Consider the following 115343-nt stretch of genomic DNA (forward strand, 5'->3'; position numbering starts at 1 on the left):
CACATATTACCGCGACTTTCGAGTCTGTCAACACCGTGTGAAAGCGTGTTTCCCGTCCCGCCCCGCCCGGTTCGCCGCCCCGAAGAGCAGCCCGCCGTGCGGGGCGCGAATTATGCATAGATCAATTCGGCTTGGGAAGAGGTTGCCACGAAAAAATGTCGCGAATCGCTGAATACGCGGCCGTGTTCATGAAAAATGCCTTTGCGACGCTATTCCACAGTGACCGACTTGGCCAGGTTCCGGGGCTTGTCGACGTCGGTACCGCGGGCAAGCGCCGTGTAATAGGCCAGAAGCTGGACCGGGATCGTGTGCACGATCGGGCTGAGGACGCCGACATGGCGCGGGGTGCGGATCACGTGCACGCCTTCCGAGGGGCCGAAGTTGCTGTCGGCATCGGTGAAGACGAACAACTCGCCACCACGGGCCCTGACCTCCTGCATGTTGGACTTCACTTTTTCCAGCAGTCCGTCCTTGGGCGCGATCACCACAACGGGCATGTCCGCATCGACCAGGGCCAGCGGTCCGTGCTTGAGCTCTCCGGCCGGATAGGCTTCGGCGTGGATATAGGAAATTTCCTTGAGCTTGAGCGCACCCTCCAGCGCAATGGGGTAATGCACGCCGCGCCCCAGGAACAGGGCGTGCTGCTTGGGCGTGAACTTCTCCGCCCACAGCGAGATCTGCGGTTCCAGGTTGAGTGCGTGCTGCACGCTGCCGGGGAGCTGGCGGAGATCCTCGATATAGGCCGCCTCCTGCTCTACAGCGAGCCGGCCGTTGAGCTTTGCCAGAGTGACGGCGAGCGCGAACAGTCCGACGAGCTGGGTGGTGAATGCCTTCGTCGAGGCGACGCCGATCTCGGCGCCCGCCCGGGTGTAGAACACCAGGCGACTCGCGCGCGGGATCGCGCTCTCGGGCACGTTGCAGATGGACAGGGTCCGGTTGTGGCCCAACGACTTGGCGTACTTGAGCGCCTCCATCGTGTCGAGGGTCTCGCCGGACTGGGAGATGGTGACGATCAGATGCTTCGGATTCGCGACCGCGCGTCGGTACCGGTATTCGCTGGCAATCTCGACCGAACACGGCAGGCCACTGATCGCCTCGATCCAGTAGCGCGCGACCGAGCCGGCATAGAAGCTGGTGCCGCAGGCGAGGATCTGCACGCCCTCCACCTCGCGCAGTACCTCGCCCGCATCCGGGCCGAACAGAGTCGGCTCGAATGCGGCAACGTCGATGATCGCCTCCATCGTGTCGGCAAGCGCCCTGGGCTGCTCGTGGATCTCCTTCTGCATGTAATGCCGGTAGGGACCGAGTTCGAGCGAGGCGAGCGAAACGTCGGAAAGGTGCTCTTCACGGGTGGCCGGAGCCCCGCTACTGTCGTAGACCTGGACCTCCGAGCAGGTCAGGACCGCCGTGTCGCCTTCCTCGAGGAAGATCACCCGACGCGTCGCCTGCAGGATCGCCGAGACGTCGGACGCGACGAAGTTCTCGCCCTCGCCCAGCCCGATGAGCAGCGGACAGCCCATGCGCGCCACGACCATGCGATCCGGATCGGTCTTGTCGATCACCGCCAGCGCATACGCGCCTTCGAGTTCACGAACCGATGCCTGCAGCGCAGCGAGCAGATCCAACCCTTGGGACTGGTGGTGGTGGATCAGATGCGCGATCACCTCGGTGTCGGTCTGCGACTCGAACACGTAGCCGAGCCCCGTCAAGCGCTCGCGCTGCGCTTCGTGGTTTTCGATGATGCCGTTGTGCACCAGGGCCAGGCTGTCATGGCTGATGTGCGGGTGCGCATTGGTTTCGGTCACGCCGCCATGCGTGGCCCAGCGGGTATGGCCGATGCCGAGCCGGGCGGTCAGGCCCTGCGCCAGCGCAGCCGATTCCATTTCCGCGACGCGGCCGGTGCGGCGGACGCGCTGGACGACGCCTCCGGCCACGACTGCAATGCCGGCCGAATCGTAGCCGCGATATTCCAGCCGCTTCAGACCCTCGACAAGGACGGGAACTACATCGCGACCTGCGATGGCGCCGACGATTCCGCACATGCGGCCTGCTCCTTCTATTGGGACGCCCATTCTAGCGACGACTGCTCGAGTCCTCGCAGCTTCACTAGTTGAGGGAATACGCGACGCTGCGTCGCAAAACCCCACGCGGTGCGCGGTTTCGTGGCGCGCGCGCCCGTCCTCGCGGCTGCGTGTGTCCGCAGCGGACGTCCGACCAAGGCTGCGGACACCGGGCGCCATAAATTTTTCCTTTTGAATCAGTAAGATGGAGTTGGCACGCGACATGCGTAGGTGTGGGGACCTACTACGGATCGCCTGTATGTCCAGCGCCACTACCCCTTCTTCGCCACCGCCCCGCCCCGCCGGCATTCGCGATACCGCCGGGCAGGACACGGTGCACGCGTCATCCCGCACCGCCCGACGCCGGCCCTGGCTGCTCGGCGGGGCCGCATTGCTGGCGGTACTCGGACTGTCCGCCTGGCTGTTGACCGGCTGGGCATCGGGCGCGAGCTCGGTGGACGCGCAGCGCCTGCGCTTTGCCGACGTGACCCGCGGCGATCTGGTCCGCGACATCGCAGCGGAAGGCCGGGTGATCGCCGCGAACAGTCCTACCCTGTACGCCATTTCGGGCGGCATGCTGACGCTTAAGGTCGTCGCCGGTGACCGCGTCGAACGCGGGCAGGCCCTGGCCGAGATCGACAGCCCCGAGCTGCGCAGCAAGCTTGCGCAGGAAGAAGCGACCCTGGCCGGGTACGAAGCCGAGGCCGGCCGGGCGGACCTCGACGCGCAACTGCGCCGCGCCGAAGCGCGCAAGGTCCTCGACCAGGCGCAGATCGACCGCACCGCAGCCCAGCGCGATCTCCAGCGCTACCAGCGCGCGTTCGAAGGCGGCGCGGTCGCCCAGGTGGACCTCGCGCGCGCGCAGGACACTTTGAAGAAGACCGAGATCGGCGTGTCGTCGGCGACCGCGGACCTGGGCCTGCAGGGACGCGGCGCCACCCTGGACACGCGCAACAAGCAGCTGGTCGCCGAGCGCCAGCGCAGCGTGGTGACGGAGGTCCGGCGCCAGGTCGACGCGCTGACCCTGCGTGCGCCCTTCGACGGCATCGTCGGCCAGGTCCAGGCGGTGCAGAGCAGCAATGTCGCGGCCAACGCACCAGTGCTCTCGGTCGTCGACCTGTCGGTGTTCGAAGTCGAAATCCGCGTGCCGGAGAGCTTCGCGCGTGATCTGGAGATCGGCATGCCGGCCGAGCTGCGTAGCGTCGGCACGACCTACCCGGCCAAGGTCTCGGCGGTTTCGCCCGAGGTGGTCAATGGCGAGGTGGTGGCGCGGCTGCGCTTCGACGAGGACAGCCAGCCGCCGGGTCTGCGCCAGAGCCAGCGCCTGAGCGCGCGCATCCTGCTCGATACCCGCAAGGACGTGCTGATGGTCGCCCGGGGCCCCTTCCTCGACCAAGAAGGTGGCAGCGCGGCCTACGTGCTCGAGGGCAACACGGCGGTACGCCGACCGATCACCGCCGGCGCCAGCAGCCTGTCGTCGGTGGAGATCATCGAAGGCCTGCAAGCTGGCGAGCGCGTCATCGTCGCCGGTACCGATCAGTTCGACAACGCGGAGCGTGTCCGCATCTCGGGACTATGACCATGAAAACCGCGTTCGATTTGCCGTTTCCTTCCAGCTGGACCGCAGATGACCTCGCCGCCGCGGTGCCTCGCCCATTGTCGGCGAGCTTCGACGCGAGCCTGGCGTCCGCCTCCCCGCCCGGGCGACGCGCCGTCGTCTTCGGCCGCGCAATACGCCCAACGCTCGGCCGCGACCTGCCGCTGCTGTTCCGCGTCCGCTGAGCCGCCCAACGCATCCTTCCACTACGCCACAGGACATCCCCATGCTCGACATGCGCCAGGTCGCCAAGGTCTACCGCACCGAACTCGTCGAAACCCACGCACTGCGCTCTCTCGACCTGCATGTCGCGGAAGGCGAGTTCGTTGCCGTCACCGGGCCCTCCGGCTCCGGCAAGACGACCTTTCTCAACATCGCCGGCCTGCTGGAGACCTTCACCGGGGGCGAGTACCGGATCGACGGGGTCGAAGTGCGCGGCCTCGGCGACGACGCGCGCTCGAGACTGCGCAACGAGAAGATCGGCTTCATCTTCCAGGGCTTCAATCTGATTCCGGACCTCAACCTGTTCGACAACGTCGATGTCCCGCTGCGTTACCGCCGGATGCCGGCGGCCGAGCGCCGCCTGCGCATCGAGGAATCGCTGTCGCTGGTCGGCCTGGGTTCGCGCATGAAGCACTACCCGGCGGAGCTGTCGGGTGGTCAGCAACAGCGCGTGGCGATCGCGCGGGCGCTTGCCGGCAGCCCGCGCCTGCTGCTGGCCGACGAGCCCACCGGCAACCTCGACTCGCAGATGGCGCGCAGCGTGCTCGAGCTGCTGGAGGACATCAACGCCCGCGGCACGACCATCGTGATGGTCACGCACGATCCGGAACTCGCCGCGCGCGCGCACCGCAACGTGCACATCGTGGACGGCATGGCGACCGACCTGCAGGCGCTGCACGCAGCACCCGCTCACGCCAACCCTGCGCACGTCGCTGCCGGCGCCTGAGGAGACGGACATGTTCGGCTACTACCTGCAGCTTGCGCTGCGCAGCTTCCGCAACAGTCGCATGCTCACCGGACTGATGGTTCTGGCGATCGCGCTGGGCATCGGCGCCAGCATGACCACGCTGACCGTGTTCCACGTGCTGTCGGGCGATCCCATCCCCGACAAGAGCGATCGCCTGTTCTATGTCCAGCTCGACGCGGCGGATATGCATGGCTTCGTGGCCGGTGAGGAACCGGACCGCAACATGACCCGGATGGACGCCGAAACCCTGCTGCGTGAGGCGCGTGGCACCCGCCAGGCGATGATGAGTGGCGGCTTCGTCGCGGTGCAACCCGATGGTGGGCGCACCCCATTCTTCACCGACGCGCGCTACACCTCGGCCGACTTCTTCGCGATGTTCGATGCGCCCCTGGCGCACGGCCGTGCGTGGGGCGCCGAGGACGACGCTGCGCGCGCCCGCGTGGCAGTGATTTCGGGCGAAACGAACCGGAAAGTGTTCGGCGGCGGCGACAGCACCGGTCGCACGCTGCGCATCAACGGCCAGGACTTCCAGGTGATCGGAGTACTCGATGCATGGATGCCGACGCCGCGGTTCTGGGACCTGAGCCTGCAGAGCTTCAACACGCTCGAATCGATCTTCGTCCCGCTCTCCACCGCAATCGAGCTGAAGCTCTCGCGCATGGGCAGCATGAACTGCTGGGCCGATTCCGGCGGCGACTTCGATGCCCTCAATGCGCCCTGCAGTTGGGTGCAGTACTGGGTGGAACTCCCGGGCGCAGCCGATGCGGCCGCATACCGCGACTATCTGCAGAGCTATTCCGAACAGCAGCGCGCCGCCGGCCGCTTCGAGCGTCCCGCCAACGTGCGCCTGCGAGATGTTCCGTCGCTGCTCGATCATCACCAGGTCGTGCCCAGCGATGTCCGGCTGCAACTGTGGCTCGCCCTCGGCTTCCTGCTGGTGTGCCTGGTCAACACCGTCGGGCTGCTGCTCGCCAAGAGTCTGCGGCGTGCGTCGGAGATCGGCGTGCGCCGCGCCCTGGGTGCGTCGCGGCGCGAAATCTTCACCCAGTTCATCGTCGAGGCGGGCGCGATCGGCGTGGCCGGCGGCATCTGCGGCCTGGGCCTGGCGCTGCTCGGGCTGTGGGCCGTCCGGCAGAACCCCAGCAGCTACGCCAAGCTCGCCCAGCTCGACACCACGATGCTGCTGACAACCTTCGCCCTGTCGATCTTCGCCAGCCTGCTCGCCGGGATGCTGCCCGCATGGCGGGCGATGCAGGTCACGCCCGCGATCCAGCTCAAGTCGCAGTAACCGGAACTTCCGAGGCCACCCATGGACATCCGCCCCATCCTTTCGACGCTGCGTCGGCACAAAACCGCTGCGGCGCTGATCGTCATCGAGATCGCGCTTGCCTGCGCGATCATCTGCAACGCGATCTACCTCATCGATCGCCGCCTCGACCATATGGCGCGACCCAGCGGCACGGTCGAGAACGAGATCGTCCGCATCCAGATGCCGAGCATCGACGAACGTGACGCCGCCCATCGCAAGGCGGGGGTCGAACGCGACCTCGCCGCGCTGCGCGCCATCCCGGGCGTGCGTCACGTCGCCGCGGCCACCCAGATCCCCTACGGCAACAGCAGCTCGACCACCGGCGTGCGATTGCACCCCGACCAGGTCAGCGACACGCTGCTCGCTTCTCCCTACCTGGGGACGGAGGAGTTGCTCGACACCTTCGGCCTGCAGCTCGTGGCCGGGCGTCGTTTCAATGCCGACGAGTTCATCGACTCGAGCGACCTCCAGGGCGGCGGCGATGCAGCCCGGACGCCTGCGGCCATCATCAACCGGGCGATGGCCGAGCGGCTGTTCCCGGGCGAGAACGCGGTCGGCAAGCAGATCTACAGCATGGGAACAGCGGCGATTCCCATCGTCGGCATCGTCGATACGCTGGCGATGCCCACCGATGGCACGGGGCCGGGTGACGCAACGATGCTGCTACCGGTCCGCAACTACTCCAACGGCATCAACTATGTGATCCGTACCGACCCCGCGCAGCGCCGCGAGGTGCTCGAGGCGAGTGTGGCCGCGCTTTCCCGGCTCGATCCCGACCGGGTGGCGGTCAACAGCGATCTGCTCAGTGACCTGCGCGACCGCTACTACCGCGAGGATCGCGCGATGGCCGGGCTACTGGTGGTGGTGTGCATCGCGCTGCTGGTGGTCACCGCGCTCGGCATCGTCGGGCTGGCGAGCTTCTGGGTGCAGCAGCGCACCAAGCAGATCGGCATCCGCCGCGCGCTCGGTGCCACCCGCAGCCAGATCCTGCGGTATTTCCAGCTGGAGAACTTCCTGCTCGCCACGATCGGCATCGTGCTGGGCATGCTGTTGGCCTATGGGCTCAACCAGCTGCTGATGTCGCGCTACGAACTGGGACGCCTGCCGCTGGTGTACCTGCCAGCCGGCGCCTTGGCCCTGTGGCTGCTCGGCCAGATCGCGGTGTACTGGCCGGCGCGACGCGCGGCCTCGGTGCCGCCGGCGGTGGCGACCCGCAGCATCTGATCCGCCCTGCCGACCGATTGTTGCGTCCGTGCCGGGCGCCGACGACCATGCCTTTTCGATTGCCGCACCTCCACTCACGCGAGCGCTGATGCCCACGATCCTTGTCATCGATGACAACCCTGCCGTCGCCACCGCGCTCGAACTGTTGTTCTCGCTGCACGACATCGCCTGCGAGCACGCTGCAACGCCGCAAGCCGGCATCGAGCGCCTGCGCGCCGGTGGTATCGATCTGGTCGTGCAGGACATGAACTTCGGCGCCGACACGACCTCCGGTGAGGAGGGCGTCGCTCTGTTCCACGAGATCCGACGGTTCGATCCCGACCTGCCGGTCGTGCTGCTGACCGCGTGGACGCGACTGGAGTCTGCGGTGGACCTGATCCGCGCGGGCGCCGCCGACTATCTGGGCAAGCCCTGGGATGACGGCAAACTGCTCGCGACGGTCAATACCCTGCTGGAGCTGGCCTTCGCGCGGCGGGAGCTCGATACACGCACGCGCGGCGACCGTCGCCGCCGCGATGCCCTCTGCAATGGCCGTGACCTGCGCGGCCTGGTCTGGGACGACCCGTCCAGCGAAGCGACGCTGGCGCTGGCACTGCAGGTCGCGGCATCTTCGCTGCCGGTGCTGATCACCGGTCCGAACGGCGCGGGCAAGGAGAAATACGCCGAGATCCTGCATGCCAACTCGCCGGTGCGGGACGGCCCCTTCGTCGCGGTGAACTGTGGCGCCTTGCCGAACGACCTGGTCGAAGCCGAGCTCTTCGGCGCCGAGGCCGGCGCCTACACCGGCGCGACCCGGGCGCGCGAAGGGCGTTTTGAGGCCGCAGATGGCGGCACGCTGTTCCTGGACGAGATCGGCACGCTGCCGCCGTCGGGACAGGTGAAGCTGTTGCGCGTGCTCGAGACCGGACGGTTCGCGCGCCTCGGCGGCCACCGCGAGCGCAGCGTGCAGGTGCGTGTGCTCAGTGCGACCAACGCCGACCTGTCTTCGATGATCGCCGACGGCCGATTCCGGGAGGACCTCTACTACCGGCTCAACGGCATCGAACTGCGTCTGGCGCCACTGGCGCAGCGGCCGCGCGACATCCTGCCACTCGCCCGGCACTTTCTTGCCGGACGGAAGCCGCTCTCCGAAGACGCGGAACGCGCACTGCTGCAGTACCGCTGGCCGGGCAACGTGCGGGAGCTGCGCAATGTGATCCAGCGCGCCGAGCTGCTGGCGCGCGATACGCGCATCGCGGCGGCCGATCTGGCCTTGCCGGCATCTCCTGCGCCCGATCCGGCCACGCGCGACCGCGAACCCGACCGGGCGGAAATTGAGGCCGCGCTCGGCCGCAGCGGTGGCGTGCTGGCGCAGGCGGCGAGCGAGCTCGGACTGTCGCGTCAGGCGCTGTATCGACGCCTCGACCGCCTCGGCATCCGGCGCGACTGACATGCGCTGGCGTCAGCGGCTGCCACTGCCCCTGGTCCTGTCCGCAGTGGCGCTCGCTCACGTCGCGCTTGGCGCATCGCTGGCGCTGCTGCTGCAACGCTGGCTCCCGAACTGGGCCGCGATCGCCTGCGCCACGCTGCTTTGCGCGCCTTCGCTGGTGTGGTGCCTGTCGTGGGCGATCGCGCCCGCGCATGCCCTGTTCCGCGCACTTACCAGCACGGTAGCCAGTTACCGCGATGGCGATTACGGCTTCAGCCTCGCCTGGCACGGCCGTGGCGCGCTGGGCGAACTCGTCGCCGCCCACAACGAGCTGGGCGAGACGCTGCGTGCGCAGCGCCTGTCACTGGTACAGCGCGAACTGCTGCTCGACACCATGGTGCAGAACACGCCGGTGGCCATGCTGCTGATCGGTCCGACCGGCCACGTTGTGCACGCCAATCTCGCCGCGCGGCGCACGTTCGGTGAAGGACGTCGGCTCGAGGGCCACATGTTCTCGGCGCTGCTGGACGAAGCGCCGACCGCCCTGGTCGACGCGTTCGCACGCGGCGGCGACGGACTGTTCACGACCGGCGATGGCGAAGCAGAAGAGATCCACCATCTCTCGCGCCGGCACTTCCGCCTCAACGGGCGCCGCCACGAACTCCTGCTGCTGCGCCGGATGACCACCGAGCTGCGCCGGCAGGAAGTCCAGACCTGGAAGAAGGTCATCCGGGTGATCAGCCACGAACTCAACAATTCATTGGCGCCGATCGCGTCGCTGGCGCATTCGGGTGGGGAGTTGCTGCGCCGGGGGCAGCTGGAGCGCCTGCCCGACGCGCTGCGCACGATCGAGGAACGCGCACGTCACCTGGAAGGCTTCATCCGCGGCTATGCGCACTTCGCCAAACTGCCCGCGCCGCGGCGCACGCGTGTCCACTGGCGTGATTTCCTCGACCAGCTGCGCAGCCACGTCGCGTTCGTGGATGCAGCGCCGATGGATCCGTCGCAGACCGGCAGTTTCGACCCCGCCCAGATCGAACAGGCACTGCTGAACCTGCTGCGCAACGCGCACGAGGCCAGCGGTGACCCGGCAGCGGTCACGATCGCGCTGCGCAGGGGAGTGGACGACTGGCGCATCGAGGTCCTCGATCGCGGCAGTGGCATGAGCGAGGCGGTGCTTGAAAACGCCTTGCTGCCGTTCTACTCCACCAAACGCAACGGCACCGGGCTCGGCCTCGCACTGGCGCGTGAGATCGCCGAGGCCCATGGCGGCCGGATCGCGCTGCTCAACCGCGAAGACGGCGGCCTGTGCGTGACCCTGGTCCTGCCCGACTGACCGACCCGGCGCACGAACGAACGCCGGCACCCGGTTGGCGACGGCGGCTGGCAACACGCCAGGCAACGGAGTTTCCGGCCGCAACCCTCCGCTTCCGCCGTCGCCGCCTGTGCGTCGCTCCAGGCGACACCTCTCATGAGCGCGCTACGCGGCGCGGATCCGGCGCCTGCGCCTGCGCGGTCGACCAACCAGGTGACGACAACCGCGGCCTGAAACAGGTCAGCGCTTTTTCGTGGGGCGCACCCAGCCCTCGATAACGGTCTGGCGGGTCCGTGCGACCGCGAGCTTGCCGGGCGGCACATCCGTGGTGATGACAGAGCCGGCGCCAGTCGTCGCGCCATCGCCGATGTGCACCGGCGCGACCAGCGACGCATGCGATCCAATGAAGACGCGGTCGCCGATCACGGTCTTCGACTTGTTCACCCCATCGTAGTTGCAGGTGATCGTGCCGGCGCCGATGTTGCTGCCGGCACCGATCTCGGCATCGCCCAGATAGGTCAGGTGATTGGCCTTGCTGCCGACACCGACCGTAGTGTTCTTGGTCTCGACGAAATTGCCGATATGCACACCGTCGGCGAGTACCGTGCCGGGCCGCAGGCGCGCGAACGGACCGATCGTCACCGCGCCCTCCGCGCGCACGCCTTCGATGTCGCAGTGCGCACGTACCTCGGTGCCCTCGCCCAGGGCGACGTCCTTGAGGCGGCAGAAGGGCCCGACGCGCACGCCGTCACCGAGCGCGACACGGCCCTCGAAGATCACGTCGACATCGATCTCGACATCGCGGCCGACAATGACCTCGCCGCGGATGTCGACGCGCGCCGGATCGGCGAAACGCGCCCCTTCGACGCACAGCGCACGCACCGCGCGCAGTTGCCAGGCGCGCTCGAGCTGGGCGAGCTGCCACGGATCGTTCGCGCCTTCGGCTTCCAGCGGATCGTCGACAATGACGATCTGCGCGGCGCTGTACTCGTCGGCTGCCATCGCGAAGATGTCGGTCAGGTAGTACTCGCCCTGGACGTTGTCCGACGACAGTCGCGCGAGCCACGCCTTGAGCGCAGTGGCATCGGCGGCGAGGATGCCGGTATTGACCAGGCCGATACGACGCTGCTCCTCGTCGGCGTCCTTGTGCTCGATGATCGCGCCGACGTGACCTTCGGGATCGCGGACGATGCGGCCATAGCCGGTGGGGTCCTCGAGCTGCGCAGCGAGCACGGACAGGCGACCGTCGATCTCGATCAGCCCGCGCAGCGTCTCGGGGCGCAGCAAGGGGACGTCGCCGTAGAGCACCAGCACCTGCGCCTCGTCGGGCACGTCGGGCATCGCCTGCCGCACCGCATGACCGGTGCCGAGCCGCTCGTGCTGCTCCGACCAGTGCAGGTCCGGCTGGTCGGAGAACGCGGCACGCACCTGTTCGCCGCCGTGTCCGTAGACCACATGGATGCCGGCCGGCCGGAGCGCGCGCGCAGCGGCGATCACATGCCACAGCATCGGCCGGCCGGCGATCCGCTGCAGCACCTTGGGCAGCGAGGATTTCATGCGCTTGCCCTCGCCTGCGGCGAGGATCACGACGTGCAGTGGGGCGGTCATGGCGTTCGGAACCTGGGCGGCATTCGATGATAATCCACGCCAGCATTGCAAGGATCGACGATGTCACGCATTCAAGCAGGTGCGGTTGAGGCAACAGGGGCGCACTGGAAGACGGCGGCGTGGATCTCGGGTCCGGCGCTCGTCGTGCTGGGCATTGTCCTGCATGGCCTGTGGCGCGAACTGCCGTGGGAGCGTTTCGCGCTCTCGCTTGGGCTTGCGCTGGTGAGCGGGCTGCTTGCCTGGCCGTTCGTGCGCTTGCTGCGTTGGTCGTGGGCGTCCGCGCTCGCACTGGTTTGGTGCGCGGCGCTGCTGCTGTACGTGGGCGTGCTGCCCGTGCTCGCCACGCTGTTGCTGGGCGCCGCTTCGGTGGCGCTTGGTCTTCGCTGGATTCCGGATGACGTGCCCGGGCGGCTGGCGATCGCGGGCATTTCCGGCTATGCGGTGATCATCGGGATCGCCGGCTGGACGCTTCCGATAGGGGTGCACAACCCGGCCGTCTGGGTCGCATGGCTGGGCTATATGCTCGTCGCGCACTGGCGCGCACTCGCGTGCCAGCTCCGGCAGTCGCGCGTCGCGTGGCGCTCGACGGCGGCCGAACATCCCCGTGGCATGGCGCTTGCCGTATTGCTGCTCGGCCTCGCATCGACCGGAGCGTGGCTGCCGACGATGCAGATGGACGACCTGACCTATCACCTGAACCTGCCGGCGCAACTCGCGCGACACGCGCGCTATGTCGCCGACCCGGCGTTCAGTGCATGGGTGTTCGCGCCCTGGATGGGTGACGTGGGCCAGGGGGTGGCATGGCTGCTCGGCGGGCGCGAAGCGCGTGGAGCGGTCAACACCGGCTGGCTGCTCGGCGCGGCCGTGGCTCTGTGGGGTTGCGCGCAGGCCCTGGGTGCAGTGACGGCCGAGCGCCTCGCCGCCGTTGCCTTGTTCGCGAGCTTTCCGCCGCTGGTCTGGCTCATGGCGGGCATGCAGACGGAACTGCCAGCCATGGCGGTCCTGTTCGCACTCGTCACGATGGTGCTGTACGACCGTCAGGGACGCCACCTTGCAGCGACCACCGTCCTGTTTGCCGCGCTTGCAGCGCTGAAGCCGATCCACGCCCTGGCCGCCTTGCCGCTGTTGGCTTATGCACTGCGTATGGACGGCCGCATCCTGCTGCGGCGCCTGCCTCTGATGGCGATCGTTTTCATCGCAGTTGCCGGCTCGAGTTACGCCTACGCCTGGTGGCATACCGGCAACCCGGTCTTCCCGCTGTTCAACACGATCTTCCAGTCGCCGCACTACCCGATCGAGAACATGTCGGATGCGCGGTGGACGAGTGGCTTCAATCCGGCGCTCCCCTGGACGATGACGTTCGAAAGCAGCCGCTTCGTCGAGGCATGGAATGGCGGCATCGGATTTCTGTGGGTTGGCCTCGCGGGGGCGTGGTTGCTGGCGGCCTGGCGACGAGGCTCGCGCATGATGGCGTTCGTCGCGCTGGGCATCGCGGTGCTGCCGCTGGTTCCGATGCAGTACGCCCGCTATGCGTTCCCCGGGCTGGTCCTGCTTCTGGTGCCGGCCCTCGCCGGCAGCCGACACATGATCGGACGCCCTGGCATCTGGGTGGCGCCAATCGCGCTGTTGTGCGTACTCAACCTCGCATTCCAGGCGAATTCGGGCTGGACGCATCATTCGGCCGCGCTCAAGCGCGCGATCCGCGCCCCTGGCAATCCCGACGCCGTACTCCCGCACTACGTCGCCGAGCGCACGCTGATCGCTGCGCTTCCGGACGGACCCGGCCGGGTGCTGGCAACCGATCCACAACGGGGACATGTCGCGGAACTCGCCGGTCGGGGCAGGTTGATGACCGTGCATGCACCCGAACTTGCTGCCGCGCGCGCGGCGGCCGAGCTCGACGACAGCGGAACGGCCTGGCGCGCGCTCTTTGCCGATGTGGATGCCCGCTGGATCCTGGTGACCGAAGCCGCCGTATCCACGCCCCTGGGGCGTGCGCTGGCGGACGATGCGGACACGCACCATGTCCAGTCGATCAATGGCGTCGCGCTGTGGCGGCGTGGCCCTCCGTGAGCGGCGTGGCAGTCTGCGCAGCGTGGCAGGCCACCCGAAGCCGGGTCGGGCCGGGGTTGCGGCTCACTGACGGACGCTGCGCCGAAAGACCGGCTGGCCCAGCGATCACGCCCACCGCGACATCGCCCGGACTCTGCCGAGCCGGCCCGCACGCCGTGTCACGTCGCTGCGCGAATTCCCGGCTGTGTACGATTCAACCGCCACCGTGCGTTCCGGAGCACCGATCCCCATGAGTCTCACCCGCCAGGGACGCGACTATCTCGTGATCGGGCTGCTGCAGTGGCTGGTCGACTGGGGCATGGTCGTAGGCCTGACCCACATGGGGTTGCCGGTCGCGCCGGCGAACGTGCTCGGGCGTATCACCGGCGCGCTGCTGGGCTTCTGGCTGAACGGCAAACTGACCTTCGCCGGCGACCGGAATACGATCGGTCCCGCGCAGTTCCAGCGCTTCATGGTGATGTGGGTGACCACGACGTTGCTGAGTACCTGGGCGTTGACCGAGGTCGACGATCTCTTCGGCCTGCGCTGGGTCTGGCTCGGCAAGCCTGCGATCGAGCTGGCGCTCGGCGCAGTGGGCTTCCTGCTGTCGCGCTACTGGATCTACCGGCGCTGAGGAGCGGCTTCCCGGATCGCCGGGCCGCAAACGCAACGACCCCGCCGGAGCGGGGTCGTATGCACACGCGACGCGGGCGCGAGGCCCGCTGCGTTCAATGCTTGAGGTTCTTGCGCAGACGCTCGAGCGCCTGCAGCTGGACGACGGCCTCGACCAGCTTCTGCTGCGCCTCGGCGATGTCCATCGCTTCACCGCGTCCGGCCAGGACGCGTTCGGCCTCGTCCTTGACGGCCTTCACCGCGGCTTCGTCGATCTCGTCGGCACGGATCGCCGTGTCGGCGAGGATCGTGACGACCTGGGGCTGCACCTCGAGGATGCCGCCACCGATCGCGAAATCGAGCACTTCGCCGTTCGGCTGGGTAACAACGATCTTGCCCGGCTTGAGACGCGTGATCAGCGGCGCATGGCGCGGCGCGATGCCGAGCTCGCCGAGTTCGCCGGTAGCCACGACCATGGTGGCCTCGCCTTGGAAGATCTCGGCCTCGGCGCTGACGATGTGGCAACGGATGGTGCTGCTCATAACGGGCTTCTCTACGTCGTCTCCCGCTCCCGCGAGCGGGAGTGGGCTTAGGGTGAGGGCGGTGCCCTCCTGACTACCGATCCACGCCCTCGACCGAGGGCGACGAATCAGGCGGCGATCTTCTTCGCCTTCTCGACCGCTTCGTCGATGCTGCCGACCATGTAGAACGCCTGCTCGGGCAGGTGGTCGTATTCGCCGTCGACGATGCCCTTGAAGCCACGGATGGTTTCCTTCAGCGGCACGTACTTGCCCGGCGAGCCGGTGAACACTTCGGCCACGTGGAAGGGCTGCGAGAAGAAGCGCTCGATCTTGCGCGCGCGCGACACGGCCTGCTTGTCCTCTTCCGACAGCTCGTCCATGCCCAGGATCGCGATGATGTCCTTGAGCTCCTTGTACTTCTGCAGCGTCGACTGCACGCGCTGGGCCGTGTCGTAGTGTTCGTTGCCCACGACATTGGGATCCATCTGGCGGCTGGTCGAGTCCAGCGGATCGACCGCCGGATAGATGCCGAGCGATGCGATGTTGCGGCTCAGCGTCACCGTCGAATCGAGATGCGCGAAGGTCGTTGCCGGCGACGGGTCGGTCAGGTCGTCGGCGGGCACGTAGACGGCCTGGATCGAGGTGATCGAGCCCGACTTGGTCGAGGTGATGCGCTCCTGCAGCACGCCCATTTCCTCGGCGAGCGTCGGCTGGTAACCCACGGCCGACGGCATGCGGCCGAGCAGCGCCGACACTTCGGTACCGGCCAGCGTGTAGCGGTAGATGTTGTCGACGAACAGCAGCACGTCCTTGCCCTTGCCCGAGGCGTCCTTCTCGTCGCGGAAGTACTCGGCCATCGTCAGGCCGGTCAGCGCAACGCGCAGACGGTTGCCCGGCGGCTCGTTCATCTGGCCGTAGACCATTGCCACCTTGTCGAGGACGTTGGAGTCCTTCATCTCGTGGTAGAAGTCGTTGCCCTCACGGGTACGCTCGCCCACGCCGGCGAACACCGACAGGCCTTCGTGCGCCTTGGCGATGTTGTTGATCAGTTCCATCATGTTGACGGTCTTGCCGACGCCGGCGCCGCCGAACAGGCCGACCTTGCCGCCCTTGGCGAAGGGACACATCAGGTCGATGACCTTGATGCCCGTCTCGAGCAGCTCGGTGGTCGATGCCTGGTCTTCGTACGACGGGGCCGCGCGGTGGATTTCCCAGCGATCGGACGCCTCGACCGGACCGGCCTCGTCGATCGGGCGGCCCAGCACGTCCATGATGCGACCCAGGGTGCCGGTACCGACCGGCACCGCGATGCCGCGGCCGGTGTTGACCGCGATCAGGTTGCGCTTGAGGCCGTCGGTGGAACCGAGCGCGATCGCGCGCACGATGCCGTCACCGAGCTGCTGCTGCACTTCCAGGGTGATTTCCGTGCCCTGGACCTCGAGCGCGTCGTACACCTTGGGAACTTCGTTGCGCGCGAACTCGACGTCGACGACGGCGCCGATGATCTGAACGATCTTGCCCTGACTCATTTGAGTGACTCCACTGATGTCTGTTTGATTCTGGTGCCGGAGACGGGGGCGGGACCGGGGCTGGAAAAGCGCGTTTCGCTGCTCTTGCCGCCCGGGTTCCGCACCCGTAGCTGGCTCTTAAACCGCCGCGGCGCCGCCGACGATCTCGGAGATTTCCTGGGTGATCGCTGCCTGGCGGGCCTTGTTGTAGACCAGCTTGAGGGTATCGATCAGTTTGGTGGCGTTGTCGCTCGCCGCCTTCATCGCGACCATGCGCGCCGCATGCTCGGACGCCACGTTCTCCATCACCGCCTGGTACACCAGCGACTCGACGTAGCGCGTGAGCACGTGACCGAGCACCGATTCCGCATCCGGCTCGTAGATGTAGTCCCAGTCGTGCTTGACGACCTTCGTGTCACCGGCCGGCAGCGGCAGCAGCTGATCGAAGCTGGCCTTCTGCGTCATCGTGTTGACGAACTGGTTGTAGGCCAGGAACACACGGTCGACCCGGCCGTCGTTATAGCCGTCGAGCATCACCTTGATGATGCCGATGAGCTGCTCGACTTCCGGGGTGTCGCCGATGTGGGTGACGCTGGCGAGCATGTCGACCTTCAGGCGACGGAAGAACACCGTCGCCTTCTGTCCGATCGTCACCACGTCCACCTCGACGCCCTTGTCGTGCCAGGCGCGGATCTCGGTGAGCAGCTTGCGGAACATGTTGTTGTTCAGACCGCCGGCCAGGCCCCGGTCCGACGAACAGACAATGTAGCCGACCCGCTTGACCTCGCGTTCGAGCAGGTACGGATGCTGGAACTCGGAGCTGGCCTGGGCCAGGTGACCGACCAGCTGTCGCATCGCATTCGCGTACGGACGCGACGCTTTCATCCGCTCCTGCGCCTTGCGGATCTTCGACGCGGAGACCATCTCGAGCGCGCGCGTCACCTTGCGGGTGTTCTGCACGCTCTTGATCTTCGTCTTGATTTCTCTGCCGCCGGCCATCTGTTATCCCTGCGTGGGGCGGGAGGATCCCCGCCTTTGGCTCAATCGTGTGAAGCGATGGCGGGCCGGAGCCCGCCGCCAGGCATTACCAGCTGCCGGTCTTCTTGAACTCGGCGATGCCCTGCTTGAACGCGCTCTCGATCTCGTCGTTCCAGCTGCCGGTCTGGTTGATGTTGCTGACCAGATCGCCCACGGTGTTGTCGAAATGCGCATGCAGGCCTTCCTCGAACGCGAGCAGCTTGGCGACCGGCACGTCGTCGAGGTAACCCTCGTTGACGGCGTAGATCGTCAGCGCCTGGTGCGCGATCGACATCGGCTTGTACTGCTTCTGCTTCATCAGCTCGGTGACGCGCTGACCGCGCTCGAGCTGCTTGCGGGTGGCTTCGTCCAGATCGGAGGCGAACTGCGCGAACGCCGCCAGCTCACGGTACTGGGCCAGCGAGATACGGATGCCGCCCGAGAGCTTCTTGATGATCTTGGTCTGGGCTGCGCCACCGACGCGCGACACCGAGATACCGGCATTCACGGCCGGGCGGATGCCGGCGTTGAACAGGTCGGTTTCCAGGAAGATCTGGCCGTCGGTGATCGAGATCACGTTGGTCGGCACGAACGCCGAGACGTCACCGGCCTGCGTTTCGATGATCGGCAGCGCGGTCAGCGAACCGGTCTTGCCGGTCACGCGCCCTTCCGTGAACTTCTCGACATAAGCCTCGGACACGCGCGCGGCGCGCTCGAGCAGACGGGAGTGCAGGTAGAACACGTCGCCCGGATAGGCTTCGCGACCCGGCGGGCGCTTGAGCAGCAGCGAGATCTGGCGGTAGGCGACGGCCTGCTTGGACAGATCGTCGTAGACGATCAGCGCGTCTTCGCCGCGGTCCATGAAGTACTCGCCCATCGTGCAGCCCGAGTAGGCGCTGATGTACTGCATCGCTGCCGATTCGGACGCGGTCGCGGCGACCACGACGGTGTGCGCCATCGCGCCGTTCTCTTCGAGCTTGCGCACGATGTTGGCGACGGTCGAGGCCTTCTGGCCGATCGCCACGTACACGCACTTGATGCCGGTCGACTTCTGGTTGATCACGGCATCGATCGCGAGCGCGGTCTTGCCGGTCTGGCGGTCGCCGATGATCAGCTCGCGCTGGCCGCGGCCGATCGGGATCATGGCGTCGACCGACTTGTAGCCGGTCTGCACGGGCTGGTCGACCGACTTGCGCCAGATCACGCCCGGGGCGACGCGCTCGACCGGCGCACTGAGCTTGGCGTCGATCGGGCCCTTGCCGTCGATCGGCTCGCCGAGCGCGTTGACCACGCGGCCGAGCATTTCCGGGCCGACCGGCACCTCGAGAATGCGGCCGGTGGTCTTGGCCACGTCACCTTCGCGCAGGTGCTCGTAGTCGCCCAGCACCACGGCGCCGACCGAATCGCGCTCGAGGTTGAGGGCCAGTGCGTAGGTGGCCGAACCGTCCGCGGCAAGCGGCAGTTCGATCATTTCGCCCTGCATCACGTCGGCGAGGCCGTGCAGACGCACGATGCCGTCGGCGACCGAGGTGACCGTGCCTTCGTTGCGCGATTCGGCGCTCAGCTTGACCTTCTCGATGCGGGACTTGATCAGCTCGCTGATCTCGGAAGGATTGAGTTGCGTGGTAGCCATCGGGGGTTCCCTTGAGCCGGCGTCACCGCCGACGTTGCAATTGAAAATTGTGTCAGTGCGCGAGTGCGGACTGCAGGCGCGCCAGCTTGCCCTTGAGCGAGCCGTCGATCACCACGTCGCCGGCCGAAATCACCGCGCCGCCGATCAACGATGCATCCACGGCCGTCTCGACCTGGACCTCGCGACCGAACCGGCGCTTGAGCGCTGCGCGGATCTGCTCGACTTCCGCCTCCGGCAGCTCGGTCGCCGAAGTCACCGTGGCCAGCACGACGTGCTCGGCCTCGGCGCGCAGCTCCTCGTACAGACCGGCGATTTCCGGCAGCTGTGCGAGCCGGCCGTTGGTCGCCAGCAGGGCGAGGAACTCGGCGAAGCGTGCATCGGCGCCTTCCGGCGCCAACAGCGCGACGGCGTCGTCGTGCGACAGCGCCGGGTGGCCCAGCAACGCGGCCGCCTGCGGATCGGCGGCAACGCGCGCGGAGAACGCCAGCGCGTCCGACCACGGCGCGAACTGGCCGCCGTCACGCGCGATCGCGAACGCGGCGCGGGCATACGGACGGGCAATCGTCATGGCCTGGCTCATCGGACTCAGATCTCCGCGGCGAGTTCGTCGAGCAGCGCCTTGTGGGCGTTTGCGTCGATCTCACGCTTGAGCAGGCGCTCGGCGCCGGTCACCGCCAGGGTCGAAACCTGACGACGCAACTCTTCGCGCGCACGGGTGGCCGAAGCCTGGAGCTCGGCATCGAAGATCGCCCTCTGGCGCAGGCCTTCGGTGACGGCCTCGGCCTTGGCGGCCTCGATGATCTGGTTGCCGCGCTGGTGCGCCTGCTCGATGATCTCGTTGGCCTTCGCACGCGCGGCCTTGAGTTCCTCGTTGGCGAGTTCCTGGGCCTGCGCGAGGGCGCGCTGGCTGTTGTCCGCCGCGGCCAGACCTTCGGCGATCTTCTTCTGGCGCTCCTCGATGGCACCGAGCAGCGGCGGCCAGATCTTGGTCGCGACGATCCAGATCAGACCGGCGAACGCCAGGGCCTGGGCAATTAGGGTCAGACCGATATTCATGGGCTTGTGACTGCCTGTCGTGAAGGGACGGGCGCGCGGACGCGCCCCCTGTCATCCACCGGTGCGGCCATGCGCGAGGCAGGCCGCACCGGAAGCGTCGGCTGGATCAGCCCGCGAGCTGCGCGGCGATCGGGCCGACGAACGGCGAAGCGAACGCGAACAGCAGGCCGACGGCGACCGAGATGATGAACGCGGCGTCGATCAGGCCGGCGGTGATGAACATGCGGACCTGCAGGACCGGGATCAGCTCCGGCTGGCGCGCGGCCGACTCGAGGAACTTGCCGGCCATGATGGCCAGGCCCAGACCCGCACCCAGCGCAGCCAGGCCGATCATGATGCCGATGGCCAGAACGGTCGAAGCCTGGATCTGGGCGAACGAGGTCAGTGCGATTTCCATTGTTTTCTCCGGAGCGGATTGCTTGGTAAGGGTGGAACTGGGATGGGTTGAAACAAACGCCGTGTCACGTGACGCAATCGATCAGTGGTCGTCCTCGGCCAGGCTGAGGTAGACGATCGACAGCATCATGAAAATGAAGGCCTGCAGCGGAATCACCAGCAGGTGGAACAGCATCCAGCCGAGGCCGAGCACGCCGCCGCCGAGCACGCCCAGCAGGCTCGCGCCGCCAAGCACCCAGATCAGCAGGAACACGATCTCGCCACCGAACATGTTGCCGAACAGTCGCATCGCCAGCGAGATCGGCTTGCTCAGCCACTCGACGATGTTGAGGATCAGGTTGAACGGCACCATCCACTTGCCGAACGGCGCGAACAGGAATTCCTTCGACATGCCACCCAGGCCCTTGGCCCGCAGCGCGAAGAACACCGTCAGGAAGAACACGCTGATCGACAGGCCGAGTGTCGCGTTGACGTCGGCGGTCGGCACCGGCTTCCAGTAGTGCACGCCGAGCAGCTCGAGCGGCCTGGCGATGAAATCCGCCGGGATCATCTTCATCAGATTCATCAGCAGAATCCAGAAGAACAGCGTGATCGCGATCGGCGTCACCAGCTTGCTGGAGCCGTGATAGGTGTCACGGGCCTGCTTGTCGACGAACTCCAGGCAGATCTCTACGAACGCCTGCCACTTGCCCGGCACCCCGGCAGTTGCGTTGCGCGTCGCCAGCCAGAACAGCAACACCATCACCCCGCCCATGAGCAGCGCGGTGATCAGGGTGTCGACGTGCAGCGTCCAGAACCCGCCTTCGCCGAAGGAAACGGTGAGGTTCTGCAGATGGTGCTGGATGTAGCTGGTTGGGGTCAGTTCCGCATCAGCTGCCATAGATCGAAAACCTTCGCCTGTGATTGGTTCAGTGCCGGGCCAGAGGCCGGGCCATTGCGAGCAGCTGCGCGAAGAGCGCGACGATGACCCCGGCGAGCATGGGAACCGGCGGAAGACCCGCCTGACCCACACCCAGCAACAGCACGGCCAACACCACGACCCACTTCAGCGCCACTCCTGCCAGCAGCCGCGCGAGCGCGCCTGCCGACGGATTCACTCCGCCTCCTAGTGCCACCACGCTCGACAGCCAGCCCCCTAGCGCGATCGCCGCACCGCCGAGGCCTGCCGCCAGCGCCCACTCCCCGCCCTTTGCGAGAAAAGCCAGCGCGGTCACGGCGATCGCAATCGCCTGCCAGGCGATAGCGCGCTGTGCCAGCCGCCGACCGATGGCCACGGACGTCAACACTTCAGGATTCCAGCGTCTGGAGGGATACGGAAGGCGTCGAAACGCCCCCGTCGAGCCGCCGAAGTATAGCAGTAGAGCCATTTACGCCACAACCGGCGCAAGTCCCGGTCGGCCATCCTGCGTTGCCGTTGCCGGGTGGGACGAACGGCCCGCCAGGTCATCGGAAGCGCGCCGCGCGCGCATTCATGATTTTACTTGAGATCGTGCGGAACTTCCCCGCCGGATCGGAGTCCTACTGAGCGTGTCCGGTCTGCCGCCTTTCCTCGTCGGTCCGTCAGCAGATCGCCACCTGAGCCCCGGCCCGCCGCCGGGGCTCTTCTTTTTTTTCGGGCAGCGGCAATGGACGCACGTGGCGCGCGCGCGGGCTTCACATTCAGGAGACCACCGGTTGACCAGCATCTGCGCCCTCTTCCCCCAGGATGATTCCACAGATGCCACGACCCGCTCCCCGCTTCGCTGCTGCACTGCTTTCGACCGCCATCCTCGCCACGTTCGCGACGTCCGCACAGGCCCAGAGCGGCGAAGACCGTTTCGTGCTGCGCCTGAGCGCCTTCAATCCCGATGCCGATCTGCGTTTTTCGGGGGATGGCAGCGTGACCGACGGGAGCGATTCGGCGACGTTCGATTTCGACCAGAAGTTCAAGTCGGGACGCGAATTGCGTCCGCGCGGATCGGCGGGGTTCCGCATCAGCGACCGCCAGGCCATCGTCGGCAACTATTACGACTACCGCAGGGACGAAACGTGGAACTACGGCGGCACGGTCCTCGACAGCGGCACCATCATTCCCGGTGGCGAGCCGATCGAGATACCGGGCGCCCGCATTGACGGACGCATCGCGTTCAATCTGGCGAGCCTGAATTACGAGTACGCGGTCGTGCAGACCGAGAACTTCGAATGGGGCCTGGGCTTGGGCGTGACCTGGGCTGAGCTCGAGATCCGCGCCGACGGCGAGTCTGTCGGCACCGATCTGCTCGATCCCCAGTCCGACTCGGTCAACTGGAAGCGTGATGGCTTCTCGCCGGGGCTGCACACGCGCCTGACCTGGAAGCCGGCGGAGCGCTGGAGCGTGGGACTGGAAGCGCAGTACCTCGACACGCGCTGGGGCGACTTTCTCGACGAGCGCGGTCACTTCGAGCGCGGCGGCCTGATCGTGGAGTACATGGTCAGCGAGCGGGTCGGTATCCATGCCGGTTACGACTGGTTCCGCCTGAAGCTGTCGGACGACTACCGCGGTACCGCACGTGCACCCGATGGGATGGATGCCGGTCCGTTCCCGTATGGCGGCAAGGTCACCGGCGACCTCAACGTGCACGGGCCGATGGCCGGCGTCACGTTCCGCTTCTGACCCGCGCGCGGACGGTCAGGAAAAAGCCCCGGCATGGCCGGGGCTTTTCTTTACTGCAGCTGGCCGGCGGCCGCGCTTACGTCTTCTTCGGGATGTACAGATCCGTGATCGTGCCGTCGAAGACTTCCGCGGCCATCGCCACCGACTCGCTGAGCGTGGGGTGCGGATGGATCGTGTGGCCGATGTCGGCGACTTCCGCGCCCATCTCGATCGCCAGCGCCGCCTCGGCGATCAGATCGCCCGCATGCACGCCGACGATGCCGGCGCCGACGATGCGGTTCGTGGCCTCGTCGAAGATCAGCTTGGTGAAGCCTTCCGTGCGCCCGATGCCGATCGCCCGGCCGCTGGCAGCCCATGGGAACTTGCCGACGCCGACCTTGAGGCCCTTGGCTTTCGCTTCGGTCTCGGTGATGCCCACCCAGGCGATTTCCGGATCGGTGTAGGCGACCGACGGAATCACTCGCGCCACCCACTCCTTCTTCTCGCCGGCGGCGACTTCAGCCGCAAGCTTGCCCTCGTGCGTCGCCTTGTGCGCGAGCATCGGCTGGCCGACCAGATCGCCGATCGCGAAGATATGCGGCACGTTGGTGCGCATCTGCGCGTCGACGGCGATGAAGCCGCGCTCCGACACGCGCACACCGGCCTTGTCGGCTGCGATCTTGCCGCCGTTGGGCGTGCGGCCCACGGCCACCAGCACACGATCGAAGGTCTTCGTGTCCGGAATGCTTTCGCCGTCGAAGGTGACGTCAATGCCATCCTGACCCGGCTTGGCCTCGACAACCTTCGTTTTCAGATGCGCCGAGACGCCCTGCTTCTTCAGACGGTCGGCGAGCGGCTTGACCAGATCCTTGTCGGCGCCGGGCATCAGCTGGTCCGCGAGCTCGACAACCGTCACCTGCGAACCAAGCGCGTGGTAGACCGTGGCCATCTCCAGACCGATGATGCCGCCGCCGACGACGAGCAGCTTCTTGGGCGTTTCAGCCAGTTCCAGCGCGTCGGTCGAATCCATGACGCGCGGGTCGTCCCACGGGAAACCCGGAAGTTTGAGCGCCTGCGAGCCGGCGGCGATGATGCACTGCTCGAAACGCACGAGCTGGGTCTTGCCGTCACTGCCCGTGACTTCGATCTCGTTGGGCGACACGAACAGCCCTTCGCCGGTGACCACGCGCACCTTGCGCTGCTTGGCCATGCCGCTCAGGCCCTTGGTGAGCTGGCCGACCACTTTTTCCTTGTAGCCGCGCAGCTTGTCGAGATCGATCGTGGGCGCCCCGAAGTCGACGCCGTAGTCGCTGGCGTGGCTGGCTTGGTCGATGACCTCCGCCGCATGCAGCAGCGCCTTCGACGGGATGCAGCCGACGTTGAGGCAGACGCCGCCGAGCGTGGCGTAGCGCTCGATCAGCACGGTGTCGAGCCCCAGATCCGCGGCGCGAAATGCGGCGGTGTAGCCGCCGGGGCCGGAGCCGAGCACGACGATGCGACATTCGACGTCGGCCTGGCGGCCCGACGAAGGCGCGGCCTTGACCGCTTCGGGCTCGGCCGGCGCGCGATGCGAGCGGGCGACGGGCGGGTTGCTGCCGGGTGCGTCGTTCTTTTTCGCCGGTGCGTTTTCCTTAGCTTCGGGCGCCGAGGCCGTTGCCTCGGCGGCAGGCGCATCGGCCGCGCCTTCAGCTTCGGCTTCGATCACCGCGACCACGCTGCCTTCCGACAGCGTATCGCCGACCTTGACCCTGAGTTCGGTGATGACACCCGCGGCCGAAGCCGGCACTTCCATCGTGGCCTTGTCCGATTCCAGCGTGACCAGGCTCTGGTCCTTGGCGATCGTGTCGCCCACGGCGACGAGCACCTCGATCACCGGCACATCGTCGTATCCACCGATGTCGGGGACTTTCACTTCGAGGGTCTTGGCCATTACGGATTCTCCGGAGTCTGTTGCGTCGGGTCCGCAACCACCATGCGCGACGCCGGGCGGCGGGCCCAGGTCAGCGAATACAGGTCGTGGCGGCGGTCGTTGAGGTTCTGCACCGTGCCGGCGTTGCGGGCGACGACGAGGTCGTTGAGGCGCAGGTCGGCAAACGCGACCTGCTCGACGTTCGGCGTTGTGTCGGCGGCGACGCCATCGCGCGCGAACGGAAAGTCGCAAGGCGTGAGGATGCAGCTCTGCGCGTACTGGATGTCGAAGTTGTTGACGCCGGGAAGGTTGCCGACGTTGCCCGACAGCACGACGTAGCACTGGTTTTCGACCGCACGCGCCTGCGAGCAGTAGCGCACGCGCAGGTAGCCTTCGCGGGTGTCGGTGCAGAACGGAACGAACAGGATCATCGCCCCCTGGTCGACCAGGTGGCGGCCGAGTTCGGGGAACTCGCTGTCGTAGCAGATCATCACGCCGATCGGGCCGCAGTCGGTGATGATCGCCTGCGCGCTGTCGCCACCGCCGATGCCCCACCAGGTGCGCTCGTTGGGCGTGGGGTGCAACTTGTCGCGGGTATGCAGCGAACCGTCGCGCAAGGCGACGTAGCAGATGTTGCGCACCTTGGCGTCGGCGCCGGCGCTGGTACGCGTGGGGTGCGAGCCGCCGATGATGTTAATGTTGTGCCGCACCGCGAGCTCACAGAGCAGCGTCGCGAAACGCTCGGTGTACCCGGTCAGCGCAAGCATCGAATCCTGCGGCGACAGCGGCTTGTTCTCGACCGACAACAGCTGCAGCGTGAACAGTTCCGGGAAGACGACGAAGTCGGCGCGATAGTCGGCGGCGATATCGACGAAGTACTCGACCTGGGTCGCGAATTCCTCGAACGAGGCGACGCGGCGCTGCTGGTACTGCACCGTGGCCACCCGGACGGACTCGGGCAGCGGCCGGGCGGATGGACGCGCACCGGCGCGCGGGTCGATCTTGGGATTGCGCCACACCAGATGCGCGGCGTTGCCGCGCGACTCGGTATCGCTGGGCAGATAGCCCGGCAGCACGCCGATCAGTTCGAAACCGTTGCGCAGCTGGAAGCTCAGCGCGGGATCGCGCAGACGCCCGGCGCGGACCGCCTCGACGTAAGCGACGACGTCATTGTTGAATTTCTTTGCACGCCTGGCATATCCGGGCAGGCGTCCGCCGAACACGATGCCCTTCAGCCCCAGGTCCTGGCACAAGCGCTTGCGCATCTCGTACAGGCGCCGGCCGATGCGCAGGCCGCGGTGCGCCGGATCGACACAGACCTCCATGCCGTAGAGCCAGTCGCCGGTCAGCAGGTGACGCGAGGCATACCCGCCGCCGGAAATCTCCAGCCAGCGATGAGGCGCCATCGCCGTGCTTTCGTCGAGGCGGAACGTGGCGCAGTAGCCCACCGCGAGATCGTCGTAGAACGCCACGAACACGCCTTCGGGGAACTGCGCGATCTGCCCGGTGAGCATCTCGGCGGTGTAGCCGCGCTCCGGCCCGTAGACCCGCTCGCTGAGCGCAACGATCGACGGGATGTCGGCGATGCCCGCATGGCGCAGCGTCAGCCGTGCCCGCTCGCGCGTGGGCGCTTCGTCGTTCCTGTCCAACGCCGGGCCGCTTACAACAGCACCCGGCGCATGTCGCCGAGCAGCTGGGCGAGCGTCGCGGTGAAGCGCGCGGCGGCTGCACCGTCGATGACGCGGTGATCGTAGGACAGCGACAGCGGCAGGATCAGACGCGGCTGGAAGGCCTTTCCGTCCCATACGGGCTTCATCGCCGACTTAGACACGCCGAGGATGGCGACTTCCGGCGCGTTGACGATCGGCGTGAAGCTGGTCCCGCCGATGCCGCCAAGCGAGCTGATCGAGAAGCACCCGCCCTGCATGTCGGCCGGGCCGAGCTTGCCGTCGCGGGCCTTCTTCGCCAGCGCGGACATCTCCTGCGAGATCTCGAGCACGCCCTTCTTGTCGGCGTCGCGGATCACCGGCACGACCAGGCCATTGGGCGTATCGGCGGCGAAACCGATGTGGAAGTACTTCTTGAGCGTGAGAGTCTCGCCGGCCGCGTCGAGCGAGCTGTTGAACCGCGGATACTGCTTGAGCACCGCGACCGACGCCTTGATCAGGAACGCGAGCATGGTCAGCTTGATGCCGGCCTTCTCGTTCTCCTTGTTGAGCTGCACGCGCAACGCTTCGAGATCCGTGATGTCGGCATCGTCGTGCTGGGTGACGTGCGGAATCATCGCCCAGTTGCGGGCGAGGTTCGCCGCGGAGATCTTCTGGATGCGTCCGAGTTCCTGCACCTCGACCTCGCCGAACTTGGCGAAATCGACCTTCGGCCACGGCAGCAGGTTCAGACCGCCGCCCGCCGTTGCCGGCGCACCGGCCGCCGCTTTCGCACCGCCGCCCTGCATCACGCCCTTGACGAAGGACTGCACGTCCTCGCGCACGATGCGCCCGCCCCTGGCACTGCCCTTGAGCTGCAGCAGGTCCACGCCAAGCTCGCGTGCGAACAGGCGCACCGCGGGACTGGCGTAGGGCACCTTGTCAGGCAGAATCGCCTCGGCGTCGAAGCGCACCGGCGGCGCGCCACTACCTGGTACGCGATGCTCGATGGAAGCTTCGGCGATCCTGTCGGGCCTGGCCTGCGGTGCGACCGGCTCGACCGTATTGTCGTCCGTGCCCTTGACCGCCGCGGGGGCCGCCACGGGCGCGGCGACAGGCGCATCGCCCGCCGCCTCGATGATCGCCACCACGCCGCCTTCCGACAGCGTGTCGCCGACCTTGACCTTGAGTGCCTTGATGATCCCGGCGACCGCGGCCGGCACTTCCATCGTCGCCTTGTCGGACTCTAGCGTGATCAGACCCTGATCCTTCTCGACCGTGTCGCCCACCGCAACCAGCACCTCGATCACCGGTACGTCGTCGTAGCCGCCGATGTCGGGGACCTTCGATTCCTGCAGCGCACCGCCACTCGGCGACGCCTTGGCGGCCGGCGCCTTCGCGGCGGCCGGAGCGTCGGACGTCTTGGCCACGGGATCGGTCCTGGGGGCGGGCGCCTCGGCGCGGACTTCGCCGCCCTCCGCCTCGATGATCGCGACCACGCCGCCTTCCGACAGGGTGTCGCCGACCTTGACCATCAACTCCCTGATCACCCCCGCAAACGGGGCCGGCACTTCCATCGTCGCCTTGTCCGATTCGAGCGTGACCAGCCCCTGATCGGCCGACACCGTATCGCCGACGGCGACGAGCACCTCGATCACCGGGACATCGTCAAACCCGCCAATGTCGGGAACGCGTGCTTCTTTCAGGTCGGCCATGCGGCCCTCCGGGCATCTCGTGGGTCCCTATTGTGGGGCTCTGCCCAGTCCTGCGCCAACTATTGCATGGCGTATGGAGCGACACGCGGCCGCAGTCGCCGCTCGGCAGCTGGCGAGGACCACCGCACGGCATGCGCCCGCTAGCGGAACAGTCCGTCGCGGCCACGAGAGCCGCCATCCCGACGGTCGCTGAGAGGTACGCAACGGAGGCCTCGGATGGAACTCGTCAAGAACGACCCTGCGCCTGCGCTGAATCGTTGTGCGGCCTTCAGAATTAAACAATCAGTGATTCAGCAGGGACTTGCCAGCATGGCCCGACCTTCCCGGAGAGGAAGGTCGCGGCGCCGCGCCGTGACATATGCAGTCCGCCGAGCGGCAAGCTCGGCTTCCAATACGGAGTATCCCCCATGCTGAAGTCCAACAAGTGCGCTCTCGCCCTCGCCACACTGGCAAGCCTCGCGATTTCCTCGACCGCCTTCGCACAGAGTTCCGCCGACACCGCGTCGGGCAAGCGTTTCTCGGTCGTCGGCAGCGCGACCCTTCTGCAGCCCACCAAGCACAGCTCCAATGACGGTCTCGAGGTCGACGGCGGCCCGGCGCCAACCGCTTCGTTCTCCTACAACTTCACGGACAACATCAGCGCCGAGCTGTGGGGCGCGCTCGACAGCTTCGAGCACCGCGTCAGCACTGACGCCGGCAAGCTGGGCACGGTCGAGCAGCTCCCGATCGCGCTGAGCGGCCAGTACCACTTCGGCGACGCCGACAACACCTTCCGTCCGTTCGTTGGAGTCGGCTATCACTATTCCAACTTCAACAATGAAGATCTCAACCCCGGCGGCGAGCACATCAGCCTGTCGACGGCCAAAGGCGCGATCGGCACTGTCGGCGTCGACATGAACATCACCCCGACCTGGTTCGCCCGGGCCGACGCGCGCTACCTGCACAGCAATGCCGACCTGAACCAGGCCGGCGTCCCGATCGGGCAGGAGATCAAGCTCGATCCGTGGACCGTCAGCTTCGGTATCGGCGCGCGCTTCTGATCGCTCTCCCGGAAGTCGTGCACCAGGAAAGGCCCGCTTCGGCGGGCCTTTTTTCTGTGCGGTCGGACCGAGCTCCCGCGGCGCCCGCCCGCCCGCCCCGCCCCGGGCATGGGTCGCACATGCATGCGTCGGCAAGGCTCTTCCGAGGTGCGGACAGGGAGGTCCGTCGCACAGTTGGACAAGCGCGTGGTGCTTCAGCGCAGCCAGCGTCCCAGTCGCCACTGCAGCGCGACGGCGTACATGGCGTGATAGCCGATGACGAGCCCGGCCACCGCGAACAGGCCGGCAGGTTCCCCCAGCGGACCCCACGCCGCGAGTGCGGCCTGGCCACCGCGCATGCGCTCCCAGGCCTGCCAGATGCCGGCGAATACCCGCGCCACCACCAGCAGCGTCAGCGCCAGCACCAGCCAGCGGTTGGGCGTGTACCAGACCTGTCCCGGCCGGTGCTCGACGCGCGTGAGCAACCAGCCCAGCCCGCCCAGGACGAGTCCCGCCAGCACGCCCAGCGCGGCATACGAAAACGCGTGCGGCACGAACAGCTGGGCGATGCCCATGCCGGCGAGGAACAGCACGGCCGAAGCCGGGATCAGCCAGGCGTTGAGCCGGGTCAGCCAGCGCGGCGGGCGTCGGCGCGAGGTGCCGACGCGGTAGCGGTTCCACAAGGCCAGCGGCCACAGCAGCAGTAGCAGCGCGAACACGCCGAGCAGGACGATTGCGAGCAACAGGAGAGGCATAGAGGCGCGGGTGCGGACATCACGAAGGCGCCATGATCCCCGATCCGGCGGCCGGCGACGATGAAAAGCGCCGCTAGGGCGGCGGCGTCTGGTCGAGACGCTTGATCGCGGGGTCCACCGTACCGGCGTCCGACAGCACCTTCTCGCGACGGAACATGTACAGCCCGCTGACCACGATGATCGCGGCGCCCAGCCACGTCATGCCGTCGGGCAGGACCCCCCAGACGGTCAGGTCCAGCAGCACGACCCAGAGCAGCGCGGTGTATTCCAGCGGCGCCACCTGGCTGGCCTCGCCCAGCCGGAACGCATGCGTCAGACCCACCTGACCCAGCGCGCCGGTGACGCCGATCAGGGCCAGCACCCACCAGTGCTCGCGCTGCAGCGGCTGCCAGTCGGGCCATGCCAGCGCGCCGGCGAACACCGCCATCAGCACCAGGAACCAGAACACCAGGGCCTCGGGGCTGTCGCGCTGGGCGAGCTTGCGCACCGTGATCGAGGCGATCGCGTAGCACAGCGCGCCGCCCACTACCGCCAGTCCGGCGAGTGTCGCGACGCCCTCGCCGGTAGGCCGCAGCACGACCAGCACGCCGACCACGCCGAGTGCGATCGCGGTCCAGCGCCGCGGGCCGACCTGCTCGCCGAGCAGCGGGACCGCAAGCGCAGTGACCATCAACGGAGACACGAAGACGATTGCGTACGCTGTCGACAGCGGCATGCGCGCCAGGCCGTAGACGAAGCCGGCGATCATGCCCACGCCGAGCACGCCGCGCAGCAGATGCAGCGGCCAGTGGACGCGCAGCAGGCTGCTGGCGCGGCCACGCAGCAACAGCCAGCCGACGATCAATGGAAGGGTGGCCAGGCTGCGGAACACCGCAACCTGGAACGCGGAGTAATCGTTGGCGATCCACTTCATGCCAGCGTCCATGCCGGCGAATGCGAACACCGCGAACAGCATCCACAGGGCCGCGGCGCGGGCATCTGTCGGGCGGGCGGCGGCGGAACGTGACATTCGACGACTCGGCGGTTGGGCCGCGGCATCCTCGCACGGTCACGCGCCGGGCACCCGGCGCGCGGCCCGGCTCAGTTGGCGAACGTGGCGGTGTCGATCACGAAGCGGTAACGCACGTCGCCCTTGAGCATGCGCTCGTAGGCCGTGTTGATGTCGGCGATGCCGATGCGCTCGATGTCGGAGACGATCCCGTGCTCGGCACAGAATTCGAGCATCTCCTGGGTTTCGCGGATGCCACCGATCAGCGAACCGGTCAGGCGCCGCCGCTGCATGATCAGCGATCCGGCCGCGACCGGTGCGGGCTGCTCGGGCACGCCGAGCAGGATCATCGTGCCGTCCACCTTGAGCAGCGACAGATAGGCGTTGTAGTCGTGCGGGGCGGAGACGCTGTCGACGATGAAATCGAAGGTCTTGGACAGCGCCTTGAACGTGCCCGGGTCACGGGTCGCAGCGAAATCGTGGGCGCCCAGCTTGAGCGCGTCCTCCCGCTTGGATTCGGAGGTGCTCAGTACGGTCACGCGCGCGCCCATGGCCACGGCGAACTTCACCGCCATGTGGCCCAGGCCACCGAGGCCGACCACCGCGACCGCATCGCCGGGCTTCACCCCGAAGTGACGCAGCGGCGAATAGGTGGTGATGCCTGCGCACAGCAGCGGCGCGGCGGCATCGAGCGGCAGTGCGTCGGGCACCCGCAACACGTAATCCTGGTCGACGGTGATGCGGGTCGAGTAGCCGCCGTAGGTGGGCGCGCTGCCATCGCGTTCCATCGCGTTGTAGGTACTGGTCATGCCCTGCTCGCAGAACTGCTCCTCGCCTGCCTGGCACTGCGGGCACGCACGGCAGGAATCGACGAAGCAGCCGACACCCACCGCATCGCCGACCTTGAACTTCGTGACGCCCTCGCCGACCTGTGCCACGTGGCCCACGATCTCGTGACCCGGGACCATCGGGAAGATCGAGCCGCCCCATTCGTCGCGGACCTGGTGCAGGTCGGTATGGCAGACGCCACAGAACGCGATGTCGATCAGGACTTCGTTCGCGCGCGGCGCGCGGCGCTGGATCGTGGTGGGCGCAAGCGGCGAGGTGGCATCGGCGGCAGCGTAGGCGGGAGTCTCGAGCATCAGGGGGTCTCGTATGCGGTTCCGGGCCGCACATTCTGCGCCCGACGGTGCATCGGCGGCGTGGCTATACGGAAACCGTGCATACCGCCGGTGCGGTAACCTGCGCGCCTTCGTCCCACCCTGCAGGTGCCCCATGCCCTCCTTCGATATCGTCTCCGAGGTCGATACCCACGAGCTGACCAACGCCGTCGACCAGGCCAATCGCGAACTCACCACGCGATTCGACTTCAAGGGCGTCGAGGCGAAGTTCGAACTCGACGAGTCGACGATCAAGCAGTCTGCGCCGAGCGACTTCCAGGTCCAGCAGATGACCGAGATCCTGCGGGCCCGTCTGGCCGCGCGCAAGATCGATATCAAATGCCTCGAGTTCGGCGAAATCGAGACCAATCTGGCCGGGGCGAGGCAGACGGTCACGGTGAAGCAGGGCATCGAGCGCGAGCTGGCGAAGAAGATCCAGAACACGCTCAAGGATGCCAAGCTGAAGGTCGACAGCCAGATCAACGGCGACAAGCTCCGTGTGAACGGCAAGAAGCGCGACGATCTGCAGGCCGCGATGGCCCTGCTGCGCGGGACCGAGTTCGAACTGCCGCTGCAGTTCGAGAACTTCCGCGACTGAAGCCGGCGGACCCCGACATGCAACGCAGTGACGATCCGATCGCCGACACCCGTCTGTGGCTCGAGCGCGCGGTCATCGGCCTGAACCTGTGCCCGTTCGCCAAGGCGGTCGTGGTCAAGGACCAGGTGCGTTTCGTGCTGAGCGATGCGACCACGCCCGAAGCCCTGCTCGAAGAGCTGGGCGAGGAACTGCTGCGCCTGCGCAACACGCCGGCGGCCGACATCGACACGACCCTGATCGTGCACCCGCAGGTGCTCGGCGACTTCCTCGACTACAACGATTTCCTCGACGAGGCCGACGGGCTCATCGAGGCATTGGATCTCGACGGCGTACTGCAGGTCGCGAGCTTCCATCCCGCCTACCAGTTCGCGAATACCGCGCCCGACGAGATCGGCAACTACAGCAACCGCGCGCCGTATCCCACGCTGCACCTGCTGCGCGAGGACAGCGTGGCCCGCGCCGTCGACGCCTATCCCGAGCCCGACAGCATCATCGACCGCAACCTGCGTACGCTCGAGCAACTGGGCCACGCGGGGTGGGCGCGGTTGTTCACCGAGGCGAACTGAAAAGCGCCAGGCGTCGTCGCAGCGACGCTTCGGCACCTCCGCGCTCGCTGCCGGCTCAGTGGAGCAGGGTCGGCGGCCCGGCCGCAGCTCCGGTCCGTCGGGCCGCGCCACGCCCGGCACCGTTGTCGTGCCGTGATCGCGCGCTCCCGATTGCAAGGCCTGCGTCGAGGCGCTTGCCCAGATAGCGAAGGCGCGTCTGCGCCAGACCGGCGAATGCATCGCTGCCGGCGTGGACCCCGCTGACAATGGCACCGGCTACATGGCGCGAAGCGCGCCCCCGGTCGACCGAACGCGGTCCACCCGTGTGCATGCCTGCGCGCATCCAGCGTATGCCCTCCGGCCTCGACGCTTCCCTGCGCGATCGGCCCGACGGCGCAGTCGCGGATACGGGCACTGCCGTAGCGGCGCAGGAACCCTGACCCTGGCCCCTGCCAGCGCCAGCGCGAAGACATGCCCGTCCGGATCCGCGCCCGGCTCCGGTCCCCGGCCACACTTAATCAACATATAAAAACATGTTGATATGATCCACGCTCGTCCTCTGACGCTCCCCCATGACGCACCACGATCACAGTCACTCCAACCCGCACGGCCACGACCATGGCCATGACCACAGCCATGCACCTTCGGTTTCCGCCGCGAATGAACGCGTGGTGCTCACCGGGTTTGCCCTCACCGCGGGCTTCATGCTGGTCGAGGTGCTCGGGGGCGTGCTGTCCGGCTCGCTGGCGCTCATCGCCGATGCCGGTCACATGCTCACCGACGCGGCAGCCCTGTTGCTGGCCTGGGTGGGGTTCCGGGTCGGACGACGGGCATCGGATGCGCGGCGCACTTTCGGCTTCATGCGCTTCGAGGTGCTGGCGGGGCTGGTCAATGCGGTGACGCTGTTCGCGCTCGTGCTGTGGATCGTGTGGGAGGCGGTGCAGCGTCTGCGCAGTCCGGGTGAGGTGCTGGCCGGGCCGATGCTCGTGGTCGCGGTCGTCGGCCTGCTGGTGAACTGCCTGGTGTTCTGGATCCTGCATCGCGGCGACCAGTCGCACGTCAACATCCGCGGCGCCACCTTGCACGTGCTCGGCGACATGCTGGGCTCGGTCGCAGCCATCGTCGCGGCACTGGTGATCCATTTCACCGGCTGGATGCCGATCGACCCGATCCTGTCGGTGCTGGTGTGCCTGCTGATCCTGCGCAGCGCCTGGGCCTTGCTGCGCAATGCGCTCGACATCCTGATGGAGGCGGTTCCGCCGGACATCGACATCGCCGCGCTGCAGGCCCATGTGCGCAGCGCGGTGCCCGGCGTGGCCGGCGTCGACCACGTGCATGTCTGGTCGATCACCTCGGGCAGGGTGCTGGCGACGCTGGAGCTCACGCTGGCCGAGGACGCGGAGGCGTCGGAGGTGGTGCCGGCGGTCAAGCGCGCACTGGCAGAGCGGTTCGCGATCGGTCATGCCACCGTCGAGGTCGTGCACATGCCGCAAGCGCAGTGTGCGCTCGAGCAGCCGCGCAGCGACGACGCGCATGGGCATGGGCATGGGCATGGGCATGAGCATGAGCATGAGCATGAGCATGAGCATGAGCATGAGCATGAGCACGATCACGCGGAACCGCATCCCCAGGGCGTGGCGCGCGAACAAGGTCGCGCGGAATGAACGGGCCGGACGACACACGCCTGGCCTTCCTGGCCGAAACCTTCAGGCTGCTCGGGGATCCGACCCGCCTGCGGGTGCTGCTGACCTGTCTCGACGGCCCGGTCGCCGTCGGCGAGATCGCGCGGCGCACCGGTGCCTCGCAGCCGCTGGTCAGCCATCACCTGCGACTGCTGCGAGGTGCGCGCCTCGTGCGCGGACAGCGCCAGGCGCGGCAGGTGTTCTACGAAGCCGACGACGCCCACGTCCGCGACATGCTCCGGGACATGCTCGACCACGCCGGCGAGCACGACTGATCGCGCGCGCCTGCACATCGCGAGCAGAGGAGCTGCGCACGCAGCCGCCGGCGGCCTGCGCGCACAACGCCGGACGAATGCCTATTTCGCGGGCCTGGGAACTGGGTGACTGCCTAGCCAGGGCGCGATCAGGTCACGCGCGGCGTCGAGCGAATCGACGATGCGATGCCCGAGCGCGCACCTCGGCGAGCAGAACCGGCAGATCGGGTACCTGCACCACAGACATGCCGGCCGAGAGCGCGGCACGTACGCCGGCCGGGGAGTCCTCGAGCACCAGGCATTGCGCCGGCGCCACGCCGAGGCGTGCGGCAGCGAGGAGGTAGACATCTGCGGCGGCTTGGGACGGTCCACGTCGCTGCCGGTGCATACGACGTCGAAGTGCCCGAGCAGGCCGGCCGCTTCGGGCTTGCGCTGCGCCAGCGGCGTACGCGTCGAGGTTGCGACCGCACGCGGCATCGCGTGCGCGCGCAGCAGTTCGAGTAGGGCGACGATGCCCGGCCGGTGCGGCACGCCGGCTTCGGCGATCGCGATGTAGCACGCGTGCCCGTCGGACAACACCGCTTCGGCCGCGTCATTCTCCGATCAGCGCGCGGCACATGGCATCGCCGCGGCCGATCAGGCCGAGCCACCAGTCTGGATCGATGTCGAGCCCGTGCGCCGTCTCGGCGCGGCGCAGGCAATCGAGGATGGCGGGCTCCGAACGGGCATCAGGCCATCCATGTCGAAGGTCACCGCCGCCGGCCGCATCGCCAGTGGCGTCACTCAGCCGACCGTTGCGCCCATCAGCACGTCGATGTCGTCCGCGGACAGAATGCGCCACGCACCTTCCGGCAGGTCACCCAGCGCCAGCCCGCCAACCCGGCTGCGATGCAGCGCCACCACGTGGTTGCCGGTGGCGGCGAACATCCGGCGCACCTGGTGGTAGCGGCCTTCGGTGAGCGTCAGGCGCGCATGCGTAGCATCCACCACCTCCAGGGTCGCGGACTTGAGCGGCGTGGTTTCCGACTCGAGCATCAGCGTGCCGCTGGCGAACAGCGCCGTCTCGTCGCCGCGCAAGGGCTCGGCCAGCGTCGCTTCGTAGACTTTCGGCAGCGCCGCCTTGGGCGAGATGATCCGGTGCAGCAGCTGGCCGTCGTCGGTGAACAGCAACAGGCCGCTGGTGTCGCGATCGAGCCGGCCCACGGTCGAGAGCACCGGCGAACGCAGACGGAAACGCGGTGGCAACAGGTCGTAGACCAGGCGTCCGGTGTCCTTGGTCGAGCAGGTATAGCCGGCGGGCTTGTGCAGCAGCAGGGTCAGGCCCTGCGGCGGATCCAACGGTTCGCCATCGACGCGTACATCGTCATGGTCGACCTGATCGTCCGCATACAGCACCTCGCCGGCGGCGTCGGTGACGCGGCCTTCGCGGAACATCCAGGCGACCTGCTTGCGGCTGCCGTAGCCGAGATTGGCGAGCAGTTTGACCAGCTTCATGCACGCTGCCTCGCCGACGCCGCGCGCGCACGTACCGCGTGGATGACCTTGAACGCGCCGCTGGACGCCACCTCGCGCACCTCGCCGAAGCGCGCATCGAGCACGTCCTCGTAAGGCAGATGCCGGTTGGCGACCAGCCACAGCGCGCCACCGGGATTCAGTGCGGACGCGGCGGCGGCAATGAACGCGCGGCCGATGTCCGGCCGGCCTTCGCGGCCATGGGCGTGGAACGGGGGGTTGCTGACGATGAAGTCGTAGCGCTGCGGCAGGCCAGCGGTGACGTCGTGCCAGTGGTAGCCGATGAGCGCTTTCGCGCCGAGCGCGTCAAGGTTGTGGCGCGCGAGTGCCAGCGCGCGACCTTCGGCCTCGAACACATCCAGCGCAGTGATGCCCGCACACCGCTGCAGCAGCTCGGACGACAGGAATCCATAGCCGGCGCCGAGATCGGCGCCGCGGCCGGCCAGCGTGGCCGGCAGGTGCGCGGCCAGCAGCGCGGACGCCGGATCGATGCGATCCCAGGCGAACACGCCCGGCCGGCTGAGGAAGCGGCCGCCCAGCACCTCGCGGGGCCGGTCCAGCGCCGACCAGCTTTCCACCAGCGCAGCGTCGACGGTGTCGCCCGCCTGCGCCCAGAACACCCGGCACTTGTGCTTGGAAAGCGCACCGATGTTGCCGGCGATGCGCGCCAGATCGTCCTGCGCGGATTTCGCGCCCTCGTCGTTGGCGACGCTGGCCATCACCCAGCCCCCCGGCGTCACCGCCTGCAGCGCGCGCGCCAGCACCGCGCGCGATTCGTCACGCTGGCGCGGCGGCAGTACCAGCACCAGCGGCTTGCGCGGCAGCATCGGATCACCGGTCTCGGCCGGCAGCACCTCGAGGCCGCTGCGCTGCAATGCCGCGTGCAGCGGCTGGAAGCTCTGCTCGCATACCAGACCCGGCCAGCGCCCGCCGGTCGTAGGCACGCCAGCGCGGGCGCGCAGGAACAGCGCACCGTCATCTGGCCAGGCGATCTGGCGCTGTTCAAGCGGCAGGAAAAGAGCATCGAGAGCGGGATCGGACATGGAATGCAACGGAGCGGGACAACCGACGATTCTACCGGTCGCCCGCACGGGACCCGGTTCCAACCGTCGCATCCGGTCACAGTTCGCACCGCGTTGGTGCTGAACAACGCGAGATTGATGCGATCCCAACATGCGCCGCCGCAGTATGGACGGGCAGCTTCCCACACCAGAAGGAGACCGCGAATGCCCATCCATGCCCTGTTCGTCGGCGGCACGATCGACAACGGCGAGCTCGATCTCGACGGTAAAGAGCCACCGCAGCGTTATCCACCCGACACCGGCGGTGGGCAGTCGCGCTATCGGCTCCACTCCATCGGCCGCCGTGAGGACGAGATCGTGTATGCCGTCTACGGCGGGCCTGACATCGCACACGATGATGTGCAGCGGGTCAGCGAAGAGCGGGAATACGCGCGGCGGTTCGAGGCCAGCGAAACCATCGTGAGCTGAGTCCGCATGCAATCGCAGCCCCTGCCGCCGCTCTACATGGACAACGACTTCGGCAGCAGTCGTCACGGGGTGGGCGGCAGGCCGGTCGCGTCCGGCGACTGCGGCCTGCCGCTCTTCGTGCACCTGCCAGGTCAAGGAGGAAGTCCCACCGTGGCTGGAGCCGTGGAAGGCGCAGCCCCGCGCGCCTGGCGAGTCCGTGATGGAGAGATGAGATGGATTTCGGGTCGCAGGGGCCGGGCGCCGCCGCCCGCGCCAGCCGGGTGAGCGGCGCGCGGGCCGTGGTGGCGGTTGCCGGCATGTACCTTGCCGGCTGCGCCAGCCTGGCCCCGCCCGACTCCACTCCGCCGGCGCCGGTGGCGAACGCGTATCCGGCCGATGCCAGCGGGCCCGTCGGCGCAGACGCCCTGCCGGCGGCGGCACTCGCCTGGCGCGACTATTTCACCGATCCGGAGCTGCGCGGACTGATCGGCTTGGCGCTGCGCAACAACCGCGACCTGCGCATGGCCACACTGCGCGTCGAGGAGGCGCGTGCGGGCTACCGCATCCAGCGCGCGGCCCAGCTGCCGGCGTTCGGCGTTGAAGGCCAGGCCGCGCGTTCGCGCGTGCCCGGCGACCTCAACGCCAGTGGCCGGTCGCTGGTCTCGGGAGACTATGAAGTCGCGCTGGGTCTCGCGGCATGGGAACTGGATTTCTGGGGCCGCGTGCGCAGCCTCAAGACCGCGGCGCTGGAAACCTTCTTCGCCACCGAGGCGGCGCAGCAGGCGGCGACCGTCAATCTGATCGCAGCCGTGGCCGACGGCTATATCGGCCTGCGCGAACTCGACGAGCGCCTGCGCCTGGCCCGGCGCACCATCGCCTCGCGCGAGGAATCGTTCCGTATCTTCACCCGCCGGGTGGAGGTGGGCGCGACCTCGAAGCTGGAGCTGACCCAGGTCGAGGCCCTGCTCACCCAGGCGCAGGCGCTGGGCGCACAGCTCGAGCGCGAACGCGCCGCGCAGGCCCACGCGCTGGCGCTGCTGGTGGGCGCGCCGGTGGAGCTGGAGGCGCCACCGCCCGGCTCCACGGCGCGCGCCTTGCCGGCCCTACCCGCGCTGCGTGCGGGACTGCCCTCGGACCTCCTGCTGGACCGTCCCGACATCGTCGCCGCCGAGCACCAGTTGCGCGCAGCCAATGCCGACATCGGCGCGGCGCGCGCCGCCTTCTTCCCGCGCATCGCGCTGACCGGCAGTTTCGGCAGCGCCAGCGCCCAGCTAGGCGGACTGTTCGAATCGGGCAGCCGCACCTGGACCTTCGCGCCGACCATTTCCCTGCCGATCTTCAACGGCGGCCGCATCCGCGCCAACCTCGACCTGGCCTGGGTGCGGCGCGACATGGCCGTGGCCGAATACGAGCGCACCATCCAGGGCGCGTTCCGCGACGTGGCCGATGCGCTGTCGGCGCAGCACTGGCTGTTCGAGCAGGCGCGCATCCTGCAGGCCACCGTGGATGCGCAGACCGAGCGCGCGCGCCTGGCCGGCCTGCGCTACGAGAACGGCGCGGCCGCCTTCCTGGAAGTGCTCGATGCCGAGCGCGACCTGCTCGCCGCGCAGCAGCAACTCGTCCAGACCCAGGGCGCGCTGCTGGCCAGCCGCATCGCGCTGTACGCGGCGCTCGGCGGCGGGCCGCTGGATGCGCGCGCCGCCGATGCCGCCCTCCCCCCCGATCCGCGTCCTGGCCAATCCCCATGAAACTGCCCGACTTTTCCCGGAAGAAATCCATGGTCATCGCGCTGGCGGTGGTGGCCCTGGCCGCGATCGGCTGGTACGCCTGGTCGGTGCTGGCGCCAAAAGGACCGGGGCCGGGCTTCATCAGCGGCAATGGCCGCATCGAGGCTACCGAGATCGACCTGGCCACCAAGCAGCCCGGCCGCATCGAGGAGATCCTGGTGCGCGAGGGCGAGTTCGTGGAAGCCGGCCAGCCGCTGGCGACCATGCAGAGCGACGTGCTGCAGGCGCAGTACGACGAAGCCGAAGCCATGCGCCAGCAGGCCGAGTACGCGGTGGCCGCCGCCGATGCACAGATCGCCGTGCGCGAGAGCGACGTGGCCGCGGCGCAGGCGCTGGTCGCACAACGCGAAACGGAGCTCGATGCCGCGCAGCGCCGGCTGGCACGCTCGGAGACCCTGACCCGCGAGGGCGCGGCCTCCGAACAGCAGCTCGACGACGACCGCGCACGGGTGCGCGGCGCGCAGGCGGCGTTGGCGGCCACCCGCGCCCAGGTCACCGCGGCGCAAGCGGCGGTCGAGGCGGTGAAGGCGCAGCGCGTCGGCACGCGTTCCACCGTCACCGCCGCCGAGGCCACGGTGGCCCGCGTGCAGGCCGACATCAACGACACCGAGCTCAAGGCGCCACGCGCTGGCCGGGTGCAGCTGCGCGTGGCCGAGCCCGGCGAGGTGCTGGGCGCCGGCGGGCGGGTGCTCAACCTGATCGACCTGTCCGACGTCCACATGACCTTCTTCCTGCCCGAGACCGTCGCCGGCCGGGTCGCGCTCGGCAGCGAGGTGCGCATCGTCCTCGACGCCGCGCCCGAGTTCGTGATCCCGGCGCGGGTTTCGTTCGTGGCCAGCGCGGCGCAGTTCACGCCCAAGACCGTCGAGACCGCCAGCGAGCGGCAGAAGCTCATGTTCCGGGTGCGCGCGAAGATCGCGCCGGAACTGCTCGCGCAGCACCTGGAGCAGGTCAAGACCGGCCTGCCCGGCGTCGCCTGGGTCCGGCTCGACGACAGCCTGCCGTGGCCGCCGGAACTGCAGATCAGGCTGCCGGACTAGGCCATGCCAGGTTCCGCGTCCGCGGTCGTCCGTCTGCGCGGCGTGCGCCTGCGCTACGGCAGGACCTTGGCGTTGGCCGGCATCGACCAGGACATCCCGGCCGGCATCATGGTCGGCCTGATCGGCCCGGACGGCGTCGGCAAGTCCAGCCTGCTGTCGCTGATCGCCGGCGCGCGCGCGGTGCAGGAAGGCACGGTGGAGGTGTTGGGCGGGGACATGCGCAGCCGCGCGCATCGCGAGCAGGTATGCCCGCGCATCGCCTACATGCCGCAGGGGCTGGGCCGCAATCTCTACCCCACCCTGTCGGTGGAGGAGAACCTGCAGTTCTTCGCGCGGCTGTTCGGCCACGATGCCGCCGAACGCCGCCGCCGCATCGATGCACTCACCACCAGCACCGGACTCCAACCGTTCCTGTCGCGCCCGGCCGGCAAGCTGTCGGGCGGCATGAAGCAGAAGCTGGGGCTGTGCTGCGCGCTGATCCACGATCCGGACCTGCTGATCCTCGACGAGCCCACCACCGGCGTGGACCCGCTGGCACGCGCGCAGTTCTGGGACCTGATCGCGCGCATCCGCAGCGAGCGCAGCGGCATGAGCGTGCTGGTGGCCACCGCCTACATGGACGAGGCGCAGCGCTTCGACCGCCTGCTGGCGATGGACGACGGGCGCGTGCTCGCCACCGGCACCCCCGACGAGCTGCTCGCGCGCACCGGCAGCCGCTCGCTGGAAGAAGCCTTCATCCAGCTGCTGCCCGACGAGAAGAAGCGCGGCTACCAGCCGGTGGTGATCCCGCCACTGGATGTGGACGTTAATGACATCGCCATCGAGGCCAGGGACCTGACCATGCGGTTCGGCGATTTCACCGCCGTCGACCATGTGTCCTTCCGCATCCGCCGCGGGGAGATCTTCGGCTTCCTCGGCTCCAACGGCTGCGGCAAGTCGACCACGATGAAGATGCTCACCGGCCTGCTGCCCGCCTCGGAGGGACAGGCCTGGCTGTTCGGCCGCGAGGTCGACCCGCGCGACATCGAGACCCGGCGCCGGGTGGGCTACATGTCACAGTCGTTTTCGCTGTACGGCGAATTGAGCGTGCGTCAGAACCTGGTGCTGCACGCTCGCCTGTTCCATGTGCCCGAAGCGGAGATCCCGGCGCGCGTGGACGAGATGGTGGAGCGCTTCGGCCTGGGCGACGTGCTCGACGCCATGCCTGCCAGCATCCCGCTGGGGATGCGCCAGCGCCTGTCGCTGGCAGTGGCGATGGTGCACAAGCCGGAGCTGCTGATCCTCGACGAACCGACCTCGGGCGTGGACCCGGTGGCGCGTGACAACTTCTGGCGCTTGCTGGTGGAGCTGTCGCGGCGCGACAGGGTGACCATCTTCGTCTCCACGCATTTCATGAACGAAGCCGAGCGCTGCGACCGCATCTCGCTGATGCACGCGGGCAAGGTGCTCGACAGCGACGCGCCAGCCGCGCTGGTGGCCAAGCGCGGCGCGAAGACGCTCGAGGAAGCCTTCATCGGCTACCTGGTGGACGCCGGTGGCGGCAGCCCCGTGCAGGATGCGGGAGGCGCGGTCGACCCGGCGAAGATGGCCGGTGGCGCGGACCATGAAGGCCGCCACAGCCGCTTCAGCCTGCGCCGGCTGTTGAGCTACACCTGGCGCGAGGCGCTGGAGCTGCAGCGCGACCCGGTGCGCGCGACGCTGGCGCTTGGCGGCTCGCTGATCCTGATGTTCGTGATCGGTTTCGGTATCAGTCTGGACGTGGAGGATCTGACATACGCGGTGCTGGACCGGGACCAGACCACGCTCAGCCGCGACTACGCCTCCGGCCTGGCCGGCTCGCGCTACTTCATCGAGCGGCCGCCGATCACCGATTACGAGGACCTGGACCGGCGCATGCGCAGCGGCGAGCTGGCGCTGGCGATCGAGATCCCGGCCGGTTTCGCCCGCGACGCGCTGCACGGGCGCGAGGTACAGATCGGCGCCTGGATCGACGGCGCCATGCCCACGCGCGCCGAAACCGTACGCGGCTACGTGCAGGGCATCCACCAGCACTGGCTGGCGGAGCAGGTCGCCGAGCGCACCGGTGCCAGCCTCGCCGGCAACGCCGGCATCGAAACCCGCTATCGCTACAACCCCGACGTGCGCAGCCTGCCGGCCATCGTGCCGGCGGTGGTGCCGATGCTGCTGCTGTTGCTGCCGGCGATGCTGACGGCGCTGGCGGTGGTGCGCGAGAAGGAGATGGGATCGATCGTCAACCTCTACGTCACCCCAGTCACCCGCAGCGAATTCCTCATCGGCAAACAGCTGCCCTACATCGGCCTGGCGATGGTCAACTTCCTGCTGATGAGCCTGCTGTCGGTGACCGCCTTCGGCGTGCCGATCACCGGCAGCTTCCCGACGCTGGCGCTCGCGACCCTGGTCTTCGTCGTCATCGCCACCGGCATGGGCCTGCTGGCCTCGGCCATCACCCGCAGCCAGATCGCGGCGATGTTCTTCACCGTGATCGGCACCCTGATCCCCGCGGTGCAGTTCGCCGGCCTGCTCAACCCGGTCTCGTCGCTGGAGGGCGCCGGCCGCGCCATCGGCGAGGTCTACCCGGCCACGTACATGTTCATCATCAGCCGCGGGGTGTTCAGCAAGGGACTGGGGCTGGCCGACCTGCAGCAGTCGCTGTGGCCGCTGCTGCTGACGGTGCCGGTGATCATGGGCGCGGCGATCGCCCTGCTGAAGAAGCAGGAGCGCTGAGATGCACGCGTGGACGCGGCATCTGACCAACATCTACCGCCTCGGGGTCAAGGAGCTGTGGAGCCTGTGGCGCGACCCGATGCTGCTGTTGCTGATCGTCTACACCTTCACCGTGTCCATCTACACCGCGGCGACGGCGATGCCCGAGACGCTGCACAACGCGCCGATCGCGATCGTCGACGAAGATGGCTCGCCGCTGTCGCAGCGCATCGCATCGGCGTTCTACCCGCCGCAGTTCACGCCGCCGCAGATGATCACGCTCGCGGAAATGGACCGCGGCATGGACGAAGGCCGCTACACCTTCGTGCTCGACATCCCGCCGGATTTCCAGCGCGACGTGCTTGCCGGGCGGAGCCCCGCGCTGCAGCTCAACATCGATGCCACCCGCATGAGCCAGGCGTTCAGCGGCAATCTGTACGTGCAGCAGATCGTGACGGGCGAGGTCGACGAGTTCGTGCAGCGCTATCGCGGCAGCAGCGCACCGCCGGTGGACCTGGCGTTGCGCGCGCGCTTCAACCCGGCGCTGGAAAAGCCCTGGTTCGGCGGGCTGATGGAGATCATCAACAACGTCACCCTGCTGTCGATCATCCTCACCGGCGCCGCGCTGATCCGCGAGCGCGAGCACGGCACCATCGAGCACCTGCTGGTGATGCCGGTCACGCCGACCGAGATCATGCTGGCCAAGGTCTGGTCGATGGGCGCGGTGGTGCTGCTGGCCGCGGCGCTGTCGCTCAGCTTCGTGGTGCGCGGCCTGCTGCACGTGCCGGTGGAAGGGTCGGTGGCGCTGTTCCTGGTGGGCGCGGCCCTGCACCTGTTCGCCACTACCTCGATGGGCATCTTCCTGGCCACGCTGGCGCGCAGCATGCCGCAGTTCGGCCTGCTGCTGATCCTGACCCTGGTGCCGCTGCAGCTGCTCTCCGGTGGCATGACCCCGCGCGAGAGCATGCCCAAGCTGGTGCAGGACCTGATGCTGGCCGCGCCCACCACCCATTTCGTCGAGTTGGGCCAGGCCATCCTCTATCGCGGCGCCGGCATCGACGTGGTCTGGAAGCAGTTCCTGCTGCTGCTGGTGATCGGCACGGTGCTGTTCCTGCTGTCGCTGGCGCGGTTCCGCAGGACCATCAGCCAGATGGCCTGATGGCCTGATGGCGCTCGAATACCCGCACCGGTTCGGCCTCCTGCGCAACAAAGCTGCATCACTCGCGACCGCACGTTCCGCTCATCACGGTCCCTCGCGTCAATCCCGTTGCATCGCCGGCGCGCGCCCTGCGAATGCCAGGCGGTGTCGCCACGGCAAGCCTGAAATCGCAAGGCAGGCCCCACCGAGCAGCCCCCAGCGCAGCGCACCCTCCCCCAACGCCAATGCGATCGCCGCGATCCACGCTTCGCCGTAGGCGAGGGTGCACCCGGCGAGGCCGGCACCCATCGTAATGCCGAGTGCTTTCATCAGCAGCCGTTCGCCGGGATGGGTGAACCCGGCCGCGAGGCCTGCGCAAGCCGCGGCGCGGGCGACATCTGCGGCGAAATCGACCGGTGGTCTGGACGACGGCAGTGTGCGCAACGCCCGTCCCAGCACGGCATCGCCGTGATCCCGCGGCGCGTCCGTCACCCCGTGTTCCTGCGCCTGCCAGCGCGTTTCGTCCAGTCGAAAGTCCAAAAGACGGTTCATGCGGCGAACATTCCCTGGTGTGATTCCAGCAGTCCGCGCAACAGCTTGCGACTCCGGAACAGGTGGCTCTTGATGGTGCCATCGGCGAGTCCGGTGATGGACCCGATCTCACCGATCGACAGTTCGTGGAGGTGATAGAGCGTCAACAGCGTGCGTTGCAGCGGCGGCAACCGGTCGATGGCGGCGTGCAGGTGTGCGGCGGCCTCATGGTCGGAGGCCGACTGCTCAAGATCGAAACCGTCGGCCACCCGTTCGACCATCGACAGGCCCTCGGTATCTTCGGGCACGTCAGCAAGCGGTATGCGTCGGCGCTCCAGGTGCCGCTTCGCCACCGAGTAGGCGACCTGCGCGATCCATGACTTGAGGGCGCTGTCGCCGCGGTACTGGTGCAAGGCCTGGTGCACGCGCAGGAACGCCTCCTGGCACAGCTCCCGGGTGTCTTCCGGATGGCGGACCATGCGCTCGATCACGTGCCAGCAAAGGCCTTGATGCGTACGAACGAGCCGCTCGAATGCGCCCGGAGCGCCGGACAGCACCTCGGCGACCAGAGCGCGGTCAGCGCCTATCGCGTCATCGGATGGCGGAGTAGAAGGCATTGCAGACATGGATACGGCGGGCGGGACCACGGTTGCAAGACACCCGCGGCAGATCACGCGGTGGCTGGTGCAACCGGTCGCGCTTTCGCCGCATCCCTTCTTCGAACCGCGTCACCACCACCCCCAACGGAGCCCGTCCCATGGACTACGCCATCCTGATCCCGATCACCATGTTCGTCTGCACTTATCTGTCCATCAAAGCGGTAGTCGACGCGCGGACCCGGCGACAGATGGTGGCCATCAACGGTTCGGAGGACATGCTTCGCTCACTCCTCGACGGGGAAGAAGCTCGGCGCCGCCAGGCCTCCCTGCGCTGGGGCACGATTCTCCTTGCGCTGGCGCTCGGGTTCGCCGGCATTGAAGCCTTCGGTTGGACCGAAGCGACCCCGGGCGTGTTCGCCCTTCTGCTCGGCGCCACCGGCATCGGCAACCTCGTTGCCTTCGCGCTCGCGCGCCGAACCCGCTGAAGACGAGCCACGCCCCGGACAATCCTCCGGCGTGGAGGATCGCCCTGCACCCGGGACAGGAAATCACCGCGCGCTTCTCCGCCTGCCCGCAACCCACGTCGCTCACCAACGGGGTAAGCGGCAACCGAGCCCACCTTCATGCCCCCATCTCCTTCCGGTGCCCGCGCCAGACTCTGCTTTCGTGCCTGCTCCCTGGCCTCGCTTTTTTTGGCTGTACTGCTCGGCACGCGTGCTGTGCACGCAACCACGCCGCCGCCGGACGATGCTTGCGCACTGGCCACATCGCCGCCAACCGACGCACTGGTCGACGTGCCGTTCGATCTCGTCGACGGTCGCGTCTATGTCAATGCGCGGGTCAACGACGCGGGTCCGTACCGTTTTGCGGTCGACACTGGTGCCAGCGGAATTGCACGAGCGGACAGCCGGCTGACAGACGCGCTGCGCCTGCCGCGCGTGGGGCGTACAGCCAACTTCGATGGAGTCAGCACCGCGCAGGCTGAAACCACCCGGCTACGCAGCCTCGCGCTCGGCGCGCTGCACCATGGCGATGTCGTCGCGATCATGCGCGACTACAACGCGCACCAGTCCACCGCCGCAGCATTCGACGGCATCCTGGCGCGAGACTTCTTCGCCGATGGCCTGCTGGTGATCGACTATCCGCGCCGCATGCTGTCTTTCAGCCGGACCCGCAAGCTGTCCGCCGAGCACCTCAACACCCTCGCCTACACGCGGCCGTTCCGCATTCCGGTTGCGATCGGCGATCTCCAAGTCGAGGCGCAGCTCGATACCGGTGCCAACGTGGCGCTCGTGATGCCGCAGGCGCACTACGACGCGTTATCCAATGCTGCCGTGTTGACACCGGACCGCCTGACGCTCGCCAATGGCAAGGTCGATGGCGCGCGTGCGCGCTTGCGCGAGCCGTTGCGGATGGGCGCTCAGACGTTGTCGGGCATCGAAGTGCGGGTCTCGATGCGCTTCCCGGAGATACTGATCGGCGCGCACGCGCTGCAAGGCAGCGTCGTGCTGATCGACCAGCGCAGCCGGAGGGTCGCGATCTGCGCAGCGCCACCGGTGAGTCCGTAGGACCGAGCAAGCCCGGCAGTAGCGATTTCGTCCGCCATTTTTCCCTCACTCCTGCAGCGCCCGCAGCGTCACCGATGGCGGCGCGTCGAGTACACGGCGCGTGGCCCACAGGCCCGCGAGCAGGGTCATCAGCATGCCGATACCGCCGCCAGCGGCCGCCAGCGCCCAGTTCGGCGTCCACGGCAGATCGAAGACACGCACGGCGATCACGCCGGCGAGTATCGATGCGGCGATCGCCGCGACCAGGCCGGCAAGCAGGCCGATCGCCGCGAACTCCGAGGCCTGCGCGAGACGCAGCTGCGCACGCTTGCCGCCGAGTACGCGCATCACCCCGCCTTCGAGCAGGCGCTCGTCCTGGCTGGCACTCACCGCCGCCAGCAGCACCAGTACGCCCGCAGCCAGCGAGAACCAGAACACCACCTGCACGACGGTCGAGACCTGGTCGGCCGTGCTGCGCACCTGGGTCAGCACCGCGTCGATGTCGATCACCGACAGGTTGGGGAACCGCTGCACGAGATCGGCGGTGAACCGCGTGGCCTCGGGCGGGACCCGCACTGCCGTGATGTGGCTCGCCGGGAACGCATCCAGCGCGCCCGGCGAGGCGACGACGAAGAAGTTCGGACGGAAGCTTTCCCATTCGATGCTGCGGAAACTGGTGATCGGCGCTTCGAATCGCTGTCCGGCGATGTCGAAGGTGATGCGGTCGCCGATCTGCCAGCCGAGATCCCTGGCGAAGTTCTCCTCGACCGAGATCTCGGGCGCGGCCGGCGTGTCGCCGCCCCAGAACCTGCCTGCCGTCACCTGGTTGTCGTCGCGCAGATCCGTCTGCATCGACAGGTTGAACTCGCGTTCGGCGCGGCGCTGCGCCTGCTGGTCCTGGACCTCGTCACCGCTGCGCCCGGCATAGTCCTCGCCGCGCACCGGCTCGCCGTTCCGTTCCACCAGACGCGCGCGGACCATCGGGAACAGCACCGGGGCGTCCACGCCCTGCTCGGCGATGAAGGCGCGCAGCGGATCGAGCTGGTCCGGCTGCACGTTGATGATGAAACGGTTGGGTGCGTCCTGGCCCAGCGCGAGCTGCCAACGATCCAGCAGGTCGGTGCGCACGAAGGTCAGCAGCAGCAACGCCATCAGGCCAAGACCGAGCGCGGTGACCTGGGCAACGCTGGTCCCCGCGCGCCGGCTCACGTTGGCCAGGCCGTAGCGCAGGCTGCCGCGCAGCCGCGTGCGCAGCGCGCGCACCAGCAGGATCAGGCCCCAGGCCAGCAGCGCAAGCACGGCGAACGTCGCCGCGATGCCGGCCAGCATCGCCCCGCCCAGCGTCGCCGACCCGGCTTTCCACCACACGAGCGCGGCCAGGCCCACGAAACCCGCGCTGCCCACCAGCCAGGCACTCGGCTCGAAACCGCCCAGATCGCGCCGCAGTACGCGCAGGGCCGGCACCCGGCGCAGCGCCAGCACCGGCGGCGCGCCGAAGGCCATCAGCACGACGAGCCCGACGCCATAGCCCTGCAGCGCCGGCATCCATCCGGCGGCGGGGATCGACAGGCCCAGCAGCGATTCCAGCCAGCGGGCGATGCCCCATTGCAGGCCGAAGGCGATGGCCACGCCCAGCGTGCAGGCGATGACGCCGAGCAGCAGCAGCTCGCCGACATGGATGCCGACCAGGGTGCGCTGCTGCGCGCCCATGCAGCGCATCACCGCGACAGAAGTCAGATGCCGGGCGGAATGCTGGCGCGCGGCCATCGCCACCGCGACCGCCGCGAGGATCACCGACACCAGCGCGGCAAGGCCGAGGAAGCGACCGGCGCGATCGAGCGATGAGCGCACTTCCGGACGCGCATCGCCGATGGTCTCCACGCGCTGGCCACGGCCGAGATTGGCGCGGGCGATCCCGGTGAAGGTGTCGACCGCATTGGCGTCACCGGCGACGACCAGCCGGTAGCGGATGCGGCTGCCGGGCTGGACCAGCCCGGTGCCCTCGAGGTCGGCGCGGTGCAGGAACACCTTCGGCGCGACATTGAAGTAGTCGATCGACGCGTCTGGCTCCTGCAGCACCAGCGCCGCCAGCCGGAAAGCGGATGTGCCCAAGGTGACGGTTTCGCCGACCGAGGTGCCGAGCGTGTCGGCGCCGGCGCGGCTCATCCACACGGTGCCGGGCTCGGGCACTGCCGCGGCGTCGCGTTCGATGCCGTCCGCGCCGGCGATGCGGAACGTGCCGCGCAGCGGAAAGCCGTCGCCGAGCGCGCGCACGTCGCCGAGGCGCAGGTTGGCCGCATCGCCCTCGCCGACCCGGATCATGCTGTCGAGCTCGACCGTGTCGACCGTCTGCAGGCCCGGCGCCTGCGCGGCATCGCGGATCGCGCCTTCGATCGGTGCATCGCCGCGTACCACCGCATCGCCGCCGAGCAGGCGGTTGGCCTCGATCGCCAGCGCGCGCTCTGCCCGGTCGGTCACGAAGCCGACCGCGGTCACCGCGACGACCGCGAGCACCAGCGCGGCGAACAGGATGCGGATGTCGCCGGCCTTGAAGTCGCGGCGCAGCTGCCGCCACGCGAGCGCGGCCGTCCTCATGCGGGCATCGCCTCGTCGGCGACCAGCCGGCCGCTGTCGATGCGCAGCCGGCGCTGGCAGCGCTGCGCCAGGTGATCGTCGTGGGTGACCAGGACCAGCGTGGTGCCGGCATCGGCATTGAGGGCGAACAGCAGCTCGATGATCGACTGGCCGGTGGCGGTATCGAGATTGCCGGTGGGTTCGTCGGCAAACAGCAACGACGGCCGGGTCACGAACGCGCGGGCGAGTGCCACGCGCTGCTGCTCGCCGCCCGAGAGCTGGCGCGGGTAATGCCCCAGGCGTTCGGCCAGCCCCACGCGCGCGAGCACCTCACGCGCCGGGCCCTCGACCTCGCGGTCGCCGCGCAGTTCGAGCGGCAACATCACGTTCTCCAGCGCGGTGAGCGCCGGCAGCAGCTGGAAGCTCTGGAACACGAAGCCGACCTTCTCGCCGCGCACGCGCGCCCGGCCGTCCTCGTCGAGCGTGGAAATGGCCTCGCCATCGAGCGACACGCGGCCGCTGCTGGGCGTATCCAACCCGGCCAGCAGGGACAGCAGCGTGCTCTTGCCGGAGCCGGATGCACCGACGATTGCCACGGTGTCGCCGTGCGCGATGCGGAAGCCGACGTCCTGCAGGATCGTCAGTGCTCCGGACGGCAGCTCGACGCGCTTGCCCAGTCCGTCCACTTCGAGCGCATGGGCCGACCTGCGCCGCGTTTCAGCTTGCATGGGGGGGCCGTCGTGCATAGATATCCTTCAAATGAACACTGACCGGCGCCGCCCTGGAGTGGCGTCGGCCGAAACGGAGAAACCGGAATGACAGAGGGAACTGCGGCCGTGCGCCGCCGGATGCAAGCGCGGCTGGCCTATTGGCTGCTGGCCTGCCTGCTGGCGCTGCCCGTTCTAGCACAGGCGCAGCCGGCGCCCGCTGCCGCCCCCGCACAGTCCGGTGAGCGCACCGTGCTGGTGATGGGCGATTCGCTGTCGGCAGGCTATGGCATGTCCGCGGCCGAAGGCTGGGTGGCCCTGCTGCAACAGCGCCTGCAGCGCGAGGCGCCGGGCTGGCGCGTGGTCAATGCGAGCATTTCCGGCGAGACCACTGCCGGCGGCGCATCGCGGATCGTCGACGCTGTCGTGCGCGAGCGTCCTGCGGTCGTGATCATCGCGCTCGGTGCCAACGACGGCCTGCGTGGCCTGCCGCTGGCGGATGCGCGCCGCAACCTCGCCCGGATGATCGGCGCGTCCCAGCACGTCGGCGCGAAGGTGCTGCTGGTGGGCATGCGGATGCCACCGAACCTCGGCGCGGACTACACCGCCGGTTTCGAGGCGAACTACGCGCTGCTCGCCGACACCTTCGACACCGCGCTGCTGCCATTCCTGCTCGAGCCGATCGCCAGCGACCGGGCGAACTTCCAGGACGACAACCTGCATCCCACGGCCGAGGCGCAGGCGCAGATCCTGGATCACGTCTGGCCGGCGTTGCAGCCCCTGCTCGACTGATCTCCGGCCGGGAGGGTCGAACCCGCCGCTGAAGCACGCCGGCGTCCGGCCCGGACCACGGGCTGGCCGCTGGCGAATCACCTGCGGGCTGTCCCGCGCGGCGCGGACGGGCCCGTCGCGGCCCGGCCGCGCGTCACTCAGGGGATCGGCACGTCCGCGGCCCTGCTTCCGCCCAGCAGCGGATACGGATTGATCGGCTCGCCCGTCCACCATTGCCGGGCCGGGGTCAGCCGGAAGACGGCGAAATGCAGGTGCGGCGCGGCCGGATCGGCGTTGCCGGTACTGCCCACCGTGCCGAGCACGTCGCCACGCTTCACCTGCGCGCCCTCGGCGAGGCCCGGCGCATAGCCCTGCAGATGGGCGTAGTAGTAGGCGAAGCGACCACTCGGCTCGAACTGGTAGATCGTCAGGCCGCCGGCGTCGCTGGTGAACAGCTTCTCGATCGTCCCATCGGCCACCGCCACTACCGGGGTCCCGGCGGGCGCCATGATGTCGAGCGCCTCGTGGCGACGCTCGCTGCCGCGGGCTTCGTCGAAGGTGTCATGGATATCGGCAAGGGTGATGCCCTGCACCGGCAGCAGCAGCCCCTCCGTCGCGGGGGACGGGGTCGGGGCGACGGGGGGGGCGGACGGCGCCGGGGCAGGCGCGACGGCGAGCCGGTCCGGGAGCGGCGCGGGCGCCACCACGGCGTCCGTGGTCTCGACCTGCGTCGGGTTCCGCTCGATCAGCGGCGCACCCTGCCGCAGCCACCACGCGACATTGACCAGTACCAGCACCGCGACCGCAATCAACGCGATCCAGAGTCCAGGCCGACGCATGGTCTATTCCTCGAGGCTTGCGGCCATGCCCGGCTTGACCACCTCGGCAAGGCGGCGCGCGCTCCAGTTGGTCATGCGGATGCAGCCATGCGACTGGGTCTTGCCGATGTTCGCCGGCTCCGGGGTGCCGTGGATGCCGTAATGCGGCTTCGACAGGTCGATCCACACCCTGCCGACCGGATTGTTCGGGCCCGGCGGCAGCACCGCCTTGGCATGCGAGGGATCGGCATCCCAGAACAGGTCGGGGTTGTAGTGGAAGGTCGGGTCGGTCGCGACGCCTTCGATCTTCCACTCACCCACCGGCAGCGGGTCGTGCTCGGAGCCTGTGGACGCCGGGAACTGCGCGTACACCTTGCCGGCAGCGTCCAGCAGGCGCACCACGGAATCGGACTTGCTCACCACCACGCGCGCCGGCTCGGCCAAGGGAGCGGCGTCCGCGACGTTGGGCACGACGATGCGCGTGCCGGCGGTGAACTCCGCATCCGGATTGAGCCTGCGCAGCAGCGCGGGCGATGCATGGAAGCGCTCGCCGAGCGCCTCGGTGACATTCTCGTAGCCGAGGGCGTCCTGCTTCGACTGCGCCATCATGTCGTCCGGAATCTGCGCGAACGGTCCGGCGACATCCTCGGCGGTCAGGGTGTAGGGGGCCAGTGCAACCGCGTCGCCCTCGGTGAGCGCAGCCCAGGTCCGGTCATCGAGCTCACCGGTGGCCTCCAGGCCGCGATGGCGCTGGAAGCCGGCAATCGCCCGCGTGGTGTTGGTGCCGCCACGGCCATCGATCTCGCCAGGCGAAAAATGCATCCGATCGAGCAGGATCTGGACCCGCAGCAGGGCCGCATCGCCGGCATCGGGCGCTGCGTTATTGACGGCTTCGGCGGTCAGTGCGCCCGTCGGCTGCGTCTCCGACGGCTGCGAGGCGGGTGTCTGCGCCCCTGCCGGGAGTGCGGCGACGATGGCGAAACTGCAGACCAGTGTGGCTGCACTGCGAATCCATGGATGGGTCATGCGGGCTCCTCGGGTACGGTGTGCGCGCATCCTCCCGGGCGCACCGCGCCGGACGCGTGAAGCCGGCAGCTCGCATTCAGCCGTGCGGGCAGTTGAGCAGCGGTGAGTTCGCGCGCCAGTCGGCATCGGCGGCGTAGGCGAACAGCAGTTGGCCGTCCTTGAGCGAATCGATCACCACGCGCGCCACCTCGCTGCGCACCGCCGGACAGCCGAAGCTGCGTCCGAGCCTGCCCTGGCGCTTCGCCTGGGCCGGGTCGACGTAGTTCGCACCGTGCATAACGATCAGACGCTCGCGTGCACGCCCGTTGAATCCGGGCTCCAGCCCATCCATCCGCATCGAGTAGCCGTTGCCGCCGACGTAGGTTTCCGCGGTGCGGAACAGTCCCAGGCTGGACTTGTGGCTGCCGTCGACGTCGGAGAAGGCGGTGGCCAGATTCTCGCCACTGCCGCGCCCGTGCGCCACATGTTCGGCATGCAGCAGCCGCCCGGCCGCGACGTCGAACACCCACATCCTGACTTCGGTCGAGGGTCGCGAGTAGTCGATCACCGCCAGTCGCTCCCCGACATCCCCGCTGCGGGCCGCGCAGGTACGCGCCTGGAGCGCGAGTGCGAGCACCCGCCGGTCGAGCGACGGAGCCGCCTGGGAAAGCCGGTCCAGCGGACCGGCGGCCTTCGCCGGCGCCGCCATCAGCAGCGCCAGGAACATCAGGGTCGAACATAGAACAGAACGCATGGGGAGAAGACTAACGGGTGCCAGATGACCGCCCGCAGACCGGCCGATCCAATGCGCCCACGCCGCAGGGCCTGCACTGCCGCCCGCGCTGGGCTGTTGCGCCAGGCCGGCTCGGCCGATTCAGTCCCACCCCGCGGGGGCGCGGCGATGGATTCGACCGCGATTCGAAGGCCAGGCCGTGCACGAGGTCGCGGCCGGCGCGGTGCCGATCGAGCCGCCTGCGTACCGGTCGATGGGTCGCCGCCACGCCGTCACAGCGGCCGAGCCGCGCGTGCCGGGCAGCGCGGACGATGCCGATATCCCGCCGATTTGAGCACCTGTTAAGCGCCTCGGGCGCACAATTGGCGTCTGTCCGTGTTCCTGGACGCACGCCACACTGGGAGAATCCGGATGAACCGACGTTCCCTGTCCCTGCTCCTCGCCGCTGCGCTCACGGCCATTTCCGCGCCGGTGCTTGCCCGCAGCGACGTCACCGATCCCGATCTTCCACGCAGCCTGCCGGCAGACAGCCCGGTCGCGGTGCAGTGGACCGATCCCTCCGCGTTCTCCGACATCCGCCTGAGCGGCAATAGCTGGGAGGCGCGCCGGGGCGACTGGGTGGAACAGATCGCCTATTACATCCGCCAGCGCGCGGAACGCCAGCTGCCCGCGGGCGATACGCTGGACGTGACCATCCGCGACATCCGCCGCGCCGGCATGTACGAGCCGTGGCAGGGACCGCAGATGGACGATGTGCGGATCATCAAGGACATCTACCCGCCGCGGATCGACCTCGATTTCGTGCTGCGCGACGCCGACGGCAACGTGATTGCCGAAGGCTCGCGTGAACTGCGCGACCTGGCCTTCATGCAGCGCGGGCCCGCGGGCATGAGCAGCGACTCGCTGCGCTACGAGAAACAGCTGATCGACGACTGGCTGCGCCGGGACATCAAACCCGCGCTCGCGCAGCACTGAGTTACCCGACGCATGGAACGCGGCCGCGCGCACGTATGGATCCGCCGCGAATCGGGGCCCCGCTCGACGCGAATGTCCGCGCGATGCATGGGCCGGACCGCACGCGCGGCTATCATCCTCGCCGGGCGATGGGCCCGTGCGCAGGTTGGCCATGACCGTATATGTCGACGATGCGGTGCACCTCTGGCGTGGCGAACGCTGGGCGCACCTGATGGCCGACACGCTGGATGAACTGCACGCCTTCGCATCGACCCTCGGCATGCCGCGCCGGGCGTTCCAGGACCGCGCGAGCGGCGCGCACTACGACGTCACCGCCGCGATGCGCGATCGCGCGATCGCACTTGGCGCAGTGGCGATCTCGCGCCATCGCGACCGCGCACTGGTCCACGCGGTGATCGCCAACGCACGCAGGCAGGCCGGCGTCGAAACGCGATAGCGGCCGGGGATGAAGCATGCGCGCCGCGGCGGTATCCTGCGCGCACATTCCCAGTCGCCACCCAGACCATGACCGATACGCCGCCCGACCGCCTGTCCAACGATCCGCGCAGCCCGCACTACGACGAGGCCGCGATGAACCGTGGGATCGGCATCCGCTTCAACGGCAACGAGCGTCGCGACGTCGAGGAATACTGCATCAGCGAAGGCTGGATCCGCGTGGCCGCGGGCCGTGCGCTCGACCGGCGCGGCCAGCCGTTGACGGTGAAGCTGCGCGGGACCGTCGAACCCTATTTCCACCTCGACGCCTGACACCGTCGGCGCGCCCGGGAGATTCCGATGCAGTACCTGCTGCTGGTCTACACCGACGATGCATTGCTCGACGGCCTGGGCGAAGGTGAATTCGACACGATGATGCGCGGCTGCCTCGAGCATGCCGATGCGCTGCGCGCACAGGGCACCCTGCTCGGCTCCGAGCAGCTCGAGCACGCCAGCACCGCCAAGACGGTGCGCACCCGCGGCGGACGCACCCAGGTGTTCGATGGCCCGTTCGCCGAGACCAAGGAGATGCTCGCCGGCTTCAATCTGATCGAAGCCGACAGCGAAGAGGACGCGCTGCGCATCGCCCGCGAGCTGCCGTGGGCCCGCACCGGCAGCATCGAGGTGCGGCCGGTGCGTGATATCGCCCAGGTCCGCGCGCGCGTAGGCGCCTGATCCGCGTCCCGCCTTCCGCCGACAGACGGACCAATCCGGGCAGGCGCGACAGCAAGCCGCTGCCCATCCTGTCGCCGGATCCGGCGGCGGGACCTACAGCAGCCCGTCGCGCTTGATCGCCAGATAGCGTTGCACCAGCGCGGCAGGCAGCTCGTCCCCGGTCACATCGAGCACGCCGATGCGGTGGTTGCGCAGGGCATCGTGGGCGGCCTTGCGCTGGGCCAGATAGCGCGCGGTGGCACCGGCGCGGACCGCATCGTCGTGGTCGTGCACGTCGGCGTCGAGCATTTCGTCAAGCGCGCGCTCGCGCAGGGAGGCGACGACGACCAGATGCCGCTTCTGCAGCATGCGCACCGCAGCGAGGACGTCGTCGATGTCCTCGTCGCGCAGGTTGGTGACCAGCATCAACAGGCCACGCCGTCGCTGGCGCCGCGACAGCTCGGTGGCCGCGGCGAGATAGTCCGTCGCCACCGGCTGCGGTTGCAGGTCATGGCTGACCCGCAGCAGGGTATCGATCGCAGCCAGGCCACGCTGCGGCGCCATCCAGCGACGCTCGCCGCCGGTCGCCAGCAGGCCGACCGCGTCCCCCTGGCGCAGCGCGAGATACGACACGACCAGCGCTGCGTCGAGCGCCTGGTCGAAATGCGACAGCGCGCCGTCCTGGGCCAGCATGCGGCGGCCGGTATCGAGCACCACGACCAGCTGCTGGTTCTTCTCGTCCTGGTATTCGCGCGAGATCAGCTTGCGCGCGCGCGAGCTCGCCTTCCAGTCGATCCGGCGCAGGCTGTCGCCCACCCGGTATTCGCGCATCTGATGGAAGTCGGTGCCCTCGCCGCGACGGCGCTTGATGTGGGCACCGACCAGGCGCGAGGCGCGATCGGCGCTGAGCAGGGCGAAGCGGGTCAGCGGCGCGAAGTTCGGGAACACCCGCACCTGCCTGCGCGTGCCGGCCTCGCGCCGCTGTCGCCACAGGCCCAGTGGCGAGCGCAGCCGCAACTGCACGCCTTCGAACTGCGCCGGCCCGCGCATGTCCGGCTGCAGGGTGTAGTCGACGCGGGCGACGGTGCCGGGCACCAGCCGCAGCGCGCGCGGCAGGCCGTCGACGTGCCAGCCGGGCGGATGCAGATCGAACACTTCGACGTGCTGCGCCTTCGCCCCGCCGTCGATATGCAGCGACACCGGCCGCGCGATACCGATCGGCCAGGCGTCCGCCATCGAGCGCACGACATCGGGTGTGGGGCGGCGCACGAGCATCGCCAGGTCGGCGATCGACAGCAGCAGCAGCGCGCTTCCGAACAGCTGCCATGGCGGGATCGCCGGCGGCCACAGCGAGGCCGCGACCCCGCCCAGCCCCCAGACGGCGAGCAGAACGATGAGCGCCATCGTCGGCCTCATCCGCGCGCCTCCCGGCAGTGGCGGCGCAAGGCTGTCACCTGCGCGGCGCGTCCACCCGCGCGAGCAGGGCCTGCAGCACCTGGTCGGCGTCCTGGCCCTCGATCTGCAGTTCCGGGGCAAGCGCGATGCGATGGCGCAGCGCCGGCAGTGCGATCTCGCGGATGTCGTCGGGGGTGACGAAGTCGCGGCCCGACAGCACCGCCTGCGCACGCGCCGCGCGCACCAGCGCCAGGCTGCCGCGCGGGCCGGCGCCGAGCGCGATACCCGGCCAGGTGCGCGTGGCCGCTGCGATGCGTACCGCGTAGTCGATCACCGCTGCGTCCACGACCGTCGCCGCGGTGCCCCGCTGGAGCGCGACGATCTCGCCCGGCTGCAGCACCGTGCCGAGCCGGGAGAGGTCGAAATCGGCCGCGACCTTGCCGCTGCTGATTGCCGTGATCATCGCCACCTCGTCGGCGTGCCGGGGGTAATCGATCAGCACCTTGAGCAGGAAACGGTCGAGCTGCGCCTCGGGCAGCGGATAGGTGCCCTCCTGCTCGACCGGGTTCTGCGTGGCCAGGGTCATGAACGGCGGCGCCAGCTCGAAGCTGTGGCCCTCGATGGTCACCTGCTGCTCCTGCATCGCCTCGAGCAGCGCCGACTGGGTCTTGGCCGGCGCGCGGTTGATCTCGTCGGCCAGCAGCAGGTTGGTGAAGATGGGGCCGCGGCGGACCACGAAGGTCTCGCTCCGGGTGTCCCACACCGCATGACCGCTGACGTCGCTGGGCATCAGGTCGGGGGTGAACTGCACGCGGGCATAGCCGCATCCCAGCACCGCCGACAGTGCACGCACCAGCAGCGTCTTGCCGAGGCCCGGCACGCCCTCGATCAGCACATGGCCGCCGCCGAGCAGCGCCACCAGGATCTGGTCGAGCACCTCGGGTTGGCCGATGAAGGCCTTGGAGACCTCGTCGCGGACCGCGGCGACGCGTTCGGCGAGCGCATCGCCGGCGATCGGCGCGGGTGGAGGCATGGGCAGTTCGGTCATGGTCGAGCTCTCATGGGGTTCGTCCTCACAGGTTCTTTCGCATCTGGATCAGGCGGGCGATGCGCTGGCGGAAGGCCTTCGCATCATCGGGCGCCGGCGCCTGCAGCGCCTGGCGGACGTCGCGCGGCGCCACGCCGGTGCGCCTGGCGATGGCGTCGATGCCGGACTCGCCTTCGAGCGCCGCAGCGAGCGGATCGCGTCTGCGCAGCCGCTCGACGAATGCGGCGCGCACCGCGTCGTAGAGCAGCGACGCACGGCCGTAACGCACCAGGTGCGCGCCGCTGGCGGTGACATGTTCCAGCAGCGCACGCCGCGCGACCGGCGGCGCCGGCAGCATCGGGCCCAGTCGCTGGGTGCGCATCCACAACCAGGCGAGCAGTGCGAGCAGCAATGGTCCCCAGGCCATCCATCCGCGGGTGAGGATCTGCAGCCACAGCGGCGGCACGGTTGCCGCGTACACCAGATGCACGGTGCCCTCGCCCCAGTTGGGGCCGAGCAGCTGCCGGGTCAGCAGCGCGTGCGGCGGTTCACGCAGGTCGCCGTTGCGCATGAAGTCGAAGTCGGCGAGCACGTCCACCGTGCCCGCGCCGTAACCGAGACGGGCGAATACCAGGCCGTCCTCGCCGCCGTCGCCCCAGCTCAACTCGGGCTCCGCATCCACCAGCAGGAAGCGCCGGCCGCGACAGAACTCCACGTGTCCCTCCTGGCCGGTGACCAGCAGCGGTTCGCAGCGGGTCGGGCCCTCGACCGTGCGCACGCCCAACCGCGCAAGCAGATCCCGGGCGGGCGCGGCCTCCGCGCTGCGGCGCGGCAGGGGCGTACGAACAAGCAGATGGCCACCGCCGTCGACCCAGCGCAGCAGCGCTTCGATTTCCGATGGCTGCAGTGCCCTGGGGTCGCTGTAGAGCAGCAAGGTGTCGCGCGGCCCCAGCGGAACCCGCGCCAGCTGCAGCCGCTGGCGCGACTGTGCCGGCAGCCCTGCGGCGGTCAGCGATTCGCGCAGGGCATAGAGGGGGTTGTACGCGGCCTCGCCGCGCGGCGGCAGGTCCTCCGACTCGTCGACCCGCTCGTGGGTGTGCAGGAACCAGCCCACGGCCAGTGCGACGACCAGCAGGCCCAGCAGCCCCAGCCCGATGCGCGTCGGCCTGCCCATCAGCTGCGCCATCCGAAACGTGGGGCGAGGCGCGCGAGCAGGGCCTCGAGACCGGCCTCGTCAGGCATCCGCTGTCCGTACGCGGCCTGCTGCCAGACGCGCACCACGGCGGCGAACGCGTCGCGGTCTCCGGCATCGGGCATGCGCCGGGCCGCGCGGAGGCATTGCGCTTCGGTGGCGCCGGGCACCAGCGTGACCCCTGCACGCGTGGCCATCGCCTCGACACTGGCGCGATATAGCAGCGCCAGCGCGCGCCGGCGCCATCCGTCGTTCCACAACCGGCGCACCGAGGCGACCAGGTCCGTCGGCAGTGCCTCGGGCAGCAACGGAGCCTCCTCGACGACGATCTCGCGTGGCTCGCGCACCGGCCCGATGGTCTCGCGCATCCACGGCCACCAGTGGCGAGCGGTCGCCGCCAACACAGCGGCCAGGATCGCCAGCAGGATCCACAGGCCGTATTCGGCGAACAGCGCCAGCACCCGCGCGATCATGGCCAGTACGCCCGCATCGGGATCGGAGCCGGGGGCCTGCGCGGCCTCGTCCTTGCGCTGCCAGCGGGTGACGACACGCTTGCCGTCGAGCAGCGGATCGGCGTAGGCGCGCTCGACGGCGCCGGCGAAGGCAGGGTCGTCCTCGACCGTGGCGAAGACCTCGGGCAGCGTCGGCCGCTGCGCCTCGTCCTGCGCCTGGCCGGCGGCGCTCTGGCGGGCATCCGCGGCCAGTTCCCCGTTCCTGGTGCCCACGTCCTCGTCCGACCGGTGCGGTGGGGCGCCGATCGTTGGTCCGGTTCCGCCCGCCGCCCCGTCGCCCGTTGCCGGCGCCTGGGCATGCGAGGCCGACATCGGCGCCAACAGCAGACCGGCCAGCAGCAAGCCGAGCATCAACGTGCCCGCAGGCGCCAGGCGCGCGCGCAGACGCCGGAACGCGATCTCGAGATCCCAGGCCTCCAGCTGGGTGCGGCGGTTGAGGTAGAGGCCGAAGCCGGCGCCGATATAGAAGGGTTCGATCAGCCCCAGCGCCAGCCAGAACGCCAGGTTGCCCAGCAGCTGGATCCAGCGCGGCGGGTGCTCGCTGACCAGGGCCCACATCGCCCGCGCCGACTCCGACAGCAGTTCGGTCGGCACGAAGATCAGCACCAGCACGCCGAGTGACACCAGCAGGGTCAGCACGAACAGCTGGCAGATGACCGTCAACAGCAGCGCATGACCGCCGATGCCGTCGGCCAGCAGCCGGCGACGCTGCGCGAGTGGTGGCCCTGCAAGACCTTCCAGCAGATCGACCGGCAGGGTCACCGCCCGCCACGGACTCGGGCGCCGCCACGTCAGATGGCCCAGCAGGGGACGCCAGCCCCAGCGCAGCAGGGCGGCGCAGGTCGCGCGGACCCCGGGCGCGGGCCCGAACACCGCGCGCGACAGTACGAACAGCGGCGCGCGGTCGAACACCGGCAGCAACCACCACATCAGCAGCGCCGCAAGCCACAACCGGTCGAGCGCCCAGCCCAGTGCGTTGAGCGCGATGAACACCGGCAGCCCCAGGAGCAGCGAGGGCCCCCAGATCGCGCGCGCATGCCGGCGCACCAGCGCGTTGCCCAGTTCCATCGCCTCCCACGCGCTGCGCGGGCGCAGTTCGACCTGCACGCTGTCAACGCGCATCGGCCGCCCCGCGTCCGCCGCGCCACAGCCACAGCCCGGTCAGCAGCCACAGGCCGCCGCCGACCCCGAACCGGATCGGGTCGGGCATGGCAACGGTGGACGACCAGAACGCTTCGACGAACGCGGCGAACACCAGCATCGCGAGGATGCCCACGCACAGCCGCCCGCCATCACGCCCGGCCCGGACGAGCGCGTCGATGCGGCGCAGCTGGCCCGGCGCGACCAGTGCCAGCCCCAGGCGCAAGCCACCGGCACCGGCGATGACGATCGCGGTCAGTTCCGGCGCCGAATGTCCGACGACGAAGCGCCAGAACGGCCCGCCGTGGCCGATCGCCTGCAGGTGCCCGGCCACCGTGCCGATGAACAGCCCGTTGAAGATCAGCACGAAGATCGTGCCCACGCCCGCCAGCAGACCACTGGCGAAGGTGCGGAAGCCGATGCTGACGTTGTTCCAGATGTAGTAGCCGAACATCTGCATGTCGGTCTGGCTTTCGCGGGTCATGCGCGCGGCCAGGCGCGCCGGGTCGTACATGTCCTCGACCTGCGCCAGCTGCTGCGGCGACATCACGCCGTAGGCCAGTTCGGGCCACTGCTGGATCAGCACGAACATCAGCAGCAGCGGCAAGCCGAACAACGCGAGCGACGCCCACAGGCAGCCGCGTTGCGCGCGCACCAGGCGCGGAAAATCGGCAAGCAGGAAGCGCAGTGCATGTCGCCACGGCGTCGGCGCCGGCCGATAGAGCACGTTGTGGCCACGCTGCATCAGCGCCTGCAGCCGCGCGGTCACCTGCGGGCTGTAGCCGCGGCGCCGGGCCAGCGCCTGCTGCTGGCACAGCCGCCGGTAGTGCGACGGGACGTCCTCGTCCGCGAGACCATCCCACTCGCCACGGCGCCGACGCGCCCGGCGCGGACTGGCGGCGCGCGCATCGAGCCAGCGCTCGAACGCGTCCCACTCGGCCTGGTGCCGCGCGACGAATGCATCCTGCTTCATGCGCGCCGCCCCAGCAGCCAGTTGGCCACGCCGAGCAGGCGCCGCACCCCGGCCTCTCCGCGCGCGCCGGTCAGCGGCGCCACGATGTCGGCGAGTTCCTGCTGGCGCTCGCCGGTCAACGCATGGGCACGTTCGGCGAACGCGACCACCGCCACCTGTTCGTGCGCCTGCAGCGGCACCGCGGGCGCGCAGGGCGCGAATGCCGGCGCATCGACGTGCGTGCGCTCGCGCGGCGCATGGATCACCAGGGTGCCGGCGACCATGTCGCCCAGCCGGCGGCTCCACGGGTCCGCCAGGCTCGCCACCAGTCCCGCGCCGTAGCCGAACGGCAGCATGTCGACCGTGCGCATCAGGTTGCGGATGAAGCTGGCCATCCAACCGATCGGCGCGCCGTCGACCGACACCACGCGCAATGACAGTGCCCGCTTGCCCGGCGTCTGGCCGCTGTAGAGCGCCTCGAACACCACCGGATAGCCCCAGAACACGAGGAAGAGGGCGATCAGGTACAGCCCGCTGCCGAAGCGGCCCAGCAGGCCCAGCACGATCGAGATCGCCATCAGCAATGCGGCGCGGATCGCCAGGTCGATCAGCCAGGCCAGCGCGCGCGGCACCGGACCTGCCGCCGGCAGCCGCAATGCGACGCCTTCGGGCGTGTGCACCTCGCGGACGGTGTCGAGCATCAGGCGCCGCGGCTCCCTGCCGTCCTGCGCCCTCGCGCATCGTCCGTGTGGTGGCCCATGCCGTCGTCCCTGCCCTGCACCTGTGGCTCAGTCCACCAGCGCGCCGAGGTATTCGTCCTTGAGCCGCACGTAATGCGCGGCGCTGTAATGCAGGCCCTCGATCTGCGCGTCGTCGAGCCGGCGCACGCAGCGCGCGGGATTGCCGACCCACAGCTCGCCTTCGCCCACCACCTTGCCGGGCGGCACCACGGCGCCGGCCGCGATGAAGGCGTGCCGGCCCACCACCACGCCATCGAGCACCAGCGCGCCCATTCCGATCAACGCCGCATCGCCGATCGTGCAGGCATGGATCACCGCCTTGTGCCCGATCGTGACGTCACAGCCGATCAGCGTCGGGAAGCCGCCGAGCTTCGCATGCGGGCCCGCGTGACTGACGTGGATCACGCTGCCGTCCTGCACGCTGGTGCGCGCGCCGATGCGTACGTGGTTGACGTCGCCGCGGATCACCGTCGCCGGCCAGACCGACACGTCGTCGCCGAGCGTCACGTCACCGATCACCGTTGCGGCGGGGTCCACATAGACGCGCGCGCCAAGGGTCGGGGACTGCCCCCGGAAGGATCTGAGGTTCATGGCCGCAGTATGCCTCGCGCCCCGCAGCCTGGCTTGCCCGCGCCGCTAGACTGGGGCGATGGATGCCCCTCGCCTGCCTGAGCCCACGCCCGCCTGCACCCTGCGGCCGACGCTCGACACCCTGCGCGCCGCCTGGCGCGCGCGGCGCCCCGATGCCGCCCAGCGCCGCGACGATCTCGCTCGGCTGCGCGCCGCGTTTTCGCGTCGGTTCGACGACATGGCCGATGCGATCTCGGCCGACTTCGGCCATCGGGCGCGGCCCGAATCGCTGATCGCCGACGGCATGAGCGTGCTGTCGGAGATCGATGCGCTGCGCCGGCAGCTGCGCGCCTGGATGCGCCCGCGCAGGGTCGGCGCCGGATGGCGGCTGTGGCCGGCGCGCGCGCAGGTGCGGCACGTGCCGCTGGGCGTGGTCGGCGTGATCGCCCCGTGGAACTATCCGGTGAACCTGGCGCTGATTCCGCTGGCGACGGCGATCGCCGCCGGCAACCACGTGTTCCTGAAACCGTCGGAACATACCCCGCGCAGCAGCGCGTTCCTGTGCGAACTGCTGGCCGAGGTGTTCCCGGCCGACCGGGTCGCGGTTGCGCTCGGCGATGCCGACATCGGCGCCGCGTTCGCCGGCCTGCCCTTCGACCATCTGGTCTTCACCGGGTCGACCGCGGTCGGGCGCAAGGTCATGGCCGCCGCCGCGCCCAACCTCACGCCGCTGACCCTCGAGCTCGGCGGCAAGTCGCCGGCGATCGTCTGTCCCGGGTATCCGCTGGACAAGGCCGCGGCGCGGCTGGTCACCGGCAAGCTGTTCAATGCCGGCCAGACCTGCATCGCGCCCGACTACGTGCTGGTCGACGCGGCGCGCCGCGACGCCCTGCTCGAAGCGCTGCGTTTCGAGGTGCGCGGTCGCTACGCCGATCCCGCAGCGCGCGCCGCCGACTACACCCACATCGCCAGCGACAGCCAGCATGCGCGCCTGACCGCACTGGTCGACGACGCCCGCGCACGCGGCCTGACCGTGCTGCCGCTGCTCGAGGTCGAAGGGGCGCGCGCATTCGCGCCCACGCTGGTCGTGGACCCCGGTAACGATGCTGCGTTGATGCAGGAAGAAATCTTCGGCCCGGTGTTGCCTGTTCTGTCCTATCGCACGCTCGACGAGGCCATCGTCTTCGTCGAGGCGCGCGATCGTCCACTGGCGCTGTATCCCTTCGGCGATCGCGCGCAGGTCGAGGCGATCCTCGCGCACGTCGTCGCGGGCGGCGTCACCGTCAATGACACTTTGCTGCACTTCGCCGCGAACGGATTGCCGTTCGGCGGCGTCGGTGCCAGCGGCATGGGCGCGTATCACGGCCGCGCGGGTTTCGACGCGATGACCAAGGCGCTGCCGGTGCTGTGGCAATCGCGCATTGCTGTTACCGACCGGCTGCGGCCACCGTATGCGCGCGTCGCCAGGCTGGTGGACTGGCTGGTGCGTTGAACTCGGGCGGGTCACCGCGAGGAGCGTTGCCCATGGCTCGATGGGTTGCCATCAGGGTCATGGAGGCGCGAAGCGTCCGCTCGCCAGCAGGTGATGCAACGGGCGACGCCACATTGCCACCTCGCGTCCGTACGCCAAGCGCTGTCACTCGCTCGAAGCCAGGCGCGCCCGCGCCCGTTCCGCACGCTGGGTAGCGGACTCACCGGACAACCGGCTGAACAGACCCAGCGCACGCTCGCGTTCCTCGCTGAAGGCATACCAGGCAAGACCCATCACCCCGAACATCGCCAGCAGCACCGGGTGCGGCACGTCAGCGCGCATTCCCTGCCCGACCAGAAAGCCGCAGGCAAGCGTGAACAGGCACAACAGCAGCACCGTGCGGCCGACGCTGACCCCCGCATCGATCATCAGGTGGTGGATGTGGTTGCGGTCGGGATGGAAGGGTGACCTGCGCATGCGGATGCGCCGCACCATCACCACCAGCGTGTCCATCACCGGGACGGGCAGCAGCCACAGCGCCAGTACCGGGCTCACCGGATGGCCGGCGTTCTGCGTGAGGCGGAACGAGAACCAGGCCACCACGAGCCCGAGGAAGGCACTTCCACTGTTGCCCATGAACAGACGTGCACGTGGGTGCCATGGCGATCGCATGTTGAACATCAGGAAACCTGCCACCGCGCCCATCAGCAGCATCATCCGCTCGGCGATGAGGTCATTGCCCGCATACAGGGCCGCGGCCCCAAGCATCAGCAGCGCACACCAGACCAGGGCGCCGGCCAAGCCGTCGACACCATCGATCATGTTGATCGCGTTGATCAGGCCAACGGTGGCGAACACGGTGAACGGGACCGACAGCGCACCCAGCGCCATCGAATCCAGCCCCAGGGCCGGCCCCAGCTGCGCCACGCGCACGCCGCTGGCGTAGACCATGATGAGGGCCGCCACGACCTGTGACAGGATCCGCCAGTACCAGCGGACGTCGTAGATGTCGTCCAGCACGCCGATGCCGATCAGGACCGCGGCGGCGGCGGCGAAGCCCCAGAAACCATCTCCCACCACGGGCGAGCCGACCGCCGCGACCAGTACGCCGGCCACCATGGCCAGGCCCCCGGTCACGGGTGTCGGCATCGAATGATTCTTCCGCCCACGCGGATGGTCGACGAGTCGCAACTTCGGAGCCAGCGGTGTGAGCAACCACAGGGCAAGCGTCGTCGCGGCGAAGGCAGCGAATGCCGATAGCCAGTCGAGCCGTGCGACCAGATCGAATGCCACTAGCCAGCTCCTGACGGAGGCCTTTTGCAGCGCAACGTACATTCAGGACCGAGACGGTCGCGAGAAAATCAGGTTGCAACACCGCTATTTACCTTTTGATAATCCACTTAATGCGATCCGCCGCGCGCAGGATTAACCATTCAGTTGCCCGTGGGCGAGGACCTATTACCGGGCCGGCGGCCGGGCCTGGCCTTGCTTCAGCAGATATCGCGCCGCGACTGCGATCAACACGCCGCACACGCCGCCGGCCACGTTGAAGGCCGCGTCGCCAAAGCCGGCCTCCCGTCCGTCCGCAAGCCACTGCGCCAGTTCTGCGCCGATCCCAAGGCATGCAATCAGCAACAGTCCGGGCCAGCCTCGCAATCCTGCCCGGCCGACCCAGATCAGCAGGCCAAGCCACGCGAATGCGATGACGTGGATCCATTCCGGGGGATCGAGCGGCGTCGTCCGGGTCAGGGCATACAGGCGATGGACATGGTCCATGCCCACCCAATCACCCAGCATCCCGGTCGGCAGGAACAGAAGCGCCGACACCGCAAGCGCAGAGGCCACCAGCATGCAGGCGATCGCCGGATGGCTTCCACGCGCAAGCAGGACCGCCAGGGCGATGGCCATCACCGCCAGCAGGAGCTCGGCGGCAGTCACGGTGCGCGCCGGACGTCCCGATACACGGCCATCGTCCGTTCGATCACGATCTGTTCGTTGAACTCCGCCAGCGCCTTGGCGCGGGCCGCCTTGCCGAGCCGGGCCGCCAGCGCCGGATCATCGTGCAAACGCGCGATCGCGCAAGCGAGCGCCTCCGCGTCGCGCGCTTTCACGAGCAGACCGTCGACGCCGTCGGTCACGACCTGCCGGCAACCGGGGACGTCGGTGGTGACCAGCGGAAGTGCACACGCCGCCGCTTCGATGAGGCCCTTGGGCAGGCCTTCGCGGTAGCTTGGCAGCACCACCATGTCGACCGACGCAAACAGCGCGGCCATGTCGTCCACGTGACCCAGCCACTGGAGGACGCCTTCGGCGACCCATCCGCGCACTGTGGCCTCAGGCACTGCGGCTGGATTTCCGGCATCGGAATCACCTGCGAGCAGGAACTCGATCGCTCGCCCCTCACCCCGGAGACGGCGTGCGGCGGAAACGTACTCGGCCAGGCCCTTGTCCCATAGCAGGCGCGCGGCAAGCAGCACGCGCAGCGGCCGACCGGTCACTGGAGATGGCCTGGAGAGAAAGCGCGAGCAGTCCACGCCGGAACCCGGTATCAGGTGGACGCGAGCCGAGTCCACCAGGCCCGCCTCCGCAAACAGGGCCACATCGTCCGGATTCTGCAGGACCAGGCGAGCCCCCGGCCCGCCGAGGGCCAGCCGCAGCAATTCCCGCACCAGCGGGCGCAGCATCCGCGCCTTGAGGGAATCGCTGATGAAGACGTAGCCCATCCCCGCCACGGCATTCACCCGGCCAGGCACCCCGGCAAGACGGGCGGCAAGCGAGCCGTACACCGCGCATTTGATGGTGAACCCATGCACGATGTCGGGCCGCTCCCGCCGCAGCACGCGCACCAGATACATGAGCAACACCGCCTCGCGCAGCGGGTCCAGGCTGCCCCGATCCATCGGCACGGCCTGCCAACGCAGGCCGAGGGCGCGCAGCTTGTCGCCGTAGGCGCCATCCGGCGAGATCAGCAACACCTCGTCCCCCGCGTCGCGCAGTGCCAGCGCCAAGGAGCGTCGAAAGTTGTAGAGGTACCAGTCGGTATTGGCGAAGAGAACGATCCTGCGCCCGGGCATGTCGTGCGACATCAGCCTTGCTCTCCCAGTGCTGCGCGAGGTGACCGGAATGCCAGCAGCCGTGGCCGCCGGAGCGATGTTGCGCCGGCGCAGTTACTCGGAGGTATCAGCCAGCAACAGGTAATACGGCGTGACGGTCAACACCCGGGCGCGGCTGACCGGAGCGCTGCGATCGGAAGCAGCAGCATCTGTGTGGAATGTCGTGCCGATGACCAGCCGTCTTACGAATGTCCAGACCCGCTGCCGAGCGCATTCAGTCAATGCAGCGCAAGCCGGCGCAGCAACGTCCCGATTCTGTCGATGGCACGCTACCCGGGAGATGATGCTCAACGGGTGTGCGCTCCGCATGGATTTTTATCCTCGAGATCCTGCCGACTCATAACGGTCGGCAATATCGCGTCCGCGGCGGATCAGGGGATGCTCGAAGAACCTCCATGAGATTCTCCCAGCCATGAACGTGATGGCAGCGACCGCCACCGACAGCCCGAGCACACCCGCTGCGGAAGCCACTTGGGGAGGGAGGACTCTGACCAGCGCCGCGATCACGAAACCATGGAACAGATAAACAAAATAGGAAACCAGTCCCAGACTGGCGAACCATCGCGTCACCGGCCACAATCTGTTGTCTGGGCGGCCCACCACGCAAAGCACCAGCCAAGCCGAGGCGCAAGCAATCGCCGTGTAACCGACGGTAGCCACGAGCACGGTCTCGCGACTGATAAACGCACACGCCGCGACGACGGCGAGCCACGCGATCCATGGGATCCACACCGGCACGGTCAATCGCTGCTTCGTGTCTTGACGCAGCGTCGCCATCACGCCGCCCATGGCGATGGCATCTACCCTGCCTGGCGCGAAGTAATACAGCGTGATCGGCTCCAATGCGAAGAGGGCGATGCACACCACCCGAACGATAAGCGCGCATACCACGATCCATCTCAACAGCGTGGTGAAGGCCGGCCGGCTTGCGATGAAGAGTACGCCGAACAGCAGGTACGCGAACTCCTCTACTGAAACCGACCACGTGATCGTGTAAGGAACGCCATTCTCGCCCCAGAACGGAATCGCCCACGCGGTCAGGAGCAGGAAGTTGACCCATATCCTGTGGAGCACGCCATCCTCGTGTCCGACGGCGATCGCTGCAAGCAGGTACAACACCACCGCGACCATGTAGATGGGGACTATCCGGAAGAATCGCCGGATGTAGAAAGGTCGAAGCGATGCGCCCCGAGGGTATCGCAGGAGAATCGTCGTGATCAGAAAGCCGCTGATTCCGAAGAACAGGTCAACGCCGGCCCACCCGATTGCGGCAATGAGCTTCGCCACGACCGAATGTCGAGCTTCAGGGAACTGGAACCACACGTGATGGACTATGACCAGAGCGATGGCCACTCCGCGGAGGGCGTCCAGGGGCATGAAACGGCGTGGCTCGTTCGTTGCGGCCTCGCCAGTGGAAGGCCAGGTCCGCGTCACGCTGCCGTGCGGATCACCGATCGTCGCAGTCATTTCGGCAGGTCAAGCTCTGAGGAGCGAAGAAACAGCGCGTTCTGGTATGGAAAGTAGGTGAACGCCGTGTTGGAAAGTGCCAACCATGCGACAAGGACCGCTCCCAGGCCCACCGCGCAACCGATCCGCGCCAATGCCCGGCCAGGCCCCTCGCGCATCACTTGTGGAAGGTACGCGATGAAAGTGATCGAGATCGGGAAAAGATAGAGCGACATGCGACTGACCGCCACGGTCATGAAAGGCGAGAACGCCAGTAGTGCGAACGCGAGAATGCACAGCTGCTGGAGCAGGTGCCAGTCGCGGACAAGGCGTGACCAGCGCTTGCGGAAGGCAAGCATGATCCCTGCCGGCACCAGGTTGAGGAGCAGGTGGAACACCGCGCCTGGCGAGTACGCGCCGTGCGACTGCTCCACGTACACGGTCGTATACCTTTCCCACGCCCCCTCGGACTTGCTCAACAGCCACAGGCTGGCCACACCGAGGAAGGCGAGCAGGAGAATCTTTTTCAAACGGCTCATCTTGATGTCGGCCACTGCAAGCACGAGAAGCAGCAGCGCACTGACGTGGAACAACGCGGCAAGCAGAATCCATGCCGCCCTGCGGGCGATGCCCAGCCGCTCCCATTGGGACATGGCGTACATGACGATCCCGATGGCGATGCCCTGCCGGTTCGCGCTCATGACTGCAACAATCACCAGGAATGGCATCGCCGCGGCCAGCGCCAGCCATCGATTCGGTTGCTTTGCGCAGTAGGAGAACAGGCCGAAGACGAAGATCGCCGCGCCCAGCAGATTGACCCCGTAGACCCCCCAGCCCAGCTGCGCGGAAAGCCATGTCAGCAGCGAGTACATCGGCTCCATCATCCGAGCCGCCTCGAGCGGCGGCATCCCGTTGATGCGCTCCGTCAGCAGGATGTATCCAGACCAGTCGCCTCCAACCTCATGGCGCAGTCCGACAAAGATGACGAGGATCATGCCTGCAGCGATCCAGGCAGCCGGCTGCGTCCTGCGCCAATAGAAAATGGCAGGTATCGCAACGAGGCAGTAGACCAGTATGTATGCGGTCATGGATGCTCAGGCCCTTAGCCTGTCCTCGTTCCAAGCCTGGAACATCAGCACGGACCACAAGCGACTGCCGAACGAGCCTTCGCCGCGCAGGTGCCTTTCCCAGGTGGCACGGATCACGCGCGATTCGAGGTACCCCTCGCTGACAAGCCGGCTCTCGTCGAGCAATGCTTCCGCCCAATCACGCAATGGACCACGCAACCAGTCGTCGATCGGTATCGCGAAGCCCATCTTCGGGCGATCGATGAGGGCCCGGGGAACATGGCGATCAAGCAGGCCGCGCAGGATCCATTTTCCCTTGCCATGTCGCAGCTTCATCGACATCGGAAGCGTCCACGCGAACTCCATGACGTCGCGATCAAGAAACGGCGCCCGCGTTTCCAGCGAAACTGCCATCGCGGCGCGGTCGACTTTCACAAGGACATCGTCCGGCAGGTAGGTCATCGCGTCCAGTGCCATCATGCGAGCCACGGGGTCGGCGAGCCGGGGCCAGCGCGCGCGGTCTTCCAGCAGGTTTGGCGGGATCGGGGCCTCACGCGCGGGGAAGTCATTCCCCGGCCACTCGGTGACCAATGCCACGTAGAGGTCATCGATTCCCTGCACGTCACGCATCCGCTGTCCAAGCTTGTGCGCTTTGTCGCCTGGCAGCCCCACGCCGGCACGCTTCGTCAATGGCCCGATCAGCCTGTTGAGCAAGGACGCGGGCACGGCGGTCAGGCCCGCGGCCAGGACGGGCCTGAGTCGTGCCGGAATGCGCTCCATCTGCCGCCACACCGAAGGCCCCAGGAAGTACCTGTTGTAGCCGCCGAAGAACTCGTCTCCCGCATCGCCGGACAGCGCGACCGCCACGTGCTGCCTGGCGAGCTTCATCACCAGATGGGTTGGTAGCTGGGAAGAGTCCGCGAATGGCTCGTCATACATGCTCGGCAACTGCGGTATCAGCCGGAGCGCATCGCCTGCCGACAAGCGCAACTCGGTATGCTCGGTACCCAGATGCGCGGCCACAGCACGTGCGTGCACCGCTTCGTCGTAGACCTTCTCGTCGAAGCCGATGGTGAATGTACGCACCGGCCGGCTGCTCTTGGCCTGCATCAACGACGCAACGAGCGACGAATCTATCCCCCCTGAAAGCAATGCGCCGAGTGGAACATCGGCCACCATCTGGCCCCGGACCGCAGCACCGAGGAGACGCTCGAGTTCGTCGAGTGCCTCGACCTCGCTGCCCGGGAATGGATCGGAGGTCCCGCGCTCGGCGACCTCCGCGAGCGACCAGTAGGCCACCGGGAGCACATGCCGCTCGTCGTGCCGCAGCCGGATCCAGCTTCCAGGTGGCAGTTTGCAAATGCCGGAGTAAATGGTGTGCGGTCCAGGAACATAGCTGTGGCGCAGCAGCAGCGCGAGCGCGCCGCGGTCCACGCCTGCGTCGAACGCCGGATGCGCGCGGAGTGCCTTGAGCTCGGAGCCGAACAGGAACGTATCGCCTTGCCAGCCATAGTAGAGCGGCTTCTCTCCGGCGCGGTCACGGGCCAGCCAGAGGGTGCACTCCCACCGGTCCCACAGCGCGAGCGCAAACATGCCGACACTGCGCCTCAGGGCCTCCTCGATACCCCATGCATTCACCGCGGCAAGCAACGTCTCCGTATCCGAATGACCGCGCCATGCAGGGGCGACGCCATCAGCCTCCAGGCGCCTTCTCAGGTCAAGGTGATTGTAGATTTCGCCGTTGTAGGCCAGGACCCACCGGCCACTTGCAGAGGGCATTGGCTGACGACCAGCGTCGCTGAGGTCGACGATGGCCAGGCGGCGATGCGCCAGCGCCACGCCCGCACCGGAATCTACCCAGACCCCCCCATCATCGGGGCCGCGATGGCGAAGGCGGTCGGCCATCGCCGCCGCGATGGCACCACTGTCCGTGCTGCTGGGGGAACGCGTCCAGAAACCAGTCAGGCCACACATGGTGTCCCTCCCTGTGCAGCGTTGCGAAGTGTTTCGGCCAGTATGGGGACGTGCAGATGCAGCGAGTAGTGCGCGACGGCGCGCTCCCTGCCGGCCTGCCCCATCTGCCGGGCGAGTTCGCGGTCGTCACGGAGCCGGCGGAGGGCATCAGTCCACTGCTCCGGCGTTGTCGCCAGGAAGCCGCAGCCCCCTTGCAGGACATCGGTGTTCGCGCCGACCGGGGAGCCGATCGCCGGGACGCCGCAAGCCATGTACTGGATCAGTTTGAACGCGCACTTCCCCCGTGCCCAGTCATCGTCCGGAAGCGGCATGACCCCCACGTCAAAGGTGTTGATGAGCTCGACCTCCGAGGCCTCGCTCCAGGGAATCTCGCACACGTCGACGCCCGCAATCGCGGGCGCCGGACCACCCACGACAACGAGCCGGACGGGCCCCTCCCGCCCCAGCAGGCTCAGCGGCTCTATGAGCTGATCCAGATAAGGCGCCGTGGAAGGGGAGCCGATCCAGCCCACCGTGTAGATTCGACTCGCCTGGCGCGGCGCCGGGACGTATCGATCCGTGTCCACGACCGTTGGCAGGAGCGTGCTGCGCGGATTCAACGCGGAGGCGTAGCGATGGAGCGTCCGGTTGCCGGCAGTGACCGCGGCGGCGTTCCGGACCACGACGTCGAACTTGCCTCCAAGCACGCGGTCGAGCACGCCGAGCCCGCCCCTGCGGTACTTCAGGTAGAACGCATCGTCGAAGTCATAGACATAGGGCGTGGACCCCAGCAGCCTCCGCTCCAACCAGCCCGGCATGAGGGGGTACAGCTCGCAGTGCAGCATCGCGACGTCGTGCCGCTGATCGCGCAGGTGGCCGAGGCGATGCAGACCCTTCGCCAGCATCCCGGCCAGCGGCAGGCGCCCACCGCTGAAGCGCCGGCGAAGGTACTCGTCATCGAGCAGCGACCTGACTTCGAGCGCGATGCCGTGCCCCGCCAGACCAGGCACGTACTGGCCAAGGCGATAGCGCGTGCTGGCCGCCAGAGGGCCGTACAACGCGAGGCCCAGGACGCGCATCACCGCTTGACCCCAACCGCGCACCAGTACGGCGCGTTGTCCGAGAAGCGGATGTCGACCAGGCCTGCCGCGACCATCATCCCCTCGACCTGGTCCCGGGTGAAACGCTGCTCCAGCGGGGTCCCGAAGCGATCCCTGGAGTCCGTCCGCATCGTGTACCAGCTGCGGCTCCGGTAGTAGGACAGGGGCACGTTCGACACGTCATACCCGAGCGCCTCCAGCAGCATCGAGGTTCGCGCCAGCGGGTAATAGACCAGCAGGGCGATCGTATCGGTGACCAGATGCTTCGGCGCTGGCGGCAGTCGCTGGACAAGGCGCCGCACGTGGTCGGAGCACTGCCACGCCAGCCGGAAAGCAGCGCCGCGGTTGTCCATGGCGTAGTACAGGTACACCAGGAATGGCGCACCCGGCTTGAGCATCGCGACACAGGAGCGGATGGCTTGGGCTGTGTCCGGAACATGATGGAGGACCCCGAGCGAGTAGCCGAAATCCTGGCTGCCTGCGGGCAGCACCCCGTCGTCCACCGACGCCTGGTGCAGGCTCACGTTCCCGACGGCGGAGAGGCGGCTGCGTGCAACGTCGATCGCCGACGATGGGTCGATGCAATGCAGGTGGCCGACACGCGGCGCCACGAGAGTTGCCCACCGGCCCGAGCCACAGCCCATGTCGAAGCCTGAAGCGCCTGCAGGAAGCGCATCCCATGGGAAGACGGAGAAGTAGTCCTGGAAGATCTTCCTTGCTTCTTCTTCCCCCATCGCCGACTGGTCGAACCTCGACCACTCGTCGCCGAAGCTTTGCACGGTGAGATCGTCGATATTTTTCTTCATCTGGCGTCGTCCAGCTGTCGATAGACCTCGGCGTACCGGGAGACGCCCTCGCCGAGCGAGAAGTGCCTATGGGCAGCGTCCCTGCAGCGCTCATGGATGTGCGGGTCGGAGGCGAGCGCGAGCAGATCGCGTACGCCGCTGGCAAGTGCGGCGTCGTCAGTGATGTCTATGGCCACTCCCACTCCAGCATCCTCGAGGATGGCCGCCATGTCCCCAACGCCGCGGTTGGCGAGGCAGGGAATGCCGCAGCCAAGGAATTCGCCCAGCTTTGTGGGCGCCGAGGCCTGTTTGGAGAACACCGGCTTGATGAAGAACACACCCGCATGCATCCGCGCCATCTGCGCCGGCACCTCGGCGTGGCTGACGCTGCGCAGCTCCACGTCGGCCAGCGATACCCCGCCTTGCTGGAGCCGCTCGCGGATGTAGTCATGCTCGTTGCGGTTGATCACCAGCAGACGCGCATCGCCCACCCGTTCGCGCAGCAGGCGGAAACTCTCCACCACGGCATCGAACAGGTACCAGGTGCCGGCCGAGCCGACATAACCCAGGACGAAACCCGGCCGGGGCGTATCCCCGGGCACGAAGTGGTCCAGATCGGCGCAGGTCGGAATGACGGTGACCGGCGGCATCCGCCCGCGCAGATAGTCGAAGCCGGCCATCTCGTCGACCGCCGCCCGGGTCAGCGACACCACGTGATCGGCTCCGAGCAGGAACCGCCGCTCGAACGCCTTCGCCACGCGGTAGATGGCGCCGTCGCGTGGCCACAGCCCGCCGTCCACCCGCTCATCTGCCCAGAAGCCGCGCATGTCGAACACGAACCGCGTGTCGGAGAGCCGCTTGAGTGCCAGGGCCATGACCCCCGGCACGTAGCTGCGGGCGTGGACGATGCCGATCCCGTGGCGCCGCACCAGCCCCAGACCGGCAACGGTTCCCACCCCGATGTCCCAGGCGGTGGCCACTGCGGAGGGGCGCTTGTGGTAACGCCGCGGATGCCAGTGGATGCCGGCGGCGCGGATGCGTGCGGCCGTCGACTCCCGCAGCGTCGCGTCCTGCCAGTCCTCGGCCTTCTCGAAGCTCAGCAGATGGATGTCCCGCTCGTCTGCCAGCTTTTCGAGATAGGCCAGCACCTGGGACTGCCCGAGCGGTTCAAGCATGCCGTCGTAGGCAATGTAGAGCAGCGGCTTCAAGCTGGCCTCCCTGCACGCCAGTCGGGCAGCAGCAGATCCAGGTATTCGTCGGCGATCTTCTCCACGGAAAAATCGCGGGCACGCGCCTTGAGCGCGGAGCGGTCGTGCGTCCCCCGCAGGGCCGCCTGCATGGCGGCCGCCAGCGCTTCGGGATCGCCGACCGGCGTCAGCGTACCGTACTTGCCACCCTCCAGAATCTCGCTGGGCCCGGCCGGGCAGTCCGTGCTGACGATCGGCACGCCGTACTCCATGGCCTCGACGATCACGTTGCCGAAGCCTTCGTAGTCGGAGGCCAGAACGAACAGATCGGCGTGGGCGTACCACGCTGACGGGTCGGCCACGTACCCGGGCATCGACACGCGGCCGTGCAATCGGAGATCACGCACCAGCGCTTCGAGGCGCGGGCGCTCTTCCCCCTCTCCAAGGATGCACAAGGTCAGGTCCGGCTCGGCCAGCCTGGCGAACGCCCGGAGCAGCAGGTCGTGGCGCTTCACCTTTTTCAGTGTCCCGACCGTCAGGACGACGCGGCCCGGTTCGCCCAGAACCCGTGGCCTCTGCAACAACCCGGTTGGTGCCCGCATCCCGGCGGCCGGATTGTGGACCACCCGGAAGTCGCTCCGGGGAAGCCCGGACAGCGCGGCAAGCCCATCAGCGACACCCGCGGACACACCGATGCGCGCATCGGCCCAAGGATATGCGAAGCGCGTACTGCCACGCAGCACTGCCCGGTGGACCCGGCCACGACCGGCGTAGGCAAGCGAGAGCGGCGAATGCTCGCTTATCGCGACGCGGCCGCGGAACCGGACCGCGCGTGCGGCGAGAGGGGCCAGCACGGTCAACGGCCACATCGCCGCGAGCAGGGCCTGCGGCCTACGGCCGCGCAGGTAGCGGGTCAGAGGCACGAACGCGCTGCGGATCCGTGGCGCGCCGAGGTCGACGAGCGACGCCCCTTCCGGCAGCTCCTGGAGCAGCTCGCCCGCCCGCCTGAGCAGCACGAATTCCACCGCGAAACCCCGCCGCAGCCAGATAGCCGCCATTTGCAGCCGCATACGCTCGGCGCCGCCAGGACCGAGATCAGGTAGAAGGATGGCAAGCGTGGCCATTATTATTCTGACTTCTCGGCCAACCAGTTGTTGCCATCCAACTTCCTAAGAGCGAATCCTGCATCCTCAAGCAACGCGCTTAAGGCATCCTTGCTGACACACCCCCGAGACCAAGCCTCATAGGCGATGAAATTTGTCTTTTTCAAGAGGCTCTTCGCGCCACGAAAGGCCTGAAGTTCGGCTCCCTCAACGTCGATCTTCATCAGTTTTACAGACGAAATGCGTTCGGCAACCGCATCCAGTGTTGTGGTTTGGACCGGAATTTCGCTACTGGTCTCGTGGCGCTCTGCACCGCCACTGATCGAGGCTTGCCCATACTTTCCGGCCTGGACCATCGCGATCACCACGTCCCCCTCCACGTCACTGATGGCATTCTTGACCACAGTGACATTGCGCAGATGGTTCATGTGGATGTGTGACTCCAATCGCTTGGCTGTGTCGGGCATCATTTCAATGCTGATCACCCGCCCGCCAGGCCCAACCAGGCGCGAGGCCAGCACCGTATAGATTCCGATGTTTGCCCCGGCATCGATGAATGCATCTCCGGGTCGAAGGACTTTTCGCGCCAGTTCCGCGATTGAATGTTCGCGCCACGGCAGAACATGCCAGAGGTCATCGGTGCGGGCGCGTAGCGAGAATCTTCCAAATCCTGGAACTTCGACGTTGGCGTCCTGCAGAAGGATAGGATCCTGCCAGTCTTGGATGTTGCACAAGCTCAAGAACGGGGCCGCCAGCGCCGAACGAATCAGCGTTAACTCATCGGCTGCGCTCTGACCTCTTACTTGCCAGAGAATTGGCAGCCAACGCACGAGACGCTGCGTGTAGTGCAGGAGCGCCCTAAGGGTGGCGCGAGCAGGGACGGGAAGGTACCGCTTTAGAGTTGCGCGCATAGAACCCTTCACCGGAATTAGTTCGCAGATTTACGCAGGAAGCCCCACACGCCCGTATCCAAGCCGAGCAAGCGCTGGCAATCACGCCACATCAATGCATTCCACAGGGCGGCAGAGGCAAGGTTGGAGTACGCCGCACCCATCATGCCGTAGTCCTTGATAAGGATCGGCGACACCACAAGCAATAGCGCTAACGCGAAAGCGGAGGCAGAGGTCACTTTTTTCTGATGGCCGGTCATGTTCAACAGCACGGCATTGATTCCAAACAGTGCATTCACTAAAGCGGCCACACAAAGTATGACCAGCGCTTGGTTTCCACTAGAAAATTCACGACCAAACACAAAAGCAAGCAACTGCTCCCCCGCAATGAAGAAGGGCAACGAAAGCAGTAGGACTCCAAGCACCATGCCGCCGGAAACTAGGGCCAGCATGCGCCGCAACTGGACACGCTGCTGCGTCGCATGCAGCTTGGCCACCAGGGGCATGCTCACTATGTTGAAGAGAGTCAGTGGCATAGCCACCAGTGCGGTGGTCGATGCCGCCACCCGGAACACCCCCACCTCCGCCACCGACACCATAGCGCCAAGAAGGAGGATTAGCAGGTGAGATTGCAACAACCGCATACCTTCGGTCATTGCCATTGGAATTGCGCTAAACCACCACTGCCTGGAGCTCGTCTCTGGCTCGTTCGCGCGCACTTTTGGCGTCATGGCACGCATCAGGAGGCGGTGGGCGACCATCAGGGAGACGGTGGCCGCAATCACGCCCAACCACATCGCCAAGGCCGGTGTCATTGGGAACAGGCCCAGCGGAACTCCAAACAACAGCAGAGAATGGAGGCCGGGACGCAGGGCGGCCTCCGCGAACTGACCTCTTATGATCTGCTGCGTTCCGCGTAGCGCAGCCGAATGTATCGACAGGAGCGCCACCACGGGAACCAGGGCGATGCCCGGCAACAACGCTTTAGCCAGCGCGCCCTGAAGCTCGCCATTCCATATCAACCAAGCAAGAAGGCACAGCCCAACGAAGGCTGCGATGGTCATGGATGCGCGCGTGGCCCATCGCAGGACGCCCCGCAGCCTTCCCCACTGCTCGTTCGCGTAAGCTGCGGCCACCTCTCGTGTCACCAACTGTGGGAAACCAAACTCCGTGGGGACCGTCAACAGCGCGATGATCGACATCGCCAAGCCATAGACGCCGTAGCCCTCTGCGCCTAGTCCACGCGCGAGCTGGACGCCGACTAGAAAGCCGAAAGCAAGACCCACGACCCGTATACCGGCGCTTCCAGTAATGGCCTTCGCCAGTGTTGGACCTAGGCTATCCCGCGCCAGGTAGTCGCGTAGTCGATTAATCAAGGCACTGGCTTCAGTAGTGCGTTAAACGGAGCGGCTGCACAGGAAGCTCTATGCTCACAGCCGCCCATCGGCGGCTTCCTTGGGCAACACGTATTTCACGTCATACAGCACGGCGCTCGGCTTGCCGTAAGCCCGGATACCAGAGGCGCCGAGAGCTCGGAACTCGTTATGCCCCACCGCAATCACGATGGCGTCGTATTCGCCCTGTCCGGGGACGCTCAGCCCTAACCCATACTCGTTCCAAGCCTCTGCTACATCCACCCATGGATCGCACACATCGACTTGCGCGCTATAACCCTTTAGCGCCGCGATTATGTCCACTACGCGCGTGTTCCGCAGGTCCGGGCAGTTCTCCTTGAAGGCCAGTCCCAGGATCAGCACGCGCGCCTGCACCGGGTTGATCCCGTTGCGCACCATGAGCCGGATCACCTGGTTCGCCACGTACCCGCCCATGCCGTCGTTGGTGCGGCGCCCGGCAAGGATCACGTCCGGGTGGTGCCCGACCTCCTGCGCCTTGTGGGTCAGGTAGTAGGGATCGACGCTGATGCAGTGCCCGCCCACGAGACCGGGACGGAACGGCAGGAAATTCCACTTGGTACCTGCGGCTTCGAGCACTTCGAGCGTGTCGATGCCCAGTTTGTTGAACAGGATCGCCAGGTCGTTGATCAGCGCGATGTTGAGATCGCGCTGGGTGTTCTCGATCACCTTCGCGGCTTCGGCCACCTTGATGCTGCTGGTCTTGTGGGTGCCGGCAGTGATGACGCTGGCATACATCGCGTCCACGAAGTCGGCTGTGGCCGGCGTGCTGCCACTGGTCACCTTGAGGATGTTGGTGACGCGGTGCGCCTTGTCGCCGGGATTGATGCGCTCGGGGCTGTAGCCACAGAAGAAGTCCCGGTTGAACGTCAGGCCGCTCCCCTGTTCGAGGATCGGCACGCACACTTCCTCGGTGCAGCCGGGATACACGGTGCTTTCGTACACCACGGTATCGCCGGGTTTCAGCACCTGGCCCAGCGCTTCGCTGGCACGGCGCAACGGTACAAGGTCCGGGCGACGCGCGATGTCGATCGGCGTCGGCACGGTGACGATGTACACGTTGCACCCGGCGATGCCCTCCAGCTCGCTGGTGAAGACCAGGCCGACGGCTTCCGCCAGCAATTCCGGCTCCACCTCCAGTGTGCTGTCGCGGCCGTCCCGGAGCTCGGCGATGCGCCTCTGGTTGATGTCGAAGCCGACGGTGTCGTACTGCTTGCCGAACTCCACCGCCAGCGGCAGGCCGACGTAGCCGAGACCGACGACGGCGATACGGGTGTTGGTGGGGCTGGGCAGGTTGGCCATTCGACTGGTATCCATGACGCGGCGGAGGTTGCGGAAAGGTGCCGGCAGGCAACCGGGCTAAACGGCCCGGTTGCGGACGTACCACGGCATGGCTTCACCGATGCCGGCCGCCAGACGATGGGTGGGCGCGTAACCGAGCAGGCGCCGGGCCTTGCTGGTGTCGGCCTGGCTGTGGCGCACGTCACCGGCGCGGAATTCCCGGTAGCACGGCGTGGCAGCGAGCGCGACACCGTGCTCCACGAGGTTGTCGCGCAGCAGGGCGAACAGGTGATTGAGCGTGGTGCGATCGCCCACGGCGACGTTGTAGACCGCGTTCTGCGCCTCCGCGTTGGCCGTCGTTGCGGCCAGCAGATTGGCCTGCACGGCATTGGCCACGTAGGTGAAGTCGCGACTGGTTTCGCCATCGCCGTTGATCCACACGACCTCGCCCCGGAGCAGCGATCCCGTCCATTTGGGGATCACGGCGGCATATGCGCCGTCCGGGTTCTGGCGCGGCCCGAATACGTTGAAGTAGCGCAGGCCGATGGTGTTGAAGCCGTAGTTCCCCGCGAACACGTCTGCGTACAGCTCGTTGACGTATTTCGTCACGGCGTATGGACTGAGCGGCTTGCCGATGCGCTCCTCCACCTTGGGAAGCGCCGGGTGGTCGCCGTAGGTGCTGCTGCTGCCCGCGTAGACGAAGCTGCGCACCCTCGCATCGCGCGCGGCCACGAGCATGTTGAGGAAGCCGCTGATGTTGGCGGCGTTGGTGTTGGCGGGGTCGGCAAGGCTGCGCGGCACGCTGCCAAGCGCCGCCTGATGCAGCACATGCTCCACACCCTGGCAGGCGCGGGCGCAGTCCCCGGGGTCGCGGATATCACCCTCGATGAAGGTGAAACGCTCCCACTGTTCCGGCGTCACCAGCCCCTGCACTTCCTCCAGGTTGTGGCGGAACCCGGTCGCGAAGTTGTCCAGGCCCACCACACGCTGGTCCAGCTTCAGCAGGGTTTCCAGCAGGTTGGAACCAATGAAACCGGCTACGCCGGTGATCAGCCATGACCGCGGATGTGCCGGCAGGACTTTACGAAGGTGCTGGTAAGCAGTCATTGCGGGCAAGCGTCCTGTTCAGCGGTGATGCGGACCATCGGACGTGTTGTGCACGCGGCTCCAGGTGGAGGCCTGTGCATGGATGCGTGACAGTCAACCGCTCATGACCACCCCGGGGCGCGCGAACGAGGCGGAAGCCGCGATGCCCGCCAACGCTGCAGCGATTGCCAACAGGGCGGGCGTACGCAGCGGATAGTCCACCAGCGAATGCGCTAGGACGACGAGCAGCCCCAGCAATGCGGACTGGCGCAGCATGCGATCACCCGGCGGCTGCCGCTGGATGGCGACGAAGGTCGCCACCAGTAACATCGCGCCCGCCAGCATCAACGCGATGGCGACGAATCCCGCTTCCAGCGGCCACTGCACATATTCGTTATGTGCGTGATTGACGTACTCGCTCATCAACAGGCTGCGTGGCGCCTCCTGCTCGAAAATCGGGACATAACTGCCCACGCCACCGCCCAGCGGCGAGAAGCGGGTGGCGAGTTCACTGGTGGCAGCGCGCAGCGGCGCGCGCAGCTCATCGACAGCATCGACCCGCATCCAGCGCAATGCCGTCAGAAGCCCGGCGATGGCCACGGCCAGACCCCCGGCCAGTGCAAGCCGGCCTCGCCGCGAGCCGCGCCAGTGCGGCCACTGCAATGCAACCACCATGCCGAGCGCGAGGATCACAAGCACGATGCCCGCACGCGAGCCGGTCAGCGGCAAGGCGGTGAGCGAAAGCAGCATCGCGACCACGCAGGCCAGCACGGTCAGCGCGCGCCGTGGGCGGCCCGGTTGCCAGTTGACCAGCGCATGGGCGGTGCCCGCACATGCCAGCGTGGCGGCGATCACCAGCAACGTGGCCTGGTGATTCGGATTGGCGAAGAAGCCGTTCATCGCCGGCGCCCACTGCGGGTAGGGGTTGAGCACGCTTTCCTGGGGGGCGCCGAGCTGGGCGACGCCGAGCAGCAGGCTGGCCATCGCAAGTCCCACGACCGCGGCCAGGACGGCGCGTTGCCCACGCGTCCGCAGGCTCAGGGTCAGCACAAAAACCGCCGCGGCGGGCAGGAGCGACAGCATGGCGGCCGTGACGGCGCCCGGGGCCAGGGACCAGCGGGCCGACTGGGCAACGCCCAGTGTGGCCAGGTCGGCATTCAGATCGCGACGCCCTTCGCCACCCCAACCAGCGGGCAGAGGAAGAAGTTGCAGCAACGGAAGTACCGCCACCAGCGCGAGCAGGGAGAGCCACGCGGTGGGCGCCGCAGCGAATGCGGTATCCAGCCAGCGCCACACTCCCCATGCCAACAACGGCACTGCCATTGCGGCGGCTAGATCAAGACCAAGACCGGCCTGCTGCGAGCTTCCGCCGCCAAGCAGGGCCACCGTCAGCAGAGCGCAGACGGCGCCCGTGGCGGCGACATCGCCAGCGTCAATGGCGACATGCGAAGTGTCCATTCGGCGCATTGCCTCCCCCTAACGAAACGGGACGGCTGCAATCCCGTCCCGTTGGCTCACGACATGGGGTGCGTCAGCGGCTGACCGGCGGCGGCGGCGCCCCCCGTAGCGGCTCCTGCGGCGGATCCGAATCGTCCAGAGTGCCCTCGGCGATCGCCACGATGGCTGCCACGCTGCCGCCAATGATACCAACGGCGCCCCATTCGACCCCGCTCGCACCCACAGGCCCGTAGACATTGCTCCTGCTCGAAGCGGCCACGCACGTGGAAGGCACGCTGTACACGCCTGCGGAAGACAACGGCTGCGAGCAGCCATTGGGATAGACGAGTGTCGCGCGGCTGCCTTCCGCCAGCATCACGCGGCTCCCAGCGGGAACCTGGGTGCCGGAGGCCGCGGGAGTGAACTCACCGCCCTGGCTGATCATTGCGCTACCGGAGTCGACCTGAAGCGTTGGCGCACTTTGGCCTTGAGCAATGGCCGGCGCCGCCACAGCGCACAGAAGTGCAGCGAAAAATAGAGGCTTGTTCATATGACGTCCTTCCGAATTTGGGGGGAGCATGCGACCGGACAGTTCGGTATTGAGCATAGGCCTCCCCGCCCTGCATAGCAACGTCTTATCGAAAAAAAACACGAATAAAATCAGTCAGATATGTGATTTCTACGTGCATTTAATGTGACAGAGGCGCCGGTCCGAGCGGTTTCTCCTATTCATCGCCAGGCATCGACTAGCAGAGTTAATAAAAAAAGCTCCAGCGGGATTACGGTCTGGCTGCTGGCACGATCCGCACGTCCGTGACCATCAGCTCACCACGCAATGCCTGCGCGACCCCGCGAGACGCCGGATTGACGAGTCGCAGCCATTGGCCGGTGCAGTGGTCACCCTCCGGCACTTCGAACCCAAGGCTGAAGTCGTTCCATGTCCTGGACTCGCGCACGCGGGCTCCGTCCGCGATACGGGTGCGGTTGTCGCCACAGGTGAGCGTCCATTCCAGTCCACGACTGGCGCGCAGATCGGCGGTGCGCATGCGCACGCGCAGCACATGCGGGCCTGGTGCCAGCAGCAGGGGTTGCTCGAGTCCGACGGCGGCAACAGGTCGGCCCAGGAAGGTGAAGCGCATGGCGTGACCGCCCGTCGTCGCCACGCGCTGCGCCACGACGCCGGGCGTGCGACGAAGATGCCAGTCGAAGCCGACCGACGTGGGCGCGTTGGCGAAGGCGCCGTTCCAGGGTTGCGGCACGCGTTCCGGCAGTCCGGGGAGCGTGCCAACCCAGGCGGCATAGGCCTCCCCCCAACGCCCGCCGCGGATCAGCCCGGCAAGCCAGCGTGCGACATCCGACTGGTCGAGCTGGCCGTGGCGCCCGAGCGCGCCGTGCAGGGTATCGAGCGCCCCGGGAGGGCCATCGCTCTCCAGATATCGCAGCAAGCGGCCACGCCACTGCGGGCGGTCGACGAAGTGACGTGCAAGTGCGTCCGCAAAGTCCGGATCGGCGACGAGCTGCCCCAGTGCTGCCATTGCCGCATCGCGATAGCGCGGCGAGACGGTCATCAATGCATCCAGCTGGTCAGCCGCGCTGGCGTAGTCACCATGTCGCAGGGCGTGGACGGCCAGCCAGCTGCGCACGTGGGCGTCGCGCGGCGCACGCCGTACCGCGACCTCGTAGCGCGCCAGGACCTCGGCCGGCGTGCCGGTGCCGGCAAGCGCTGGCGCGAGCAGCGCGAAGGCTTCGCCGCGCAAAGGCTCACGCGCCAGAACCTGCCGCGCCAGCGCGGCGGCCTGTGCCCGCTCGCCCGCTGCGAGATGCGCGCGTGCGCGGGCGAGGTCCGACTCGAGCGCGTCGGCGGCACCCCGTGTTGCGAACAACCACAAGGACAGGCTTCCGAGACTCAACACGAACAGGACGAACACGATCCTGCGTGCCATTGTCATCGCGCCGGCTCCAGCTGCACGGTCGCCACCTGCCAACCGTCCAGTCCGCGCTCCAGGCGTACCTGCATCAGTCCCGTCTCCAGCGTGCTGCCTGCATGTTCCAGCTGGTAGGCCGTGTTGAGCGTGGCGACGTCGCTGCCGAGGAGCCAGTTGGGGGTGTCGAGTGAGAGCTCCGCCTGATGGATGCCCGTCACCCGTGCCTCCAGCGCCGTGCGCAGTTCACGCGCGCTGCGCTCCACTTCTGGGCCACGCCAGCTGGGCGGCGCGACCTCGGGTGACGCCAGGTACTTCGCCAGATGCGCGACCGCGGCATCGGCTTCGCGCAGGAGCTGGAGCGGATCGGGTGGAACCATTTCGGGCTCATCCGCCACGACCACATTCTCCAGAGTCGCCGCAGGCTCGACATAGGCGATCAGTGGCAACGCCTCCAACGTAACGTCGAGTCGCGCGCCAGCCTCGATGTCATCTGGCTGCTGTGGATTCGTCGCGTTGGACTCGAGGGGTCGGGCCGTTGCGTAGTCGTCGAGAATCGGGGCGATTGAGAGGGGCGCCAGGGGTGGCGAAGCATGGGTGGGCGACAGGGAGGCGACCCGCCGGCCCGGCTGGTCAGGGTCGGTCTGTTCACGGGAGACGGGCGCCGCGGTCGTCTCTACGGCGGGCGCCCCCACTGCAGTCGGAGCGATCGCTCGCTGTACCGTGGCGGGCGGATCCCGGTGGTCAACCCACCGGTCGCCGCGCACGGCGAGCCAGGCCAGCAGCAGACAGAGCAGACCAAGCAGCAGGACCAGCCACGGAGCAAGCCGCGACCCGGGCTCGTCGACATCGGATAACGAGGTGACGCCGGCGGCAGGCAGCCGTGCCCCGACCGGACGGCTCCGCGGCCCGACGACCGTGGTGGCCAGCATGTCGTCGTAGCTGCGCCGCAGCACCGGCGTGCGCACCTGGTTCCAGGCCTGGTTGACCCGATGCGCGAAGGTGGTTTCCCACGCCAGCGCGCCCGGGTTGTGGTCGGGATGCAACCACCGCAGCAACAGCCGGTGATGCCTTCGCAGCAGCGAATCGGCGGCGCCCGCATCGGCACCAAGGATGCGATACGCATCGCTGCGATCGGTGAACAACACCTGCTGCACGAAGAACCGTGCGGCTTCCTGCAGGTGACCGGGGCTGGCACGCATGCGCCCGGCCGCCGACCGCTGCGCGGCGACGGAGCCCGACGCCACTTCGAGCAGCTCGGTCATCCCATCCGGCAGCGGGCGCCCTTGCAGCACGCGGCGATGTGCGGGAGACCGCAGCAGCCCCAGCGCAAGGTCGAGCGCCTCTCCGCCTGCGGTCATCGCACTGCTCCTGCGTCAGCCCTTGCCGATCTTCGGCGTCGTGCCATAGGCGTAATAGGACTCGTAGTTGTAGCCGTAACCGGCCACCTTGGCATCGTAGTGAGTCAGCACGCCGCCGATGATGTGCGCACGTGCGGCGGCCAGGCGCTTGATCGCGGCCTGGGCCGTCTTGATCCGCGTCTTACCGGAGTTCACCACCAGCAGGGTGCCATTCACGACATTCGACAGGATCGGCGCATCGGCGATGCCGAGTACCGGCGGGCCATCGATGATCACCTGGTCGTACTTCTCGGCCGCGGTCGTGAGCATCGACAACAGGCGGCTGCCCGACAGCAGTTCGGCGGGGTTCGGCGGCAAGGGGCCGGCCAGGATGACCTGCAGGTTGGCCTCGTCGGTGTCGCGTACCACTTCCGAGATATCCGCCGCGCCGGCGAGCAGACTCGACAGGCCCTGTTCGGCGCGAACGCCCATCACACGATGGAGCGAAGGATTGCGCAGATCGGCCTCCACCAGCAGCACACGCTTGCCGAGCTGGGCGAAGTTGCGTGCGAGCGTGAGCGCGGTGACCGACTTTCCTTCGGCGGCGCTCGCGCTGGTCACCAGCAATACCTTGGGCACGCCGTGATCGGTGGAGAACTGCAGCGCGGTCCGGACCGAGCGGTAACTCTCGGAGAAGGCGGAACGCGGGTCGGCAATGGCCTCGGCAACGTTGCCCTTGCGGACATTCGGCACCACTCCCAGCAGGGGCAGGCGCAGGTGCTGCTCCAGGTCCTCCGGACTCTTGATGGTGTCATCCACGAATTCGAGCGCGAAGGCGACCACGACGCCGAGTATCAGGCCGAGCAACGTGCCGATCGCGAGGTTGAGCAGCAGGTTGGGCTTGTAGCGCCCGGTGGGCACCATGGCGCGGTCGACGATGGACACGTTGTTGGTGCCGACCCCTGCGCCCGCCGCTACACCGACTTCCTTGTAGCGCTGCAGCAGGCTGTCGTAGAGCTGGCGGTTGGTATCGGCTTCGCGCCGCAGGATGTTGTAGTCGATCGAGCGGTTGTCGACGTCGAGCGTGCGCGTGCGCAGGGTGTTGAGCTGGGACACCAGCATGTTCTCCCGGGACTGCGCGGCGCCGTATTCCGCCTGGATCGAAGCACGCACCGAAGCGCGCTCCTGCCCGATCTGCCGGTCGACCTCCTCGATCTGTCCCTGCAGCGCCTGCATGCTCGGATACTCCGGCTTGTAGGTCTGGAGCTGCTGCTGGTATTGCGCGTTGAGCGTTGCACGCTGCTGCTGCAGCACGTTGAGGATCGAGTTGCTGATGGCGCCGGCCGGCAGTGCCCCGCCACCCGACACCTGGCTCCACGCCGCCTGCGCGCGGATGCGGTCGTCCTGGGCGGCGGCCAGCGCCTCGTTGAGCGCGCCGAGGTTCTGGCTCTCCAGGCTCTGTCCGCCCTCACCACTGGCGACGATGTTCTCGCGCGCCGCGAAGGCGACCAGGGCGCGCTCCGACTCCTCCAGCCTGCCCTTCGCCAATGCGAGTTGCTCTTCCAGGTAACGGCTCGCATAGGACGACGCATCGAACTTGCGCTCGATGGCATGGGCGATGAAGCCATCCGCGACTGCATTCACCACACGCGTGCTGAACGCGGGCAGCGTCGAGTCGAAATGCACGCGCACCAGTCGGGAATTGCGCACCGGCTCGACCGTCAGGCCCTCGCGGACGATCGCAACCGCCTGTCGAAGCGCGGCGAGCTGATCGGCTTCCGCCTCGGGTTCATCGGCATCGCTGTCGGCATCGCTCGCGCGCGGACGTAGCACCGCAGTGGCGCGTTGCCACCAGCCAGTGGCATCCAGACGTTCAATCGTCGCAGCGTCGATCGCCAGTTCGTTGGCGACGCGCTCGGCGAGGGAACGACTCCGCAACAGCTCGTACTGCGTGGTCAGGAAGTCCGGCGCCGCAGCCTCGGCGTTGCCGACCCCCTCCACCTGGAGGATCTGCACCGATTCCCGATCGATCTGCAGCACTGCGGTGGCCCGATAGATCGGCGGCATCATCAAAGTGACGATCAGCGCCAGCGCGACCACCGCCGCGAGAATGCCGAGTACCAGCCAGCGGCGCTTGACGAGGAGGTGCCAGTACGCGACCAGATCGATCTCTTCGCTGTCCTGGCTGCGCTTGTCGTCGAACATGTCCACCGCAACCGAACGGGGATCACTCGACTGCAGCGATCTGTTGACGTTGGTCGGCCGTTTGCGGCCGTCGTCGTCGGGTGGAATCGGAAGCTGATCGTCATCCATTGCCGTTTATCCTCGTGAATCGGTTCAGAGGGCAAAAAACAGGCCGAGTGCTGGAACCACGCGCAGAAACTCGCGGAAAGCGGACTTGCTGCCGGAGCGCTCGATCACGATGACGTCATCGCCGTAGATCTGCGGGTCGGGCATGTCGCCGCGCCGCACGGCCGCCACGTCGAAGGCCGCCGCCATGCGCTCCCCGTTGACCTCGCGGAACAGCACCACGCCTTCCAGATCGGCGAATTCATCCAGGCCCTCCGCCATCGCGATGGCCTGCAACAGGCTCGTGCGACCCGTCAGCGGATAGATGCCGGGCTTCTTGACCGCCCCCTCGAGCGTGACGCGCTGGCTGGTGTACTCCTTGACGAAAATGCTCACCTGCGGGTTCTGCAGATAGCCTTCGGCGTAGCGCTTCCCAAGTTCCTGCTCGAGCTCGGGAATGGTGCGGCCACCCGCCATCACGCTGCCGACCAGCGGCACGTTGATGAGCCCATTGGAGTTGACGCGGGCCTGATGCTTGAGTTCTTCCACCCCGAACACGCTGATCTCCAGCAGGTCCTGGGCACCGACCCGGTAATCGGTCGCGCCCTCGTAAGCCCCCGAGGCGGTGGTGGTATCGGGCGGCGGCAGCACACGTCCCATCTTCTCGTTGTGCGCGGCACGGTTCGAAGATGCGCACGCGGACAGCGCGAGGGCGAACAGCAACGCCAGCAGACCTCGGGACATGCCTTTCATCGAACACCTCGAAGGGATCGGGGGGTATCAACCGGTACGCAGGAACCTGCCCAGAAAGCCACGCCGCGCGGGGGGCGCCGCTGGCGCCTGCAGTGGCGGCAGCGCGTCGGGCGGGCGGTTATCGAGGATGCCGGAGGGCCGGGTCTCCACCATATGCACGGCCTCCTGCGGGCCGACCAGCTTTTGAGCTGCGTCCCGCGCCTCGGCCAGAAGCGGCGGGCGACGCCTCGGATCGTGGGCATCCGTTGCCAGGATGTGGCAATGGCCTTCACCGACAAAACGATCCGCCCAGTATTTCGGCCGGCGCCCGTGCCGCCCCGTGAGCGCGCCCGCGGTCACCTGGATCCAGGCGCCGCGGCTCGCGGCCAGAAGGAACGTCTCGTAATGCTGCTCGACCCACGACAAGCGCTCCGGATGCGTGATGACCGGGACGATTCCCGCAGTCAACAGCGCGAAGAGCGTGTCGTCGAGCCGCGGGGGTGCAACGTGGTGCGGCGGTTCGAACAACAGGTAACGCGAACCGGCCAGGGTCGAAATGCGTCCGCTGCGGACACCTTCGATCAGGCCGTGATCGAGATGCACGTCCGCCCCTTCCACCAGACGAAGCGCGATGCCCTCGCGATCGAGCTCGGCCTGCAGGGCGAGGATTGCGGCGCGGATGCCCGGCCCGGTGTTTTCGTAAAGGCCCGGGTAGATATGGGGGGTGCATGCGGTGACCCGGATGCCGTCCGCCACGGACATGCGCGCCATCTCGAGCGACATGGAAAGGCTCGTCGCCCCATCGTCGATGCCGGGGAGCATGTGGCAGTGCAGATCGAACATGAATGGCCATCCGCAGCCCGCGTCAGCCCATCATGGGGTCGGCATGAAAAAGCGGGGTGAACGCGGCTGCGAGGACCTGTTCACGATGGACCGCCAGCTAGACGTGCTCAAAGCTGATCTACGTCGCGCTTGCTGCCGCGTGCCGTAGGCCGCGGCTTCGTCACGACCGTGCGCCGTGCGGTGTCAAGCCCGGGGCCGACGGAGGCCTGATCGGTATTGAACCGCCTGGCAGTTGCGATACGCCACGACGCCTGCGGGATGAGGCAGTCCACGGGCGCCCGGTGACCGGCCGGCCTCTCCAGAGTCGCCCACCTCGGATGCTCGGCGACTGCCCGCTTCCCTCTCGGCGCTGCGATGAGTCGATGACAGCAGCAGGTCGAACTGCAGCGCTGAGACACTGGCCCGGCTTGCGCCTCAGTTGTTCCGACGCGTCGCGCGCGAAGAACCCGGTTTGCCGAAGCTCGAGGATGGTCGCGGTTCGCGAGCTGTGATCTCACGAGCTCCCCGCGATCGCGGCAGATCACCGGCGGCATCGGCGTGCATGCAGTTGGCGCGCAACCATGCCGGAGTCGATGGACATGGCTCCTACAATGGGCGGACCTGTAGAGGACTTCATACGTGAAAATCGCCAGCTGGAACGTCAACTCGCTCAATGTCCGCCTGCCGCACCTGGAGCAGTGGTTGCGCGATGCGCAACCCGACGTCGTTGGCATCCAGGAGACCAAGCTCGAGGATGCGAAATTTCCCGATACCGCGCTCGCGGCAATGGGCTATCGCAGCGTATTCGCCGGGCAGAAGACCTACAACGGCGTTGCGCTGCTCGCCAAGGACCGTGCGCTCGATCAGGTGCAGATCGGCATTCCCGGCTTCGAGGACGAACAGAAGCGCGTGATCGCCGCGACCATCGACGGCGTGCGCGTGATCAATCTCTATGTCGTCAACGGGCAGGATCTCGGCACCGACAAATACGCCTACAAGCTGCGCTGGCTCGAAGCCGTGACCGCGTGGGTGGCGAGCGAGCTTGCCGCGCATCCGCAGCTGGTCGTGCTGGGGGACTTCAACATCGCGCCCGATGCGCGCGATGTGCACGACCCCGAGGTCTGGAACGAATCCCACATCCTGACCTCCGCGTCGGAACGCCTGGCGCTGCAGCGCCTGCTCGACCTCGGCCTGCACGATGCGTTCCGCCTGCACAGCGCGGACGCCGGCGTCTTCAGCTGGTGGGATTACCGCCAGGCCGCGTTCCGCCGCAACCTGGGCCTGCGCATCGATCTGACCCTGGTTTCCGATGCGTTGCGCGGGCGCGCCGTGGCTTCGGGCATCGACCACGAACCGCGGACCTGGGAGCGGCCCAGCGACCACGCGCCGGCATGGGTCGAACTGGGCTGACACGGCTGCACACCGCGCCATGGCATCGGGGCGCCACTCGCAGTGCGCGTTGGCAGCGCATGTCGTTCGATTGATTGCAGCGTCGCAACGCGATCAGCAGAAATGCCCCGCCGGGCGGCGATGCGCTCCTGAGTAGCCAGCGCGTGGGCAGCCTGCCGGCTGCCTAGTCGACGTGGACCAGAGCTTCCAGCGCGGCGCGCGTCAGCTTTCCGGTCTCGTTGCGCGGCAACGCCGCCACGCGCCGCAGACGCCGCGGCAGGAACACCGGATCCAGGCTGCAGCGCAATGCGTCGAGCAGCATCGCATCGGTCAGCGCGGCGTCCGCGACGACGATCGCCTCCACGCGGCGCACGCCGCATCCGTCCGCCGCCTGCGACTGGACCGCCACCGCATCGCGTACGCCTTCGATCGCGAGCAGGCGACGGGTAATGTCCGCCAGCGAGGCACGCTTGCCGGCGATCTCGATCATGTCGGCCTGGCGGCCGCGCAGGACGAACCGGCCGGCCTCGTCGAGTTCGACGATGTCGGCAAGCAGCTGCGGCTCCGCCAGGTGCGGCGCGTGCACGAGCGTGCCGTCGGGGACCGGCTGCAGGCGCACGCCGGGATAGGGCGTCCACGCCGTTTCGATCGCGGAACGACGACGGGCGAAGATGCAGGTCTCGGTGGAGCCGAACAGTTCGCGCACCTCGCAGCCGAAGCGCGCCTCGGCGGCCGCAGCCAGCTCGCGCGACAAGGGCGCGGTGGCGGTCGCGATCGCCGCGAGCGGCGGCAGCGCGACGCCCGATTCCACCAGGGTGCGCAGATGCACCGGCGTGGTCACCAGCAAGGCGGGGCGCGGGGCATCGCGCAACGCGGCGGCGATGTCCTCGGGAAAGAACGGCCGGCCCAGGTGCACGGCCACGTTGCCGAGCAACGGCAGCAGCACCGACATCTCCATGCCGTACATGTGCTGTGGCGGGACAGTCGCGACCACCGGCAGCGTCGCCTCGCCGTGCAGGTCGGCCAGCGCGACGAGGTTCTGCAACGTGCCGCGGTGGAAGCTGGCCCAGGTCTTGGCATTCGCGCCCGGCACCCCGGTGCTGCCGGAGGTGAAGCCGATCGCGACCACATGCTCCAGCGGCAGCTCCGGCGCATCCCCATCGGCCGTCGGCAGCACATCCGGCAGGCGTACGTAATGCGGCGGCTCGGGCGCATGGCCGGCGTCCTGCAGCGCATCGCACCCGCAATCGTCGCGGTCGCCGATGCAGTAGCTGTGCGGGTGGCGCGCGCGCACATCGTCGATCGCCCCGCGCGTGCGCGCCGGCGGCAGCAGGGTGGTCTGGCCGCGCAACGCGACCGCGCAGAACGCCACCAGGAAGCGGTAGCGGTCTTCGCACAGGTTCAGCGCGAACGGCGCATCGGGCAGCAGCGCGGCCACGCCGTGCACATGGGCGAGAAAACGAGACAGCGGAATCGCGCCGTCGCGGCCGAACGCGATCACGCGCGACGGAGCGCCCTCCACCAGCGGCCGGCGTTCGCCCGCGTCCGCTGCGTCATCCCCGTGCCCTGTCCCCTGCTCTCGAACCACTGCCGACATCGTGCTGCCACTCCAGAAAGGTGTTCCGCAAGCCGTGTCCGGCGCGCGGAACAGCTGTTTTAGCTTACGCTGCACGCCCTGTCCGGGTGCGGATGTGCGGCGCGGAATGTTCAGCGAATCAGGCAGCCTCGGCGTGGGGCCAGTGCAATGCGCCTGGCGGGACTACCGCCGCGGCCAGTCCGCCGAAGCCCTGGTGCGCCCGTGGCTGGCCGGGGAACTGGGCGTCGCTGCCGACGCCATGGCCCTCGAACGCGATGCCCGGGGCCGCCCGCGCCTGCACGTGCCCGGCCGCGCGGGACTCGACGTCAACTGGAGCCACAGCGGCGAGGCCCTGCTGATCGCGCTTGGCGAGGGCGTGACGGTCGGCGCCGACATCGAATGGCTGCGCCCGCGCCCGCAGGCCATGGCACTGGCCCAGCGCTTCTTCGTCGCCACCGAGGCGACTGCACTCGCGAAGCTGCCGCCCGCTGCCGCCGAGGCCGCCTTCGTGCAGCTGTGGTGCGCCAAGGAAGCGGTGCTCAAGGCGCACGGACACGGGCTGTCGTTCGGGCTCGACCGGCTGGAGTTCGCCGCACGCGACGACGGCTGGGCGCTGGTCGCGTGCGATCCCGCGCTCGGCGCACCCGGGGACTGGCACCTGCGCGCGTTCGCGCCGCTGCCCGGGTATCTGGCGACCGTGGCGTGGCGACCGATGGATTGACCCGGGCGGGCACGCGGCCTGCCCGACTTCGATCTGCGGCGTGACGCATCCCCGACCGAGCTTCGCCGGCAAAGACTGCGGTTGCGGCTCGGCAGCCCACCATCCCGCGATCAGCGGCCCGGGCCATCCGCCAGCTTCTACAATGCGCGCCATGGACATCACCGACGACACCGCGCTGCGCGACGAACTCGATGCCGGGCTGCGCGCGCTGGGGCTCGCCCCGGCACTGGCCGCGCCGCTGCTGGCCTATCTGGCGCTGTTGCTGCGCTGGAACGGGACCTACAACCTCACGGCCGTGCGCGACCCGCGCGAAATGGTCACCCGCCACCTGCTCGATTCGCTGGCGATGGTCGCGCACGTCGAAGGCCTGGCCACGCTTGCCGATCTCGGCACCGGCCCCGGCCTGCCCGGCATTCCCCTGGCGATCGCGCTGCCGGAGCTGCGCGTGACCCTGGTCGAGTCCAACGGCAAGAAGGCGCGCTTCCTGCGCGAGGCGGTCCGCCAGCTGAAGCTGTCCAATGCCGAAGTCGCCGAATCCCGGATCGAAGCCCTAGACCGGCCCGGCGGGTTCGACGCGATCACCGCCCGCGCGCTCGCCACGCTGCCCGACATCCTGAGCGTCGGCGGCCACCTGCCGAAGGCCGACGGCGGCCGGCTGCTGGCCATGAAGGGCATCCACCCGGTCGACGAGATCGCCGCCCTTCCAGCCGGCTGGCGACTCGTCGCGGTGACGCCGCTGACGGTGCCCGGCCTCGATGCCGAACGGCATCTGGTGGTCATCGAACGCGCCTGAGCCACCGGCCGACGTAGGCCGCGCCCGCATGGCCGCACGTGCCCCGACCCGCCGATGGCGGATGCGATCGGTTACCCCTCGCGGGTCTTGGGGGGCATAATCCCCCGTCCGGCCACCGCCCTGCGGCGGCCGGCTTCCTTCCCGAACCGCGACGGAGCCCATGGCCCGCATCATCGCCATTGCCAATCAGAAGGGCGGCGTCGGCAAGACGACGACGGCCGTGAACCTGGCCGCGGCCCTGGCGCGGGTGCCCAAGCGCGTGCTGCTGGTGGACCTGGACTCGCAGGGCAACGCCACGATGGGCTGCGGCATCGACAAGGGCGCCGTGCCGGTCAGCACCTGTGACGTGCTGCTGGGCGAAGTGGAAGCCGGCGATGCGGTCATGCAGACCGAGGAAGACGTCGACCTGATTCCCGGCAACACCGATCTCACCGCTGCCGAGCTCGAGCTGATGGGCGTCGACGGCCGTGAACACCGCCTGCGCGTCGCGCTCGAGCCCCTGCGCGCGCGCTACGACTTCATCCTCATCGACTGCCCGCCGGCGCTGTCGCTGCTCACGCTCAACGCTTTGACCGCGGCCGATTCGGTGCTGGTGCCGATGCAGTGCGAGTACTACGCGCTCGAAGGCCTGTCGGCGCTGCTGCAGACGATCGACGCGATTCGGCAGAACCTCAACCCGAAGCTCGAGGTCGAGGGCGTGCTGCGCACGATGTTCGACGTGCGCAACAACCTCGCCAACGCGGTCTCGGCGGAGCTGACCAACCACTTCGGCGACAAGGTGTTCCGCACCATCGTGCCGCGCAACGTCCGCGTGGCCGAAGCGCCCAGCCATGGCCAGAGCATCGTCGGCTACGACAAGGCGTCGCGCGGCGCGATCGCCTACCTCGGCCTCGCAGGCGAGGTGATCCGGCGCCAGCGCGAACGCGATGCCGCCCGCACCCAGGACGCACCCGCCATGGAGACTCCGGCATGACCGCAGCGAAGACGCCGGTAAAGAAGCGTGGCCTGGGCCGGGGGCTGGAAGCCCTGCTCGGCCCCAAGGCCGCGGCCGAGGCGCCCGCGAGCCTGGAGGCGACCGAACAGGACACCCTGCGGCTGCTGCCGATCGATGCGCTGAGCGCCGGCAAGTACCAGCCGCGCAAGCACTGGGATGCCGACAAACTCACCGAGCTGGCCGAGTCGATCAAGGCGCAGGGCGTGATCCAGCCGCTGGTCGTGCGCGAGCGGCCCGACCGCACCTTCGAGATCATCGCCGGTGAACGCCGCTGGCGCGCGTCCAAGCAGGCCGGCCTGAGCGAAGTGCCGGCGGTGGTGCGCAACGTCGAGGACCGCACGGTCGTCGCGATGGCGCTGATCGAGAACATCCAGCGCGAGGACCTCAACCCCCTCGAAGAAGCGCAGGCCCTGCAGCGGCTGATCGAGGAGTTCGACCTCACCCACGCGCAGGCCGCCGAAGCGGTGGGACGCTCGCGCGCCGCCGTCTCCAACCTGCTGCGCCTGCTGGAATTGCCGCCCGCGATCCGCATCCTGGTCGAGTCCCGGCAGCTGGAAATGGGCCACGCCCGCGCGCTGCTGACCCTCTCGCCCGATCTCGCCAGCAAGCTTGCCAGCGACGCCGTCGAACACGGCTGGTCGGTGCGCGAGGTCGAACACCGCGCCCAGCAGTTCGCCGCCGGCCGCGTCCCCGGGGGCGACACCCGCACCATCGCGCGCAACAAGGCGCGCCCGCAGGCCGACATCGTCTCGCTGGAGAACGAACTGTCGGAGACCCTCGGCACCCGCGTCTCGATCGCCAACGGCCGCGGCAACAAGGGCCGCCTGGTGATCCACTACGGCAACCTGGAAGCCCTCGACGGCGTGCTGGAGCGACTGCGCGCGCAGCGCCCCTGAGGCGGGAACCGCACGCGCGGAGTTCGGAGCGCACATCGGACCCGACGGTGGTCGGCCGCATTGTAAAATCGCCGTCTTTTGCGCGCCCCTTCCTTGGATTCCCCGCCTCGCCCCGCCTTCCGCGGCCCGACCTTCATCCGGCTGCTGGCCCGCTTGACCGACGACACGCTGCCGCAAGGCGGCCCGGCGCCGGCCGAGCGTCTGAGCCAGTGGATCGACTGGACACGGGCAGTGGCGCTGTCGAAGGTGCTCGACGCGAAGGCGCCCGCAGCTGAACAAGGCGCGCAAGTCATTGATCGCGACGACGCAGCCGTGTGCGCGAAGGCGCGGGCGACGTTGCTGGCGTCGATCGTCGAAGCGCCGGAGCTGGTGATCCCGCAGCCGCAGGCGGCCGGGGCCTCGGACGATGGCGACGCCGAAGCCGCACCCGAGGCTGCGATCGACTTCGCGCCGTTCCGCCAGCGTCACCTGGCGCTGCAGCGCTCGATGCAGATGGCGACCGGCCGGCTGCGCGGCGATCTGCGCGACCGGCTGGCAGAGCGTTCGGCCGAGATGGCGCGGCTGGCCGAGGTGGATGCGGTCATGGAGGGCGTGCTGAGTCCGCGCGAGCACGCGTTGCTCGGCGCGGTGCCGGCCCTGCTCGAAGCGCATTTCGAGCGGCTGCGCGCCGCCGCGGGTGCGTTGGCCACGGATCCGTCCGCGGCCTGGCTCGATGGTTTTCGCAGGGACATGCGGGGCGTGCTGATCGCCGAGCTGGATGTCCGTTTCCAACCGGTCGAAGGGCTGCTCGCAGCGCTTCGCACCCACTGACGCAGTGCCCATGTCCCCAAGCAGTCGCAATACCGCCCTTCTTCCCGCGCTCGCGTTCGCGCTCGGCCTGGCCGTGGTCGGCTGGATCGCCATCGGCTACGTCGGCTCGAACACGGCGGCATTCGCCGTGTCCCTGCTGATCGGCGTGGCCTACGTCGCAGGCGGACTGGAACTGCTGCGTTATCGCCGCGCCACGTCCACGCTGTCCGAGGCGACCGCGGCGCTGTCCGCGCCGCCGGCATCGCTCGCCGACTGGCTCGACCGGCTAGACCCCACGCTGCGCAACCCGGTGCGCCTGCGCATCGAGGGCGAGCGCGTCGCGCTGCCGGTGCCCGCGCTGACCCCCTACCTGGTCGGCATGCTGGTGCTGCTCGGCATGCTCGGCACGCTGCTGGGCATGATGGTGATGCTGCGCGGCACCGGCATGGCGCTTGAGACGGCGACCGACCTGCAGGCGATCCGCGACTCCCTGGCCGCGCCGGTCAAGGGCCTGGGCTTCGCGTTCGGGACCTCGATCGCCGGCATCGCGACCTCGGCGATGCTGGGCCTGGCTTCGGCGCTGCTGCGGCGCGAACGCGCCCACAGCGTGCAACTGCTGGACGTGGCCGCCGCGACGACGCTGCGCGCGCACTCGCAGGCCCATCAGCGCGAGGAAACCCTGCGGCTGCTGCAGCAGCAGACCGAAGTGATGCCGGCCCTGGTCGACCGTCTGACCGCGATGATGGCGACGATCGAGCAGCAGAACGCCTCGGCGGACGAGCGCCACGCGGCGAGCCAGGAGGCGTTCCATGGACGCACCGAGGCCGTGTATGTACAGCTCGCTGCGTCGGTCGAGCGCGCCCTGCAGACCAGCGTCGCCGACAGCGCGCGCGCCGCGACGGCCGCGCTGCAGCCGGTGTTCGAGACGACGATGTCGGCCCTCGCGCGCGAAACCGCGGCCCTGCAGGCCACCGTCGCAGAGGCGGTCGAACGCCAGCTGCAGTCGCTCAACGCCGGCTTCGAGGCCTCCACCGCGACCGTCGCCGAGCGCTGGCAGCAGGCCGTGGATGGCCAGCAGGCATCGAACGAGACACTGGCGCGCGACCTGCGTGCCACGCTCGACGACTTCGTTGCGGCGTTCGAGCACCGCACCGGGGGGCTGCTCGGCGAGGTCACCACGCGACTCGACGCGGCGCACGCCCAGGCCGGCGCGCTGCACGAGACCGTGACCGGCGCCGTGGACCGCCAATTGCAGGCGCTCACCGCCGGATTCGAGGCATCGACGGCCGGCGTGGCCCAGCGCTGGGAGCAGGCACTGGCCGCGCAACAGGCAGCGCAGACCGCGCTGACGTCCGAACTGCGCAGCACGCTCGACGGCGTCGGCGTGACCTTCGAGCAGCACGCGACCGCACTGGTCGACGGGGTCGCCAGCCGACTCGATGCGACGGCCGGCAGCGTGGGCGCGGCATGGACCGATGCACTGGCGACACAGGCCGCGACCAACGCGGCGATGAGTGCGCAGCACCAGCAGGCGCTGAGCGCGGCTGCCGCCACGTTCGAAGCGCACTCCGCAACGCTGCTCCAGAAGGTCGATGCCTCGCACGCCGAGCTGCACACAGCGCTGGCCGCACAGGATGCCCAGCGCCTGGCCGCGTGGACCGAGAGCCTCGCCGCAATGGCCGCCGTTCTGCGCGACGACTGGGCCCGGGCGGGCGCCGACACCACGCGCCAGCAGCAGGCGATCTGCGACCGGCTGGCCACCACCGCCGACACCATCGGCGCGCAGACCCAGGCCCATGCCAGCGCGACCATCGCCGAGATCTCGCGCCTGGTCGACACCGCATCGGAGGCGCCGCGCGCCGCTGCCGAAGTCATCGCCGAGCTGCGCCAGTCGCTGTCAGAGAGCATGGTGCGCGACACCGCGATGCTCGAAGAGCGTACGCAGATGCTCTCGACGCTCGACACCCTGCTGCGCGCGGTGAACCACGCCTCCACCGAGCAGCGCGCGGCGATCGAGGCACTGGTCGCCACTTCGGCCGATCTGCTCGAACGGGTCGGCACGCGCTTCAGCGACCACATCGCGGCCGAGACCGGCAAGCTGGACACGATTGCCGACGATCTGCGCGTGGGCGCGGTGGAAGTGGCCAGCCTTGGCGAGGCCTTCGGCGCTGCGGTCGCGGTGTTCGGCGAATCGAACCAGGCGCTTGCCGGTCGCCTGCAGGGCATCGAGGAGACGCTGGCGAAATCGCTGGTCCGCAGCGACGAGCAACTGGCCTATTACGTCGCGCAAGCGCGCGAGGTCGTCGACCTCAGCGTGCTTGCGCAGAAGCAGATCATCGAAGAGCTGCAGCAGCTCGGCGCGACGCGCGCCGTCTCCGCATGAGTGTCGAGCTCGAAGGCGATGTGGAGTCGACCGCCCCGGTCTGGGCTGCGTTCGGCGATCTGATGTCGGTGCTGCTGGGCGCGTTCGTACTGATCCTGGTCGGCGTGATCGGCGTCCAGCTGCAGCTGGAGATGCGGCTGGATGCGGAGATCGCCCAGCGCGAGGCGGAAGCGCGGCGCCGCGAGACCCTGGAGCAGGCCCTGGCAGCGCCGCTTGCCGCCGGGCGCATCACCCTGATCGACGGCCGCATCGGCATCCGCGGCAGCGTGCTGTTCGCCCAGGCCTCCGACCAGCTGCAGCCCGAGGGTCGCGAGCTGCTGCAGAGCCTCGCCGGCCCGCTGGCCGGGTATCTGGCCTCGCGCGACGAAATGCTGATGGTCAGCGGCTTCACCGACGATCGCCTGGTACGCGACGGCAACCGGTTCTCGGACAACTGGGAACTCTCGGCGCAGCGCGCCCTGACCGTGACCCGCGGATTGATCGCGGCAGGTGTTCCGGCCGATTCGGTGTTCGCCGCCGCGTTCGGCGCGCAGCAGCCGGTGGGCTCGAACGCCGACCCCGAGGGCCGCGCACGGAACCGGCGCGTCGAGATGGCGCCGGTTCCGCGCCAGGCCGGGGCCAAGGCCGATGGTCGCTGAGGCCGTCGACATCGCAGGCCTGCTGGATGACTGGCACGCGCGGGGCGCGGACCGGCTCGATCCGATCCGCTTCCAGCACATCGCGGCCCTGCAGCGCCGCGCGGCAACATGCGATGGCGCCGTGCGACGCGCACTCGACGCGAAGCTCGACGCGCTGGTGGGCGCGTATGCGCGGAATGTCGAGCGGATGCCCGAGGGCAGCGCGAACGCAGTGCCCGGGCGCGGTGCACTTGCGTCGCTGATCGACGCCATCGCCGCGCATGCGCGCGCCGACACGGGAGCTGCCGGCCCGGACCGGGCCTACCCCGAGCTCCCTGCGGTCGAAGAATTCCGCGCGTTGTGGTCGACCCTGCGTACCAGCAGCCAGGTCCGCAAGTCGCTGGCCGAGGTGCCGACCGGCGCCGGCCCATTGAATTCCGCCGCTCTCGCCTACCGCTCGCTGGCCCTGATGGGCGCGACGTCGCCGGCCTATCTGGAGCGGTTCCTGTCTTATGTGGACACACTCTCGTGGCTGGAAACCCTGCAGGACGCGGCTGTGCTGACGGGCCGCGAACCGGCGCCGACCGCCAGCGGCAAACCGCGGACCAAGGCCGCATCGAGGAAGCGCAAGACCTGACGACCGGCCCGCACTGGGCGTTCAGGCGCCGGGCGCCTCCGGAGGGCCGCGTGGCGGACGCAAAGACGGACAGCCGGGTCCTTGGTACCCGGGCCGCTTCCGACCGAGCCGTCGGCAAGCCCGGCGGCGGGCCGGCAATCCGGGCCCGCAGCGAGCCGCCCCTTGCGCAGCAGGCCCCGTATCAGCACAATGGCCGGCTAGCTGCGTCCAGACCATGGCGACATGGCTGACCTGCCCTGCGGAAGCGCGATTCCCGGCAGTGCTGCAGCAGGATGTCCAAACCCACCCGCATCGCGCGATGGCACTGCCATCGGGGCCGCCATCTCCCTGGCTAAGGGCGATATCAAACACACTTCGAGGTGCGCAATGTCCCGAGTATGCCAAGTCACCGGCAAGCGTACGACGCATGGCAACAATGTGTCGCACGCCATGAACAAGACCCGCCGCCGCTTCATGCCCAACCTGCATGAGCGTCGCTTCTGGGTTGCCAGCGAGAACCGCTGGATCAAGCTGCGTGTTTCCACCAAGGCCCTGCGCACCATCGACAAGAACGGCATCGACGTCGTCCTCGCCGAGCTCCGTGCCCGCGGCGAAAAGGTCTGAGGAGTTAGAACATGGCAGGCAAGCGCGACAAGATCCGTCTGATTTCCTCGGCCAACACCGGGCATTTCTACACCACGGACAAGAACAAGAAGAACACCCCCGGCAAGATGGAGTTCAAGAAGTACGACCCCGTCGTCCGGAAGCACGTGATCTACAAGGAAGGCAAGATCAAGTGATGCAACGACCCGCGCTCGAGCGCGGCTGACGTTGCGTTACCCCGCGCAGGCGGGGATCGATCGCCTTCAATGCAGAACCCGCCGCAAGGCGGGTTTTGCGTTTCTGGGGGGTGAGCCCCATGAGCGCCTCTGCGCGCAGATCGGCCCGTCACGCCGACTCGTCCGCCCCGGCGGCTACGTAGCCCTGACAGAAGGGACGGAGCCACTGCAGCCGGGGGACGGCAGGGCCGACCGAGCCGGTTCACCCGCCCCCGCCACACCCCCATGCCACACTCGGCCGCATGTCGAATCACGACCTGCACATCGGCCTGTGGATCTTCGCCGCCGACTGGCTCATCCGGGTCGCGGCCCTGCTGTGGATTCCCGCGCGCACGCGCTCATCGTCCGCGCGCAGCTGGCTCCTGCTGATCGGCTTTGTGCCCTTGCTCGGACTCCCTGCCTATCTGCTGCTCGGCCATCCTTGGCTGTCGCGGCTGCGGCGCGAGCGGCAGGCGCGCGCATCGCGGCAGATCAGGCAGAGGCAGGCGGCGCTGACCGCGCTGCGCTGGTGTCCGCCCGATGCGTTCTCCGCGCCCGCGGATGTGACGCGCCTCGCCGAGCGGCTCGGCGATTTCATGCCCACCAATGGCAATGCGGTCGAGCTGCTGGACGATTACGCAGGCTCACTGCAACGCCTCGTCGACGACATCGATGCGGCGACGCGGGAGGTGCACCTGCTCTATTACCTGATGCTCGACGACGCCAGCGGACGCTCGGTTGCCGGTGCACTCGAGCGCGCGGCCCGGCGCGGCGTGCGCTGCCGATTGCTGCTCGACGCCGTGGGCGCGAAACGCGGCCTGCGTGCGTTCCGACGCCCATTGCGCGATGCCGGTGTCTGCGTGCATGCCACATTGGCGGGAGGACTCAAGTGGCGGCGCAGCGCGCGGATGGATCTGCGCAACCATCGCAAGATCGCGGTGATCGATGGCCGCCTCGCGCTGACGGGTTCACAGAACCTCGCCGATCCGGACTTCGTGCCCGGCCATCCCAACCGCGAGGTCGTCGCGCGGGTGCGCGGTCCGGTCGTCGCGCAACTGCAGGCGCTGTTCGCCAGCGACTGGTACATCGAGACGGGTGAGGTACTGGAGGTCGATGCACCGCCGATCGCGTCAAGCGGCCATGTGCCGGCGCAGCTGCTGCCGAGCGGCCCGGCGTATCCGTTCGAGAATGCGCGCGATGTGTTCGTCGCGCTCGTGCAGCGCGCGCGTCGGCGCGCGGTACTGGTGACGCCCTACTTCGTGCCCGACGAGGCCACGCTGGGCGCCCTGCGCGTCGCCGCGCTGTCGGGCGTGTCGGTGCAGCTGATCCTGTCGGCGACCAACAACCAGCGCGTGACCGCCTGGGCCCAGGCCGGTTTCTACGATGAACTGCTTGCGGCCGGGGTGCACATTGCGCTCTACAGGCCGCATTTTCTGCATGCGAAGCATCTGAGCGTCGACGACGACATCGCACTGGTCGGGTCGAGCAATCTCGACATCCGCAGCTTCATGCTCAATGCCGAGGCGGGCTTGCTGTGCTTCGACCCCGGCGTCGTGGCGCGGTTACGCGAGATCGAGCAGGACTATCTGCGCGAATCGGATGTGCTGGAAGCGGAAGCGTGGACGCGGCGACCGACCTGGCGACGCAGCGTGGAAGGCATCGCACGGCTGGCGGATTCGTTTCTATGAAGCGCCGCGCGCGCCCTGCATCAGAAGCCGCCACCCGCGTCGAGCCAGGCCTGCTCTTCGGGTGTATTGATGCGGCCGAGCACACGGTTGCGATGCGGGAAACGGCCGAAGCGTTCGACGACGTCGAAATGCGCCTGCGCGTACTTGCGATACTCGGCGTTGTCGACGTCGGCAAAGAGTTCGATCGAGCGCTGCTGGTCGGCCGGATCTTCCGAATGCTCGAACGGCAGGTAGACGAAGCCGCGCAGGTCGTCTGCGAATACGCGGTCGTGGCCGGCGGCGATCATCCGCTCGGCGTAATGACGCGCAAGGGAATCGGTTGCGAACGCATGGGCGCTGCCACGGAAGATGTTGCGCGGAACCTGATCGAGCAGGATCAGCAGCGCGAGCCCGCCCTCCGCCGTGTCGAGCCAGTGCTCCAGCTCTCTGCGGGCCGCGACGAAATGCACGTCCCGGAAGCGCTGGTCGCATTCGCGGTCGAAGGCAGCGCCGCCTCCGAACCACTTCTGCATACCAGCCTGCTGCCAGAAATCGACGACGTGCGCGGGTTTGATCATCTCCATGGCCACAGATTAACGCGGCTGCGGCGCGGCGCATGCGCCTTCCCGGTGACCGGCCCATACTCGGGCGATCCCTGCCTCGAAAACGCTCCATGATGCGTCGTCCGACCCGCCTGCTGACAGCGCTGCTGGCACTCTCCGGCCTCGTGCTGCTCGGCGCCTGCCAGCACGCGGATGCCGACATGGCCCTGCTGGAGTCGCCCGCTGTGGGCGATATCTATGCCGCGCAGCTCAGCGGGTTCTCGCGCCATCCATTCACCGACGATGCGCGCAAGCCGATCGATCCCGCCTACGGCCTGATGCAGGTGGTCTCGACCGATCCCGACGGCGTCGTCGTCGTCACCCAGAACACTGCATCGGCCGAGAAATCGCTCTCGCACGACGACATTCGCGGCGACCTGGCGGATATCGAGTTCGACGAGGGCGAGCAGATCGCGATCGGCGGGGCCGAGCTGGTCAGGGCGCATGCCGATGGACTGATCTTCGCGGTGAAGCGGCCCACCGAAAAGTAGGCCGCAATCGGGCGCGCGCGGGCAGCGCGAGCCACGCGCGCGTGCAGCGGGCGGATTACTCGTCGAACCGGAGATGCCGAACCGATTTGCCGTGGCGACGGATCAGCTTCAGCGCCTCGATACCAATGAGGATGTGGCGCTCGACGAAGTCCGCGCTCACCAGTGCGTCGGAAGCTTCCGTCTTGACCCCGTCTGGAATCATCGGCTGGTCGCTGACCAGCAGCAGCGCTCCCGAGGGAATGCGGTTGGCGAAGCCGGCGGCGAAGACCGTGGCGGTTTCCATGTCGATCGCCATGCAGCGCATCGCGCGCAGGCGCTCCTTGAAGGCGTCGTCATGCTCCCAGACCCGGCGGTTGGTCGTGTAGACGGTACCGGTCCAGTAGTCGTGGCCTAGGTCGCGGATCACCGTCGAGACCGCGCGCTGCAGGGCGAACGCCGGCAATGCCGGCACCTCCGGCAGGAGATAGTCGCTGCTGGTGCCCTCGCCGCGGATCGCCGCGATCGGCAGCACCAGGTCGCCGAGCTGGTTCTTGCGCTTGAGCCCGCCACACTTGCCGAGGAACAGCACGGCCTTCGGCGCGATCGCCGACAACAGATCCATCATCGTCGCGGCGTTGGGACTGCCCATGCCGAAGTTGATCATGGTCATTCCATCGGCGGTGGCGCTGGGCATCGGCCGGTCCAGGCCGACGATTTCCGCGCCGGCAATACGCGCGAAATGGTGCAGGTAGCCGCCGAAGTTGGTCAGCAGGATGTGCTCGCCGAACCGGTCGAGCGGCACACCGGTATAGCGCGGCAGCCAGTTTTCGACGATCTGCTCTTTCTCTTTCATCGTCATGCTCCTCTTCTTCGCGGCCATTCTCGCATGCGCGCCGCGCGTGCCTGGAACGCGCGGTCTGTCTCAGCGCGCGCGCCGGACCCACGGGTACACTCGAACTTCGCCCGCGGCGGGTCCTGAACGCCGCCGCGGACCGTCCAACGTGTTCCGGGGATCTTCGATGTCTCGTCTACTGACGGCCGCGCTCGCGGTCGCCCTGTCGGGTGGCTGCGCCACCCATGCCTCGTCCGACAAACCGGCCACCGGCGCCAGTGGCACCCATGTCGGCGCCAGCGCCTATGCAAGCACCTATACGCCCATCGCATCGCCGCCAGTGCTGATCACCAACGCGACCGTACTGATCGGTGACGGCCAGCGTCTGGAAGCGGCAGACGTGCTGCTGCAGGACGGGCGTATCCAGGCGGTGGGTGCGGCGCTCGCCGCGCCCGCGAACGCGCAACGCATCGACGGCACCGGCAAGTGGATCACACCGGGCATGATCGACGTGCATTCGCACCTGGGCGTCTATCCGAGTCCCGGCGCAAGCGCGCACAGCGACGGCAACGAGATGACCGCGCCGAACACCGCCCAGGTCTGGGCCGAGCATTCGGTATGGCCGCAGGATCCGGGTTTCGGCGCGGCGCTCGCTGGCGGCGTGACCTCGCTGCAGATCCTGCCCGGCTCGGCCAACCTCGTCGGTGGCCGTGGCGTGACGTTGAAGAACGTCGCCGCGACCACCGTCACCGACATGAAGTTTCCCGGCGCGCCCTATGGCCTGAAGATGGCCTGCGGCGAGAACCCCAAGCGGGTCTACGGCCAGAAAGGCGGGCCGGCCACGCGCATGGGCAATGTCGCGGGCTACCGCGCCGCGCTGATCGACGCCGCCGACTACCGGCGCAAGCAGGGCGGCGACTCGCCCGGCAAACGCGACCTCAAGCTCGAGACGATGGCCGGCGCGATGGATGGCGACATCCTCGTGCACATCCACTGCTACCGCGCCGACGAGATGGCGCAGATGCTCGATCTGGCGAAGGAGTTCGACTTCAAGGTCACCGCCTTCCACCACGGCGTGGAGGCCTACAAGATCGCCGACCGTCTCGGCGCCGAAGGCGTCTGCGGCGCGCTGTGGGCCGACTGGTGGGGCTTCAAGATGGAGGCCTTCGACGGCATCCAGGAGAACATCGCGATCGTCGACCGCGCCCCGGGCGGCTGCGCGATCGTGCATTCCGATTCCGACGAGGGCATCCAGCGCCTCAACCAGGAGGCAGCCAAGGTGATGGCGGCCGCGGGCCGTGCCGGCATCGAGATCACGCCCGAACATGCGATCCGCTGGCTCACCGAAAACGCGGCGAAATCGCTCGGCGTGCTCGAGCAGACCGGCACCCTGACCGCCGGCAAGATGGGCGATGTGGTGCTGTGGAATGGCAACCCGTTCACCGTCTACGCCCTGGCCGAACACGTCTGGATCGACGGCGCCCACGTCTTCGATCGCACCGATCCATCGCGCCAACCGGTCTCGGACTTCATGCTCGGCCAGGGCGCCGCAGCCAACGGAGGTGCACGATGAGCCGCCAAGCTTCGAACCGGCGTGGAGCGCGCGCGCTGTCGCGTCTGCTGGTTGCCGGCGCCCTGCTCGCGGCCACCCTGCCCGCCGCGGCGCAGTCGGTCCTGATCCGCGGCGCAACCGTGCATACCGCCGGGGCGCAGGGTTCGCTGCAGAACACCGACGTGCTGGTGCGCGACGGCCGGATTGCCGCGATCGGCACGGGACTGTCCGCAGGCGACGCACCGGTCGTCGAAGCCATGGGGCGGCCGTTGACGCCGACCCTGTTCGGCGGCGTGACCGGCATCGGCATCGAGGAAGTCTCGGGCGAACGCGGGACGCGCGACGACCGCCTGTCGCTCGGCGAGGCCAAGGACATGGCCGTGCGCCCGGAGTTCGACGTGACCCTGGCCTTCAATCCCGACTCGATCGTGATTCCGGTCGCGCGCGTCGAGGGCATCGGTTTCACCCTGATCTCGGCCGGCAGCGCCAGCTCGATCATCGGCGGCCAGGGCGCGATGATGCGCCTGGACGGCAGCGTCGATCCCGCCGGGCCGAAGGTGCTGTACCTCGCGCTCGGAGCGGACGGAGCGGACCAGAGCGGCGCCTCGCGCGCCGCGCAATGGATGCTGCTCGACCAGCTGATCGACGAGGCGCGTGGCCGCCTGCCGGCCGACTCGCATGTCGCTGCGCTCACCCCGGCCGGCAAGCGCGCACTCGCACCGTATCTCGACGGTCGCGGCACGATCGTGGTCGGCGTGAACCGGGCGGCCGACATCCGCCAGCTGCTGCGCTGGTCGAAGCGCCATGGCCTGCGGATCGCGATCCGCGGTGGTGCCGAGGGCTGGCGCGTCGCACCGGAGCTCGCGGCGGCGAACGTGCCGGTGTTCGTCGACCCGCTGGTCAACCTGCCGTCGAACTTCGACCAGATCGGCGCGACCATCGAGAACGCCGCGCGCCTGCAGGCCGCGGGTGTGCGCGTGGGCTTCGCCCAGGCGGCCGACGCCTCGCACAACGCGCGCAAGCTGCGGCAGCTGGCCGGCAACGCGGTCGCCCATGGGCTGCCGTGGGAAGCGGGCCTCGCGGGCCTGACCCGCGTGCCGGCGGAGACCTTCGGTGTCGGCGAGTCCATCGGCACCATCGCGGTAGGCCGCACCGCCGATCTGGTGCTGTGGTCGGGTGACCCGCTGGATGTGACGAGCAGCGCCGTGCAGGTGTGGTTCGACGGCCGCGCGATCGAGATGCGGTCGCGGCAGACCGAACTGCGGGACCGCTATCTGCAGCCGCAGGCCGAAGGTGGCTTGCCACGGGCGTATCGCGCGCGGTGACGTCCCCAGGCCCTCCCCCCGACCGGGGAGAGGGCCTGTTCTGCGCCCCGGCTGGGCGCACGCAAGGCCGATCCGGCTCATCGCCGGCGAACGCATCCCACGCGCATCGTGCGGGGCCGATCAGACATCCGCCTGTGCGCACTCCCCGAATGACGGCGCGCGACGCCGTGCGGACACCGCAGTTCTTCAGCGCGCGTCGGCGGGAATCTCGTCCGGATCGGGGTCCACTGCGAGCTTGCCGGCGATCAGCACCGCCTGGGTGCGGTTCGATGCGCCGAGCTTGCGCAGCACGGCGGTCATGTGCGCCTTGACGGTGGCTTCGGACACACCGAGTTCGTAGGCGATCTGTTTGTTGAGCATTCCGTCGCCGAGCATCTGCAGCACGCGGAACTGCTGAGGCGTGAGATCGCGCAGGCGCGCCGCGACGTCGTGCTCGCGGGGCGTCACTCCGGCCGCGGAGGCCGCCGCTTCGGGCACGAAGCGGTCGCCATCGAGCACCTGCGCCACGGCGCGGGCGAGGGTCTCGGCATCAGCGGACTTGGGCACGAAGCCCGAGGCGCCATGGTCGAGCGCGCGCCGCATCACCGCGGGCTCCTCGCGCGCAGACACCATCAGCACCGGCAATTGCGGGAACTGCGCACGCAGGTGCACCAGGGCGCTGAAGCCATGCACGCCGGGCATGTTGAGATCGAGCATCAGCAGGTCGGCATCGGGCTCCGACTCCACCATGGCGTAGAGCGCATCGACGTTGTGCGCCTCCCGCAACCGTGCCTCGGGCAAGGCACGGGCAATCGCGCCACGTAACGCTTCGCGGAACAGCGGATGGTCGTCGGCGATCAGCAGGGTGGTCATCGCGGGTGCCGGCGGCGTCTCGGAAGAAAGAAGGTGCATCGGTCCATCGATAGGAGAACGGGTCCCGCGCCGGTCCACGCTCGCGGTACCGGCACGGGGCGTCAGGCAAGCATCAGCCGTTCGGGATGTACCGCTCCTTCACCAGCGAGTCGACGACCGAGGGATCGGCGAGCGTGCTGGTGTCGCCGAGCTGGTCAGGGGCATTCTCGGCGATCTTGCGCAGGATGCGGCGCATGATCTTGCCCGAGCGCGTCTTGGGCAGGCCCGGAGCCCACTGGATGTGGTCGGGCGACGCGGTCGGCCCGATCTCGCGGCGCACGTGCGCGACCAGTTCCGTGCGCAGCGCCTCGCTGTATTCCTCGCCCGATTTGAGCGTCACGTAGGCATAGATGCCCTGGCCCTTGATGTCGTGCGGAAAGCCGACGACGGCTGCCTCCGCGACCTTGGCATGCAGCACCAGCGCGCTTTCCAGTTCCGCCGTGCCGATGCGGTGACCGGAGACGTTGATGACGTCGTCGACGCGCCCGGTGATCCAGTAGTAACCGTCCTCGTCGCGGCGGCAGCCGTCGCCGGTGAAGTAGCTGCCCGGGTAGGCCTTGAAGTAGGTGTCGATGAAACGCTGGTGGTCGCCGTAGACGCTGCGCATCTGGCCGGGCCAGGAGTCGGTGATGACCAGGTTGCCGGCGGCTGCGCCTTCGAGCACGGTGCCGTCGGCGTCGACCAGTGCCGGCTGCACGCCGAAGAACGGCAGGGTCGCCGAACCGGGCTTGGTGGCGATCGCCCCAGGCAGCGGTGAGATCAGGATGCCGCCGGTCTCGGTCTGCCACCAGGTGTCCACGATGGGGCAGCGGCTGTCGCCGACGACCTCGTAATACCAGCGCCAGGCTTCCGGATTGATCGGCTCGCCGACGCTGCCGAGCAGTCGCAGCGAGCTGCGCGAGGTCTTCTTGACCGCCGCCTCGCCCTCGCGCATGAGCGCGCGGATCGCGGTCGGCGCGGTGTAGAAGATCGTGACCTGATGCTTGTCGATGACGTTCCAGAAACGCGAGACGTCGGGATAGTTCGGCACGCCCTCGAAGATCAGCGAGGTCGCGGCGTTCGCGAGCGGGCCGTAGACGATGTAGCTGTGGCCGGTGACCCAGCCCACGTCCGCGGTGCACCAGTACACGTCCTCGTCGCGCAGGTCGAACACGGCCTCATGGGTGTAACTGGCGAACAGCAGGTAGCCGCCGGTGGTATGCAGCACGCCCTTGGGTTTGCCGGTCGAGCCGGACGTGTAGAGGATGAAGAGCGGATCCTCCGCGTTCATGCGCTCGGGTTCGCAGGTGTCGGGCTGGCCGTCGACGACGGCGTCGTACCAGCGGTCGCGCGGCATCTGCATGTCGACCGCGCCGCCGGTATGGCGCACGACAAGCACGGTCTCGACGGTATTGGTGCCGGGCAGTTTCAGCGCCGCGTCGACGTTCGCTTTCAGCGCAACGCGCTTGCCGCCGCGCAGGCCTTCGTCGGCGGTGATGATGAGCTTGCTGCCGCAGTCGGACACGCGGTCGGCAATCGAGTTCGGCGAGAACCCGCCGAACACCACGCAATGCACCGCCCCGATCCGCGCGCAGGCCAGCATCGCCACTGCCGCCTCGACGATCATCGGCAGGTAGATGGTGACCCGGTCGCCCTTGCCCACACCCAGATTGCGCAATGCATTGGCCAGCCTGCAGACACGCGCATGCAGGTCGCGGTAACTGATGCGAAGCGCCTCGGTGTCGGGACTGTCGCCTTCCCAGATCAGCGCGGTCTTGTCGCCGCGTGTCGCCAGGTGGCGGTCGAGACAGTTGACGCTGGCATTGAGTTCGCCGTCCTCGAACCAGCGGATGCGGAAATCCGCCAGGTCGTAGCTGACGTTGCGGATCTTCGTCGGCGGCTTGAACCAGTCAAGCCGCTTTGCGGCATCGCCCCAGAAGCCATCGGGATCCTGCACGGAGCGGGCGTACTCGCGTTCGTACTCGGACGCGCCGATGGTGGTGGGGCCGGCGAACCCGGGCGGAACCGGGTAGAGCTCTGCGGTGTTGGACATGAGGGGAGCCTCCTTCAGACGCGTCGGGGCAGTTTGACGGATTCGTCGGTCGGGACGCCTAGACCTTCGTCTAACCGCGCCGGCCCGGGTATCGACCAATGGCGAATGTGCGCGGCCCCCGCATCCGTGCAGTCTGCATTGCGAACCGGTCGGCGACCGCCCGCTGTCGCCGCTTTTTGTTCAACCCGTGGGAGGGGAGCAATGACTCACATACTGAAGGCGCGTCCGCGTCTGCTGGCCACGGCGGTGCTTGCCGCCCTGACCTTGCCTGGCATGGCGTTCGCGCAGACCGCAAAGGAGCGCGAGCTCGAAGCGCGTGTCGCCCAGCTCGAGCAGATGGTGCAGCAGCTGGTGGCCCAACAGCAGCAGACCGAAACCGTCGTCACCGAAGTCCGTACCGCCCAGGCCGCGCAGCCTGCACCGGCGCCGGTCGTCGCGGGCACCGGCGCCGCTGCGCCGATCCAGACGACGACGATCACGCCCGGCGCCAACCCCGGCACCAAGTTCACCGTCGGCGGCATGGTCCGCGTCGATGGACTGGTGACCAAGACCACCGACGGCGACATCGCCAAGGGCACCGCCGGCCGCGACTTCTACGTCCCCGGTGCGATCCCGGTCGGGGGCGACGGGCCGGATACCTATTCCGATGCGCACGTGAAGTTCTCGCGCCTGTGGTTCGACGCCAGCACCGTCCTCGATTCCGGCGACAAGCTCGGCGCCCGGATCGAGCTCGACTTCTTCGGTGGTTCCCTCGGCAACACCGCGGCCACCAACACCTATGGGGCCACGCTGCGCCACGCCTATCTGACCTACAACAACTGGCTGGTCGGCCAGACCTGGTCGAACTTCATGGACACCAATGCGCTGCTCGACTCGGTGGACTTCGTCGGCCCGACCGACGGCGTGGTCTTCGTCCGCCAGCCGCAGGTGCGCTACACCAGCGGTGGGTGGGCGGTCTCGGTCGAAAGCCCTGAAACCACGGTCCAGCCCTTCGGCGGCGGCGCCCGCGTGATCGCAGGCGACAACAGCGCGATTCCCGACGTGATCGCCCGCTACACCCACAAGGGCGACTGGGGCCACGTCAGCTTCGCCGGCATGGCGCGTCAGCTGAAGTACGAGCCCGTGGTCGGCGCCGAAAGCACCGCGACCGGATTCGGCGCCCAGGTCAGCGGCCTGGTCAAGCTCGGCGACAGCACCGACATCCGCTACCAGCTCAGCGGCGGCGACGGCATCGGCCGCTACATCGGCCTGGCCACGATCCAGCAGGATGCGATGGTCGATTCCGCCGGCGACATCGATGCGCTGGGCGGGTGGGCCGGCTATGTGGGGCTGCGCCAGGTGTTCAGTCCAAAGGTGCGCGGCAACCTCTTCTACGCACGTTCGCAGTGGGACAACGAGGCTGCCTGGACCGGGATGGGCGTGACCCGCAAGGTCCAATCGATGCACGCGAACATGATCTGGTCGCCGGTGCCCAAGCTCGACTTCGGCGTCGAGGCGATCTGGGGCGAGCGCACGCTCGAATCCGGCGCCGATGGCGAGCTGATCCGCCTGCACACCATGGCGCGCTACTCGTTCTGATCCAGCGGCGGGGACGGCATACCCGTCTCCGCCGCGTTCTCGCCGCCGCGTGCAAGCGGCTCCCACCCGCACAACACCTGATCCGCGACCGCATGCAGCACGTCTGACCGGGTGATCGGCGCTCGCCGGCCCCCGACCACATCACGAACGCTTCGGAGGGGAAGCTTCCCATGTCCAGCACGACCGCCAATCCGGCACCCAAGCCCGCGCTGACGAAGGGCCACAAGAAGGTCATCTTCGCGTCCAGTCTCGGCACCGTCTTCGAGTGGTACGACTTCTATCTGTACGGCTCGCTCGCGATCATCCTGTCGCGCCAGTTCTTCAGTGGCGTCAACCCGACGACGGGCATGATCTTCACGCTGCTCGCGTTCGCGGCGGGCTTCTTCGTACGCCCGTTCGGCGCGGCGTTCTTCGGCAGCCTCGGCGATCGCATCGGCCGCAAGTACACGTTCCTGATCACGATCATCATCATGGGCGTGTCGACCTTCCTCGTCGGCGTGTTGCCCAGTTACGCGACGATCGGCATCGCGGCGCCCATCATGCTGATCGTGCTGCGTCTGGCCCAGGGTCTGGCGATGGGCGGCGAGTACGGCGGCGCGGCCACCTACGTCGCCGAACACGCGCCGCCGGGCAAGCGCGGCCTGTATACCGCCTTCATCCAGACCACGGCGACGCTCGGCCTGTTCCTGTCGCTGGCCGTGATCCTGCTGTGCCGCTGGCTCCTCGGTGTCGAAGCGTTCGAAGACTGGGGCTGGCGCATTCCGTTCCTGGGTTCGATCGTCCTGCTCGGCGTGTCGGTATGGATCCGCCTGCAGCTGGCCGAATCGCCGCTGTTCCAGCAGATGAAGGCCGAGGGCAAGGGCTCCAAGCAGCCGTTCCGTGATTCGGTCAAGGGCGGCAACCTGAAGCTGATGCTGCTGGTGCTGTTCGGCGCCACCGCCGGCCAGGCCGTCGTGTGGTACGCCGGCCAGTTCTATGCCCTGTTCTATCTGCAGAGCATGCTGAAGGTCGATCTGACGGTGTCCTACCTGCTGATCGCAGCGGCCCTGTTGCTCGGCACGCCGTTCTTCCTCTTCTTCGGCTGGCTGTCGGACAAGATCGGGCGCAAGAAGATCATCATGGCCGGCTGTCTGATCGCGGCGGTGTCCTACTTCCCGATCTTCAAGGGGATCACCCACTTCGCCAATCCGGCGATCGAAGAAGCTGTCGCCAATTCGCCGGCCGTGGTCGTGGCCGACCCGAACACCTGCAGCTTCCAGTTCGATCCGGTGGGCACGCGCAAGTTCACCAGCTCCTGTGACGTGGCAACCGCTGCGCTCGCACGCGCCGGCGTGCCGTACAACGTCGAGCCGGCGCCGGTGGGTTCGCTGGCCCAAGTGCGGGTGGGCAACAACAGCGTCGCGTCGTACGAGGCCGAAGGCCTGGTTGGCGATGCGCTCAAGACCCAGCAGGGCAGCTTCGGCACCGAACTGCGCGGCGCGCTCAATGCGGCGGGTTATCCGGAGAAGGCGGACACGGACCGGATCAACATGCCGATGACGATCTTCCTGCTGTGGATCCTGGTGATCTTCGTGACCATGGTCTACGGCCCGATCGCGGCGTATCTGGTCGAACTGTTCCCGACACGCATCCGCTACACCTCGATGTCGCTGCCGTATCACATCGGCAACGGCTGGTTCGGCGGCTTCCTGCCGGCGATCTCGTTCGCACTGGTCGCGGCCACGGGCAACATCTACTACGGCCTGTGGTACCCGATCGGCATCGCACTGATGTCGCTGGTGATCGGTACGATCTTCCTGCGCGAAACGAAGGACGTCGACATCACGAAGTAAGCGGGGTCATCCGCACGGGAACCTGATTCCCGTGCGCCCCGATGGACGCCGGCCCGGAAGGGTCGGCGTTCCTCTTTTCAGGCATCCTGTTTCGCGCGACTCGCCGAGGCGCCGGGGACGCGCCGGCCGCGACAACGCTGCGCACGCATTCGTGCGTTTTGCACGCGATGACGACGAGCGCGCCCATCAGCGCTCTCGCATCGGTCCGCCTGCAGCCGGAAGATTCGCGCCTACTTCTGCGGTGGCGCGGCCAGCTCGCGCGCGTCGAGATAGCCGTCGCGGTTGGTGTCCTGCCGATTGAACGTCGCCGCCAGTTTTGCCAAGTGTCCGGCCAGCGCCACCGGACGGCCCTTGCCCCCGGGCAGCTCGTCCGGCGTCAGCACGCCGTCGCCGTTACGGTCCATCCGGTCGAACCCGTAGCGCATCCACGCCTGGTACTCGGCGAGCGAAACCCGCCCATCGCCGTCGGTATCCATCTCGTCACGGTATTCGGACGTGCGCGTGACCTGCGCGCCTGCGGTCGTGGTCACGATGAGCGCGCATAGCGCGCACGCAACGCGAGCGGCGCGTAGCCGGACCCGCGATCGGGATGTGATGGAAGCATGCGGTTTTCCAGGCATGCGCCCCTGCAGCGGACAGCTCCGCATGGCCGTCCTGCCCGACTGGAGCAGGTTGCCGGAGAGAAAGTCGAGAATTGCAGAGGTCATCGTCGCGCCTTGAAGCGTCAGCCCCGCCATGATGGCTGCATCGCTGGATGCTTTCCATCCTCGGCAGATCGTA

The 115343-nt window shown here is 68.1% G+C and carries 105 protein-coding genes and 1 pseudogene; 45 read left to right on the top strand and 61 right to left on the bottom strand.

The features are described 5' to 3' along the window. Positions 1-209: 209 nt before the first annotated feature. Complete coding sequence (glmS, locus tag EGK76_RS12985) at positions 210-2042, bottom strand: glutamine--fructose-6-phosphate transaminase (isomerizing) (protein ID WP_123832889.1); 1833 nt, start codon at positions 2040-2042, stop codon at positions 210-212. A 277-nt stretch (positions 2043-2319) separates the two neighbouring features. Between glmS and EGK76_RS12990 the strand changes: the two genes are divergently transcribed. The 7 genes from EGK76_RS12990 to EGK76_RS13020 all read left to right on the top strand — a co-directional run bounded on the left by EGK76_RS12990 (position 2320) and on the right by EGK76_RS13020 (position 9904). Then, positions 2320-3639 (top strand): efflux RND transporter periplasmic adaptor subunit, encoded by a 1320-nt coding sequence (locus EGK76_RS12990; protein ID WP_123832890.1) that lies wholly within the window; start codon positions 2320-2322, stop codon positions 3637-3639. 2 nt (positions 3640-3641) lie between these two features. Continuing rightward, positions 3642-3842: a hypothetical protein gene (locus tag EGK76_RS12995; protein WP_123832891.1), complete on the top strand. Its 201-nt coding sequence runs from the start codon at positions 3642-3644 to the stop codon at positions 3840-3842. 41 nt (positions 3843-3883) lie between these two features. Beyond that, positions 3884-4606, top strand: coding sequence for an ABC transporter ATP-binding protein (locus EGK76_RS13000; protein ID WP_123832892.1), 723 nt, complete (start codon positions 3884-3886; stop codon positions 4604-4606). A 10-nt stretch (positions 4607-4616) separates the two neighbouring features. After that, positions 4617-5915 carry an ABC transporter permease gene (locus EGK76_RS13005; protein WP_123832893.1) on the top strand — a complete coding sequence of 433 codons (1299 nt, stop codon included), beginning with the start codon at positions 4617-4619 and terminating at the stop codon, positions 5913-5915. Between the two features lie 21 nt (positions 5916-5936). Beyond that, on the top strand, positions 5937-7160 hold the full coding sequence (locus tag EGK76_RS13010) for an FtsX-like permease family protein (RefSeq protein ID WP_123832894.1): 1224 nt from the start codon (positions 5937-5939) through the stop codon (positions 7158-7160). 88 nt (positions 7161-7248) lie between these two features. Beyond that, positions 7249-8589, top strand: coding sequence for a sigma-54 dependent transcriptional regulator (locus tag EGK76_RS13015; protein ID WP_123832895.1), 1341 nt, complete (start codon positions 7249-7251; stop codon positions 8587-8589). A 1-nt stretch (position 8590) separates the two neighbouring features. Beyond that, complete coding sequence (locus EGK76_RS13020) at positions 8591-9904, top strand: HAMP domain-containing sensor histidine kinase (RefSeq protein ID WP_123832896.1); 1314 nt, start codon at positions 8591-8593, stop codon at positions 9902-9904. A gap of 219 nt (positions 9905-10123) precedes the next feature. On the opposite strand, the gene glmU is transcribed toward EGK76_RS13020, so the two are convergent. Continuing rightward, positions 10124-11491, bottom strand: a complete 1368-nt coding sequence (glmU, locus tag EGK76_RS13025) for a bifunctional UDP-N-acetylglucosamine diphosphorylase/glucosamine-1-phosphate N-acetyltransferase GlmU (RefSeq protein WP_096296437.1) — start codon at positions 11489-11491, stop codon at positions 10124-10126. Between the two features lie 60 nt (positions 11492-11551). Between glmU and EGK76_RS13030 the strand changes: the two genes are divergently transcribed. Together EGK76_RS13030 and EGK76_RS13035 are read left to right on the top strand one after the other, a co-directional pair. Next, a complete protein-coding gene (locus EGK76_RS13030) occupies positions 11552-13564 on the top strand; it encodes a hypothetical protein (protein WP_123832897.1) in 2013 nt (670 codons plus the stop codon). A gap of 229 nt (positions 13565-13793) precedes the next feature. Continuing rightward, a complete protein-coding gene (locus tag EGK76_RS13035) occupies positions 13794-14177 on the top strand; it encodes a GtrA family protein (RefSeq protein WP_096296439.1) in 384 nt (127 codons plus the stop codon). A 94-nt stretch (positions 14178-14271) separates the two neighbouring features. Here EGK76_RS13035 and EGK76_RS13040 read toward each other — a convergent pair whose 3' ends face one another. The 9 genes from EGK76_RS13040 to EGK76_RS13080 form a co-directional block, all read right to left on the bottom strand. Continuing rightward, positions 14272-14697: a F0F1 ATP synthase subunit epsilon gene (locus EGK76_RS13040; protein WP_096296440.1), complete on the bottom strand. Its 426-nt coding sequence runs from the start codon at positions 14695-14697 to the stop codon at positions 14272-14274. A 107-nt stretch (positions 14698-14804) separates the two neighbouring features. Continuing rightward, the gene (gene atpD, locus EGK76_RS13045; protein WP_096296441.1) at positions 14805-16205 is read right to left on the bottom strand and encodes a F0F1 ATP synthase subunit beta; all 1401 of its coding nucleotides are present in this window, start codon (positions 16203-16205) and stop codon (positions 14805-14807) included. Positions 16206-16322: 117 nt separating this feature from the next. Further along, positions 16323-17183, bottom strand: a complete 861-nt coding sequence (gene atpG, locus EGK76_RS13050) for a F0F1 ATP synthase subunit gamma (RefSeq protein WP_096296442.1) — start codon at positions 17181-17183, stop codon at positions 16323-16325. 85 nt (positions 17184-17268) lie between these two features. Further along, positions 17269-18834, bottom strand: coding sequence for a F0F1 ATP synthase subunit alpha (gene atpA / locus EGK76_RS13055; RefSeq protein WP_096296443.1), 1566 nt, complete (start codon positions 18832-18834; stop codon positions 17269-17271). A 52-nt stretch (positions 18835-18886) separates the two neighbouring features. Beyond that, positions 18887-19414 carry a F0F1 ATP synthase subunit delta gene (locus tag EGK76_RS13060; RefSeq protein ID WP_096296444.1) on the bottom strand — a complete coding sequence of 176 codons (528 nt, stop codon included), beginning with the start codon at positions 19412-19414 and terminating at the stop codon, positions 18887-18889. Between the two features lie 5 nt (positions 19415-19419). Further along, positions 19420-19890 (bottom strand): F0F1 ATP synthase subunit B, encoded by a 471-nt coding sequence (locus tag EGK76_RS13065; protein ID WP_123832898.1) that lies wholly within the window; start codon positions 19888-19890, stop codon positions 19420-19422. 106 nt (positions 19891-19996) lie between these two features. Continuing rightward, a complete protein-coding gene (gene atpE / locus EGK76_RS13070) occupies positions 19997-20287 on the bottom strand; it encodes a F0F1 ATP synthase subunit C (protein WP_096296446.1) in 291 nt (96 codons plus the stop codon). Between the two features lie 81 nt (positions 20288-20368). Further along, the gene (gene atpB / locus EGK76_RS13075) at positions 20369-21166 is read right to left on the bottom strand and encodes a F0F1 ATP synthase subunit A (RefSeq protein WP_123832899.1); all 798 of its coding nucleotides are present in this window, start codon (positions 21164-21166) and stop codon (positions 20369-20371) included. A 28-nt stretch (positions 21167-21194) separates the two neighbouring features. Continuing rightward, entirely contained in the window at positions 21195-21572 is a 378-nt protein-coding gene (locus tag EGK76_RS13080) for a hypothetical protein (RefSeq protein WP_123832900.1), read from the bottom strand. Between the two features lie 431 nt (positions 21573-22003). Here EGK76_RS13080 and EGK76_RS13085 point away from each other — a divergent pair, with 431 nt between their 5' ends. Next, the gene (locus tag EGK76_RS13085; protein WP_123832901.1) at positions 22004-22918 is read left to right on the top strand and encodes a hypothetical protein; all 915 of its coding nucleotides are present in this window, start codon (positions 22004-22006) and stop codon (positions 22916-22918) included. 76 nt (positions 22919-22994) lie between these two features. On the opposite strand, the gene lpdA is transcribed toward EGK76_RS13085, so the two are convergent. From lpdA to aceF, 3 genes are read right to left on the bottom strand one after another with little or no spacing between them, the layout of a single operon-like run. After that, a complete protein-coding gene (lpdA, locus tag EGK76_RS13090) occupies positions 22995-24827 on the bottom strand; it encodes a dihydrolipoyl dehydrogenase (protein ID WP_123832902.1) in 1833 nt (610 codons plus the stop codon). Next, positions 24827-26455, bottom strand: a complete 1629-nt coding sequence (locus tag EGK76_RS13095; protein ID WP_096296451.1) for a bifunctional GNAT family N-acetyltransferase/carbon-nitrogen hydrolase family protein — start codon at positions 26453-26455, stop codon at positions 24827-24829. The genes lpdA and EGK76_RS13095 overlap by 1 nt, the downstream gene beginning before the upstream one ends. An 11-nt stretch (positions 26456-26466) precedes the next feature. Next, positions 26467-28167: a dihydrolipoyllysine-residue acetyltransferase gene (aceF, locus tag EGK76_RS13100; protein WP_123832903.1), complete on the bottom strand. Its 1701-nt coding sequence runs from the start codon at positions 28165-28167 to the stop codon at positions 26467-26469. Between the two features lie 407 nt (positions 28168-28574). Here aceF and EGK76_RS13105 point away from each other — a divergent pair, with 407 nt between their 5' ends. Next, positions 28575-29207, top strand: coding sequence for an OmpW family outer membrane protein (locus EGK76_RS13105; protein WP_179948203.1), 633 nt, complete (start codon positions 28575-28577; stop codon positions 29205-29207). Between the two features lie 194 nt (positions 29208-29401). Here the strand turns inward: EGK76_RS13105 and EGK76_RS13110 are convergent, their stop codons facing one another. The 3 genes from EGK76_RS13110 to EGK76_RS13120 all read right to left on the bottom strand — a co-directional run bounded on the left by EGK76_RS13110 (position 29402) and on the right by EGK76_RS13120 (position 32071). Beyond that, a complete protein-coding gene (locus tag EGK76_RS13110; RefSeq protein ID WP_123832904.1) occupies positions 29402-29929 on the bottom strand; it encodes a DUF1453 domain-containing protein in 528 nt (175 codons plus the stop codon). A gap of 85 nt (positions 29930-30014) precedes the next feature. Next, complete coding sequence (locus EGK76_RS13115) at positions 30015-30950, bottom strand: DMT family transporter (protein WP_096296454.1); 936 nt, start codon at positions 30948-30950, stop codon at positions 30015-30017. A gap of 71 nt (positions 30951-31021) precedes the next feature. After that, a complete protein-coding gene (locus EGK76_RS13120; protein WP_123832905.1) occupies positions 31022-32071 on the bottom strand; it encodes an NAD(P)-dependent alcohol dehydrogenase in 1050 nt (349 codons plus the stop codon). Positions 32072-32204: 133 nt separating this feature from the next. Here EGK76_RS13120 and EGK76_RS13125 point away from each other — a divergent pair, with 133 nt between their 5' ends. From EGK76_RS13125 to EGK76_RS13140, 4 genes are all read left to right on the top strand, one after another. Continuing rightward, entirely contained in the window at positions 32205-32687 is a 483-nt protein-coding gene (locus EGK76_RS13125; RefSeq protein ID WP_096296456.1) for a YajQ family cyclic di-GMP-binding protein, read from the top strand. Positions 32688-32704: 17 nt separating this feature from the next. Continuing rightward, the gene (locus EGK76_RS13130) at positions 32705-33253 is read left to right on the top strand and encodes a DUF1415 domain-containing protein (protein WP_123832906.1); all 549 of its coding nucleotides are present in this window, start codon (positions 32705-32707) and stop codon (positions 33251-33253) included. 551 nt (positions 33254-33804) lie between these two features. Further along, a complete protein-coding gene (locus tag EGK76_RS13135; RefSeq protein WP_123832907.1) occupies positions 33805-34896 on the top strand; it encodes a cation diffusion facilitator family transporter in 1092 nt (363 codons plus the stop codon). After that, positions 34893-35189: a metalloregulator ArsR/SmtB family transcription factor gene (locus EGK76_RS13140; RefSeq protein WP_096296459.1), complete on the top strand. Its 297-nt coding sequence runs from the start codon at positions 34893-34895 to the stop codon at positions 35187-35189. The genes EGK76_RS13135 and EGK76_RS13140 overlap by 4 nt, the downstream gene beginning before the upstream one ends. An 81-nt stretch (positions 35190-35270) precedes the next feature. On the opposite strand, the pseudogene EGK76_RS13145 reads toward EGK76_RS13140, so the two are convergent. From EGK76_RS13145 to EGK76_RS13155, 3 genes and pseudogenes are all read right to left on the bottom strand, one after another. Then, positions 35271-35936: pseudogene (locus tag EGK76_RS13145) on the bottom strand (HAD family phosphatase). Between the two features lie 15 nt (positions 35937-35951). Continuing rightward, on the bottom strand, positions 35952-36662 hold the full coding sequence (locus EGK76_RS13150; protein ID WP_096296460.1) for a pseudouridine synthase: 711 nt from the start codon (positions 36660-36662) through the stop codon (positions 35952-35954). Further along, positions 36659-37723, bottom strand: coding sequence for a methyltransferase (locus EGK76_RS13155; RefSeq protein ID WP_096296461.1), 1065 nt, complete (start codon positions 37721-37723; stop codon positions 36659-36661). Before EGK76_RS13155 ends, EGK76_RS13150 begins: the two co-directional genes overlap by 4 nt. A gap of 189 nt (positions 37724-37912) precedes the next feature. On the opposite strand from EGK76_RS13155, the gene EGK76_RS13160 reads away from it, so the two are divergent. The 5 genes from EGK76_RS13160 to EGK76_RS13180 all read left to right on the top strand — a co-directional run bounded on the left by EGK76_RS13160 (position 37913) and on the right by EGK76_RS13180 (position 44859). Next, the gene (locus EGK76_RS13160) at positions 37913-38170 is read left to right on the top strand and encodes a hypothetical protein (protein WP_096300113.1); all 258 of its coding nucleotides are present in this window, start codon (positions 37913-37915) and stop codon (positions 38168-38170) included. A gap of 212 nt (positions 38171-38382) precedes the next feature. Then, on the top strand, positions 38383-39897 hold the full coding sequence (locus EGK76_RS13165; RefSeq protein WP_123832908.1) for an efflux transporter outer membrane subunit: 1515 nt from the start codon (positions 38383-38385) through the stop codon (positions 39895-39897). Then, entirely contained in the window at positions 39894-40976 is a 1083-nt protein-coding gene (locus tag EGK76_RS13170; protein ID WP_123832909.1) for an HlyD family efflux transporter periplasmic adaptor subunit, read from the top strand. Before EGK76_RS13165 ends, EGK76_RS13170 begins: the two co-directional genes overlap by 4 nt. Positions 40977-40979: 3 nt before the next feature. Next, on the top strand, positions 40980-43721 hold the full coding sequence (gene rbbA, locus EGK76_RS13175) for a ribosome-associated ATPase/putative transporter RbbA (protein WP_123832910.1): 2742 nt from the start codon (positions 40980-40982) through the stop codon (positions 43719-43721). A gap of 1 nt (position 43722) precedes the next feature. Further along, on the top strand, positions 43723-44859 hold the full coding sequence (locus EGK76_RS13180; protein WP_123832911.1) for an ABC transporter permease: 1137 nt from the start codon (positions 43723-43725) through the stop codon (positions 44857-44859). 99 nt (positions 44860-44958) lie between these two features. Here the strand turns inward: EGK76_RS13180 and EGK76_RS13185 are convergent, their stop codons facing one another. Beyond that, entirely contained in the window at positions 44959-45390 is a 432-nt protein-coding gene (locus EGK76_RS13185) for a hypothetical protein (protein WP_123832912.1), read from the bottom strand. Next, entirely contained in the window at positions 45387-45995 is a 609-nt protein-coding gene (locus EGK76_RS13190; RefSeq protein ID WP_343205623.1) for a sigma-70 family RNA polymerase sigma factor, read from the bottom strand. Before EGK76_RS13190 ends, EGK76_RS13185 begins: the two co-directional genes overlap by 4 nt. 131 nt (positions 45996-46126) lie before the next feature. Here EGK76_RS13190 and EGK76_RS13195 point away from each other — a divergent pair, with 131 nt between their 5' ends. Both EGK76_RS13195 and EGK76_RS13200 read left to right on the top strand, forming a co-directional pair. Continuing rightward, entirely contained in the window at positions 46127-46453 is a 327-nt protein-coding gene (locus tag EGK76_RS13195) for a hypothetical protein (RefSeq protein ID WP_123832913.1), read from the top strand. A gap of 207 nt (positions 46454-46660) precedes the next feature. After that, the gene (locus EGK76_RS13200; protein ID WP_199730913.1) at positions 46661-47536 is read left to right on the top strand and encodes an aspartyl protease family protein; all 876 of its coding nucleotides are present in this window, start codon (positions 46661-46663) and stop codon (positions 47534-47536) included. Between the two features lie 45 nt (positions 47537-47581). Here the strand turns inward: EGK76_RS13200 and EGK76_RS13205 are convergent, their stop codons facing one another. Then, positions 47582-50110 (bottom strand): FtsX-like permease family protein, encoded by a 2529-nt coding sequence (locus tag EGK76_RS13205; RefSeq protein ID WP_123832915.1) that lies wholly within the window; start codon positions 50108-50110, stop codon positions 47582-47584. Further along, on the bottom strand, positions 50107-50817 hold the full coding sequence (locus EGK76_RS13210; RefSeq protein WP_233580306.1) for an ABC transporter ATP-binding protein: 711 nt from the start codon (positions 50815-50817) through the stop codon (positions 50107-50109). The genes EGK76_RS13205 and EGK76_RS13210 overlap by 4 nt, the downstream gene beginning before the upstream one ends. A gap of 87 nt (positions 50818-50904) precedes the next feature. Here EGK76_RS13210 and EGK76_RS13215 point away from each other — a divergent pair, with 87 nt between their 5' ends. Continuing rightward, on the top strand, positions 50905-51588 hold the full coding sequence (locus tag EGK76_RS13215) for an arylesterase (protein WP_123832916.1): 684 nt from the start codon (positions 50905-50907) through the stop codon (positions 51586-51588). Between the two features lie 137 nt (positions 51589-51725). Here the strand turns inward: EGK76_RS13215 and EGK76_RS13220 are convergent, their stop codons facing one another. From EGK76_RS13220 to EGK76_RS13230, 3 genes are all read right to left on the bottom strand, one after another. Next, entirely contained in the window at positions 51726-52406 is a 681-nt protein-coding gene (locus tag EGK76_RS13220; protein ID WP_123832917.1) for a M23 family metallopeptidase, read from the bottom strand. A gap of 3 nt (positions 52407-52409) precedes the next feature. Next, on the bottom strand, positions 52410-53411 hold the full coding sequence (locus EGK76_RS13225) for a L,D-transpeptidase (protein WP_123832918.1): 1002 nt from the start codon (positions 53409-53411) through the stop codon (positions 52410-52412). 76 nt (positions 53412-53487) lie between these two features. Then, positions 53488-54117: a murein L,D-transpeptidase catalytic domain family protein gene (locus EGK76_RS13230; protein WP_233580312.1), complete on the bottom strand. Its 630-nt coding sequence runs from the start codon at positions 54115-54117 to the stop codon at positions 53488-53490. Positions 54118-54528: 411 nt separating this feature from the next. On the opposite strand from EGK76_RS13230, the gene EGK76_RS13235 reads away from it, so the two are divergent. The 4 genes from EGK76_RS13235 to EGK76_RS13250 all read left to right on the top strand — a co-directional run bounded on the left by EGK76_RS13235 (position 54529) and on the right by EGK76_RS13250 (position 56247). Then, positions 54529-55098, top strand: a complete 570-nt coding sequence (locus tag EGK76_RS13235; protein WP_179948230.1) for a DUF3016 domain-containing protein — start codon at positions 54529-54531, stop codon at positions 55096-55098. A 151-nt stretch (positions 55099-55249) separates the two neighbouring features. Continuing rightward, positions 55250-55534, top strand: coding sequence for a DUF4031 domain-containing protein (locus tag EGK76_RS13240; RefSeq protein WP_123832919.1), 285 nt, complete (start codon positions 55250-55252; stop codon positions 55532-55534). A 68-nt stretch (positions 55535-55602) separates the two neighbouring features. Further along, positions 55603-55845 (top strand): DUF3297 family protein, encoded by a 243-nt coding sequence (locus EGK76_RS13245; protein ID WP_096296474.1) that lies wholly within the window; start codon positions 55603-55605, stop codon positions 55843-55845. 27 nt (positions 55846-55872) lie between these two features. Next, positions 55873-56247 carry a YciI family protein gene (locus tag EGK76_RS13250; protein WP_123832920.1) on the top strand — a complete coding sequence of 125 codons (375 nt, stop codon included), beginning with the start codon at positions 55873-55875 and terminating at the stop codon, positions 56245-56247. Between the two features lie 93 nt (positions 56248-56340). On the opposite strand, the gene EGK76_RS13255 is transcribed toward EGK76_RS13250, so the two are convergent. The 7 genes from EGK76_RS13255 to EGK76_RS13285 form a co-directional block, all read right to left on the bottom strand. Further along, positions 56341-57642, bottom strand: a complete 1302-nt coding sequence (locus EGK76_RS13255) for a DUF58 domain-containing protein (protein ID WP_123832921.1) — start codon at positions 57640-57642, stop codon at positions 56341-56343. Between the two features lie 34 nt (positions 57643-57676). Then, complete coding sequence (locus EGK76_RS13260; RefSeq protein WP_123832922.1) at positions 57677-58669, bottom strand: MoxR family ATPase; 993 nt, start codon at positions 58667-58669, stop codon at positions 57677-57679. A 25-nt stretch (positions 58670-58694) separates the two neighbouring features. Further along, positions 58695-59822 (bottom strand): DUF4350 domain-containing protein, encoded by a 1128-nt coding sequence (locus EGK76_RS13265; RefSeq protein ID WP_123832923.1) that lies wholly within the window; start codon positions 59820-59822, stop codon positions 58695-58697. Then, positions 59822-61474, bottom strand: a complete 1653-nt coding sequence (locus EGK76_RS13270; RefSeq protein ID WP_123832924.1) for a DUF4129 domain-containing protein — start codon at positions 61472-61474, stop codon at positions 59822-59824. The genes EGK76_RS13265 and EGK76_RS13270 overlap by 1 nt, the downstream gene beginning before the upstream one ends. Then, the gene (locus tag EGK76_RS13275) at positions 61464-62465 is read right to left on the bottom strand and encodes a stage II sporulation protein M (protein WP_123832925.1); all 1002 of its coding nucleotides are present in this window, start codon (positions 62463-62465) and stop codon (positions 61464-61466) included. Before EGK76_RS13275 ends, EGK76_RS13270 begins: the two co-directional genes overlap by 11 nt. Beyond that, the gene (locus EGK76_RS13280; RefSeq protein WP_096296480.1) at positions 62462-63145 is read right to left on the bottom strand and encodes an RDD family protein; all 684 of its coding nucleotides are present in this window, start codon (positions 63143-63145) and stop codon (positions 62462-62464) included. Before EGK76_RS13280 ends, EGK76_RS13275 begins: the two co-directional genes overlap by 4 nt. Before the next feature lie 87 nt (positions 63146-63232). Next, positions 63233-63775 (bottom strand): gamma carbonic anhydrase family protein, encoded by a 543-nt coding sequence (locus tag EGK76_RS13285; RefSeq protein WP_096296481.1) that lies wholly within the window; start codon positions 63773-63775, stop codon positions 63233-63235. Between the two features lie 58 nt (positions 63776-63833). Between EGK76_RS13285 and EGK76_RS13290 the strand changes: the two genes are divergently transcribed. Beyond that, a complete protein-coding gene (locus EGK76_RS13290; RefSeq protein ID WP_123832926.1) occupies positions 63834-65246 on the top strand; it encodes a coniferyl aldehyde dehydrogenase in 1413 nt (470 codons plus the stop codon). 144 nt (positions 65247-65390) lie between these two features. Here EGK76_RS13290 and EGK76_RS13295 read toward each other — a convergent pair whose 3' ends face one another. The 21 genes from EGK76_RS13295 to EGK76_RS13395 form a co-directional block, all read right to left on the bottom strand. Further along, positions 65391-66518, bottom strand: a complete 1128-nt coding sequence (locus tag EGK76_RS13295) for an MraY family glycosyltransferase (RefSeq protein WP_158613500.1) — start codon at positions 66516-66518, stop codon at positions 65391-65393. 165 nt (positions 66519-66683) lie between these two features. Continuing rightward, entirely contained in the window at positions 66684-67133 is a 450-nt protein-coding gene (locus EGK76_RS13300) for a VanZ family protein (RefSeq protein ID WP_123832928.1), read from the bottom strand. A gap of 26 nt (positions 67134-67159) precedes the next feature. Continuing rightward, positions 67160-68311, bottom strand: a complete 1152-nt coding sequence (locus tag EGK76_RS13305; protein WP_233580307.1) for a glycosyltransferase family 4 protein — start codon at positions 68309-68311, stop codon at positions 67160-67162. Between the two features lie 342 nt (positions 68312-68653). Then, positions 68654-69805 (bottom strand): acyltransferase, encoded by a 1152-nt coding sequence (locus EGK76_RS13310; RefSeq protein ID WP_123832929.1) that lies wholly within the window; start codon positions 69803-69805, stop codon positions 68654-68656. Beyond that, the gene (locus EGK76_RS13315; RefSeq protein ID WP_123832930.1) at positions 69802-70872 is read right to left on the bottom strand and encodes an EpsG family protein; all 1071 of its coding nucleotides are present in this window, start codon (positions 70870-70872) and stop codon (positions 69802-69804) included. The genes EGK76_RS13310 and EGK76_RS13315 overlap by 4 nt, the downstream gene beginning before the upstream one ends. Positions 70873-70878: 6 nt before the next feature. After that, positions 70879-72825, bottom strand: a complete 1947-nt coding sequence (gene asnB / locus EGK76_RS13320) for an asparagine synthase (glutamine-hydrolyzing) (protein ID WP_123832931.1) — start codon at positions 72823-72825, stop codon at positions 70879-70881. Next, positions 72813-73883 (bottom strand): glycosyltransferase, encoded by a 1071-nt coding sequence (locus tag EGK76_RS13325; RefSeq protein ID WP_123832932.1) that lies wholly within the window; start codon positions 73881-73883, stop codon positions 72813-72815. Before EGK76_RS13325 ends, asnB begins: the two co-directional genes overlap by 13 nt. Continuing rightward, positions 73883-74710 carry a class I SAM-dependent methyltransferase gene (locus tag EGK76_RS13330; protein WP_096296488.1) on the bottom strand — a complete coding sequence of 276 codons (828 nt, stop codon included), beginning with the start codon at positions 74708-74710 and terminating at the stop codon, positions 73883-73885. Before EGK76_RS13330 ends, EGK76_RS13325 begins: the two co-directional genes overlap by 1 nt. After that, complete coding sequence (locus tag EGK76_RS13335; RefSeq protein WP_199730914.1) at positions 74707-75897, bottom strand: glycosyltransferase; 1191 nt, start codon at positions 75895-75897, stop codon at positions 74707-74709. The genes EGK76_RS13330 and EGK76_RS13335 overlap by 4 nt, the downstream gene beginning before the upstream one ends. Then, complete coding sequence (locus tag EGK76_RS13340) at positions 75894-77000, bottom strand: glycosyltransferase (protein ID WP_199730915.1); 1107 nt, start codon at positions 76998-77000, stop codon at positions 75894-75896. Before EGK76_RS13340 ends, EGK76_RS13335 begins: the two co-directional genes overlap by 4 nt. Before the next feature lie 2 nt (positions 77001-77002). After that, complete coding sequence (locus tag EGK76_RS13345) at positions 77003-77809, bottom strand: FkbM family methyltransferase (RefSeq protein ID WP_157745165.1); 807 nt, start codon at positions 77807-77809, stop codon at positions 77003-77005. A 98-nt stretch (positions 77810-77907) separates the two neighbouring features. Further along, the gene (locus tag EGK76_RS13350; RefSeq protein ID WP_158613501.1) at positions 77908-79155 is read right to left on the bottom strand and encodes a polysaccharide biosynthesis C-terminal domain-containing protein; all 1248 of its coding nucleotides are present in this window, start codon (positions 79153-79155) and stop codon (positions 77908-77910) included. Positions 79156-79299: 144 nt separating this feature from the next. Next, positions 79300-80583 carry a Vi polysaccharide biosynthesis UDP-N-acetylglucosamine C-6 dehydrogenase TviB gene (gene tviB / locus EGK76_RS13355; RefSeq protein ID WP_123832935.1) on the bottom strand — a complete coding sequence of 428 codons (1284 nt, stop codon included), beginning with the start codon at positions 80581-80583 and terminating at the stop codon, positions 79300-79302. Between the two features lie 57 nt (positions 80584-80640). Then, positions 80641-81669, bottom strand: coding sequence for an NAD-dependent epimerase/dehydratase family protein (locus tag EGK76_RS13360; RefSeq protein ID WP_123832936.1), 1029 nt, complete (start codon positions 81667-81669; stop codon positions 80641-80643). A 93-nt stretch (positions 81670-81762) separates the two neighbouring features. Further along, a complete protein-coding gene (locus EGK76_RS13365; RefSeq protein ID WP_123832937.1) occupies positions 81763-83106 on the bottom strand; it encodes an O-antigen ligase family protein in 1344 nt (447 codons plus the stop codon). 73 nt (positions 83107-83179) lie between these two features. Then, positions 83180-83692: a hypothetical protein gene (locus EGK76_RS13370; RefSeq protein ID WP_123832938.1), complete on the bottom strand. Its 513-nt coding sequence runs from the start codon at positions 83690-83692 to the stop codon at positions 83180-83182. Between the two features lie 172 nt (positions 83693-83864). After that, complete coding sequence (locus EGK76_RS13375; protein WP_123832939.1) at positions 83865-85034, bottom strand: BTAD domain-containing putative transcriptional regulator; 1170 nt, start codon at positions 85032-85034, stop codon at positions 83865-83867. Further along, positions 85031-86272, bottom strand: coding sequence for a DnaJ domain-containing protein (locus EGK76_RS13380; protein WP_158613503.1), 1242 nt, complete (start codon positions 86270-86272; stop codon positions 85031-85033). Before EGK76_RS13380 ends, EGK76_RS13375 begins: the two co-directional genes overlap by 4 nt. 111 nt (positions 86273-86383) lie before the next feature. After that, positions 86384-88660, bottom strand: coding sequence for a polysaccharide biosynthesis tyrosine autokinase (locus tag EGK76_RS13385; RefSeq protein ID WP_123832941.1), 2277 nt, complete (start codon positions 88658-88660; stop codon positions 86384-86386). 24 nt (positions 88661-88684) lie between these two features. Next, a complete protein-coding gene (locus EGK76_RS13390) occupies positions 88685-89359 on the bottom strand; it encodes a polysaccharide biosynthesis/export family protein (protein ID WP_158613504.1) in 675 nt (224 codons plus the stop codon). Between the two features lie 57 nt (positions 89360-89416). After that, positions 89417-90211: a CpsB/CapC family capsule biosynthesis tyrosine phosphatase gene (locus tag EGK76_RS13395; protein WP_096296500.1), complete on the bottom strand. Its 795-nt coding sequence runs from the start codon at positions 90209-90211 to the stop codon at positions 89417-89419. 618 nt (positions 90212-90829) lie between these two features. Here EGK76_RS13395 and xth point away from each other — a divergent pair. Next, a complete protein-coding gene (gene xth / locus EGK76_RS13400; RefSeq protein ID WP_123832943.1) occupies positions 90830-91600 on the top strand; it encodes an exodeoxyribonuclease III in 771 nt (256 codons plus the stop codon). A gap of 163 nt (positions 91601-91763) precedes the next feature. On the opposite strand, the gene EGK76_RS13405 is transcribed toward xth, so the two are convergent. Next, a complete protein-coding gene (locus EGK76_RS13405) occupies positions 91764-93176 on the bottom strand; it encodes an AMP-binding protein (protein WP_096296511.1) in 1413 nt (470 codons plus the stop codon). 106 nt (positions 93177-93282) lie between these two features. Here EGK76_RS13405 and EGK76_RS13410 point away from each other — a divergent pair, with 106 nt between their 5' ends. The 11 genes from EGK76_RS13410 to cls all read left to right on the top strand — a co-directional run bounded on the left by EGK76_RS13410 (position 93283) and on the right by cls (position 103470). Further along, positions 93283-93876 (top strand): 4'-phosphopantetheinyl transferase superfamily protein, encoded by a 594-nt coding sequence (locus EGK76_RS13410; RefSeq protein ID WP_123832944.1) that lies wholly within the window; start codon positions 93283-93285, stop codon positions 93874-93876. A gap of 151 nt (positions 93877-94027) precedes the next feature. Beyond that, positions 94028-94669 (top strand): 16S rRNA (guanine(527)-N(7))-methyltransferase RsmG, encoded by a 642-nt coding sequence (gene rsmG, locus EGK76_RS13415; RefSeq protein ID WP_096296513.1) that lies wholly within the window; start codon positions 94028-94030, stop codon positions 94667-94669. 160 nt (positions 94670-94829) lie between these two features. Then, positions 94830-95642 carry an AAA family ATPase gene (locus EGK76_RS13420; protein ID WP_096296514.1) on the top strand — a complete coding sequence of 271 codons (813 nt, stop codon included), beginning with the start codon at positions 94830-94832 and terminating at the stop codon, positions 95640-95642. Next, complete coding sequence (locus EGK76_RS13425) at positions 95639-96559, top strand: ParB/RepB/Spo0J family partition protein (RefSeq protein WP_096296515.1); 921 nt, start codon at positions 95639-95641, stop codon at positions 96557-96559. The genes EGK76_RS13420 and EGK76_RS13425 overlap by 4 nt, the downstream gene beginning before the upstream one ends. Positions 96560-96637: 78 nt before the next feature. Beyond that, positions 96638-97369, top strand: a complete 732-nt coding sequence (locus EGK76_RS13430) for a DUF3348 domain-containing protein (RefSeq protein ID WP_199730916.1) — start codon at positions 96638-96640, stop codon at positions 97367-97369. Positions 97370-97379: 10 nt separating this feature from the next. Continuing rightward, positions 97380-99731, top strand: coding sequence for a DUF802 domain-containing protein (locus EGK76_RS13435; RefSeq protein ID WP_233580308.1), 2352 nt, complete (start codon positions 97380-97382; stop codon positions 99729-99731). Next, positions 99728-100369, top strand: coding sequence for an OmpA family protein (locus tag EGK76_RS13440; RefSeq protein ID WP_096296518.1), 642 nt, complete (start codon positions 99728-99730; stop codon positions 100367-100369). The genes EGK76_RS13435 and EGK76_RS13440 overlap by 4 nt, the downstream gene beginning before the upstream one ends. Beyond that, entirely contained in the window at positions 100359-100985 is a 627-nt protein-coding gene (locus EGK76_RS13445; RefSeq protein WP_123832947.1) for a DUF2894 domain-containing protein, read from the top strand. Before EGK76_RS13440 ends, EGK76_RS13445 begins: the two co-directional genes overlap by 11 nt. 366 nt (positions 100986-101351) lie before the next feature. Then, complete coding sequence (gene rpmB / locus EGK76_RS13450) at positions 101352-101588, top strand: 50S ribosomal protein L28 (RefSeq protein WP_096209782.1); 237 nt, start codon at positions 101352-101354, stop codon at positions 101586-101588. An 11-nt stretch (positions 101589-101599) separates the two neighbouring features. After that, on the top strand, positions 101600-101764 hold the full coding sequence (gene rpmG, locus EGK76_RS13455) for a 50S ribosomal protein L33 (RefSeq protein ID WP_096296520.1): 165 nt from the start codon (positions 101600-101602) through the stop codon (positions 101762-101764). Between the two features lie 281 nt (positions 101765-102045). Then, positions 102046-103470, top strand: a complete 1425-nt coding sequence (gene cls, locus EGK76_RS13460; RefSeq protein ID WP_096296521.1) for a cardiolipin synthase — start codon at positions 102046-102048, stop codon at positions 103468-103470. Positions 103471-103490: 20 nt separating this feature from the next. On the opposite strand, the gene EGK76_RS13465 is transcribed toward cls, so the two are convergent. Continuing rightward, on the bottom strand, positions 103491-104027 hold the full coding sequence (locus EGK76_RS13465; protein ID WP_123832972.1) for a DUF924 family protein: 537 nt from the start codon (positions 104025-104027) through the stop codon (positions 103491-103493). Positions 104028-104125: 98 nt separating this feature from the next. Between EGK76_RS13465 and EGK76_RS13470 the strand changes: the two genes are divergently transcribed. Further along, entirely contained in the window at positions 104126-104542 is a 417-nt protein-coding gene (locus EGK76_RS13470; protein WP_123832948.1) for a hypothetical protein, read from the top strand. 55 nt (positions 104543-104597) lie between these two features. Here EGK76_RS13470 and EGK76_RS13475 read toward each other — a convergent pair whose 3' ends face one another. Then, positions 104598-105374: an AMP nucleosidase gene (locus EGK76_RS13475; RefSeq protein WP_096300126.1), complete on the bottom strand. Its 777-nt coding sequence runs from the start codon at positions 105372-105374 to the stop codon at positions 104598-104600. Positions 105375-105540: 166 nt separating this feature from the next. Between EGK76_RS13475 and EGK76_RS13480 the strand changes: the two genes are divergently transcribed. Beyond that, positions 105541-106926 (top strand): amidohydrolase, encoded by a 1386-nt coding sequence (locus EGK76_RS13480; protein WP_096296523.1) that lies wholly within the window; start codon positions 105541-105543, stop codon positions 106924-106926. Further along, a complete protein-coding gene (locus tag EGK76_RS13485) occupies positions 106923-108230 on the top strand; it encodes an amidohydrolase family protein (protein WP_123832949.1) in 1308 nt (435 codons plus the stop codon). The genes EGK76_RS13480 and EGK76_RS13485 overlap by 4 nt, the downstream gene beginning before the upstream one ends. A 186-nt stretch (positions 108231-108416) precedes the next feature. Here EGK76_RS13485 and EGK76_RS13490 read toward each other — a convergent pair whose 3' ends face one another. Together EGK76_RS13490 and acs are read right to left on the bottom strand one after the other, a co-directional pair. Continuing rightward, positions 108417-109082 (bottom strand): response regulator transcription factor, encoded by a 666-nt coding sequence (locus EGK76_RS13490; RefSeq protein ID WP_096296525.1) that lies wholly within the window; start codon positions 109080-109082, stop codon positions 108417-108419. Between the two features lie 112 nt (positions 109083-109194). Beyond that, positions 109195-111153 (bottom strand): acetate--CoA ligase, encoded by a 1959-nt coding sequence (gene acs, locus EGK76_RS13495; RefSeq protein ID WP_096296526.1) that lies wholly within the window; start codon positions 111151-111153, stop codon positions 109195-109197. A 201-nt stretch (positions 111154-111354) separates the two neighbouring features. On the opposite strand from acs, the gene EGK76_RS13500 reads away from it, so the two are divergent. Continuing rightward, positions 111355-112731, top strand: coding sequence for a DcaP family trimeric outer membrane transporter (locus tag EGK76_RS13500; protein ID WP_123832950.1), 1377 nt, complete (start codon positions 111355-111357; stop codon positions 112729-112731). Between the two features lie 170 nt (positions 112732-112901). Beyond that, positions 112902-114563, top strand: a complete 1662-nt coding sequence (locus EGK76_RS13505; RefSeq protein ID WP_096296528.1) for an MFS transporter — start codon at positions 112902-112904, stop codon at positions 114561-114563. 230 nt (positions 114564-114793) lie between these two features. Here EGK76_RS13505 and EGK76_RS13510 read toward each other — a convergent pair whose 3' ends face one another. Next, complete coding sequence (locus EGK76_RS13510) at positions 114794-115096, bottom strand: EF-hand domain-containing protein (RefSeq protein WP_096300128.1); 303 nt, start codon at positions 115094-115096, stop codon at positions 114794-114796. Between the last annotated feature and the right edge of the window lie 247 nt (positions 115097-115343).

Origin of the sequence: Luteimonas sp. 100069, assembly GCF_003813845.1 — a bacterium.
Classification (GTDB): Bacteria; Pseudomonadota; Gammaproteobacteria; order Xanthomonadales; family Xanthomonadaceae; genus Luteimonas; species Luteimonas chenhongjianii.

Coding starts and splice junctions, on each gene's coding strand:
- glmS (WP_123832889.1), bottom strand. CDS start 2,042: ATGTGCGGAATCGTCGGCGCCATCGCAGGTCGCGATGTAGTTCCCGTC.
- EGK76_RS12990 (WP_123832890.1), top strand. CDS start 2,320: ATGTCCAGCGCCACTACCCCTTCTTCGCCACCGCCCCGCCCCGCCGGC.
- EGK76_RS12995 (WP_123832891.1), top strand. CDS start 3,642: ATGAAAACCGCGTTCGATTTGCCGTTTCCTTCCAGCTGGACCGCAGAT.
- EGK76_RS13000 (WP_123832892.1), top strand. CDS start 3,884: ATGCTCGACATGCGCCAGGTCGCCAAGGTCTACCGCACCGAACTCGTC.
- EGK76_RS13005 (WP_123832893.1), top strand. CDS start 4,617: ATGTTCGGCTACTACCTGCAGCTTGCGCTGCGCAGCTTCCGCAACAGT.
- EGK76_RS13010 (WP_123832894.1), top strand. CDS start 5,937: ATGGACATCCGCCCCATCCTTTCGACGCTGCGTCGGCACAAAACCGCT.
- EGK76_RS13015 (WP_123832895.1), top strand. CDS start 7,249: ATGCCCACGATCCTTGTCATCGATGACAACCCTGCCGTCGCCACCGCG.
- EGK76_RS13020 (WP_123832896.1), top strand. CDS start 8,591: ATGCGCTGGCGTCAGCGGCTGCCACTGCCCCTGGTCCTGTCCGCAGTG.
- glmU (WP_096296437.1), bottom strand. CDS start 11,491: ATGACCGCCCCACTGCACGTCGTGATCCTCGCCGCAGGCGAGGGCAAG.
- EGK76_RS13030 (WP_123832897.1), top strand. CDS start 11,552: ATGTCACGCATTCAAGCAGGTGCGGTTGAGGCAACAGGGGCGCACTGG.
- EGK76_RS13035 (WP_096296439.1), top strand. CDS start 13,794: ATGAGTCTCACCCGCCAGGGACGCGACTATCTCGTGATCGGGCTGCTG.
- EGK76_RS13040 (WP_096296440.1), bottom strand. CDS start 14,697: ATGAGCAGCACCATCCGTTGCCACATCGTCAGCGCCGAGGCCGAGATC.
- atpD (WP_096296441.1), bottom strand. CDS start 16,205: ATGAGTCAGGGCAAGATCGTTCAGATCATCGGCGCCGTCGTCGACGTC.
- atpG (WP_096296442.1), bottom strand. CDS start 17,183: ATGGCCGGCGGCAGAGAAATCAAGACGAAGATCAAGAGCGTGCAGAAC.
- atpA (WP_096296443.1), bottom strand. CDS start 18,834: ATGGCTACCACGCAACTCAATCCTTCCGAGATCAGCGAGCTGATCAAG.
- EGK76_RS13060 (WP_096296444.1), bottom strand. CDS start 19,414: ATGAGCCAGGCCATGACGATTGCCCGTCCGTATGCCCGCGCCGCGTTC.
- EGK76_RS13065 (WP_123832898.1), bottom strand. CDS start 19,890: ATGAATATCGGTCTGACCCTAATTGCCCAGGCCCTGGCGTTCGCCGGT.
- atpE (WP_096296446.1), bottom strand. CDS start 20,287: ATGGAAATCGCACTGACCTCGTTCGCCCAGATCCAGGCTTCGACCGTT.
- atpB (WP_123832899.1), bottom strand. CDS start 21,166: ATGGCAGCTGATGCGGAACTGACCCCAACCAGCTACATCCAGCACCAT.
- EGK76_RS13085 (WP_123832901.1), top strand. CDS start 22,004: ATGCCACGACCCGCTCCCCGCTTCGCTGCTGCACTGCTTTCGACCGCC.
- lpdA (WP_123832902.1), bottom strand. CDS start 24,827: ATGGCCAAGACCCTCGAAGTGAAAGTCCCCGACATCGGTGGATACGAC.
- aceF (WP_123832903.1), bottom strand. CDS start 28,167: ATGGCCGACCTGAAAGAAGCACGCGTTCCCGACATTGGCGGGTTTGAC.
- EGK76_RS13105 (WP_179948203.1), top strand. CDS start 28,575: ATGCTGAAGTCCAACAAGTGCGCTCTCGCCCTCGCCACACTGGCAAGC.
- EGK76_RS13115 (WP_096296454.1), bottom strand. CDS start 30,950: ATGTCACGTTCCGCCGCCGCCCGCCCGACAGATGCCCGCGCCGCGGCC.
- EGK76_RS13120 (WP_123832905.1), bottom strand. CDS start 32,071: ATGCTCGAGACTCCCGCCTACGCTGCCGCCGATGCCACCTCGCCGCTT.
- EGK76_RS13125 (WP_096296456.1), top strand. CDS start 32,205: ATGCCCTCCTTCGATATCGTCTCCGAGGTCGATACCCACGAGCTGACC.
- EGK76_RS13130 (WP_123832906.1), top strand. CDS start 32,705: ATGCAACGCAGTGACGATCCGATCGCCGACACCCGTCTGTGGCTCGAG.
- EGK76_RS13135 (WP_123832907.1), top strand. CDS start 33,805: ATGACGCACCACGATCACAGTCACTCCAACCCGCACGGCCACGACCAT.
- EGK76_RS13140 (WP_096296459.1), top strand. CDS start 34,893: ATGAACGGGCCGGACGACACACGCCTGGCCTTCCTGGCCGAAACCTTC.
- EGK76_RS13150 (WP_096296460.1), bottom strand. CDS start 36,662: ATGAAGCTGGTCAAACTGCTCGCCAATCTCGGCTACGGCAGCCGCAAG.
- EGK76_RS13155 (WP_096296461.1), bottom strand. CDS start 37,723: ATGTCCGATCCCGCTCTCGATGCTCTTTTCCTGCCGCTTGAACAGCGC.
- EGK76_RS13165 (WP_123832908.1), top strand. CDS start 38,383: ATGGATTTCGGGTCGCAGGGGCCGGGCGCCGCCGCCCGCGCCAGCCGG.
- EGK76_RS13170 (WP_123832909.1), top strand. CDS start 39,894: ATGAAACTGCCCGACTTTTCCCGGAAGAAATCCATGGTCATCGCGCTG.
- rbbA (WP_123832910.1), top strand. CDS start 40,980: ATGCCAGGTTCCGCGTCCGCGGTCGTCCGTCTGCGCGGCGTGCGCCTG.
- EGK76_RS13180 (WP_123832911.1), top strand. CDS start 43,723: ATGCACGCGTGGACGCGGCATCTGACCAACATCTACCGCCTCGGGGTC.
- EGK76_RS13185 (WP_123832912.1), bottom strand. CDS start 45,390: ATGAACCGTCTTTTGGACTTTCGACTGGACGAAACGCGCTGGCAGGCG.
- EGK76_RS13190 (WP_343205623.1), bottom strand. CDS start 45,995: ATGTCTGCAATGCCTTCTACTCCGCCATCCGATGACGCGATAGGCGCT.
- EGK76_RS13195 (WP_123832913.1), top strand. CDS start 46,127: ATGGACTACGCCATCCTGATCCCGATCACCATGTTCGTCTGCACTTAT.
- EGK76_RS13205 (WP_123832915.1), bottom strand. CDS start 50,110: ATGAGGACGGCCGCGCTCGCGTGGCGGCAGCTGCGCCGCGACTTCAAG.
- EGK76_RS13210 (WP_233580306.1), bottom strand. CDS start 50,817: ATGCAAGCTGAAACGCGGCGCAGGTCGGCCCATGCGCTCGAAGTGGAC.
- EGK76_RS13215 (WP_123832916.1), top strand. CDS start 50,905: ATGACAGAGGGAACTGCGGCCGTGCGCCGCCGGATGCAAGCGCGGCTG.
- EGK76_RS13220 (WP_123832917.1), bottom strand. CDS start 52,406: ATGCGTCGGCCTGGACTCTGGATCGCGTTGATTGCGGTCGCGGTGCTG.
- EGK76_RS13225 (WP_123832918.1), bottom strand. CDS start 53,411: ATGACCCATCCATGGATTCGCAGTGCAGCCACACTGGTCTGCAGTTTC.
- EGK76_RS13230 (WP_233580312.1), bottom strand. CDS start 54,117: ATGTTCCTGGCGCTGCTGATGGCGGCGCCGGCGAAGGCCGCCGGTCCG.
- EGK76_RS13240 (WP_123832919.1), top strand. CDS start 55,250: ATGACCGTATATGTCGACGATGCGGTGCACCTCTGGCGTGGCGAACGC.
- EGK76_RS13245 (WP_096296474.1), top strand. CDS start 55,603: ATGACCGATACGCCGCCCGACCGCCTGTCCAACGATCCGCGCAGCCCG.
- EGK76_RS13250 (WP_123832920.1), top strand. CDS start 55,873: ATGCAGTACCTGCTGCTGGTCTACACCGACGATGCATTGCTCGACGGC.
- EGK76_RS13255 (WP_123832921.1), bottom strand. CDS start 57,642: ATGAGGCCGACGATGGCGCTCATCGTTCTGCTCGCCGTCTGGGGGCTG.
- EGK76_RS13260 (WP_123832922.1), bottom strand. CDS start 58,669: ATGACCGAACTGCCCATGCCTCCACCCGCGCCGATCGCCGGCGATGCG.
- EGK76_RS13265 (WP_123832923.1), bottom strand. CDS start 59,822: ATGGGCAGGCCGACGCGCATCGGGCTGGGGCTGCTGGGCCTGCTGGTC.
- EGK76_RS13270 (WP_123832924.1), bottom strand. CDS start 61,474: ATGCGCGTTGACAGCGTGCAGGTCGAACTGCGCCCGCGCAGCGCGTGG.
- EGK76_RS13275 (WP_123832925.1), bottom strand. CDS start 62,465: ATGAAGCAGGATGCATTCGTCGCGCGGCACCAGGCCGAGTGGGACGCG.
- EGK76_RS13280 (WP_096296480.1), bottom strand. CDS start 63,145: ATGCTCGACACCGTCCGCGAGGTGCACACGCCCGAAGGCGTCGCATTG.
- EGK76_RS13285 (WP_096296481.1), bottom strand. CDS start 63,775: ATGAACCTCAGATCCTTCCGGGGGCAGTCCCCGACCCTTGGCGCGCGC.
- EGK76_RS13290 (WP_123832926.1), top strand. CDS start 63,834: ATGGATGCCCCTCGCCTGCCTGAGCCCACGCCCGCCTGCACCCTGCGG.
- EGK76_RS13300 (WP_123832928.1), bottom strand. CDS start 67,133: ATGGCCATCGCCCTGGCGGTCCTGCTTGCGCGTGGAAGCCATCCGGCG.
- EGK76_RS13305 (WP_233580307.1), bottom strand. CDS start 68,311: ATGTCGCACGACATGCCCGGGCGCAGGATCGTTCTCTTCGCCAATACC.
- EGK76_RS13310 (WP_123832929.1), bottom strand. CDS start 69,805: ATGACTGCGACGATCGGTGATCCGCACGGCAGCGTGACGCGGACCTGG.
- EGK76_RS13315 (WP_123832930.1), bottom strand. CDS start 70,872: ATGACCGCATACATACTGGTCTACTGCCTCGTTGCGATACCTGCCATT.
- asnB (WP_123832931.1), bottom strand. CDS start 72,825: ATGTGTGGCCTGACTGGTTTCTGGACGCGTTCCCCCAGCAGCACGGAC.
- EGK76_RS13325 (WP_123832932.1), bottom strand. CDS start 73,883: ATGCGCGTCCTGGGCCTCGCGTTGTACGGCCCTCTGGCGGCCAGCACG.
- EGK76_RS13330 (WP_096296488.1), bottom strand. CDS start 74,710: ATGAAGAAAAATATCGACGATCTCACCGTGCAAAGCTTCGGCGACGAG.
- EGK76_RS13340 (WP_199730915.1), bottom strand. CDS start 77,000: ATGGCCACGCTTGCCATCCTTCTACCTGATCTCGGTCCTGGCGGCGCC.
- tviB (WP_123832935.1), bottom strand. CDS start 80,583: ATGGCCAACCTGCCCAGCCCCACCAACACCCGTATCGCCGTCGTCGGT.
- EGK76_RS13360 (WP_123832936.1), bottom strand. CDS start 81,669: ATGACTGCTTACCAGCACCTTCGTAAAGTCCTGCCGGCACATCCGCGG.
- EGK76_RS13365 (WP_123832937.1), bottom strand. CDS start 83,106: ATGGACACTTCGCATGTCGCCATTGACGCTGGCGATGTCGCCGCCACG.
- EGK76_RS13370 (WP_123832938.1), bottom strand. CDS start 83,692: ATGCTCAATACCGAACTGTCCGGTCGCATGCTCCCCCCAAATTCGGAA.
- EGK76_RS13375 (WP_123832939.1), bottom strand. CDS start 85,034: ATGACAATGGCACGCAGGATCGTGTTCGTCCTGTTCGTGTTGAGTCTC.
- EGK76_RS13380 (WP_158613503.1), bottom strand. CDS start 86,272: ATGACCGAGCTGCTCGAAGTGGCGTCGGGCTCCGTCGCCGCGCAGCGG.
- EGK76_RS13385 (WP_123832941.1), bottom strand. CDS start 88,660: ATGGATGACGATCAGCTTCCGATTCCACCCGACGACGACGGCCGCAAA.
- EGK76_RS13395 (WP_096296500.1), bottom strand. CDS start 90,211: ATGTTCGATCTGCACTGCCACATGCTCCCCGGCATCGACGATGGGGCG.
- EGK76_RS13405 (WP_096296511.1), bottom strand. CDS start 93,176: ATGTCGGCAGTGGTTCGAGAGCAGGGGACAGGGCACGGGGATGACGCA.
- EGK76_RS13410 (WP_123832944.1), top strand. CDS start 93,283: ATGTTCAGCGAATCAGGCAGCCTCGGCGTGGGGCCAGTGCAATGCGCC.
- rsmG (WP_096296513.1), top strand. CDS start 94,028: ATGGACATCACCGACGACACCGCGCTGCGCGACGAACTCGATGCCGGG.
- EGK76_RS13420 (WP_096296514.1), top strand. CDS start 94,830: ATGGCCCGCATCATCGCCATTGCCAATCAGAAGGGCGGCGTCGGCAAG.
- EGK76_RS13425 (WP_096296515.1), top strand. CDS start 95,639: ATGACCGCAGCGAAGACGCCGGTAAAGAAGCGTGGCCTGGGCCGGGGG.
- EGK76_RS13435 (WP_233580308.1), top strand. CDS start 97,380: ATGTCCCCAAGCAGTCGCAATACCGCCCTTCTTCCCGCGCTCGCGTTC.
- EGK76_RS13440 (WP_096296518.1), top strand. CDS start 99,728: ATGAGTGTCGAGCTCGAAGGCGATGTGGAGTCGACCGCCCCGGTCTGG.
- EGK76_RS13445 (WP_123832947.1), top strand. CDS start 100,359: ATGGTCGCTGAGGCCGTCGACATCGCAGGCCTGCTGGATGACTGGCAC.
- rpmB (WP_096209782.1), top strand. CDS start 101,352: ATGTCCCGAGTATGCCAAGTCACCGGCAAGCGTACGACGCATGGCAAC.
- rpmG (WP_096296520.1), top strand. CDS start 101,600: ATGGCAGGCAAGCGCGACAAGATCCGTCTGATTTCCTCGGCCAACACC.
- cls (WP_096296521.1), top strand. CDS start 102,046: ATGTCGAATCACGACCTGCACATCGGCCTGTGGATCTTCGCCGCCGAC.
- EGK76_RS13465 (WP_123832972.1), bottom strand. CDS start 104,027: ATGATCAAACCCGCGCACGTCGTCGATTTCTGGCAGCAGGCTGGTATG.
- EGK76_RS13470 (WP_123832948.1), top strand. CDS start 104,126: ATGCGTCGTCCGACCCGCCTGCTGACAGCGCTGCTGGCACTCTCCGGC.
- EGK76_RS13475 (WP_096300126.1), bottom strand. CDS start 105,374: ATGAAAGAGAAAGAGCAGATCGTCGAAAACTGGCTGCCGCGCTATACC.
- EGK76_RS13480 (WP_096296523.1), top strand. CDS start 105,541: ATGTCTCGTCTACTGACGGCCGCGCTCGCGGTCGCCCTGTCGGGTGGC.
- EGK76_RS13485 (WP_123832949.1), top strand. CDS start 106,923: ATGAGCCGCCAAGCTTCGAACCGGCGTGGAGCGCGCGCGCTGTCGCGT.
- EGK76_RS13490 (WP_096296525.1), bottom strand. CDS start 109,082: ATGACCACCCTGCTGATCGCCGACGACCATCCGCTGTTCCGCGAAGCG.
- acs (WP_096296526.1), bottom strand. CDS start 111,153: ATGTCCAACACCGCAGAGCTCTACCCGGTTCCGCCCGGGTTCGCCGGC.
- EGK76_RS13500 (WP_123832950.1), top strand. CDS start 111,355: ATGACTCACATACTGAAGGCGCGTCCGCGTCTGCTGGCCACGGCGGTG.
- EGK76_RS13505 (WP_096296528.1), top strand. CDS start 112,902: ATGTCCAGCACGACCGCCAATCCGGCACCCAAGCCCGCGCTGACGAAG.